The organism is Streptomyces sp. NPDC001530 (genome assembly GCF_042894545.1).
Lineage (GTDB): Bacteria > Actinomycetota > Actinomycetes > Streptomycetales > Streptomycetaceae > Streptomyces.
On record NZ_JBIAVS010000007.1, the window covers coordinates 1 to 115343 of the forward strand.

Genomic DNA, 115343 nt, shown 5'->3' on the forward strand with positions numbered 1-115343 from the left:
CCGTCCGGCGTTTGAGGACGAGCGCGTTAGCGCGATACGGGGGTCTGGGGGCGGAGCCCCCAGGGACGGGACGGGTAGGGGCGGAGGGGGCGAAATCACTCCTCCCTGCGCACCTCGTAGAGGAAGCAGCCGTACTCCACGGCGCGTACGTGGACGAGGGTCACCTCCGGGTCCGCGAAGGCCCGGGTGAAGGCGTCGTCGAAGGAGTCCGGGGGCTCCACCAGCCGGCCGCCGAGGATGCGCCCGTCGGCGGAGTAGCGGCGGACGGTCCGGTGGGCACCGGGGAAGGGGTAGCCGTCCAGGGCCGGGCCCGCGCAGGGCTCCGCGTGGATGAAGACGGGGCCCTGCTCGTCGTAGGCCCCCGGCTCGGCCCCCGTCTCCGCGGCCCAGCGACGCAACGGCGCGTACGAGACGAGCGCGATCCGCTCCCCGGGCCCGCTGCGCCGCAGACAGCAGCGCAGCGGAGCCCCGCCCTCGGCGTCCACGAAGGGCCGACAGGGACGGCCGGCGTCATCGGTGTCCCGGAGTTCCTTCAGAGCCGCCGGCTCAACGGGCCGCGCGGCGTACGTCGTCATCGTCATGCGTCCAGGCTCGCGCCCGCGCGGCCCCTCCACCGGCGGGAAACGGACATCGCATTCCGTGCAGGTCCCGTGGAAGGATGGCGCAACCCACACATAACGAGGAGATGACCGCGTGCCTGGCACAAACCTGACCCGCGAAGAGGCGCAGCAGCGGGCGACGCTGCTCACCGTTGACTCGTACGAGATCGATCTCGATCTCTCCGGCGCGCAGGAGGGCGGCACCTACAGGTCCGTGACGACGGTGCGCTTCGACTCCGCCGAGACCGGCGCGGAGTCGTTCATCGACCTGGTGGCTCCGACCCTCCACGAGGTCACCCTGAACGGGGACCCGCTCGACCCCGCCGAGGTGTTCAAGGACTCGCGGATCGCTCTCCCGGGGCTCCTGGCGGGACGCAACGTCCTGCGCGTCGTCGCGGACTGCGCGTACACCAACACCGGTGAGGGCCTGCACCGGTTCGTCGACCCCGTCGACCAACAGGCCTACCTCTACACCCAGTTCGAGGTCCCGGACGCCCGCCGCGTCTTCGCGTCCTTCGAACAGCCGGACCTGAAGGCCACCTTCCAGTTCACCGTGAAGGCGCCGACGGGCTGGACCGTCATCTCCAACTCCCCGACGCCGGAGCCCAAGGACGACACCTGGGTCTTCGAGCCGACGCCGAGGATCTCCAGCTACATCACGGCGCTCATCGTCGGGCCGTACCACTCCGTGCACAGCGTGTACGAGAAGAACGGGCAGTCCGTTCCGCTCGGCATCTACTGCCGGCCCTCCCTCGCCGAGTTCCTCGACTCGGACGCGATCTTCGAGGTGACTCGGCAGGGCTTCGACTGGTTCCAGGAGAAGTTCGACTACGCGTACCCGTTCAAGAAGTACGACCAGCTCTTCGTGCCGGAGTTCAACGCGGGCGCGATGGAGAACGCGGGCGCGGTGACCATCCGCGACCAGTACGTGTTCCGGTCCAAGGTCACCGACGCCGCGTACGAGGTGCGCGCCGAGACCATCCTGCACGAGCTCGCCCACATGTGGTTCGGCGACCTCGTGACCATGGAGTGGTGGAACGACCTGTGGCTGAACGAGTCGTTCGCCACCTACACCTCCATCGCCTGCCAGGCGTACCACCCCGAGTCGCGCTGGCCGCACTCCTGGACCACCTTCGCCAACTCCATGAAGACGTGGGCGTACCGGCAGGACCAGCTGCCCTCCACGCACCCGATCATGGCCGAGATCCGCGACCTGGACGACGTCCTCGTCAACTTCGACGGCATCACGTACGCCAAGGGCGCGAGCGTCCTCAAGCAGCTCGTCGCGTACGTCGGCATGGACGAGTTCTTCCGCGGCGTGCAGGCGTACTTCAAGGCGCACGCCTACGGCAACACGCGGCTCAGCGATCTGCTGGGCGCGCTGGAGGAGACCTCCGGGCGCGACCTGAAGAACTGGTCGCAGAAATGGCTGCAGACCGCGGGCATCAACGTCCTGCGCCCGGAGATCGAGACGGACGCGAACGGCGTCGTCACGTCCTTCGCGATCCGCCAGGAGGCCCCGGCCCTGCCCGCCGGCGCCAAGGGCGAGCCGACCCTGCGCCCGCACCGGATCGCGGTCGGCCTGTACGACCTCGACGAGGACAGCGGCAAGCTGCTGCGCGACGAACGCCTGGAGCTGGACGTGGACGGCGAGCTGACCGCCGTACCGCAGCTCGTCGGCAAGCGCCGCCCCGCCGTGATCCTGCTCAACGACGACGACCTGTCGTACGCCAAGGTCCGTCTCGACGAGGCCTCGCTGGCCTTCGTCACGGAGCACCTCGGTGACTTCGCGTCCTCCCTGCCGCGCGCCCTGTGCTGGGCCTCGGCCTGGGACATGACCCGGGACGCGGAGCTCGCGACCCGCGACTACCTGTCCCTCGTCCTGTCGGGCATCGGCAAGGAGTCGGACATCGGTGTCGTGCAGTCGCTGCACCGCCAGGTGAAGCTGGCGATCGAGCTGTACGCCGACCCGACCGCACGCGAGGCCCTGCTGACCCGCTGGACGGAGGCGACGCTCGCCCACCTGCGCGCCGCCGAGCCCGCCGGCGACCACCAGCTGGCCTGGGCGCGCGCTTTCGCGGCGACCGCCCGTACGCCGGAGCAGCTGGACCTCCTGGAGGCGCTGCTGGAGGGCCGCGAGACCATCGAGGGCCTGGCCGTCGACACCGAGCTGCGCTGGGCGTTCGTGGAGCGGCTCGCGGCGGTCGGACGCTTCGACGAGGCGGAGATCTCCGCCGAGTACGAGCGCGACAAGACGGCCGCCGGTGAGCGCCACGCGGCCACCGCCCGTGCCGCCCGGCCCACCGAGGAGGCCAAGGCGGAGGCCTGGGCCTCGGTCGTCGAGTCCGACAAGCTGCCGAACGCGGTGCAGGAGGCGGTGATCTCGGGCTTCGTCCAGACCGACCAGCGCGAGCTGCTCGCCCCGTACACGGACACGTTCTTCACCGTGGTCAAGGACATCTGGGAGTCCCGCTCGCACGAGATCGCCCAGCAGATCGCCGTCGGCCTCTACCCGTCGATCCAGGTCTCCGAGGAGACCCTCGCCAAGACCGACGCGTGGCTGGCCTCCGCCGAGCCCAACGCGGCCCTGCGGCGCCTGATCTCGGAGTCCCGCTCGGGCATCGAGCGGGCCCTGAAGGCCCAGGCGGCGGACGCCCAGGCAGCGAGCGAGCAGCCGGCCGAGGCGTAAGCCATGGGCGCGCAAGCGGTGGCGACATCCATAGGCGCGTAAGCGATGGCGACCTCCGCAGGCGCGTAAGCGGTGGCGGTGGCGACGGCGGGCGGGTGACCAAGGAGGTCACCCGCCCGTCGCGCTCACGAGGCGGGCGGTGTCGCTCATCGTCCGCACGTGCGGTCCGGTCCGGTCCCGTAGGAGGGCGTCCCGTCCCGTAGGAGGGTCAGCCGGGGATCATCCCGCCGGTGACGTTCACGAACGTACCCGTGATCCCGCCGGCGTGGTCGGAGGCGAGGAAGGCGGCGGTGGCCGCGATCTCGGGCAGCGTCGGGTTGCGGCGGGTCATGCGCATGCCCGCGAGGTTGGCCAGCAGTCCCTGGATGGCGTTCTCATCGAGGTCCATGCCGCTGTCGACCGCGGCGAGCTTCTCCCGGGTCAGTGTCTCGGGCACCCCGGCCGCCCACAGGCCCACGGCCCGGATCCCGCGGGGGCCCAGCTCGATCGCCAGATTCCGCACCAGCGTGTCGATCGCCGCGTCCGCGGGCCCGGTGCCGCCCATCATCGGACTGCCGTGCGCCGAACCGCTGTTGAGCGTGAGGATCACACCGGAACCGCGCTCGGCCATGCGGCGGGCGGCGGCACGGGCGGTGATGAAGTTGGCGTGGATGCCGGTCACCACGGGCCGTACGAAGTCGTCGACGGGCATGTCCAGCAACGGCGCGCCCTGCACGTCGCCGCGCGTGACGAGGTTGAAGGAGATGTCGATCCCAGCCTCGGTGTCCAGGGACGCGATGTGCGCCTCGACCGCCGCTTCGTCCAGGGCGTCGAGCACCGCCGTCTCGGCGTGCCCGCCCGCCGCCGCGATATCCTTGGCCACCGCGTCGAGCGTCTCCCCCGTACGCCCCACGAGGTGCACCCGGGCGCCCTCGCGGGCGAAGGTACGGGCGACGGCGCCGCCGATGCTTCCGCCGGCGCCGTAGATGACCGCGGTCTTGTCGGTGAGCAGCATGGTGATCTCTCCTTGAGGACTGACTGGTTGAGTGGCTGACGGTGTCGTACGTGTCGTTCATGGAGACGTACGCGCCCTACGTCACTCATCGGTCATCGGTCGGCCGGGAGCCGCAGCGGCAGTCCGAACGCCGGGAAGAGGTGCGGCTCGAAGGAGGTGATCTCCACGATCCGGTCGCCCTCGAAGCGGAGTACGTCGAGGACCTGGGCGCGGTAGACGGTCGTACCCGGGCGTCGTACATAACCCCCGGCCGCGAGCTGCCCGTTCGCGCGGGCGGGAAGGTGGCGCCAGTGGCCGAGGAACATCGTGGAGGCCGGGTCGAGGCTGGTCCTGAGGAAGTCGGTGATCGCCTCGCGGCCGACGAACCAGAACGGGTTCGGCGGCATCGTGAGCGTGATGTCCTCGCTGAGCAGGGTGGCGACCTCGGTGAGGTCGAGGCGTTCGGCGGCGGCCATGTAGCGCTTGAGGACCTCGCGTTCGCGGGCGTCCGCCTCGGCGGTCCAGTCGGTGCGGCGGCGGGGCAGATGGTCACGCAAGGTGGGCCGGGCCCGCTGCAACGCGCTGTTGACCGAGGCGACGGTCATCTCCAGCGCCTCGGCGGTCTCCGCGGCGGCGAGCCCGAGTACGTCGCGCAGGATGAGGACGGCGCGCTGGCGGGGCGGCAGGTGCTGGATGGCGGCGAGGAAGACGAGTTCCAGCGTCTCCCGGGAGACGGCGGCGGTGTCCGGCTGGTCCTCGGTGGAGGGCAGGTCCTCGTCCGGGTAAGGCTGCAGCCAGGTGATACGAACGGGAGGTTCGGCGCCGTCGCCGTGGTTCATGCCGGGCAGCGGCTCGTACCGCTGGGGGCGGCGTGCGGTGCGCCGCTGGAAGTCCAGGCAGGTGTTGGTGGCGATCCGATACAGCCACGTCCGTACGCTCGCCCGCCCCGCGAAGCCGTCCCGCGCCCGCCAGGCCCGCAGGAACGTCTCCTGCACCAGGTCCTCGGCGTCGTCGTACGAGCCCGACATCCGGTAGCAGTGCACGCGCAGCTCCCGGCGGTACGACTCGACGAGCGCGGCGAAGTCGCCCTCACCGATGTCGACTTCCGTCACACCGACACCGGTGACGAATTCCACCGGGCTCTGCCGACCCGGCCGGCCATCCCGACCATCCCGGCCCTCCCGGCCCTCCCCCCTCTCCCGGCCCTGCCGGTCCTCCCGGCGCTCGCCTCGCCCTACCCCTCCCCCTTCCTTCGCGCTGTCCCGGGCGACCCGGGCGATGCGTCGTAGTCGCCCGACGGAGGAGGCCAACTCGCTCACGCCGGAGTAGAAGACGGACGGCGGTTGCGGCACCAGTGCGTCGACCTGGCGCCCGACCTCCTCGATGAGTCCCTGCACGGTGTCCACGGCTGTCGCTCGCCGCTCGCGATACGCCTTCTGCCTGCAGGCCGCGGAGCAGTAGACCGAGCTCCGCCCCTTGCGCCCCACCCGGTCGGGCAGCGCCTTCCCACAACTCCGGCACACGACATCGACGACCACGGGGACCTCCCACAGAAACGTCACGCGGGGACACCGTGACGCTATCCGTTTCTTCGCCCCCTCCGCCCCTACCCTCCCCCAAGCTCTCGGCTTCGCTCGAGCAAGGGGGACCCCCATCGTCCCTGGGGGCTCCGCCCCCCCAGACCGCCCGTATCGCGCTCCGCGCTCGTCCTTAAACGCTGGACGGGCTGAAAATCTCCAGCGCCGGCCGGGAAAGTTCAGCCCCTCCGGCGTTTGAGGAGCGGGATCTGGGGCGGAGCCTGGACGGCGACGAAGCTGCCCGACCAGACGACCGTGGCGACGGCCGCGAGGGCGATACCGAGACCGGTGGCCCCCTTCCCCGCCCCCTTCCGCACTGCCGTGCGGGTCACGCTGTGCGTACGCGTCCGGTCCAGGACTGCCACGAATGTCCCTTGCCTCTCGGTTGGTCGGGGGGACTGCCCGGCTACCGTCGCAAGGCGGGAACTGTCACGTCCATCGAGTCTTTTCGAGCATTCTTTTCAGTTGAACTGAAAGATCCAGAGGCAGAAGCGGGGACTGCGGCGGCAGTCGTACGCGGCTTGAGCTGACCGAAGACCGTCGCCCCGAACGCCAGTGCCATGCCCGCCAGTTGCACCGGCGTCAGCGCCTGCCCCAGCGCCGCCCACCCGATGACGGCCGCGGTCAGCGGCGAGAGCGGGCCGAGGAAGGTGACCTGCGTGGCGGTGAGCCGGCCGATACCGCGGAACCAGAGCCAGTACGCGACCGCCGTGTTCGCCAGCGCGAGGTACAGGTAGCCGCCGATCGCCCGGCCGTCCAGCGCGGGCGGCGCGCCCTCGACGAGGAGGGCGACCGGCGCGATCAGCAGCCCGCCGGCCGTCAACTGCCAGGCGGTGAGCGCCAGTGGGCCGACCCCGTCCGGGCGCCCCCACCGCTTGGTGAGCACGGTGCCGGTGGACATCGAGGCGGTCGAGGCGAGCGCCGCGAGCACACCCACGGGGTCGAGCGCGCCCGCCGCCTTCAGCACGACGAGGCTGACGCCGAGGGCCGCGGCGATGCCGGTCAAGAGCGTACGGAGGGTCGGCCGGTCGCCGAGTAGCAGCACCGACAGGCCCGCGACGAACAGCGGCCCGATCGAGCCGACGACCGCCGCCATACCGCCGGGCAGCCGGTACGCGGAGAGGAACAGCAGCGGGAAGAAGGCACCGATGTTCAGCGCGCCCAGCGCCGCCGCCTTCCCCCACCAGACGCCGCGCGGCAGCACCCGCGCCAGCGCGAGGAGCAGCAGCCCGGCGGGCAGGGCGCGCATCACCGCCGTGAATAGGGGCCGGTCGGCAGGCAGGAACTCGGTGGTGACGGCGTAGGTGCTGCCCCAGGAGACGGGGGCGAGCGCGGTGAGGGCTATGAGGGCGGGGCGGTTGCTGTGCGCGGCCATGAGGCACCCGGTTTCGAGGAGACCAGTGGGAAAGAAGTGGGTCGGCGAGAAGTAGGCCAGCAGGAAGTAGCTTAGCTCTAAGCTACTTTCCGTCAAGCCACTTGCCGCCAATCCACTTGCCACTAATCAACTTTCCCTTGATCTACTTTCCGCCCAGCTACTTTCTTGCGGCCGACCTGTCAGCAGCGGATACTCGCCCCATGAGCACCCCCAAAGACCCCGTCGACGCGATCATCGAGCAGTGGGCCACCGTCCGGCCGGACCTCGACACCGCCGCGATGGAGGTCTTCGGACGGATCTACCGGCTCTCGCGGGCGATGGGCGACCGGACGGAGAAGGCGTACGCCCGCTACGGCATCTCGCGCGGGGAGTTCGACGTACTGGCGACGCTGCGCCGCTCGGACGCCCCGTACACCCTCTCGCCCCGGCAGCTCTCGGCGACGCTCATGCTCACCACCGGCGGGATGACCGGTCGCCTGGACAAGCTGGAGCGCGCCGGGTTGCTGCGCCGCTCACCCGATCCGCACGACCGGCGCGGGCTCCAGGTCACCCTCACCGACGAGGGCCTGCGCCTGATCGACGAGGCCGTCGGGGCGGGTCTGGCCATACAGACGGAGACCCTCTCAGCCCTGGACGAGGAGCGGGCCGCCCAACTCGCCGACCTGCTCCGCGAGTTGCTCGCCGCCGCCACCGCCTAGACGGCGCGCGCCTCCGGCGTCCCGACCGCGGCGTCCAGCGCCGCCGCGACCGCCGCCGCGTCCGGGGACTCCGCCGCCCAGGCGACGTATCCGTCGGGCCGCACCAGCACGGTCGTACGCCGGTCGCTCGCCCAACTCTCCACAGTGAGCCGTTCGTTACGGTCTCCGCCTGTGTACGACTCCGAGGCCGACGTCGGCGTGATGAGGACGAACCTGCCGCCGCGCAGGGCCTCGTAGAGGCGGCCGCTCCGCAGGGCGACGTCGGGTGCGCGCGTGCCGACCAGGGGGTGGGAGCCGCGTGGCGCCCCGTACGCGTACCCGATGCCCGTGATCTGACCCGCGGCCTTGCGGCGGGCGGGGCCGACGTGGTTGAGGAACGTGGCGAGCCCGGCGCGCAGCGCCAGCGTCCAGGGGTACTTGGCCATCGCGAGCCGCACGATACCGCCGCTGCTGCGCAGGACGGACTTTCCGACCGGGTGGCGCTCGGCCTGGTAGGTGTCCAACAGGGCCGTGTCCGCATGCCCGTTGAGGACCAACGCCAGCTTCCAGCTGAGGTTCGCGGCGTCCTGGAGACCGGTGTTCATACCCTGGCCGCCGGCCGGGGTGTGCACGTGCGCCGCGTCGCCGGCGAGGAAGACACGGCCCACTCGGTAGGCGGGCGCCTGGCGCTCGTCGCTGTGGAAGCGGGACATCCAGCGGGCGTCGCGCATGCCGTAGTCGCGGCCGAGGGCGAGCCGGGCGATCTCCTTGACCTCGTCGAGTTCGAGCGGCTCGCTGTCGGGCACGTCGCGGCCGCGGTGCCAGCCGATGACCCGGTAGTAGCCGTCGCCGAACGGCGCGATGAAGGCGAAGGCGTCGCCGACGGCGTTGGCGGTCAGCACCGACTCCGGCTCCTCGTCGAGCAGGACGTCCGCGAGGACGACGGACCGGATGACCGACTTGCCGGGGAACGGCAGCCCGATCGCCTCACGCACCGCGCTGCGCATCCCATCCGTCCCGACGACGTACGCGGCCCTCAGCCGCTCCGGCTCACCGTCCCGGCGGCGGACGTCGAGCGTCACCCCGCCCGCGTCCTGGCTCAGCCCGGTCACCTCGGCCTCGTACACGAACCGCACCCCGGCGTCCTCCGCTCGCCGCTGCAACACCTTCTCCACCTCGTACTGCGGGATCACGAGGAGGTGGTTGAAGCGGGAGGGAAGGGTGTCGAGCGCGACACTGAGCCCGCCGAAGAGACGGATGCGGTCGAGGGGCCGACCCTTGGGCTCCAGGTCGTCGGCGAGACCACGGGCATCCAGCTGCTCCAGGGTGCGGGCGTGCAGGACGAAGGCGCGGGAGAGGTTGCTGATCTTGTGCGGGCGCTTCTCGACCAGGGTGACAGGGACACCGGCGGTGGCGAGGTCGCCGGCCAGCAGCAGCCCGGTGGGGCCGGCGCCGACGACGATGACGTCGCGGGGAGGGGTGGTGGTGCGTGTGGTGCACGTGGTGTCTGTGGTGGGGTCTGCAGCGTCTGCGGTGTCTGCGGTGTCCATGTTGCGCGAGTTGCCGTTCATGACGACCTCCTGATGCCAACGCCTGTTGGTCAACGCCTATTGGTCAACGCTCGCTGGCCAACCCATGTCGGCCAACATCCGTTGGCCACCACCTGCGGGCCGACGCCCGCATGCCAACGCTTGTTGGCCAACGCTTGTTGACCAACATAGGACGGCATCACTGGACTGTCAACACGTGTTGGCCTACGGTTGTTGGCATGCCACTCAAGGACCACCCCACGCCCGCCCCCAGGCCCACGTCGGCGTCGGCGTCAGCACCGGCATCGGCTTCACCCTCGGCATCGGACGCGTCCACGCCCGCCCCCGCGCCCCGCCGCTCCGACGCCACCCGCACCGCGATCCTCGCGGCCGCCCGCGAGCGCTTCGCGGCCGACGGCTACGAGCGCGCCACGATCCGCGCCATCGCCAAGGACGCGCGGATCGATCCGTCGATGGTCATGCGCTACTACGGCTCGAAGGAGGGGTTGTTCGCCGCCGTGCTCGACGTCGATCTGCGGATGCCCGATCCGGCGGGCCTCGACCCGAACGACGTGGGCCGCGTCCTGGTGAGCCACTTCCTCGACCTCTGGGAGGAGAACGACGTGCTCACCGCGATGCTCCGCGTCGGTGTCACCAATCAGGCCGGCGCCGAGCGCATGCAGGGCATCTTCAAGGACCAGATCACGCCGGTCGCCCGGCGCGCCTGCCCCGACCCCGAGCAGGCGCCGACACGGGGCGCGCTCTGCGCCTCACAACTGCTCGGGCTCGCGCTCGCCCGCTACGTCCTGAAATTCGGTCCGGCCGTCTCGCTGCACCGCGAGGAGATCGTGGCGTGGCTGGGGCCGACGGTGCAGCGGTATCTGACGGCGCCGCACCCGTAGGACCGGAGTCCGTGGCCGCGCACCTGGCCGCGTACCTGCGAAAAACACGTCGAGGGAGCCCACGCACCGTCGGGTGCGCGGACTCCCTCGAAGGAAAGAGCCGGTGAGAGCTGAGGTCAGCCCTGCTTCTGTCGCCTGTCGGACTTGTCCAGGACCATCACGAGGCCGGCGATGACCAGGAACAGAACGATCGGCGCCACGACGTAGAGGCCCAGCGTGTCGATCACGCTCAGGCCCTGGCCGGGGTCGTCACCGTCGTCGCGGATCACCGCGAGCGCGGGGGACGACATGAGCAGCATCATCAGCGTCGTACCGGCTGCCAGGGTGCCGGCCCGCAGGGCGTTCTTCTTGTCCACGGTGCAAACGTAGCGAACGCCTGAAGGGGTCGCGCGCCCGGGGGTGCCGTACGGAGGTCTCAGGGCTCCGCGTGACCGCCCACGCCGCCCCGCGCGCCCCCACCACCACGCGCGCCCCCGCCGCCCCCGGCCTGCGCCTGCGTCCCTGCGCGCGCCCGCACCACGTCGATCAGCGCATGCAGCCGGGGCGACGCGGCCAGCTCCTCCAGGGTCACCGGGCGGCCCTCGGCGTCGGCGATGGGCAGGCGCCAGTTGGGGTACTGGTCCCAGGTGCCGGGCAGGTTCTGCGGGCGCCGGTCGCCGATCGTGTCCGGGAGCCAGACGCCGATCATGCGGGCCGGGGTGCGCAGCAGGAACCGGTGTACGGCCTGGATCTCGGCCTCCTCCGCCACCGCGGGGCAGCCGCCGCTCGCACCGCGCAGCAGCCCGAGCCGGGTGAGCAGCGCCAGCCACTCCCCCGTGTCCGCGGCGGCCGCGGCCCGCTCCTCCTCCAGGGAACCGGTCAACAGGCCGAGCCGGTCGCGGAGTTCGACATGGTCGCCGGTGAGCCGGGCGGCGGTGGGCGGCAGGTCGTGGGTGGTGGCGGTGGCCAGGCAGTCGGCGCGCCAGCGGTCCGGGGGCAGCGGGAGCCCGTCGCCGTCCCAGTCGCGTTCGAACCACAGCACCGAGGTGCCGAGCACCCCGCGCGCCTGCAGCGTCTCGCGCACGCCCGGCTCCACCGTGCCGAGGTCCTCGCCGATCACCAGCGCCCCGGCGCGCGAGGCTTCGAGGGTCAGGATCGCGAGCATGGCCTCGGCGTCGTAACGGACGTACGTGCCCTCCGTCGGCGGCTGTCCCTGCGGGATCCACCAGAGCCGGAACAGGCCCATGACGTGGTCGATGCGCAGGGCGCCCGCGTGGCGGAAGAGGGCGCGCAGGAGGCGGCGGTAGGGGGCATAGCCGGACGCGGCGAGGCGGTCCGGTCTCCAGGGCGGCAGGCCCCAGTCCTGGCCGCGCGCGTTGAAGGCGTCCGGGGGTGCGCCGACCGACATGCCGGCGGCGAAGTACTCCTGCTGGGCCCAGGCGTCGGCCCCGTCGGGGTGGACTCCGACGGCCAGGTCGTGCACGAGCCCGACGGCCATGCCCGCGTCGCGCGCGGAGCGCTGGGCGGTGGCGAGTTGGGCGTCGGTGAGCCAGGCGAGGCGGGTGTGGAAGTCGACGCGGTCCATCAACTCGCCCCGGGCGCGGGCGGTTTCGGACGAGCGGGGGTCGCGCAGTCCCGCGGGCCAGCGCCGCCAGTCGGAGCCGTACATCTCGGCGAGCGCGCACCAGGTGGCGTGGTCCTCCAGCGCTTCGCCCTCCTCGGCGAGGAAGTCGGCGTACGCGGCCCGTCTGCCGGGCCCGAGCGGCACCGCGCGGACCAGTTCCAGCGCCTCGCGCTTGAGTTCCCACACGGCGTCGCGGTCGATCAGTGCGCCCTTGTGCAGGACGGATTCGCGCAGTCGCTCGGCGCGCTCCAGCAGCGTACGGACGCGGTCGGGCTCGTCGACGTACGCGAACTCGGGGATGTCCTCGACCCGCAGATGCACCGGGTCGGGGAAGCGGCGGGAGGAGGGCCGGTACGGGGAGGGGTCGGTGGGGGCGCCGGGTACGGCCGCGTGCAGGGGGTTGACCTGCACGAATCCGGCTCCGAGTGCCCGGCCGGCCCAGGCGGTCAGTTCGGTGAGGTCGCCGAGGTCGCCCATGCCCCAGGAGCGGCGGGAGAGCAGGGAGTAGAGCTGGACGAGCAGGCCGTATGTGCGTCCGGGCGGCGTGGGCAGCCGGGCGGGGGCGACGACGAGGTGGGCGTCGGCGGTGCGGCCGTCGGGGGCGGTGGCGCGCAACGCGTGGACGCCGGGAGGGAGTTGTTCGGCGGAGGCGCGGGTCTCGCCCTGTTCGGTGACGATACGCAGCCGGGTGCCGTCCGGCAGTGCGGCGAGCTCTGCGGGCAGGCGGCCGCCCCAGCAGACCACCGTCGGCGGCAGCAGCCGTTCCCGCAGCACGGCCTCCCGCGCCGCGAGGGCGGCGCGCACGGCATCCGAGGTGCCCACGTCGACGTCGAGCGCCGCCAGGGCCGCGACGAGCGCGGTGTCCGAGGCCGCGACCGTACGGTCCGGGGACGGGCTGTAGGAGGTGGCGACGCCGTGCAGTTCGGCGAGCCGGGACAGGGGCGTCGGTGGCGTCGTCTGCGGAGGGTCGGCGGGCCGACGAGGTGCCATCTAGACCCCCGAGGCGGCGCCGGTGGAGGTGGGCTCGCTCGTCAGGTGCGCGGCGTCGGCCAGCGGCGGCTCGCTGGTGAGCGGTTCGGCGTCGGGCAGCGGGGGTTCGCTGGTCAGCGGGGCCTCGGCGCAGGCGCCCTCCGCGCTGAGCAGGCACAGATGGGCGCCGTCGGGTTCGACGGACGACTCCGCCGCGCGTTTGGAGAGGGCCGGCTCGGGCTGGGAGCGGGCCGACTCGCTCGGGGCGAGGGCCGACTCACCTTGGGAGAGAGCCGAGAGCAGAAGGTGTGCTGATGCGGCCACGAGGGGCCTCCTTGTCGATGTACGGCGGCCTGGGGCCTGTCCTGGTGGGTCCCGGGGGTCCCGGTGGGTCCCGGGGGTTACCGCAGCCCTACCCAGCAGGCGCGACGGCAGACGTACACGGACGAACAACGTGCTTCTGGTCACATTCTGTTCCCCTGCGGCACCTCCAGATTGGGGCAAAGAAGGCACTTCGGCCACTCTCGTTGACACCCTCACCGCGCGGATGGTGGGCTCGACGCATCCCTGACATGGGCCGTCGGGGAGTCGGGCGACGAGGAGGGGGACCGTGCAGCTCCGGCGTGGGAAAGGGGCGGCCGCCCTCGCGTTCGCCATCGTCGCGAGCGCGCTGGGAGCGGCTCCCGCCGCCGTCGCCGCGCCGCACGCACCGACGGCTTCCACGGACGACCACGAGGCCGTCGAGAGCGGCGTGCCCGCGGTCTGGCCCCGCCCGCAGTCCCTGCGCGCGGGCGGCACCCCGGTCGCGGTCACGGACGAGGTCGTCCTGGTGACCGACGCGACGACCGATCCGTACGCCCTCGACGCCTTGCACACCGCGCTCAGCCGGGCCGGCGCGCGAAAGATCACGGCGGCGCGCCAGGGGGACGCGCTCCCCGCGGGCGCGCTGGTGGTGCGCGCGGGCCAGGAGACGGCGTACGGGAGCACGAGGGGCCGCGCGTACGCGTTCGGCGGGCATGCCGGGAGCGCGGCCTCCGAAGGGGCGCACGCCCTCGGCTCGCGCGCCGCGAGCCCCCTGGACAAGGCGCTCACCGCGCTCGGCGCCGCACCCCGCGCCGACCTTCCCGCAGGCGGCTACCGCCTGGCCGTCGGCCGCCTCGACGGCCGCGACACCGTCGCCCTCGCGGGAGTCGGCGAAGACGGTCTGTTCCACGCGGTGCAGACGTTCCGGCAGCTCATCGGCGCCGACGGCAAGATCGCGGGCGTCAGGGTCCGCGACTGGCCCGGCACCGCCGTCCGCGGCACCACCGAGGGCTTCTACGGCACCCCCTGGACCCGCGAACAGCGCCTCGCCCAGCTGGACTTCATGGGCCGCACCAAGCAGAACCGCTATGTGTACGCCCCCGGTGACGACCTCTACCGCCAGGAGCGCTGGCGCGAGCCGTACCCCGCCGACCAGCGCGCGCAGTTCCGGGAGCTGGCGGAGCGGGCGCGCCGCAACCACGTCACCCTGGCCTGGGCGGTGGCCCCGGGCCAGGCGATGTGCTTCTCCTCGGACGCCGATGTGAAGGCGCTGACGCGCAAGCTCGACGCCATGTGGGCGCTCGGGTTCCGGGCCTTCCAGTTCCAGTTCCAGGACGTCAGCTACAGCGAGTGGCACTGCGGCGCGGACGCCGACACGTTCGGCTCCGGTCCGGAGGCGGCCGCGAAGGCGCAGGCCAGGGTGGCGAACGCGGTGGCCCGGCAGCTGGCCGAACGGCACCCGGACGCCGTCGCGTTGTCCCTGATGCCGACGGAGTACTACGAGGACGGCTCGACGACCTACCGCCAGGAGCTGTCGCACGCCCTGGACGAGAGCGTCGAGGTCGCGTGGACGGGCGTCGGCGTGGTGCCGAGGACGATCACGGGGCGCGAACTGGCCCGCACCCGGGAGGCGTTCGGCGGGCATCCGCTCGTCACCATGGACAACTACCCGGTCAACGACTACGCGCAGGACCGGGTGTTCCTCGGCCCCTACCAGGGGCGCGAACCGGCGGTCGCGACAGGTTCGGCGGCCCTGCTGGCGAACGCGATGCCGCAGGCCGAGGCCTCCCGCATCCCGCTGTTCACCGCAGCCGACTACGCCTGGAACCCTCGCGACTACCGCCCCCAGGAGTCCTGGAGGGCCGCGATCGACGACCTCGCGGACGGCGACGCACGACGCGGGGACGCCCTGCGCGCCCTGGCGGGCAACGACGCCTCCTCCGTCCTCGACGGCGACGAGTCGGCGTATCTGCGCCCGCTCATCGAGGCGTTCTGGCAGGCGCGTACGACCACGGACCGGGCCACGAACGAGACGGCGGCCCGGCGGCTGCGCGCCGCGTTCACGGTGATGCGCGAGACCCCGGCGCGGCTGGCCGACGACTCGATCGCGGCCGAAGTCGCGCCCTGGTCCGAGCAGTTGGCGCGTTACGGCGAGGCCGGTGACACGGCGGTCGCCATGCTGCGCGCCCAGGCGGACGGCGACGCGACGGCGGCCTGGACGGCGTACCGCGCCCTCGACCGGCTGCGCGCCGAGCTCGCGGCGAGCCGGGTGACGGTCGGCAAGGGCGTGCTCGACCCGTTCCTGACGAAGGCCAGGACGGCGTACGAGACGTGGGCGGGCCTCGACCACGAGCCGGCCGCGGACCGCGGCGCGACGGCGGACGGCCGTACCGTCCGTTTCCCGCACGTCCGCGCCCTCACGGCCGTGAGCGTCCTCACCGAACCCGGCACGAGCGGTTCCGTGGAGGCCCATGTCCCGGGCGAGGGCTGGCGGTTCCTCGGCTCACTCTCGACCGGGGGCGCGACGGACGTCACCGCGGACGTACGCGCGGACGCGGTCCGCGTCACCGGTCCCGCGCCCTCCCGCGTACGCCACCTGGTGCCGTGGTTCGCCGACTCCCCGGCCGCCGCTTTGGAGTTGGCCCGCTCCGAGACGGACGTGGAGATCGGCGGTGCGGCGGAGCGGGTGACGGCCCGGCTGACCTCGCTGCGCCCCGCCGACGTCCGCGGCGACCTGACGACGAAGGCGCCGAAGGGCATCGAGGTCAAGGTCCCGCGTTCCCCCTCAACCCTCCCTCGCGGAACCGCCGTTGACGTCCCGATCGACGTCACCGTCCCCGAGGGGACGCCATCGGGGACGTTCGACGTCACCGTCGCCTTCGGCTCGGAGACCCGCACCCTGACGGTCCGCGCCTTCCCGCGCACGGCGGGCCCCGATCTGGCCCGCACCGGCGAGGCGTCCTCGTCCGGCGACGAGACACCCGACTTCCCGGCGTCGGCGGCGAACGACGGCGATCCCGGGACGCGTTGGTCCTCCCCCGTCGAGGACGGTGCCTGGTGGCAGGTGCGGCTCGCCGAGCCGGTCCGCCTCGGCCAGGTCGTGCCGCGCTGGCAGGACGCGTATCCCTCCGCGTACCGCGTCCAGGTCTCCGCCGACGGCCGCACCTGGCGCACGGCGGCGACTGTCGACGACGGTCGCGGCGGCCGCGAATCCGTCCGCTTCGACGAACGCGACGTGCGCTACGTGCGCGTCCAGGGGGTCAAGAGGGCGACGCAGTACGGGTATTCGCTGTGGTCGGTGGAGGCGTACGCGGTGGCGGGCTGACCGCCTTCCACGGGTCGCCGACGCTTCTTCGCGGTTCGCGGACGCTTCTTCACGGTTCGCCGACGCTTCTCCGCGGTTCGCCCGGAGCTCTTCGCGGTTCACCGGAGCTTTTTCGGGGATCACTATTCACTCGCTACATATATCGAGTGCATAATGATCGACATGAGCACCCGTCACATCCTGTTGGGGCTGCTCGCCGGAGGCCCCAGCCATGGGTACGACCTCAAGCGACGGCACGACGAACGCTTCCCGCAGGCCCGTCCGTTGGCCTACGGGCAGGTCTACACGACCTTGCAGCGCCTGGTCCGCGACGGTCTCGCCGAGGTCGACGGCACCGACTCCGACGGTGGTCCGGAGCGGACGCTGTACCGCTCGACCGACGACGGATCACGTGAACTGGCCCAGTGGGCCGGGGAGATCACCCCGCCCGCGCCCTTCGTGACGAACGAGATCTTCGCCAAGGTCGTCGTCTCGATCCTCGCCTCGGCGGACCCGGCCGGCTATCTGCGGGCGCAGCGCGCCGCGCACATGGCACGGATGCGTGAGCTCACGGCGGTGAAGACGGCGCCCGGCGCCGATCTCGCGACCGTGCTCTCGGCCGACTACGCCCTCAACCACCTCGACGCCGATCTCCGCTGGATGAACACCACGGCGGCCCGGCTCACCACCCTGACCGCGGAGGTCGACGCAGCATGAGCAATCCACCACTTCTGGCGGCCCGGGACCTCGTCAAGGCGCACGGCTCCACCCTGGCGCTGCGCGGTGCCTCGGTGGACCTGCGCGCGGGCGAGATCCTGGCCGTCACCGGGGCGAGCGGCAGCGGCAAGTCCACGCTGCTGCACTGCCTGGCGGGCATCGTCCGGCCCGACGAGGGCACGGTGGAGTACGCGGGTGAGCGCCTCGACCGGTTCCCCGAGAAGCGGCTCAGCGAGCTGCGGCGTACCGACTTCGGGGTGGTGTTCCAGTTCGGGCAGCTGATCCCCGAGCTGACCGCCGTCGACAACGTGGCGCTGCCGCTGCTGCTCGCGGGCACCTCGCGCATGGCGGCGCGGGAGCGGGCCGGTGAGTGGCTGGAGCGGTTCGGCGTACGGGGGCAGGAGGCGCTGCGGCCCGGCGAGATGAGCGGCGGCCAGGCCCAGCGGGTCTCGCTCGCGCGGGCGCTCGTGACCGGCCCGAAGGTCGTCTTCGCGGACGAGCCGACCGGCGCGCTCGACTCCCTCGCCGGGGAGCAGGTGATGACCGCGCTGATCCACACGGCTCGCGAGTCCGGCACGGCGGTCCTGCTGATCACGCATGACGCCCAGGTGGCGGCGTACGCGGACCGCGAGGTGTCACTGCGGGACGGGTTGGTGACCGGGGAGGCCACCTCGGCCCCGAGCACCGAGGCCCCGTTCGGCTCCACCACCGAGACCTCCACGGAGACGGCCCGATGACCACCGCACCCGTATCCGTCCGATCGCTGGCCCCCGAGGGCCGCACGGCCCCGCCCCAGCAGTCGCCACCGGCCGCCCTCACTCGCCGCGACACCCAGGAGACGGCCCGATGACCACCACCCCGCCACCCGCCGCACTCCTGCCCCACAACACCCCGGCCCGACCCCAGCTCCCCCCGTCGGCCACCCTCACCCACCGCGACACCCAGGAAACGGCCCGATGACCACCACCCCGGCACCCACCGCACTCCTGCCCCACAACACCCCGGCCCGACCCCAGCTCCCCCCGTCGGCCACCCTCACCCGCCGCGACACCCAGGAGACGGCCCGATGACCATCACCCCGGCACCCGCCGCACTCCTGCCCCACGACACCCCGGCCCGACCCCAGCTCTCCCCGTCGGCCGCCCTCGCCCGCCGTGACGCCCAGGAGGCCGACCGATGATCGCCGATCTCCGTCTCGCGTTGCTGCTCACCCGTGGTTCCGATCGGCGGGAGTGGTGGCGGGTCACGCTCACGGCGGTGGGTGCGGGGCTCGCCACGGGATTCGGGCTGGCCGCCGCGGCGGTCGCCTCCATGGACGGGCAGTACCACGTGTCCCTGGCCAACGGCCTGCTCGACCAGCCCGGCGAGCGCTCGGGCATCGTCCTCACGCTGCTGCTCCTGCTGGTCCCGGTGCTGGGCTTCCTCGGTCAGTGCGCCCGCATCGGCGCCGTACACCGCGACCGGCGGCTGGCCGGGCTGCGGCTCGCGGGGGCCTCCCCGGCCCAGGTGCGGCGGATCGCCGCGCTGGAGGCGGGGCTCGCCTGCCTCGCGGGTTCGGCGGTCGCGACCGTCTTCTCCGTCCTGTTCCTGCTGGGCCAGTGGCAGCATCCGCCGGCCGTGGTCTGGGCCGGGTTCGCGGTGATCGCGGTGGCCGTGCCCGTACTGGGCGCACTGGTGAGCACGCTCGCGCTGCGCCGCGTGGTCGCCTCGCCGCTGGGCTGGGTGCGCCGGGTGCGCCCGAGCGGCGGCCGGGGCCCGGGCGCCGCGTTCCTGGCGGCGGCGCTGGTGCTCCTCGTCACCGGGCTCGCCATGGCCCCGGGCAGCTTCGGCGGCTTCGGCACGGCCCCGCTGCTCGTCTTCACTGTGGTGATTCTCACTGGCATGGCCGCGGTGTGGGTGACGGGCGCCACCGCCCGGTTCACGGGCCGCGTTCTCGCGGACCGGACGGAGAACCCGGCGACCCTGATCGCGGCGGAACGCCTGCGCGAGGACCCGTGGGCGGCCGCCCGCACCCACGCCGCCGTCCTCCTGGTGACGGTCGTGGGGACGGGCTTCATGGGCGTACGACAGGTCCTGCTCGACGACCTGAACGGGCGCGAGCGCCATACGCTCGCGGAGGACATGTCCTTCTACACCACCGGCGTCAACCTGACCGGCGCCGCCATCCTGATCGCCCTGCTGATCACCCTCTCCGGCCTCGCCGTGGGCACCGCCGAGTCCCTGGCCACCCGGCGCCGGGGCCTGGCCGCGCAGGCCGCCGCCGGGGTGCCGCAGGCGGTGCTCGGCCGGGCGCTGCTCCTGGAGACGGCCCTGCCGCTGGCTCCCGCGGTCGCGCTGGCCGGCTTCGGCGGCATGGCGATCAGCGTCTGGTACGGGCAGCTCGCCGGCGACGGATCACTGCCGCTGCTGCCCGCGATCGTCCCCGTGATCATCTACGCGGCCTGTCTGCTGGCGGCGGCCACCTCGCTGCCGCTGCTGCGCCGCTCGGTGCACCCGGCGGAGCTGCGGTACGTCTGACGACCGCTGCGCGCGGGCATGGCCGGCTCCCCGGGAGGCACGGGGGTCCTCCTGGGGAGCCGGAGCGGGGGCGGCAGCCCGTGCTGCCGGGCAACACAAAGGCCCGGATCGTCAGGCGGAAATGCCGTCGATCCGGGCCATCGCGTCGTCCGCGCCGTACGGCTGCAGGTATGGCAGCCAGCGCGGGTCCCTATGCCCGGTTCCGATGATGCGCCAAGCGAGCCCCGTCGGCGGGGCGGGTTTGTGGCGCAGGCGCCAGCCGATCTCGACCAGGTGACGGTCGGCCTTGACGTGGTTGCAGCGGCGGCACGACGCCACCACGTTGTCCCAGACGTGCTGACCCCCGCGGCTGCGCGGGATGACGTGGTCGACGCTGGTTGCGACGCCACCGCAGTACATGCACCGGCCGCCGTCGCGGGCGAACAGAGCTCGCCTGGTCAGCGGAACGGGCCCCCGGTAGGGGACCCGCACGAACCTTTTCAGCCGGACCACGCTGGGTGCGGGGACAGTAACGGTCGCGCTGTGCATGAAGGCGCCGGATTCCTCGAGACAAACGGCTTTGTTCTCAAGGACGAGGACGAGCGCGCGGCGGAGCGGTACGACGCCGAGCGGCTCGTACGACGCATTGAGGACCAGGACATGCGGCACGGATGCCTCCTTGGGCGTCGGCGGCGCGTGGCTCGCGCCGGGACGATCTGTGGCCAGTGTCCCCTCTTGCCTGGTGGACGCGCCACCATGTCCCGGTAACGGGCTGGGAGTGTTTTCGACCACACCTTCTTCCTCCCCAGGTGAGCACAGTCTCTCCCTCGAACATCGCAACGATCCACACACGATGCCCCGTTAGTGTGGTGGTTCTGCCCGACCGGTGCCCCTCATGTGTCCCCTGCCGCGGGCAGACCGCTACGCCTGGAGGTACCTGCCGTGTCCCTGCCCGTCCTATTGGCCGCCGGTTCGACGCCGTCGCCGTCCCCCTCGACGTCGACCGACCCGACGGTCGCCACGCTTCAGGACGCCCAGGAAAGCGCGACCAACGCAGCCAGCTGGGTCGAGCAGAACTGGTCGACGTGGCTCAGCATCGGCCTGCGGGTCCTGCTGATCCTGGTGATCGCGGCGGTGCTGAGAGTCGCGGTCCGGCGGGCGATCACCAAGCTGATAGACCGCATGACCCGCACCGTCCAGGCGGTCGACGGCACGGCCCTCGGCGGCCTCCTGGTGAACGCCGAGCGGCGCCGCCAGCGCTCCCAGGCGATCGGCTCCGTCCTCCGCTCGGTCGCGTCCTTCCTGATCATGGGCACGGCCGCGCTGATGATCCTCGGCACCTTCGAGATCAACCTGGCCCCGCTGCTGGCCTCCGCGGGTGTGGCCGGTGTCGCCATCGGTTTCGGCGCGCGCAACCTGGTCACCGACTTCCTCTCCGGCGTCTTCATGATCCTCGAGGACCAGTACGGCGTCGGCGACACGATCGACGCGGGCGTCGCCTCCGGCGAGGTCATCGAGGTGGGCCTGCGCGTGACGAAGCTGCGCGGCGACAACGGCGAGATCTGGTACGTCCGCAACGGCGAGGTCAAGCGCATCGGCAACCTCTCCCAGGGCTGGGCCACGGCCGGCGTCGACGTCACGGTCCGCGCCTCGGAGGACCTGGACCACGTCCAGTCCGTCATCAGCGAGGTCGCCGAGGCCATCAGCAAGGAAGAGCCCTGGAACGAGCGTCTCTGGGGCCCGATCGAGATCCTGGGCCTGGACAGCGTCCTGCTCGACTCCATGGTCGTCCGGGTCTCCGCCAAGACGATGCCCGGCAAGGCCCTCTCCGTCGAACGCGAATTGCGCTGGCGCATCAAGCGCGCCTTCGACGCCGCGGACATCCGCATCGTCGGCGGCCCGGTGACGGAACCGGAGGAGGACCCGGCCCCCGACCCGACGGAGAACGTGGCGGCCCCGTCGGCCCAGGCGAACCCGGCGTCTCCGCAGGCCTTGGCGGCCGCGCCGATCACGTCGACGCCGTCGGGCGCTCCGAAGTAGCGGCCACGGCTTGTGCTTTGTACGAGGGAGGCGGCACCCGGGTGTTCCGGGTGCCGCCTCCCTCGTCTGTACGGGACCCCGACCGCCGGAACTGTTCAGCACACTCGTTCGAGTGAACGCGTACGGAATTCCCAGGTCGTGGGGCGGCGGGTGGCCCATCGTTCTGCCGGGGCACCCAGCGCGGGCCTAGCCTGGCATCAGCGTGACGAGGGAGAGCCATCGATGAGCGCCAAACCCATCATGGAGCCGGTCATGAGGCAGCAGGACCCCATCGATCTGCTGATCGCGATCGAGGAGGCGTCTCAGGCGCCGATTCGACCCGAGTACATCGAGGGGATGGCCATCGTTCCGCCGCAGCCGAACGACAAGCACAACCACTGCTACCAGTTCGCCGGGACGACCACGACCGGGGCCAAGGCGGCCGCGGGTGACTTCGTCGACGTGCAGTAGCAGCCGTGCAGTAGTCGCCATGCCGTAGACGTGCAGTAGTCGCCCGCCACACAGAGCACGCGCACCGCCCCCGCAGGTAACGAGTCTGTTGCCTCGGGGGCGGTTTCTCTTGACGCCCCCTCGGCCCCCGGCCTACGTTCCTCCCACCAAACAGGAAACTTTCCTAACAGTGATCATGGGATGGACTTTCGTTCCAGGTCACTGGGAAACTGGGCAGCTGAGAAAGGCAGGTGTCGACACACATGGCAGGATCCGCCGGCACGCCGGGCACTCCGCGCGTCCTGCGCGCCATGAACGACCGCGCCGCCCTCGACCTGCTTCTCGCGCACGGCCCGCTGTCACGGACCAGGATCGGGAAGCTCACCGGGCTGTCCAAGCCCACCGCCTCACAGCTCCTCGCCCGCCTGGAGGCGGCGGGCCTTGTGCTCGCCACCGGCACCAGCGAGGGCCGCCCGGGCCCCAACGCCCAGCTGTACGTGGTCAATCCGGGCGCCGGCTACGCGGCGGGCCTGGACGTCACCCCCGAGCGCATCCTCGCCGCCGTCGCCGACATCACCGGCCGGACGGTGGGCGAGTACGAGCTGCCCACCCCCGGACGCCGCCCCGCACAGCCCGTCGTACGCCAGGTCACCGACGCCCTCGACGGCGCGGTGAAGGCGGCCGGACTGGCCCGGGACGACGTCCGCCGCCTCGTCATCGGCACCCCCGGCGCCTTCGACCCCAGCACCGGCCGGCTGCGCTACGCCTCGCACCTGCCCGGCTGGCACTCCCCCAGCCTCCTCGACGAGCTCGCGACCGCACTGCCGATACCCGTCGAGTACGAGAACGACGTCAACCTCGTCGCCATCGCGGAGCAGCGGCTCGGCGCCGCCCAGGGCCACGAGGACTTCGTCCTCCTGTGGAACGAGGGCGGTCTCGGCGCCGCGCTCGTGCTCGGCGGACGGCTGCACCGCGGCTGGACCGGCGGCGCGGGCGAGGTCGGCTTCCTGCCGGTGCCGGGCGCGCCCCTGGTGCGCCAGGTGACCAAGGCCAACAGCGGCGGCTACCAGGAGCTCGCCGGCTCCCAGGCCATCCCCAAGCTGGCACGCGAGCTCGGCATCAAGGACATACCCACCGGTCCGTACGCCGAGGTCGCCGCAGCCCTCGTCGAGCGGGCCGCCGCCGTCGACGAGGGGCCGTACCTGCGGCTCCTGGAGACGTACGCGACCGGTCTCGCCACCGGTCTCGCCTCGCTGGTCTCCGTGCTCGACCCCGAGCTCGTCGTGCTCAGCGGCGCGTCGCTCACCGCGGGCGGCGAACCGCTGCGCGCCCTGGTCCAGGCCGAGTTGGAGGAGCTGGCCGCGTCCCGGCCGCGCCTCGTCGTCGGCGACGTCCACGAACACCCCGTGCTGCGCGGCGCGTTGGAAAGCGCCCTGGCGGCCACCCGCGACGAGGTCTTCGACACCTCCCGCTGAACCCCTCACCCCCTCAGCCCTTTCGCGCACACCACCACCCCTGCCCTACCCTGCCCTAGGGAGACCCCGTCATGCCCGGAATGTCCCGGAAAGCGGTCGCCGCGCTCGCCGCTTCCGCCTCGATAGCCCTCCTCGCCACCGCCTGTACCGGCCAGTCCGGCTCCGCCGCGAGCGACGACGCGTCCAAGGAACAGACGATCAACTTCTGGCACGCGTGGAGCGCGCCCAGCGAGGTCAAGGCCGTGAAGTCCCTGGTCGCGGGCTTCGAGAAGGCGCACCCCAACATCCACGTGAACATCGTCGGCAACATGACGGACGACAAGATCAACCAGGCGCTGCGCGCGGGCGGCGACAAGGCCCCCGACGTGGTCTCCTCCTTCACCACCAACAACGTGGGCAAGTTCTGCTCGTCGGGCGCCTTCGTCGATCTGAACCCCTTCTTCAAGAAGGCGGGCATCGACCCGGAGACGACCTTCCCGAAGGCGATGAACGAGTACACCCAGTTCGACGGCAACCGGTGCACTGTGCCGCTGCTCGGTGACGCGTACGGGCTCTACTACAACAAGAACGCGTTCGACAAGGCGGGCATCAAGAGCCCGCCGAAGACCTGGTCCGAATTCGAGGCCGACGCCAAGAAGTTGACCGTGGCCAAGGGCGACTCCTACTCGCAGCTCGGCTTCATGCCGAACTACCACGGCTGGGAGTCGACCACCGAGCACTACTTCGGGCAGTTCTCGCCGACGTACTTCGACAAGAACGGCAAGTCGAACATCGCCAAGGACCCCGCATTCCAGGCCGGTTTCACCCTCCAGAAGAAGCTCGTCGACGAACTCGGCGGCTACCAGAAGCTGGAGAAGTACCGCTCCAAGCTGGGTGACGAATGGGGTCCCAAGCACCCGTTCCACACCGGTCAGGTCGCCATGCAGCTGGACGGCGAATGGCGGCTCGGCATGGCCGAGGAAGCCAAGCCCGACTTCGAGATCGGCGTCGCCCCGCTGCCCGTACCCGACGATCAGGCCGACCAGTACGGCAAGGGCTACATCACCGGCACCATCGCGGGCATCGCCTCCACCAGCAAGAAGCAGAACGCGGCCTGGGAGCTGGTCAAATACATGACCACGAACACGGACGCGGTGGTCGGCTTCGCCAACGACATCCACAATGTCCCCTCGACGCTCGCCGCGCTGAAGTCCCCGAAGCTGAAGTACGACCCGCGCTTCAAGACGTTCCTGGACATCGCCTCGAACCCGAACTCGACGACGACTCCCGCGTCCATCAACGGCGGCACGTATCTCGTGACGATCCAGCAGTTCGGATACGACTACGAGAGCGGCAAGGCGAAGGATCTGAAGGCGGGTCTGGAAAGCACCGCCAAGCAGATCGACACGGACATCGCGCAGGCGAAGTAGCCCATGAGCACGATCACTTTGGCGTCGAAGCGCCGTCGGTCCGGCCTTGTGGCGAAGCGCAGAAAACAAGCACTGCGAACCCTCGCCTTCATGTCACCCTGGCTCATCGGCTTCGCGGTCTTCTTCGCGTACCCGCTGATCTCGACCGTCTATTTCTCGTTCATGCACTACGACGGCTTCAAACCGCCGACGTGGAGCGGAACGAAGAACTGGACCTACGTCTTCCAGAACTACCCCTTGTTCTGGCCCGCGTTGAAGAACACCCTGTGGCTCGTCCTCATCATGGTGAGCCTGCGGGTCGTCTTCGGACTCGGTGTCGGCCTGCTGATCACGAAGATCAAGACGGGTACGGGCGTCTTCCGCACCCTCTTCTACCTCCCCTACCTCGCCCCGCCGGTCGCGGCCACGATGGCCTTCGCGTTCCTCCTCAACCCCGGTACGGGCCCGGTCAATTCGATCCTGGAGAAGGTCGGCATCCCGGCGCCCGGCTGGTTCAACGACCCCACCTGGTCGAAGCCGGCCCTGACCCTGCTGGCCCTGTGGGGCATCGGCGACCTGATGGTCATCTTCATGGCCGCGCTGCTCGACGTACCGACCGAGCAGTACGAGGCTGCGGAGCTGGACGGCGCCTCCGCGTGGCAGCGGTTCCGCTATGTGACGCTGCCGAACATCTCGCCGATCGTGATGTTCGCCGTGGTCACCGGCGTGATCCAGACGATGCAGTACTACACCCAGCCACTGATCGCCGGAAAGGTCGCCTCGGGCGTCATCCAGGGCGCCGGTACGCAGTTCGAGCCCGGCTACCCCGACAAGTCGACGCTCACCCTGCCGCAGCTCGTCTACAACCTCGGCTTCCAGCGCTTCGACTACGGCTCCGCCTGTGTGGTCGCGCTCGTGCTGTTCGCCCTGTCCATGGTGTTCACCGCGTTCCTGATGCGGCGCCGGGGCGGTCTCATCCAGGCAGGTGACTGACCATGACGCAAGCGCCTCAGTTGTCTCACGTCCTCGACAAGCCCGTGGAGTTGAGGGCTCCCGTGTCGCCCGCCGAGCGCACCGCCCGCCGCAAGGCCCTGCTGGAGTGGGTCGCGGTCCACGCGCTCGGCGTCGCCGCCGCCCTCTTCTTCGTGCTCCCGTTCGTGTTCGTGTTCCTGACCTCGCTGATGAGCGACACCCAGGCGCTCAGCCGCGATCTGATCCCGCACACGTGGGAGTGGGGCAATTACCGGAAGGTCTTCGACACACCGGGCTTCCTGACCTGGTGGAAGAACACCCTGCTGTACGCCGGTGCGGGCACCGTCCTCACCGTCGTGTCGTCGATCCCCGTCGCCTACGCGCTCGCCAAGTTCCGCTTCCGCGGCCGGAATCTGTCGCTGATGCTGGTCATCTCGATGATGATGCTGCCGCCGCAGGTGGTCATCATCCCGATGTACCTGTTCTGGGCGAAGCAGCTGGATCTGTCGGGAACCCTCTGGCCGCTGATCATCCCGATGGCCTTCGGGGACGCCTTCTCCATCTTCCTGCTGCGCCAGTTCCTGATGACCATCCCGAACGAGTACCTGGACGCGGCCAAGGTGGACGGCTGCGGAGACCTCAGGACGCTCCTGAAGGTCGTCCTCCCGATGGCGAAGCCGGGCATCGCCGCGGTCGCGCTCTTCCAGTTCTTCTACGCCTGGAACGACTACTTCGGGCCCCAGATCTACGCGTCGGAGAACCCCGGCGCCTGGACCCTCTCCTACGGCCTGGAGTCGTTCAAGGGCGCGCACCACACCGACTGGAATCTCACCATGGCCGCGACCGTGCTGGTCATGGCCCCCGTGATCCTCGTGTTCTTCTTCGCCCAGAAGGCGTTCGTCGAGGGCGTCACGCTCACCGGAGTGAAGGGTTAACCACGTATGAAACTCACCGTGGTCGGCGGAGGCTCGACCTACACCCCCGAACTCATCGACGGATTCGCCCGGCTCAGGGACACCCTCCCCATCGAGGAACTGGCCCTCGTCGACCCGGCCGCCGAACGCCTCGAGCTGGTGGGCGGCCTGGCCCGCCGTATCTTCGCCAAGCAGGGGCACGACGGCCGTATCGTCACCACCTCCGACCTGGACGCGGGCGTCGAGGGCGCCGACGCCGTCCTGCTGCAGCTGCGCGTCGGCGGCCAGGCGGCCCGCGCACAGGACGAGACCTGGCCGCTGGAGTGCGGCTGCGTCGGCCAGGAGACGACGGGCGCGGGCGGCCTGGCCAAGGCGCTGCGCACGGTGCCGGTCGTCCTGGACATCGCGGAACGCGTACGCCGTACCAGTCCGGACGCCTGGATCATCGACTTCACCAACCCGGTCGGGATCGTGACGCGCGCCCTGCTCCAGGCGGGCCACAAGACGGTCGGACTGTGCAATGTGGCCATCGGCTTCCAGCGGAAGTTCGCCGCACTGCTCGGCGTCGCACCCGCCGATGTGCACCTCGACCATGTGGGCCTCAACCACCTCACCTGGGAAACTGGTGTGCGCCTGGGTGGTCCCGAGGGCGAGAACGTCCTTCCGAAGCTCCTCGCCGAGCACGGCGACACCATCGCCGACGACCTGCGCCTGCCGCGCACGATCGTCGACCGGCTGGGCGTCGTCCCCTCGTACTACCTGCGGTACTACTACGCGCACGACGAGGTCGTACGGGAGCTGCGGACGAAGCCGTCCCGGGCCGCCGAAGTGGCGGAAATGGAACGGCAGTTGCTGGCGCTGTACGCCGACCCGGCGCTGGACGAGAAGCCGGAGCTGCTGGCCAAGCGGGGCGGCGCGTACTACTCGGAGGCGGCGGTGGACCTCGCGGCGTCGCTGCTGGGCGGAGGCGGAAGCCCCTACCAGGTGGTGAACACCTACAACAGGGGAACCCTCCCCTTCCTGCCGGACGACGCCGTGATCGAGGTGCAGGCCGCGATCGGCTCCAAAGGGCCCACGCCGCTGTCGGTGCCGTCCGTGGACCCGCTGTACGCGGGCCTGATGGCCAACGTGACGGCATACGAGGACCTGGCCCTGGAGGCGGCCCTGCGCGGCGGCCGTGACCGGGTCTTCCGGGCCCTCCTCTCCCATCCCCTGGTCGGTCAGTACGCGTACGCCGACGCCCTCACCGACCAGCTGATCGCGCACAACCGGGAGCACCTCGCGTGGGCCTGACCGCAAGCGTCCTCGCCATCGACGCGGGGAACAGCAAGACCGACGTCGCGGTCGTGGCGCCGGACGGGCGGGTGGTCGGCACGGCGCGCGGCGGCGGATTCCGGCCCCCGGCCGTGGGGGTCCAGGCGGCCGTGGACGCGGTCGCCGACGCGGTGCGGCGGGCCTTCGCCGAGGCGGGCGTCAGCTCGGTCGAGCACGTCTCGGCCTGTCTCGCCAACGCGGATCTCCCGGTCGAGGAGGAGCAGTTGGCGGCCGCGCTGCACGCGCGCGCGTGGGGCACCAGTGTGGAGGTGCGCAACGACACCTTCGCGATCCTGCGGGCCGGGATCGCCGAGCCGCGCGGAGTCGCCGTCGTCTGCGGCGCCGGGATCAACTGCGTCGGCATGCGGCCCGACGGCCGCACCGCCCGCTTCCCGGCGATCGGCCGTATCTCCGGGGACTGGGGCGGGGGTTGGGGCCTGGCGGAGGAGGCCCTGTGGCACGCGGCACGGGCGGAGGACGGCCGGGGCGGTCCCACGGCGCTGGCACGCACGCTGCCCGCGCACTTCGGCCTCGACTCCATGTACGCGCTCATCGAGGCACTGCACCTGGAGCGCATCGGCAACGCCCGTCGCCATGAGCTGACGCCCGTGCTGTTCGCCACGGCGGTGGACGGCGATCCGGTGGCCCGCGCGATCGTCGACCGGCTCGCGGACGAGGTGGTCGCGATGGCCGCGGTCGCCCTGACCCGCCTCGACCTCCTCGCCGAGGAGACCCCGGTCCTCCTCGGCGGCAGCATCCTCGCCGCCCGCCACCCCCAACTCGACGACCGCATCCACGAACTCCTCGCGGCCCGCGCCCCCAAGGCGGTCCCCCAAGTGGTCACCGCCAGCCCCGTCCTGGGCGCCGCTCTCCTGGGCCTGGACCACGTACGGGCCCCGGACAAGGTGCACGCGCGCGTGCGGGCGTTCTACGAGGAGGCCTGAGAAGTCCTACGAGGAGTCCGGACGGGCGGGCGGTCGGGATGTCCGCGCCGGAAATTCCCGCACATCCGTGGGAACGAATGGCCCGGACGCCTCCTCTGGTGGGTGTCGATGCCCATCTCAGGAGGCCCCATGTCCGACCGCACGGCCACGCGAGCCGCCGTACTCCTCGCCTCGGTGCTCACCGCCGACGCCCTGTTCCACCTCTACTGGGCGACCGGTTCCACCTGGCCCGCCGCCGACGAGAAGAGCCTGTCGTACGCGGTCCTGGGCACCGAGGCGCCGTTCGCCCCGCCCGTCGTCCTGCCGCTCGCCGCGCTCCTGCTGACGGCGAGCGGCATCGTCGTCGCCCAGTCCCGGCGCCCGCACCGCCTGCTCCGCCTCGGCACCCTCGCGGTGGCGGCCGGGCTGTCCCTGCGCACGCTGGCGGGCGTCTACTGGCTCTTCGCGCAGGACACCGGAACCGCCTTCTACTGGCTCAACCTCGGGCTCTACACGCCCTTGTGCGCGGTGCTGTGCGCGGCCGCGCTCAGGGTCGCCCGCCACCAGGGCACCGCTGTCCGCGCGGGCACCGCCCGTTGGGAAGATGCCGTACGTGTCCGATGAGGAAGCGGCCCGCCGGGTGCGCGCCGCGCAGCGCGGCGACACCCTCGCCATGGCCGAGCTGCTGGACGAACTGGCCCCCTACGTAGGCCGTATCTGCGGTCCCATCGCCTTGGACCAGGGGCCGGACGCCGCACAGGAGGCGCTGGTCGCGGTGTTCCGCTCGCTGCGCACCCTCAAGGACCCGGCCGCGCTGCGCGGCTGGGTCCGTGCCATCGCGGTGCGGGAGGCGGTCCGGCTGGCCGGGCGCGCCGCCCGCGCGGTGGCCGCCGATCTGAGCACCCTGCCCGCGCGCGGGGATCCGCAACTCGCCGCCGACATCAGGGATGTACTGGACCGGCTCTCCCCCGAGCACCGGGCGGTGCTCGTCCTGCGTGACGTGGAGGGCCTGGACGAGCGGGCCGCGGCCGAGCTGCTCGGCCTGCGCGTCGGCACCGTCAAGTCCCGGCTGCACCGGGCGCGCGACACCTTCCGGAAGGCGTGGACCTCATGACCGGACGTGACACGACCAGCGAGTGGCCCGTCGCCGGCCTCGACCCGGTGCGGCGGCTGCGCGTGCTCGCCGCCGGGGTCCGCGGCGCCCATGTCACCGAGGCCGTCGTGGCCGCCCCGTACGAGCGCGTATGGGCCCTGCTGGGCGACCTGGAGGGCGAGTTCGGACGCGTCGCGCCCGACATGCGGGGGCTGCGGGTGCTGCGGCGGGACGGTGCGCGCGTCGAGGCGCTGGCCCGCAGCAAGTACGGGATGCGGGCCCTGTTGCGCGGCGAGCAGCGGCCGGGCTGGTGCTGGCTGCAGAGCCGGTTCCTGCTGCTCGGCGTCGCCGCGGCGCCGGACGGTGACGGCACCCGGGTGGCGTTCACCGGAGGCGTGCGGGTGCCGGGGCGCGCGGCCCTGGTGCCGCTGGGCGTGCGGCGCGAGGGGGAGCGCAGTCTGCGGCGGCTGACCGGCCTGCTGTGAACGTTGCGCGACGAGCGGGAACCGAACAGATCCGGACGGCGTATTCATGGGAAGGGGGGTGGTGCGGGAGCCTTGCGCTGCGCCGGAATTCGACAAGTGCGCTGCGATCCGAACAAGATCCAGTCAAGGCCTGTGCGGATGTCAGTCCCGGCGGCGATACTTGCGCCCGTACGCCTTCGTCCGCTGTCCGTGCTTCCCGCGCACCGGACGGAGGTGAGCTACGGATGACCATGGGGGAGGTCAAGTGACATACCCGCCGAACGGCGGTGCGGCGCCACCGGGACAGGCCGGCGCGCCCACGATGCCGGCCGTGCCACCGCAGTCCGGGCCTCCGGTGCCGGCGTCCAAGTCCGCGCTGCCCGACGCGACGCCCCCACGCCGCACCGCGTGGGCGGAGGGCGTCGACCGCCTGCGCGAAGCCGCGACGACGGAACCGGGCCGGCTGCGCATCATCGGCGCTGTCCTCGCCCTCCTGGTCGTCGCGTTCGGCGCGGTCACCGCCTGGCAGATGACGGAGCGTTCGGCCGCCGCGGACGACGTGCTGCACAGCAGCCAGCCGCTGAGCGCGAGCGCGGCCGACATCTACCGCTCGCTCGCCGACGCGAACACGGCGGCCTCCAGCGGCTTCCTCGCCGGCGGCCAGGAGACGAAGGCCTCCCGCGACCGGTACGAGCTGGACATCAAGACCGCCGCCGCGAAGCTGATCACCGCCGCCAACAGCTCGGAGCCGGGCTCCCCCTCGGCGGAGACCATCTCCGAACTGAACAAGCTGCTGCCCGAGTACAAGGGCCTCATCGAGCGCGCCCGCGCCAACAACCGGCAGGGCTACCCGCTCGGCGGCGCCTATCTGCGGTACGCGAACGAGAAGATGCAGCAGCAGATGCTCCCGAAGGCCAAGCACCTCTACCAGCGGGAGAACCAGCGGCTGAGCGCCGACTACGCCGACGCGAAGCCCTACCCCTGGGCCGCCATCGGCCTCGGCGTGCTCGCCCTCGGCGGCCTCGTCTGGGCCCAGCGCCGCAACTACCGGCGGACGAACCGGGTGTTGAACCAGGGCATGGTCGCCGCCACCGCCGCCTCCACGGTGGTGCTGCTGTGGCTCGTCGTCGGGCACAGCGTCGCGCGCGCCGGACTCGACGAGTCGTACGACCACGGGGTCCGCTCTCTGAACGTGTTGCACGACGCCCGGATCGCTTCCCTGAACGCGCGGGGCAACGAGAACCTGACGCTGGTCAGCCGCGGCGCCGAGACCAAGAAGCTGGCCGACGGCAAGACGACCGTGGACGTCTTCGACTACGACTTCCAGCAGGACATGAAGACGCTCACCAAGGGCCTGACCCTGGCCGCCGACCTCGCCGACGACAAGGCCGGCGAGGCCCCCGTGCAGGCCGCCACCGGCAACATGAAGGTCTGGAAGTCCCGCCACCAGGAGGCCCGCGCGGCCGACGACGCGGGCGACTACCAGGGCGCTCTGAACAAGGTGATCGGCTCCAAGAACGACAAGCCGACCGGCGAGTGCTTCGACGGCGTCGACAAGAATCTGGCGCTCGCGCTCACCCACGAGGAGAGCGAGTTCAAGCAGGCGGCGGGTGACGGCCTGGACGCGATGACCGGCCTCCCGGTGGGCGCGGCCGTCCTCGCGGTGCTCGCCGCGGCGGGCGCCCTGCTCGGCATCGGGCGCAGGCTTTCGGAGTACCGGTGAGAGGGGGAGCGGCGATGACGGCACGACGCCTGAGGGCAAGCCTGAAGGGCTGGGGCGGCGTGGGCGCGATGGCCGTCGCCTGCGCCCTCGCCGTGGTCTTCGCGCTGCTGCTGCCGCTGAGCAGCACGCGCGGGGACGGCAGCACGGGAATCGGCAGCCAGGGGGTCGCCCAGGGCACCCAGGCGCGGGACGACGCGTGCACCGATCCGCAGGACCAGAGCCTCTCCCCGTCCAGTGACGAGAGCGGCACGACGATCACGGCCATCAAGAAGCGCGGCTATCTGTCGGTCGGCGTCGACCAGAACAGCTACCGCTGGGGCTATCGCGACCCGAACAGCACCAAGAAGAGCAGCGACCTGGAGGGCTTCGACATCGATCTCGCGCACGAGATCGCGAAGGACATCCTCGGCGACCCGGACGCCGTCCGGTTCCACGCCATCCCCACCATCCAGCGCATCCCGGCGATCAAGAGCGGCCAGGTCGACATGGTGGTCCGCACCATGACGATCAACTGCGAGCGCCTCAAGGACGTCGCCTTCTCCGCCCCCTACTTCCTCACCGGCCAGCAGGTTCTGGCCCCGAAGGCCTCGGACATCAAGGGGTACGACAAGACGCTGGCGAACAAGCGGATCTGCTCGGCGGACGGGTCCACCGCGTACGACAAGCTGAAGGCGGACCAGGACCACGGCAAGCTCGCCTCCACCGCCGACATCAAGGACACCGTCCCCAACCAGCTCGACTGCCTGGTGCGGCTGCAGCTCGGCGAGACGGACGCCGTCGTGACCGACGGCGCGCTCGCCGCGAGCCAGGCCGCGCAGGACCCGACGGTGGAGCTCAAGGGCGACCGCTTCACGACCGAGTACTACGGAGTGGCGATGAAGAAGGACGCCTACGATCTGGTACGCCGGGTCAACCAGGTCCTCGTGGACTACCGCAAGAGCGGCTGGCGCACGTCGTACGACAAGTGGCTGTCCCCGACCCTGGGCGCGGACTCCGAGTCGGCGAACCCGCCCGCGGCGAAGTACAAGTAACCGACCCGATACGACTGGAGAGTTACCCGGGCGCACCGGATCGGCGCGCAGGGAACGACAGAGAGCGAGAGGTGATCGATGGGCGTCACGGGACCCTCCGGGCCGGTGATGGACCGGGACGAGGTGGACCGTGCGCTGGCGCGGCTCGGCGCGGAGCACGAGGCCATCGAGACCTCGCTCCTCGCCCTGCAGGACCACGCGGGCCGCAGACTCCTGGAAGGCGCCGAGCTCACCGGCACGACCAAGGAGCGCTGGACGTCCACCGAGGCGTCGATCACCTTGCTGTGGGCGTACTTCGACGCGTACACGGACGCGCTGCGCTCCGCGCGTGACATCCGCTCCCGCAGACGCTGGTCGAGCCGTGACGACCTGGTGGAGCTGACCGAGCTGCTGCGCGGCGAGGGCATCACGGTCGCCGGCAGCGCCACCGCCACGGCGAACGCGCCGACGCTCGCCGGCACCGGCAAGCTCAGCGAACAGTTCTCGCTCGCCGCGCTGGTGGAGCGGATGAACGAGCTGTACGCGTCCTCGCTCGACATGGTCGTCACCGCGGACGCCGTGTGGTCCGCGCTGCCCGCCCGGATCGATTTACTGGCCGCGGAGCTCCAGCGCACCCGCCAACTCGCGCACTCCGTGGGCGTCCGCCCCGGCGAGCACCCGGCGGGCGACGACCTGGAGCGGATCACCCGCACGCTCACCACGCTGCGCGAGCGCGTGGTGTCCGACCCGCTGGCCTTCTGGGTGCCCGCGCAGGGCAGTTCGGCGCCCGGCGGCGGACGCCCGGACACGACGACGTACGACCGCGAGGCACGCGCCCTGGAGGAGGTGCGCCGGGAGATCGACGCGGTGCTCACCGTCCGCCAGGACGCGGAGGCGCGGCTGGTGAAGCTGCGGGACATACTCAGCCGCGCGGACCGCACGCTCGCCGAGGCGCGCAGCGCCCGCGGTGAGGTGCTCGCGAAGATCGCCGCATCGGAGGTGCCGGCCGTCAGCGGTCCGCCGACCGCGCTGCAGGAGCAGCTGGCGACGGCCGCCGAGTACCGCAGACACGCCCAGTGGCACCGCCTCTCCCCGCTCCTGGAGTCGCTGGAGGAGAAGGCGGAGGACGAACTCCTGCGCGCCCGCGAGTCGTTGACCGCGGTCACCGCGCCGCTGGCGGTCCGCGCGGAGCTGCGCGGCCGCCTCGACGCGTACAAGGCGAAGGTCGCCCGGCACGGCCTCGCGGAGGACCCGTTCCTCGTCGAGCGCTACGACGCGGCCCGCCGCATGCTGTGGAGCGCGCCCTGCGATCTGCGGGTCGCGGAGGAGGCGGTGCTGCGCTATCAGCGGGCGGTGGCCGACCTGTTGAGCCCACGGGTGCCTGAACAGAGCGGGCCGAACGACCGTGTTGACCGGAGGGGGCCAACGCGTGAGCGTTAAGGGGGATGCAGCGTGAGTCAGCAGGCTGTGAGCGAACAGCAGAAGTGCCAGCGGCCCGGTTGCTCCGGGTCGTACGAGGACGTGGGCGGCGGCGAGCTGTACTGCGACACATGCGGTCTGGCCCCGGTCGTCTCGGCGAAGGGCATGGTGGGCTCGCCCCCGACCGGGATCACGGGCGGCGGCAAGAGTTCCCGCGGCTCCAACAGCAGTAGCGCACGCAGCAGTTCGCGGGCGAGTTCCCGCAGTTCGTCGCGCTCCTCGCAGTCGCGGCGCTCGGTCTCCGGGCGGCTGTCGCGCTCGCTGTCGGGCGCGTCGACGGGCCGCTCGGTGTCGGTCCGCAGCTCCGGTTCGACCGCGGGGTCCTCCGGGCGCGGCCGGCTCGGTGTCGGTCTGGTCGAGGTCCCGGACGTGCCGCGGCCCGACCCGCGCGTGATGGTGCTGGAGAACCCGGAGGTCCCGGAGCGGAAGCGATTCTGCTCGCGCTCCGACTGCGGGGCGCCGGTGGGGCGTTCGCGCGGTGAGCGGGCCGGGCGCACCGAGGGGTTCTGCACCAAGTGCGGCCACCCGTATTCGTTCGTGCCCAAGCTGAACACGGGCGACATCGTGCACGGCCAGTACGAGGTCGTGGGCTGTCTCGCGCACGGCGGCCTCGGCTGGGTCTACCTCGCCGTCGACCGCGCGGTCTCCGACCGCTGGGTGGTGCTCAAGGGCCTCCTCGACACCGGCGACCAGGACGCGATGGCGGCGGCGATCTCCGAGCGGCGCTTCCTCGCCGAGATCGAGCACGCCAACATCGTGCGGATCTACAACTTCGTCGAGCACCTCGACCAGCGGACGGGTTCGCTGGACGGGTACATCGTCATGGAGTACGTCGGCGGAAAGTCGCTGAAGGAGATCGCCAACGGGCGTCGCACGGCGGACGGCAAGCGGGACCCGCTGCCCGTGGAGCAGGCCTGCGCGTACGGCATCGAGGCCCTTGAGGCCCTCGGGCACCTGCACAGCCGCAACCTCCTGTACTGCGACTTCAAGGTCGACAACGCGATCCAGACCGAGGACCAGCTCAAGCTCATCGACATGGGCGCCGTGCGCAGGATGGACGACGACGAGTCGGCCATCTACGGCACGGTGGGCTACCAGGCGCCGGAGGTGGCGGAGGTAGGCCCGTCGGTGGCCTCGGACCTCTACACGGTCGCCCGTACGCTCGCGGTCCTGACCTTCGACTTCCAGGGCTACACGAACGTCTTCGTGGACTCCCTGCCCGACCCGGACAACATCGAGGTCTTCCGCCAGTACGAGTCCTTCTACCGGCTCCTCGTCCGCGCCACCGACCCCGACCCGGCCCGTCGCTTCGCCTCCGCGCAGGAGATGGCCGAGCAGCTGACGGGTGTGCTGAGGGAGGTCGTGTCCCTCCAGACGGGCCGGGCGCGCCCGGCCCTGTCCACCCTGTTCGGGCCCGAGCTCAAGGTCACGGACACGGAGTTGTTCGGGAAGCTGGACAGCGACGTGTCGCGGCTGGGGGCTCGGGTGGTGCCGACGGGGCGCCGTCGCGGGGCACCGCCCGCGGGTAACGGGGCCGGGATGCTGCCCGGCGGAGCCGGGAGTGCGGGCGCCGGAGGCGCCGGGGTCCACGGCGGTCTGGTCAAGCCCGTTCAGGCCGCCGCCACCGCGCTCGCGCTGCCCATCCCCCGGGTGGACCCGGGCGACCCGAACGCCGGCTTCCTCGCGGGGCTCATGACCTCCGCGCCCGGGGAGCTGATCACGGCGCTGCACGCGGCGCCCACCGGCTCGCTGGAGCTGCGGCTGCGCGAGCTGCGCGCCCGCCTGGAGATGGGTGAGCTGAACAGCGCGGCCCGGGCGATCGAGGCCCTGGAGGCGGACCATCCCGACGACTGGCGGGTGGTCTGGTACCGGGGCGTCGCGGCGCTGGCGAGCGGGGAGTACGAGATCGCCGCGTTGTCCTTCGACGCGGTCTACGACGCCTTCCCCGGCGAGCCCGCGCCCAAGCTGGCCCTCGGCCTGTGCGCGGAGGTGCTCGGGCAGCTGGACAACGCGGCCGAGTACTACCGCCTGGTGTGGACGACCGACCCCAGCTATGTGAGCTCGGCGTTCGGCCTGGCCCGCGTGCAGCTCGCCGCCGGGGACCGCCGTGGCGCCGTACGCACGCTGGAGTCCGTACCGGAGGCGTCGATCCACTACACGGCGGCCCGGGTCGCGGCCGTACGGGCGCGGCTGCGGCAGCGGCTGGCCGAGGAGGCGGCGGCCGCGCCGTTCGTGGACGATCTGACGGCGGCGGCCGGACAGGTCGAGGCCCTTGACGGATACGGGCTCGACGCGGTCCGACGCGAGCAGTTGTCGACGGAAGTCCTTGGCTGTGCCCTGGACTGGGTACTCTCCGGTAGCCAGGGTTCCGCTCCGGCCTCCGGAGGTGGACGTGTGCTGCTCGGCAGCAAGCTGGACGAGCGCGGCCTCCGCTTCGGGCTCGAGCGCTCGTACCGGACGCTGGCCCGGCTCGCGCAGGGCGGCGAGGAGAGGATCGACCTGGTGGAACGTGCCAACCGTTACCGCCCCCGGACGTGGGTGTGATTGATGTCCCAGATGCCCCAGCCGACGGCCCTTTCGCGGTGCCCCAGTTGCGAGGAGCCACTGGAGGCGGGTGACCGTTTCTGCGGCGCGTGCGGGTACGACCTGTCGACGGTGCCCGCACCGCCGGCGGACAACCCGACGATCACCATGAACGGCACCGCACCGCGGCCCCCTTCGGCCGCCGCGTCCGTGGACTGGCCCCTCGCGCCGGAGGTGGACAGCTCCGACACGCCCGCCCCGGTGCACCGCGCCACGGACATCCAGGGCACGGACTCGGGCGGCTCCGAGCTCCCGCACCCGGAACCGGGATCCGCGGGCGCGCAGCCGTCCGGCGTACACCATCCGGGCGCGCAGCCGTCCGGCGTACAGCCCTCGGGCGCGGAGCCTTCCGGCGTACGGTTCGACCGGCCCTCGGAGCCCGACGAGTACCCGCTGGCTCCCCCGGCCGCCGAGCCCCCCGCCGAGCCCGCGGCCCCGCCCTCCGCCGAGCCTCTCGTCGATCCCCGCACCGCCGACCTCGCGACGCCCCAGGCGGGCACCAAGCTGTGCGTCGCCTGCCGCTCGGGCAATGTCGACAGCGACGGCTACTGCGAGAACTGCGGGCACGCGCAGCCGCGCGAACGCGACCACATGGAGCAGGAGTTGGGCGCGGTCGCCGCGGTCAGCGACCGCGGCCTGCGCCACCACCGCAATGAGGACGCGTTCGCGATCTCCTCGACCGCGCTGCCCGACGGCTCGCCCGCGGTCGTCGCGATCGTCTGCGACGGCGTCTCCTCGGCGACCCGCCCGGACGAGGCCTCGCTCGCCGCGTCCCGCGCGGCCAACGAGGCGCTCCTGGAGGCCCTGCCGCTGGGCACGCACCCGCAGCAGGCGATGCACGACGCGATCGTCGCCGCCGCGGAGGCCGTCAATGCGCTGGCCGACGCGTCCACCTCACAGGGTGAGCACGCGCCCCATGTGAACGCGCCCGCCTGCACCCTCGTCGGCTCCGTCGTCACCCCCGCCCTGCTGATCGTCGGCTGGGTCGGCGACAGCCGCGCCTACTGGGTGCCGGTCGACCGGAGTTCACTGCCGGCCCGGCTCACCGAGGACGACTCATGGGCCGCGCAGATGGTCGCGGCGGGCCTGATGAACGAGGCGGAGGCATACGCCGACGAGCGCGCCCACGCGATCACGGGCTGGCTCGGCGCGGACGCGTACGAACTGGAGCCGCACACCGCTTCCTTCAAGCCGGACCGGCCGGGTGTAGTGGTGGTGTGCACCGACGGGCTGTGGAACTACGCCGAGGCGGCCGAGGAGATGGCCGAGGTCGTGCCCCTCGACGCCGCCGAAAGGCCTCTGCACAGCGCCCAGGTCCTGGTCGGCCACGCCCTGGACGGCGGGGGCCACGACAACGTAACAGTGGCCGTCCTGCCGTTCCCTGCCCCGCCACAGGGGGCAGGATCGGCCTGAGGCCGCGAAAGAACGGGGACGGCCCGGGACCGGAGGGGACCGGTCCGCATACAGTCATCACCTCCGCCAACTACCGGAGGTCTTGAGGGGGACAGAGAAGGCATGGCCAATTTCTCGAAGTCGAACGTGCCGCAGTTCTCGGTCGACGTGTACCAGAACGAGTACCTGCCCGAGGGCGGCCGCGAGGTCAACGCGATCGTCACGGTGAGCGCGACCGGCGGCGGCACCATCGGAAGCGCCGTCGCCGCGCCGCACTTGTACACCGCCGGGCAGGGCCCGGACGCCGCCGTGGCGATCATGGTCGACTGCTCGGGCTCGATGGACTACCCGCCGACCAAGATGCGCAACGCCCGCGACGCGACGGCCGCCGCGATCGACACCCTGCGCGACGGTGTGCACTTCGCCGTCATCGGCGGCACGCACATCGCCAAGGAGGTCTACCCGGGCGGCGGACGGCTCGCGGTCGCCGATGCCCAGACCCGCGACCAGGCCAAGCAGGCCCTGCGCAAGCTGAGCGCGGGCGGCGGTACGGCGATCGGCACCTGGCTGCGCCTCGCCGACCGGCTGCTGTCCTCGGCGGACGTCTCGATCCGGCACGGCATCCTGCTCACCGACGGCCGCAACGAACACGAGTCACCGGAGGACCTCAAGGCCGCCCTCGACTCCTGTGCCGGGCGCTTCACGTGTGACGCGCGTGGAGTGGGCACCGACTGGGAGGTCAAGGAGGTCACCGGAATCGCCTCCGCGCTGCTCGGCACCGCCGACATCGTCGCCGACCCCGCCGCCCTGTCCGCCGACTTCACGCAGATGATGGAGACGGCCATGGGCAAGGAGGTCGCGGACGTCGCCCTCAGGCTGTGGACGCCGGTCGGCACGGAGATCAAGTTCGTCAAGCAAGTCGCCCCCACGGTCGAGGAGTTGACGGACCGTCGCACCGAGGCGGGCCCGCGCGCCGGGGACTACCCCACCGGCTCCTGGGGGGATGAGTCCCGCGACTACCACGTGTGCGTCGAGGTCCCCTCGGCCGGAATCGGCCAGGAGATGCTGGCCGCCCGTGTCTCGCTGGTGATTCCGCAGGGCGACGGCAGTGTGCAGAACCTCGGCGCGCAGGGTCTCGTACGGGCGGTGTGGACCGACGACATGGTGGCCTCGACCTCGATCAACCCCCAGGTCGCGCACTACACGGGTCAGGCGGAACTGGCACAAGTCATCCAACAGGGACTGGATCTGCGTAAATCGGGAGATGTCGACGGGGCAACGGCCAAGCTGGGACGTGCCGTTCAGCTCGCCAGCGCCTCCGGCAACGCCGATACTGCGAAACTGCTTGCGAAGGTGGTGGACGTGGTCGACGCCGCGGCAGGTACTGTGCGATTGAAGGCAAGGGTCGAAGAGGCCGACGAGATGACCCTGGAAACACGGTCCACAAAGACTGTTCGTGTAAAGAAGTAGCGAGCCCGGTTCCCGCGGGGAGCCGGAGAAACCCGGTCATAACGGCCGGAAAGGAAAGGGGGAAGCGCCGACATGCCGACCTGCCCGAACGGACACCAGTCGGGTTCCGACGACTGGTGCGAGGTCTGCGGTCACCGCATGGCTGGTGCCGTGCCCCCGCCACCTCCTCCGCCGCCGCCCGGCGCCGGTTACGGCTATCCGCCGCCGGGTTCGCCCCCGCCGCCGCCCGGCCCCGGTGGACGCCCGCACCTGTCCGCCGTGCCCGACCCCGAGCCGGAGCTCTGCCCGCAGTGCCGTACGCCCCGTGAGGGCGCCGCGCCGTTCTGCGAGGAGTGCCGGTGGAACTTCCTGACCAACACCGCGACCTCGTACACACCGGCCGCGCCGCGCCCGCCGGCGCCCGGTGGTCCTAGTGGTCCCGGGGTGCCGAATCCGGCGCGGCAGTTCCAGCAGCAGGGGCCGGGGCAGCCCACCGGTCCCGGAGCGGCTCCCGGCCACGACCCGTTCGAGTACCAGAGCTCGCGGCCCTCGCAGATGAACCGGCCTGCCGAGCCGATCCCGCCGGGTCCGCCCGGCCCGCCGGCGTACGGCCGCGACTTCGGCGGCGATCCCTCCCGTCCGGTTCCGCCGCCGCCCGGGCCCACGCCCGGTGGCCCCGGCGCCCCGCAGGCCTTCACACAGCAGCCGGCCTCGCCGTCGTTCCCGTCGCAGGCCCCCGCGCCCGGCCCGTCCTTCGGCGGCGGTGACGACGACTGGGTGATCTCCCCGCCGTCGGCCGGTGCGCCCGGCGGCGGCCCCGGTGGTCCCGGCGGCCCGAACGGCCCCGGCGTGGCCCAGGGCGGCGGCTACGGCTACCCGCAGCCCGGCTCGACCCAGGCCCCGCCCGGTCCCGGCCCCGCCTACCAGCAGCAACAGCAGCCGCTGTCCTGGAGCGCGACGATCGGTCCCGACCGCGAGTACTTCATGGCGATGATGCAGCGCTCCGGCCCCGAGGCCGCGGGCCTGAACCTGCCCGCGTACTCGCCGGAGCAGCAGCGCCCGCTCACCGGCAACCAGATCACGATCGGCCGCCGTCGGCACTCCACCGGCGACACCCCGGACATCGATCTGTCGGTGCCCCCGGAGGACCCGGGCGTCTCGCACCAGCACGCGGTCCTGGTCCAGCAGCCGAACGGCAGCTGGGCGGTCGTCGACCAGAACTCCACGAACGGGACCACGGTCAACGGCGGCGAGGAGCCCATCCAGCCCTTCGTGCCGGTCCCGCTCCAGGATGGCGACCGGGTGCACGTCGGCGCCTGGACGACGATCACCATCCGGCGCGGCTGACGACCGCAGGGGTTGGGGCCTGTCCGGCGGACAGGCCCTACGGCAGCGGCCAGGCGTACGGCCCCTCGGGGTCGTCCAGCCACGCCCAGGCGCGCTCGCCGTTGACCGTGATCCCGTACCGCTCGCGCACCGGCTGGTTCTCGCGCTCGAACAGCGTGAACGCCTCGTACGGGTCGAGGCTGCACGCCGTCAGGGTCAGCAGGAACCGGAACAGCTCCTGGCTCCGGACCCGGCGCGGCAGCCCGCCCAGGAGCTCCGCCTCCGGCGTCTCGGGCCTGGTCTCGCCGCGCAGCGGCACGAAATAGGCGGGCGTGTGCAGGAAGCGCCCCTCGGCGTGCCCGGTGTCCCGGACGTGCAGGGCGATCAGACCGGTCGCGAACGGCGCCAGGATGCGGGCGCCCGGATTGCACTGGGCCAGCCAGGCGCGCGGGATCGAGGTCAGCGTGCAGGTGGCGATGATCCGGTCGAAGGGGGCGCGCTCGGGGACGCCGCGGGCGCCGTCGCCGGTGATGACGGTCGGGTGGTACCCGGCGGCGGTCAGGTGCTGTCGCGCGGATTCGGTGATCTCCGGGTCGAGGTCGATCGTGGTCACCAGGTCGTCGCCGAGGCGGTGCGCGAGCAGGGCCGCGTTGTAGCCGGTGCCCGCGCCGATCTCCAGGACCGCGTCCCCGTCCCGTACCTCCAGCTCGGTGAGCATCTTCGCCATCAGGGACGGCTGACTGCTGGAGGAGACCAGCACCCCGTCGCGCACCCGAGTAGCCAGCGGGGCGTCCGCGTACGCGCCGCGCACCCAGCGCTCCCGCGCCTGCGGGTCGGGGTCCTCGCCCCACACGCGCTCGAAGCCGCCGAGGACGCCGACGTAGTAGTACGGCACGAAGAGGTGGCGCGGGACCGCCGCGAACGCCTCCCGCCAGACCGGGTCGGCGTCCCAGGCGCCGCTCCTGTCGATCTCGCGCACGAGGGCCGCCCGCGCCAGGGTGGCGAGGTCGTCCAGGTCGTGGTCGAGAGCGTGCGCGCTCATGTCTCCACTGTGCTGCCGGACGGGCCGCGAGGCGAGCGTCGGACTCGGCCACCTCGCGTACGCGCGGTGCGAGTCCTAAGCCTTGAGTCCTCCGCCACCCCGTCTGAGACCATGGGTGATGTGCTGCATCCCCCCGGGGACAACCCCCGGACCCCCGGCCGAGAAGACCAGGGGCTGGCCAGAGCGACATTTGTGAGGCAAACCGACGTGAACCAGATTCGGCGCGGCACGCTTCAGGAGCAGACCTTCTACGAGCAGGTCGGCGGCGAGGAGACGTTCCGGCGCCTCGTACACCGTTTCTACGAGGGTGTCGCCGAGGACCCGCTGCTGAAGCCCATGTACCCCGAGGAGGACCTGGGCCCGGCGGAGGAGCGCCTGACGCTGTTCCTGATCCAGTACTGGGGCGGCCCGACGACGTACAGCGAGAACCGTGGCCACCCCCGGCTGCGGATGCGCCACGCCCCCTTCGCCGTCGACCAGGCCGCGCACGACGCCTGGCTCAAGCACATGCGCGTCGCCGTGGACGAGCTCGGCCTCTCCGAGGAGCACGAGCACACGCTGTGGAACTACCTGACGTACGCGGCGGCTTCGATGGTGAACACGGCGGGCTGATGGGCTGATGTCCTTGGAGCGCTGAGGTCCGTCGGCCTCTGACGGCTGACGCGCGCATTCCGGTCGTACGACGCCGGATTCCGGTCACAATCCGGTCAAGCCCGCGCTACAAGCGCTTACCCGCGGCCTGCCCCCTCTGACAACATCGCGCGGAAGGTCCGGAGATCCGGGACGACGGCGGGGGGCCGGGTGACGGGGTTCGTACTACTGCGTGCGCGGGCGCACCGCCTGCTGCTCGCCGCCGCCCTGCTCACCGTCCTGCTGACGACGGCGGTGCTCGCGACGCTCACGGCGTACTCCGGCGCGATCGGCGACGCATCCCTGCGGCACGCGCTCCAGGACCCGCGCAACGCCGTCGACACCGCGCTGATCGTCCGGGCCGGCGTACCCGCCGAGCAGCGCGAGGCCGCCGACAGCGCCGTACGGAAGGCAGCCCGGCAGACCTTCGACGGGTTACCGGTCACGCTGCGCACCCTCGTGCGCTCGGGCCCGTACGCGCTGCCCCGCTCCCTGCAGGCCCCCGCCGACCGGGCCGGCGACCCGGACCTCACCCACTTCGCCGCCCTCGACCGCACGCAGGTACGGGTCACTACCGGGCGGCTGCCGGGCACGTCCGGCGGCGGCTCGGTCATCGAGGTCGCCCTGCCCGACAACGCCGCCGACCGCCTCGGCCTCGAGCCCGGCGCGCGCCTCACCCTCGTCGACCGGCTCGGCGGTCCGAAGGTGCGGGTGCTGATCACCGGTCTGTACCGGCCCGCGCGGCCCACCGCGCCGTACTGGCGGTTGGACGAGCTGGGCGGGCGCGGGATCAACAAGGTCGACTTCACGACGTACGGGCCGCTGCTCGCCGATCCCGCCGTGCTCGCCGGTGGCCGGGTGAGCGCCGGGGAGTCCGCTTGGCTGGCGTCGGCCGACTTCTCGACGCTGACGCCCGACCGGATCGGCGCGCTGCGGGAGGCCGCCCGCGAGGGGCAGCGGGGGCTGCGCAAGGCCCCGGCCCTGAGCGGCACGACGGCCGTGGCGACCTCGCTGCCCGAGGTGCTGGACAGCGTGGAGCGTTCGCTGCTCGTGTCGCGTTCGACGCTGCTGATCGTCGCGTTGCAGCTGGCCCTGCTCGCCGCGTACGCGCTGCTGCTGGTCGCCCGGCTGCTGAGCGCCGAACGGGTGGGCGAGACAAAGGTGTTGAGGGCCCGTGGAGCTTCGCGCGCCCGGGTCGCCGGACTCGCCGCGCTGGAGGCGCTGCTGCTCGCGGCGCCCGCGGCGGTCTGCGCACCGCTGCTCGCCGGGCCGTTGACCCGGCTGCTCGCCGGGCAGGGCGCGTTGGCGAGGATCGGGCTGCGGCTCGACACCTCGGACGGGCGCGGCGGGATCTGGCTGGTCGCGGCGGGGGTGGCGCTGGGATGTGCGCTGGCGGTGACGGTTCCGGCGCTCACTTCCGGGGACGGGCCGGTGGGGCGGGCCCGCTCGCTGCCCGCTCCGGTGCGCTCGGGCGCGGACGTCGGCCTGCTGGTGATCGCGGGCGTCGCGTACTGGCGGCTGGACCAGCAGACCTCCGGTGCCGTCAGCGCCGGCAGCTCGGGCACCCTCGGCATCGATCCGCTCCTGGTCTCGGCGCCCGCCCTCGCCCTGCTGGCCGGAACCGTGCTCACGCTGCGGCTGCTGCCGCCCGTGGCCCGGCTCGCCGAACGCCGGGCCGCAAGCGGGCGCGGGCTGCCCGCCGCCCTCGCGGGCTGGCAGCTCAGCCGCCGCCCGATGCGCGGCGCCGGTCCGGTCCTGCTTCTCGTCCTCGCCGTCGCCATGGGCATGCTCGCGATCGGCCAGGGCGCCTCCTGGAACCGCTCGCAGGACGACCAGGCCGACTTCCAGGCCGGTACGTCCGTCCGCGTACTCCCGGGCGACCAGGCCGAGTTGGGCCAGGCAGGCGCCTACGCGGCAGTCCCGCACGTCCGTGCGGCCGCACCCGCCGTCCGTACGACCCTGCCGCTGTCCGGCAGCCGTACGGCGACGGTGCTGGCGCTGGACACGGCGCACTCGGCGGGCGGCGTGCTGCTCCGCGGCGACCTGGCCGACCGGCCCGTGCGGCCACTGCTGGCGGGGCTCGGCCCGAAGGGGACGACGGTGGGTACGCGGGTCCCGGCGGGCAGCACACGGCTCGCGATGACGGTGCGGATGAGCAGCAGCGCGAAGGGGACGGCCGCGGACGTGTCGGTCACGCTGGAGGACCGCTACGGGACGCCGTACGCGCTACGGCTCGGCGGGCTCCCCGCCGACGGACGGGCGCACACGCTCGCGCTGGACCTCGCGCCGAACACCGGAACCGTGCTGCTCACCGCGCTTCAGGTGGACGTGACCCAGCCCACGGACAAGGCGCAGCAACACCGGTTCGCGGTCGAGCAGTTGAGCGCGGTCGGCGCCGACGGGAAGGAGCGGCGGCTGCCGCTGCCCACCGCCTGGGAGGCGACGTCGCAGAGCAGCAGCACGCAGGTGTTCCCCAACCCCGACACCGAACCCGTGCCCCCGAAGGTGCGGGCCTCGGACAAGACTCTCTCCGTCCGCTACGGCACCGGCTACATCCCGCATGATTTCGCCTGGCAGATCACCTCGTTGACGGTCCGTCTGCAAGTGGCCCAGCCCTCGGCGCCCCAGATCACCGCGGTCGCCACCGACCGCTTCCTGAAGTCGGCGGGCGCCCGGACCGGGCAGCGGGTGGACGTCTCCTTCGCGGGCGAGACGGTGCCGGTGCGGATCGTGGACAGCGTGCGGGCGCTGCCCACCACCGTGTCCGGCGGGGATCAGGACGGTGGCGCGCTGCTGGTCGATCTCCGGTCCGTGAACCGGGTGCTGCAGGCGCGCTACGGGCTGAGCGTGACGCCCACCGAGTGGTGGCTGCGCACCGCGCCGGGTGACGCGGCGCGGGTCGCGGCGACCGTGCGGGAACGCCCCGACGTCGATCCGTCGCAGGTGATCGTGCGCGACGAGATCGCCGACCGGCTGCGCGACGACCCCTTCGGGGCGGGCCCCGAGGCCGCGTTCGCCGCGGCGGCCGTGGTGGCGGCGGCACTGGCGGCCGTCGGCTTCGCCGTGAGCACGGCCGGGTCCCTGCGGGAGCGCGGCGCCGAGTTCGCGGTGCTGCGGGCGCTCGGTGCCCCGCGCCGCCGGCTGGCCCAGCTGATCGCCGTCGAACAAGGCGTCCTGGTGGCCCTGGCCCTGCTCGTGGGCGTCGCCCTGGGAACGGTGCTGACCCGGGCGGTCGTCCCGCTGATCGTGCTGACGTCCGACGCCACCCGGCCGATCCCCGGGGTCCTCGTCGAACTCCCGCTCCCGCACGTCGCCGTGCTGCTGGCCGCCGTGGCTGTGACTCCGTTGGCCGTCACGGCGTTCCTGGCGCTGCACCGGCCGGATCCGGCGAGTTCGCTGCGCTTGCAGGGGGGTGAGTGACATGGCCGAGAGTGCGGGTACGGCCGCGGTGGCTCCTTGGGTGCGTACCCGGCTGCGGGCCGCGCCCGGGGCGGCCGTCGCCCTGGCCCTGCTGGTCGCGCTGACCGCCTGTCTCGCCGCCGCGTTCCCGCGCGCGGTCGACCGGTACGAGGACGCGGGGCTGCGCCGGGCCCTCGACGACGCCACGGCGCGGCAGACCGTCGTACAGCTGTACGCCCCGCAGCCCGGTGCCGAACTCCCGCCGGGAGAACGGGCGGAGGCACTGCGCGGGGCCGCCCTGCGCAGGGCGTACGGGCAGGTGCTGGACACGGTCGAGAAGCCCCTCGTCGCCGATCGCGCGCAGTCCTCGTACGGGGTCCGCACCTCCAATCCCCCATCGGCCCTGGACAGCTGGCTGCCCCAGCCGAGCGGGGTGCCCGCGCGCATGTCGCTCACCGCGCAGAACGACCTCGCCGGCCACGCCCGGCTGCGCACGGGGCGCCTTCCGCGCGTGACGGGCGCGGTGACCGCGGCGACCACCGAGGTGGAGGCCGCCGTGACCGCCGAGACGGCCAGGACCCTGCGGATCAAGGTGGGTTCGGTGATCCACGTGCCCGGCGTGGAGCGCTCTCCCCTGTCCGTGCGGGTCACCGGCATCGTCGTCCCGCGCGAGCCCCAGGGCGCGTACTGGTCGGCCATGACGGTGCTGCGCAAGCCCTCCCTGATGCAACTGCCCACCCAGGGCGGCGAGTCGGACAAGTACTGGCTGGGCGCGCTGCTGCTGCCGCCGGACGCGGCCCCGGCCCTGCTCGCAACGGCCGGAAAGCCGGAGCGCTACTGGCAGTTGGCACCCGACACCTCCACGCTGACCGCGCACGGCCTGTCCCGGCTGCACTCCGCGATCGCCGCACTGGAGTCGGGACCGGGCCTGGGACGGCTGCGGGAACGGGTCGACCCGCTGGTCGACGTGACCACGGATCTGGACGACGTGCTGACCTCGTTCACCGAACTGCGCTCCGGCATCGGCCCGTTGGTGGCGGTGGCCGCCTTCGGCACGGGCACGGTCGCCGCCGTCGTGCTGCTGATGGCGGGCGGCCTCGCCGTCGAGCGCCGCCGCGCCGAACTGGCCCTGCTGCGCGCCCGCGGCGGTTCGCTGCGCGGCGTCTGCGGGCGGCTGCTCGCCGAGACGGCGGTGGTCGCGGTGCCCGCGGGCGCGCTCGGCCTCTGCGGCGCGCTGCTCGCGGTCCCGGACGGCCGCCGGTCGTACGCGGTGGCGGCCGCCGTCGCGGTGACGGTCCTGGCCTGCGCCACCCTGCCGGTACGGACCGCACTCGCCCACCGCGCCGTACGCCTCCACGGAGCACGGGAGGACGTCGCCTCCGTACGCCCCTCCCGGCGCCGTACGGTCGCGGAACTGACGCTGCTGGTGCTGGCGTCGGGGGCGGTCGTGGCACTCCGCCGCCGGGGAGCGTCCGGCGCTTCGGGGGACCAACTGGCCGCCCTGGCACCCGTCTTGGTGGGCGTCATCGCCGCGCTGGTCCTGGTCCGGCTCTACCCCCTCCCCCTGCGCCGTCTGTCCCGCCCCGCCGGGCGGCTGCGCGGCGCGGTCACCCATCTCTCGCTGGCCCGCGCGGGCCGTACCTCCGCCTCCACCGTCCTGCCCCTGCTGGCCCTCCTCACCGCCCTCACCACCGCCGCGTTCGGCGGCTCCGTCCTTGCGGGCGTCCACGCCACCCGCGACCACGCGGCCCTCCTCACCACCGGCGCGGACGCCCGCATCGAGGCGACCCACGCCCTACCGCCCGCATTGCCCGCCCAGCTCCGCCGCACCCCGGGCGTCCACTCGGTCACCCCGGTGAGCATCGCGTACGGCGCACAGCTGGGAGCGGGGTCGGGCAAGGAGGAGGAGACGGTGGCGGTGGTGGGCGTGGAGCCGGGGGCGTACGGGCGGTTGGCTCGAGGGGTGGGGCTTGGGGGGTTCTCGGGGCGGGAGTTGAGGGGGGCCGGGGGTTCGGGTTCCGGAGGTGCGGGGGCTTCCGGTTCGTCCGGGGCTTCCGGTTCGTCCGGGGGGACGGGGGCTGGAGGGGCTGCTGCCTCCTTCGGCTCGTCCGGGGCTTTCGGCTCGTCCGGGACTTCCGGTTCGTCTGGGGGTACGGGGGCTGCGGGTACGGGGGCTGGGGCTGCTGCCTTCTCCGGCTCGTCCGGGGCTTCCGGCTCATCCGCGGCTACCGGGGCTTCCAGGGCTGGCGAATCCCCCGCGGCTTCCGGGGCTGGCGCCTCCTCCGGCCCGTCCACGGCTTCCGGGATTCCCGCTTCCTCCGGCTCGTCCGGCTCGTCCGGGGCTTCCGGGGCTGGCGCCTCCTCCAGCTCGCGCAGGGCCTCCGGGAGCCCCGCCTCTTCCAGCTCCTCCAGCTCCTCCGGCGGGTCCAGCGGGGTCGGCGGGGCGGGCGAGGCTGGCGAGGCGGTGCTGCCCGCGCTCGCCTCGCCCGCTGTCGCCGATCGCTACGGCACGCGGCCGTTCCGGGTGCGGCTGGAGGACGGGAGTCAGGTCACCGTGCGGATCACCGTCGTACGGGAGCTGACCCCGGCCGTCTTCGACATGGACTTCCTGGTCGTGGACCGCGCGGGCCTCGGCGCCCGCCCCGCACGCCCGACCGCGCTGCTCCTGACCGGCGACCACCTCGACGGGACCGCCCTGCGCAGGGCGGCGGGCGCCGGCGTGGACGTACGACTGCGGGCTGAGGAGCGGGCGCGGTACGTCGACTCACCGCTGCAGTCCGGCGCCGAGCGGATCTACACGGCGGCGGTCGCGGCGGGCGCCGGGTACGCCGTACTCGCCCTGCTGTTGTCCCTCGTGCGCGCCGCCCCCGAGCGCACCGCGCTCCTCGCGCGGCTGCGCACGATGGGGCTCACCCGCGCCCAAGGTCGCCGCCTCCTCGTCCTGGAGGCCCTGCCCCAGGCCCTCCTCGCGGCGGCGGGCGGCGCGCTCACGGGCTGGGCGACCATCCGCCTCCTCGCCCCCGGCATCGACCTGACGACCATCGCCCTCGCCACCCACGACTCCCCTTCAGGAAGCGCCCGACTCCGCACGGACACCGTCTCCTTGCTCCTCCCGTCCCTCACCGTCCTCGCCCTCGCGACGGGCATCGCGGCGGCGCAGGCGTGGTGGACGGGGAGACGCGGTTCGGTCAGGGAGTTGCGGGCGGGGGACGCCCGATGAGGCGCCTGGCCACAGCCACCGGCGCGCGTGCCGCGGGGGCCGCCAACCCGCCCGCCACAGCCGTGGCCATACGTACCGCCAGCGCCGCCAACCAACCCACCACAGCCGTGGCCATACGTACCGCCAGCGCCGCCAACCAACCCACCACAGCCGTGGCCATACGTACCGCCAGCGCCGCCAACCAACCCACGACAGCCGTGGGCGTACATGCCGCGAGGGCCGGCGACAACCCACCCTCAGCCGACATAGCCGTGGGCACGCGTGCCGCCAGGGGCGGCGCCCGTCTCCAAGAGAGCGGCACCCTGCAGGCGCCGGCAAGCGCACCCACCCCGAGCCCAGCCCCCACGCCGGGCACCCCCTCGACCAGCGTCCCCATGATCCCCGCCGGAGGCAGGCGATGACCACCACCGACCCCACCTTCGCCGACCTCGCGAGCCGCGCCGCCGCCCACCGATCCCGCCCCGCCTACGGCCACGACGCCCTGATCACCTGCGACCGCCTGGTCCGGATCTTCTCCACGGACGGTGTGGAGGTCCAGGCGCTCCAGGGCCTCGATCTCCTGGTCCGCGAGGGCGAGTTGATGGCTCTGGTGGGCGCGTCGGGCAGCGGCAAGTCGACGCTGATGAACATCCTGGCCGGCCTGGACACCCCCACCGCGGGCGCGGCGAAGGTCGCGGGCCGCGACCTGCTGACGATGGGCGCGAAGGACCGCCTCCGCTACCGCCGGGAGGTCGTCGGCTTCGTCTGGCAGCAGACGTCCCGCAACCTCCTCCCCTACCTCACGGCGGCCCAGAACGTCGCCCTCCCGATGCAACTCTCCGGCTCCCGCACCGGCCGCACAGGCCGCCCCACCCGCCGCACCCGCCGCGCGCAGTCGGAACGCGCCCTGGAACTCCTGGAGTTGCTGGACATCGCCGACTGCCGAAACCGTCGCCCGCACCAGATGTCCGGCGGCCAGCAGCAACGCGTCGCCATCGCCGTGGCCCTCGCCAACGCCCCCGCCGTCCTTCTCGCCGACGAACCCACCGGCGAACTCGACTCCCACACCGCCGAGCAGATCTTCGCCGCGTTCCGCACCGCGAACGAACACCTCGGCACCACCATCGTGATCGTCACCCACGATCAGGCGGTCGCCGGCGAGGTCCGCCGTACGGTCGCCATCCGTGACGGCCGCACCTCCACGGAGGTCCTGCGCCGCACCGAGGTCGACGCGGCCACCGGCCAGGAGGCGGTGGTGGCCCGCGAGTACGCGATGCTCGACCGCGCGGGCCGCCTCCAGCTCCCCGCCGAGTACACCGAGGCCCTCGGCATGCGGGACCGCGTGGCGCTGGAGCTGGAGCCGGACCACATCGGCGTATGGCCGGACGACAGCGAGCACGAGTGATCCACTGCCGTAACCGAACAGCAATCACACCAAGGTATTGACGCACCCCGACCCCGGTGTCATGGTTACCGGCATCGAGACATCAGATGTCTGACGTCAGACTTCTAGATCATCAAGACGGCTGATGACAGACTTCTGGATCACGACCGCCCGATCGCCCGTACCCGCCCGCCGGAGGCCCAACGATGTCGCTCTCCGAAGATCTCGCCGAGCGCCTGCTCACCGCGATCATCGACGGCACCTACCCGCCGGATGCCGCCCTCCCCCCGGAGGCCGAGCTCGCCGAGCAGTCGTCCGTGAGCCGACTGACCGTCCGCGAGGCGGTGAAACAGCTGCGCGCGCAGAACGTCGTACGGGTGGTACGCGGCCGCGGTACGTACGTGAACCCACCGGACCGCTGGACCGCACTGGAGCCCGTGGTCCGCGCCGCGTCCCGCTCCTCCCACACCTCGCTCTCCGAGCGGCTCATCGAGGCCCGCCGCCTCATCGAGAACGGCGCGACCGAGCTCGCCGCGCTCCGGCGCAGCGAGACCGACCTCGCCGAGCTGCGCGAGCACCTCGCCGCGATGCGGGACGCCGCCGACGCGGGCGACACGGAACAGTTCGTGCAGGCCGACATCGACTTCCACGCCACGGTGATGCGGGCGACCGGCAACCTCTTCGTCCCGCTCCTCTTCGAGCCCTTCGGCCCCCTCCTCGCCGAGGGCCGCCGCGAGACCTCCGCGGTCCCCCAGATCCGCGTCAACGCCATCGCCCACCACGAGGCGGTCCTCACCGCCCTGGAGTCCGGCAACCCGGACAAGGCCCGCGAGGCCATGAACGCCCACATGAACCAGACGGCAACCGACTACCGCACGCACGTACTAAAAACACCGGACGCCCAGTAACCGCCATAGCTGCGGGCAATCGTGCCTCCCCCACTGCCTTAACGGCGTGGGGGGACCCCCAGGCGGCACCCGTCCCACAGAGAGCGGCACCCTGCCGGCGCCGGTAAGCACACCCACCCCAAGCCCAGCCCCCATACCCCACCCCGCTCCCAGGAACCGCCATGTCCCTACCCCGCCATGCCCTCCCCGAGTCAGAGGTCCTCACCAACCTCCCGCCCCTAAGGGCAGTCCAAGCCTCCGAGGTAGCCACCCGCATAGCAACCGCCCCCCGCCTGGTCGTCCTGGACGACGACCCCACCGGCACCCAGACAACGGCCGACCTCCCCGTCCTCACCACCTGGACGGTGGACGACCTCCGCTGGGCCCTCCGCCAGGAGAGCCCCGCCTTCTTCGTCCTCACCAACACCCGCAGCCTCTCCCCCGAAGCCGCCACCACCCGCAACCGCGAGATCGTCCGCGCCCTGCACGAGGCCTCCCGGGCGGAGCACACCCCGTACGTCATCGCCTCCCGCGGCGACTCCACCCTCCGCGGCCACTTCCCCCTCGAAACCGACGTCCTGACCGAGGAGTTGACGCGTCTCGACGCTGCCCCCGACGGAGTCGTCCTCGTCCCCGCGTACATCGAGGCGGGCCGCCTCACCCTCGACTCGGTCCACTGGATGCGCACCCCCGACGGCCTCCTCCCCGTCGGCGAGAGCGAGTTCGCCAAGGACGCCACCTTCGGCTACACCTCCTCCGCCCTCCCCGACTGGGTCGAGGAGAAGACCGGCGGCCGCACGCCCGCCGACAAGGTCGTCCGCATCACCCTCACCGACCTCCGCACCGGCGGCCCCGCCCACGTCGCCGACCAGCTCACCGCTCTCCGCGACGGCGCCACGGCCGTGGTCGACGCCGTCTGCGACGACGATCTCCGCGTCCTCGCCCTCGCCTGCGCCGAGGCCGAGGAGAAGGGCACCCGTCTCCTCTACCGCGTCGGGCCCTCCTTCGTACGAGCCAGGGCAGGCCAGTCGGCCCACCCGCCTCTCACCACCGCCGAGTTGAAGCCGCTGCGCGCGAACGCCCCGCACGGCCTGGTGGTCGTCGGCTCCCATGTGTCCCTGACCACCCGGCAGTTGAACCACCTGTGCGAACAGCACGGCGACATCAGCGAGTTCGAACTCGACGTAGCCCAACTCCTCGACGACACCCGCCGCGCAGCGCACATCCGGGAAACAGCCACAGCTGCGGCCGCCGCGCTGGAGCGTTCGGACACGGTCATCCGCACCACCCGCACGGTGGTCACCGCCACCGACCCGGACGACAGCCTCGCCCTCTCCCGGAGCGTCTCCGCCGCACTCGTCGAAGCGGTACGCCTGGTGACCGCGGCCCGCCGCCCCGCCTTCGTCATCGCCAAGGGCGGCATCACCTCCAGCGACACCGCCACCGACGGCCTGGAGATCCGCCGCGCCTGGGCCCGCGGCACGCTGCTGCCCGGCATCGTCTCGCTGTGGCAGCCCGTCGACGGCCCGGCCGCCGGCATTCCGTACATCGTCTTCGCGGGGAACGTCGGCGGCGACACCGCCCTCGCCGACGCCCTCGCCCTGCTGAGGAGCGCCGCCTGATGCTGCTGACCGGAACCGAGGGCCTCAAGGCCCTGACCACGGCGTACGAGACCGGGCGCGCGCTCCCCGGCTTCGTCGCGTACAACCTGGAAACGGTGCAGGGCATCGTCGCCGCGGCCGAAGCGCACCCCGGCCGCCCCGTCCTGATCCAGGCCGGCTCCAGCGCCTTCAAGCACGCGGGCCGCGAACCGTTGATGCGTCTTGCCCTGGACGCCGCGGCCAGCTCCTCCGCTCCCCTGGGCGTCCACCTCGACCACAGCCGCGACCTCGACGAGATCACCGCCTGCCTGGAGGCGGGCTACACCTCCGTCATGGTCGACGGCTCCCATCTGCCCTTCGCCGAGAACATCGCGCTGACCCGCGAGGCCGTACGCCGCGCCCGCGACCACGGGGCATGGGTGGAGGCGGAGTTGGGCGCGCTGCCGGGCGACGAGGACGTCTCGACGAACGCGACCGCGAACACCTCCGCGACCGCCATGACCGACCCGTCCCAGGCGGCCGAGTTCGTCGCCGAGACGGGCGTGGACGCCTTGGCGGTCGCGGTCGGCAACGTCCACGGATTCACGGCGACCCCGGTCCGCCTGGACCTGAACCGCCTCGCCGCCCTCCACTCCGCCGTCCCCGTCCCCCTGGTCCTGCACGGCGCCAGCGGCCTCCCCGAGGAACAACTCCTCGGCGCCCTCTCCCGAGGCGTGGCCAAAGTCAACGTCAACGCCGAACTCCGCCGCGCCTACCTCCAGGCAACGAGCGCCCAACTCCCCACGGCACTCCCGGGTTCGGACGTGGTGAGCGTCTGGTCGGCAGGCCGAGATGCGGTGACAGAGGCGGCGACAAGGATCATCACCCAACTCACGCCCGCGTAGTGCTGAACTTTTGGCGGCCGGGGCTGGAGATTCTCAGCCCGTCCGGCGTTTGAGGACGAGAGCGCCAGCGCGATACGGGGGTCTGGGGGCGGAGCCCCCAGAAACGGGACGGGAAGGGGCTGAGGGGGCGAAGACCCGCCACGCAAGCCCACACTCCCCGCGCCCACAAGACGACCAACCCCACCCGCCCAAGGTCAGGCACCCCCGCCCAAGGTGCCCAGCCACAACACCCCGCAAAAGAATCCGCTTCCCGCCCCAAGGAGGGCACCCCCATGTCACCCGCACCCCGTCCCCACACCGCAGTGATCGGCCTAGGCGCCATGGGCCTCCCCATGGCCACCCGCCTGGCCGCCCACCTCCCCGTCTCCGCCTACGACGTCGCCGAGCCCCGCCGCACCCAGCTCGCCGCAGCGGGCGGCACCGCCACCGCCTCCCCCGCCGAGGCCGCCCGCGACGCCGACGTCGTCCTCCTCGCCGTACGCGACCAGGCCCAGGTCGACGGCGCCCTGTTCGGCGAGGACGGCGCCGCGGAAACCCTCCGCCCCGGCACCACGGTCATCCTCACCAGCACGGTCGGCCCGGACGCGGCCCGCGCCACGGCGGAACGCCTGGCCGACATCGGCGTCCGAACCGTCGACGCCCCGGTCAGCGGCGGCCCGGTCCGCGCGGGCAACGGCGACCTGCTGATCGTCGTAGGCGCCGAGGACAAGGCCCTCGACCAGGCCCGCCCGGTCCTGGACCTGCTCGCCTCCAACCTCACGATCGTCGGCCCCCGCCCGGGCGACGGCCAGGCCCTCAAGGCGATCAACCAGCTCCTCGCCGGCGTCCACATCGCCGCCGCGGCGGAAGCCATCGCACTCGCCCGCGGCCTCGGCCTCGACCCCGCCACCGTCGTCGATAGCCTCCGCCACGGCGCCGCCGGTTCGTTCATGTTCGGCGACCGCGGCCCCCGCATGGTCGAGACGTACGAGAGCGACGTTGCCCCCGAGGTGAAGTCGCGCCTCGACATCTTCGTGAAGGACATGGGCATCGTCACCGGCATCGCCAAGGACGCCCACGTCCCGGTCCCCCTCGCCTCCGCGGCCCAGCAGCTCTACCTGCTCGGCGAACGCGCGGGCCTGGCCGCCCACGACGACTCCTCCGTAGTCACCGTCCTCTCCCCGAAGTCCCCCCAGTCCCCCCAGTCCCCGCAGTCCTCCCAGTCCCAGCAGTCGCCCATCTCCCCCAGCACCCCCAACTCCCCATCCCAGAACGGAGAAGGACGATGAGCCACACCACCCTCCTCCTGATCGCCGCCGCCGGCGTCGCCACCCTCCTGCTGCTCATCCTGCGCGCCAAGGTCCAGCCCTTCGTCGCCCTGGTCGTCGTCTCCATCGCCGTCGCGCTCGCCGCGGGCGTCCCGGCGGCCGATCTGGTGAAGACCATCGAGGAGGGCATGGGCTCCACGCTCGGCCACATCGCGACGATCATCGCCCTGGGCGCGATGATCGGCCGGATCATCGAACTCTCCGGCGGCGCCCAGTCGTTCGCGCACTCCCTGATAGACCGCTTCGGCTCCAAGCGCACCCCGCTGGCGCTCACCGTCGCCGGTTTCCTCCTCGGCATCCCGGTCTTCTTCGAGGTCGGCCTGATCATCCTGATGCCGATCGCGTACGGCGTCGCCCGCGCCTCCCGCAAGCCGCTCCTCGTCTACGCGCTCCCGATGGGCGCCGCGATGCTCACCGTGCACGCGTTCCTGCCTCCGCACCCGGGCGCGGTCGCCGTCACCCAGGCCATCGGCGCCGACCAGGGCCTGGTCCTGCTCATGGGCGTCCCGGTCACCGCGGTCGTGATCCTGCTCGGCTACCTGGTGTCGCGCCGGATGACCCGCCGCGAGTACCCGATGGACCCGGCGGTCTACGCGGAGGTGTACGGCGAGGACGGGGCGGACGGCGCGGACGAGTCGCCGGCCGCCGGCGGAGCCCCCGTGGCACCGGCCCCCGACGGCCAGGCCACCGGCGGAGCCCCCGCCGCCCCGGCCCCCGACGGCCACGGCACCGCCGTCCTCACCAAGCCCGCCCCCACGCTCGCGGACGACGGGGTCGCCCCGCCCTCCTTCGCCATGGTGCTGACCCTCATCGTCACGCCCATCCTCCTCATCCTGGCCGGCACCCTCGGCCAGAACCTCCTCGCCGAGGGCTCCACCCTCCGCGCCGTCCTCACGGTCCTCGGCGCCCCGATGGTGGCCCTGCTCCTCGACGTGGCCCTGTGCGCCTACTTCCTGGGCACCCGCCGCGGCTGGGACCGCACCCACATCGCGAACGTCATGACGTCGGCGCTCCCGCCGGTGGCCATGGTGATCCTGGTGGCGGGCGCGGGCGGTGTCTTCGGCAAGGTGCTGGTGGCGAGCGGCATCGGCGACGCGATCGCCGACGTACTGGACCGGACGGGTCTGCCCGCCATCTTCCTCGCCTTCCTGATGGCGCTCGCCCTGCGCGCGGCCCAGGGTTCGACGACGGTGGCCCTGATCACCACGGCGGGCATCCTCACCCCGCTCCTGCAGCGCGCCGACCTGTCGACTGGCCAACTCTCCCTGGTCGCCCTGGCGATGGGCGCGGGCGGCCTCGCCGTCTCGCACATCAACGACGCGGGCTACTGGATGTTCACCAAGCTCGCCGGCCTGGACGTGGCGACGGGCCTGCGCACCTGGACGGTCCTGACGACCACGATGGGGGTGATGGGCTTCGGCCTCACCGCGGCCCTCTGGCCCCTGGTCTAGCTCGCCAGCCAGCCAGCTAGCCAGCTAGCCAGGCCGGACGCTGACGTCCAACGCCCCAAGTCCCGCCCTGCGTACGGCGATCGACCCGTACGGCGTACGCAGCCGGAGCCACGCGCCCGACGAGTACAGCCCCAACTGGGCCTCGTCGGGCGCGCTTTGGCGCCCGGGGCCCGCGGGTCGCAGGAATCCGAGCGACTGCGCCGCGTGCGCGGCCCGTACGGGGAGCCCGGTGTCACCGATCGGCCGGGACCAGATCTCCCGCCCGATACGGTCGAGTTCGGCGCGCGTACGCAACTCGGGCCCCAACTCTTGTGTACGGGACCGGAATTCGGCGACCGCAGCGGCGACCATGGCACGTACGGCGTCCGGAGCGGGCAGCCCCTGCTCCTGCCGCCAGCCACCCCGCGGCGGCAGCACCCCGGCCCACGGCGGCCCGGTCACGGCCTGCGGAACTGAAGCCGTCGCCGCCGACTCCTCGATGGACTCCAGGAGTTCACCGGCGGAGACGGTCACATCCAGGGTGACGTCGAGCCCGTCCTCGTACGGCTTGGCGAGGCGCGCCGTACGGATGGCGAGGACCTCGAAGGACGGCGGGCGCCCGAAGACCGCGAGCGCGGTCCCGGCAGCCTGCAGTCGTACCGCCGCCGCACGGTCGTAGTGGATCAGCCGGGAGAGGAAGGCGGCGAGGTCTGCCGCCTCCCCTGCGTCGGCGAGATGCAGCACGGTCATGCCGCGACGGCCTCGTCACTCTCGTCGTCCCGGTACTCCTCCAGGAACTCCCGTTCCTCGGCGGTGATACGGCGCGGGCGCTGGTTCTCGAAGTCGAACGGCACGATCACGGTCGAGGCCCGGACGTACACCTGGTCCGGGTCCTTGACCTCGTACGTGATCGTGAACGCCGCCGCCCTGATCTCCGTGATCCAGAGCTCGATGTCCACCGGCGCGTGCCGGTGGACCAACTGCCGCTTGTAGTCGATCTCGTGGCGCGCGACCACCGACCCCTGCTTGAAGTCCTTCTCCGGGCGGAACAGGAAATCGATGCGCGCTTCCTCCAGGTAGCGGAGGAAGACCACGTTGTTGATGTGGCCGTACGCGTCCATGTCCGCCCAGCGCAGCGGGCAGCGGTAGATGTGCCGCAAGATCGATCAGCCCCGGGTCAGCTTCTTGTAGGTGGCACGGTGCGGGCGCGCCGCGTCCGGGCCGAGTCGCTCGACCTTGTTCTTCTCGTACGACTCGAAGTTGCCCTCGAACCAGAACCACTTGGAGTCGCCCTCGTACGCGAGGATGTGCGTCGCGACGCGGTCCAGGAACCAGCGGTCGTGGGAGACGACCACGGCCGCACCGGGGAACTCCAGCAGCGCGTTCTCGAGCGAGGACAGCGTCTCCACGTCGAGGTCGTTGGTCGGCTCGTCGAGGAGCAGCAGGTTGCCGCCCTGCTTGAGCGTCAGCGCCAGGTTCAGGCGGTTGCGCTCACCACCGGAGAGGACGCCGGCCGGCTTCTGCTGGTCGGGACCCTTGAAGCCGAAGGCGGAGACATACGCACGGGAAGGCATCTCGACCTGCCCGACATTGATGTAGTCGAGCTCGTCCGACACAACGGCCCACAGAGTCTTCTTCGGGTCGATGTTCTCGCGGCTCTGGTCGACGTACGAGATCTTGACGGTGTCGCCGACCTTGATCGAACCGGAGTCCGGCTGCTCCAGCCCCTGGATCATCTTGAAGAGCGTGGTCTTGCCGGCGCCGTTCGGGCCGATGACCCCGACGATCCCGTTACGCGGCAGCGTAAAGGAGAGATCATCGATAAGAACCTTGTCGCCGAAGGCCTTGGAGAGGTTGTTGACCTCGACGACGATGGAGCCCAGACGCGGGCCCGGCGGGATCTGGATCTCCTCGAAGTCCAGCTTCCGCATCTTGTCGGCCTCGGCGGCCATCTCCTCGTAGCGAGCGAGACGGGCCTTGGACTTGGCCTGACGCCCCTTGGCGTTGGACCGCACCCACTCGAGCTCTTCCTTGAGCCGCTTGGCGCGCTTGGCGTCCTTCTGGCCCTCGATCTTCAGGCGGGAGGCCTTGTTGTCGAGGTACGTCGAGTAGTTGCCCTCGTACGGAATGGCGCGGCCGCGGTCGAGCTCGAGGATCCACTGGGCGACGTTGTCGAGGAAGTACCGGTCGTGGGTGACGGCGACGACGGTGCCCGCGTACTTCGCGAGGTGCTGCTCCAGCCACTGCACGGACTCGGCGTCCAGGTGGTTGGTGGGCTCGTCGAGGAGCAGCAGGTCGGGCGCCTCGATCAGCAGCTTGCACAGGGCGACACGGCGGCGCTCACCACCGGAGAGGTTGGTGACCGGCCAGTCGCCGGGCGGGCAGCCCAGGGCGTCCATGGCCTGCTCCAGCTGGGCGTCCAGGTCCCACGCGTTGGCGTGGTCCAGGTCGTCCTGGAGCTTGCCCATCTCCTCCATGAGCGCGTCCGAGTAGTCGGTCGCCATCAGCTCGGCGACCTCGTTGAAGCGCTTGAGCTTGCCCATGATCTCGGCGGCGCCGTCCTGCACGTTCTCCAGGACGGTCTTGGACTCGTCGAGCGGCGGCTCCTGGAGCAGCATGCCGACGCTGTAACCGGGCGACAGGAACGCGTCACCGTTGGAGGGCTGCTCGAGGCCCGCCATGATCTTGAGAACGGTGGACTTACCGGCACCGTTCGGACCGACCACACCGATCTTCGCACCCGGCAGGAAGCTCAAGGTGACGTCGTCGAGAATCACCTTGTCGCCGTGCGCCTTGCGCGTCTTGCGCATGGTGTAAATGAACTCAGCCAAGAGAAACCGTCCGGACGCTTGAAATCGGCAGTGGGCAGATACACCCCATCTTGCCTGACGGCCAGCCCCGGACGGAAACTCGTATCGCCGGGCCCCCGTGACCTGCGGCTTCCCTGTTCACCTCTGTAGCTCGCCTGTGACTGTCGGTGGTCATCGATCGGCCTCGGGTGCTCTCGCACGGCCCAGCGGCGGCCCAGCGCGCATGCGCTGAGCCGTTTCCGCTGTCAGTGCGGGCGGCTATGGTGCGACCGCCATCGTGGCGACGCTTCGGGGAGGGGCTTTGGGAGCCAAGACAGGACTGCTCGTGTACGCCGATGGCGACTCGCCGGGCCTGCTGCGAAGAGCACGCGGTGAGCGGGCGGCGCCGCCCGCTCAGCCCTCAAGCGGATGACCGCACCTCGGTCACCTCCGCGTCAGTGCTTGAAGGCGCTCACGTCGCCCGGCTCGGTCTCCAGCGCCTCGCGGTCGAGTTTCAGCATGACGAGGAAGAACAGCCCGCCGCGAGGAGCAAACCGACCACGATCACGACGGAGACGAACGCCTCCCCGGGTGCCACCAGCACAAACAGCGCGACGAGCGTCCATACCAGCGCGCAGACGGCGACCGGCAGCTCGAAGCGCCCGAGGTCGAACGCGCCCTTCTTGCGACCCAGTCGTCCGCGCACCGCCAAGTAGAGGACGATCGTCGAGCCGTAGATGACCGCCGGGAGGATCGTCGATGCCGTGATCAGCTCCAACAGTGCGGCGCCCGGCAGCGCGACCATCAGGACGACCCCCAGGGCGAAGATCAGGAGTGTCGCCGGGATCGGCGTCTGAACGCGGCTCCGGAGAGATTGCGCCGATCTAGGTGCGCGCCCACTCTGACCTGCAGGGGACGCGTCGGGGGCGACCCGGCGACACAGACCGCATCGGGCATGTGTCGAGCACGCGCCCGACGGCACCGGTGGGGGTCCAGCCAAGGTGAGCCCAAAAGGGGCAGTGGGATGATCTTGGAGCCGTGACGGCTCCACCGCCTGCGGGTGGTCTTGTCCCGGAGTCACCGGATTCTGCCTGTCCTCGGTCAGCTCGGCCGGAACGATACGCGCGTGGGTGCGCGTGGCGTGTCCGATTCGGGCTGGCATCGGGTGGGTTCGCGCAGAGGACAGCCGAAGCGTCAGTCAGTCAGAGGGTCAGGCTTCCGAGCGGTACGACTACGTCCTCACAGCCGGTCACCGGCACACCCGGGCCAACGACCCACCGGCTGATCCAAACGAAACTGCACAGTCGCAGTCAGGTGTCTTCGGGATCCAGCTCGAAGGTGAAATAGATGCTCAGGCAGTAGGGCTCGTCCTCGTCGTGGAAGAAATCCCACGACACGTCTGTCAGGCGAATTTCTTGTTCCCGCACCCACTCATGGGCTTTCTTGAAGGCTCCCGCGGCAGTTGTGGCGGGGAACAGCTTCCTGGCCATGGGATGCACCCCCGTCTCAGCGTCCGAGTCGTCGAAACCCTCCGGAACGTCCAGGCAGAAGTTGGGATCCAGCACCATGGAGTGCGCCCTTTCCAGTCGGTTTGCCGGTACGAATCGACAGAGGCTGATCCTCTGAGCACGACGCCCGGTAAGACTGCCGCACACCCGGAAGGGTTGCTTCTGCCACCATGCGGCGAGGTGACGCAACCGATGACACGGTCCGCGATGATCCAAACGACACGGCCTGGCTAGCCGCAAGCGCCCGCCGGACGGGCCGGTTCGGGCCGCACCGCGAGCCCGCACAGGCATCCGCGCAGATCAACTGGCAGCCGGCCGCCGACGGAGCGCACTCGCAAAACACCGCCCCTCCATCAGTGGCGGACACCGCCCCGGCCCCCGCGTCGGGGGGCCCGCGAGTGCGTTCCTTCGCGGCTGCACGGCAAGCGAGTCCTCAACCCGTCAGGCGTCGAAGCGGTGGCGGGAGGCCTCGATGTGACCGAGGTACTGGTGGGTCCAGTCGCACAGTCCGTCGATCGTCACCCGCAGGGCCTGGCCCGGCTCGGTGAGGGTGTACTCGACCCGCGGCGGCACGACGGGGTGCACCGTCCGCTCGATCAGACCGTAGCGCTCCAGCATGCGCAGGTTCTGGGTGAGCATCTTGTGGCTGACGCCCTCGATCTCGTTCCGCAACTCACTGAAGCGCAGGGTGCGTTCACCGAGAGACTCGATGATCAGGAGCGCCCACTTGTTGGCGACGTCCGAGAAGATCTCCCGCGCCAGAGAGTCCGCACGCCTCAGGTCCGCATCCTCGGGCGAGCCGCTGAACTGCTTGGTCACCATCAGGTTCCCCAGTCACCGAAAAGTGCGTTCTTCCATGTCAGCGGCCACTCTCCTACGGTTTCCGAGTAACCACAAGAGAGTGGCTCGCATGAAAACGGAGGCAGACAGCATGGCCATCACCCTGGTAAACCCCAACGGATTGCCGGAAATCGCCGCCTACCGGCAGGTGTCGATCGCGACCGGGTCGAAGCTGGTCTTCATCGCCGGGCAGGTCGCCTGGGACGTCGACGGTGTCACGGTCGGCGAAGGCGACCTCGCCGCTCAGGTCGAGCAGTGCTACCTCAACATCGGCACCGCCCTGGCCGAGGTCGGCGGTTCCTTCGACGACGTGGCGAAACTGACCGTCTACGTCGTCGACTGGACCCCCGACAAGATGCCCCTGCTCATGGAGGGGCTCGGTCGGGCGGCCGCGAAGCTGGGGGTCACCGCGACACCCCCTGCCTCGCTGCTGGGCGTCGCGGCACTGGACGTACCCGACCATCTGGTCGAGGTCGAAGCCACCGCCGTCATCGACTGAACAGCCGCTCCTCGCCGCGGGGATGTCTGAGCCAGGCGTCCGCGCGGCGCGGCCGCCGGGCACGACGGGCAGCGAGATATCGAGGTGGGAGGCCATGTCCAGCTCGAACCGGCCGTAGCGGTTCACGTGGGTGACCGATTGCCACTGAAGCTTGACCGCCAACGGACTGTGTGGCTGGCGTTCTGGGAGTGGCTGCCCGAGAACTGAGGTCGGCGGCCGGGCTGTTACTACCGGCTGGAACACTCCCACTATGGACACCACACCCGAGCAAATGAGCTCCCGGACAGCGGCCGGATGGACCGTCGCGCTCGCGGGCCTCGGAGCAGTCACCGGCTTCGTCTGGGACGGGCCGTTCCTCGCCGTCGCCTGCGCCCTTTCCATGGGAGGCGGCGCCGCCCTGGGCACGGTCCTGTCCCGCCGTCGAATGATCGCAACCATTCAGGAAGGACAGGGGAAGGCCGCCGCGCTCGGGTACGCCGACGGAATCGCGGACATGGTGGTGCTGGAGATATCCGCGTACAGGAGCTCCGTCTTTCCGCTGTCCGGCCCCGACGCAGTAGACCCCGCCGAGCGCACGGCGCGCCGTAAGGCCGCCTACCACCTCACGGCCGCCGACGGGCTTCCCCACCACATTCGTGAAGCCGCGGCCGCCGCTCTCGAAGCGATCGATGACGCGCGTGACCGCGACACCCAGTCCGCCATCGAGGACCTCATGAAGGCCGTCCAGGAGCAGCGCCGCGGCACATGACCGCAGCCACCGCCACCCCCCGTGGCCGGCTCGTCTTCCACGTCTTGGCCGTCCTGGCGGAGTTCCTCCGCGAACTCATCCGGGCCTCGCCCGTGCCGCAGTTCAGTTGTCCCTGCTGCTGATCACTTAGGAGCCTGGGGCCGATTGGTTGTGGTGGGTGGAGGAATTGCACCCACGACCCCTTCGTCCCGAAGCAACTCGGATAGGCGCTCGACCTTGGGACGCTGTGCCTCTCGCCTGCTGCGATGGTCCGCAGGCGTGCGCGCTTGGCCGTCGCTGTACGTCGGCGTTGTCACGCAGTTGGACACTCACGTGGGGGTCTGGCGTGGTTGTAGATCCGGGCCGACCTGGCATCCGTGGCGCGGCTGCCGCCATGAGCGCCCGGCGAAGAGCGCGCCGGCCATACTCGCGCTCCAGGTCGCTGTCATCGATTGCCTTGCGAAGTGCGGCCTCACTCGCCTCGCAGGCCAGCTGCAGTCTGGCTCCCTCAGCATCTGTGTCAGAGCCCCATTCACGTACCGGCGCGCTCGCACGAACATGGTCGACCAGCCTCAATCGAGCTGCATACACGCTGAGCTGCAGAGCGACCAAGGCTCGCGGAAGCTCGATGTGTACGACGTGAACACCCGCACCAGCGAGATCGGCAACGTCCTCCACCGACGCAACTCCTCCACCCTCCCGGCCCGCCTGGTCCGCTGCAACAACCGCCGTACGACCCGCTGCGCGGCCTGCGTCGAGGTCTACCGCCGCGACACTTTCCACCTGATCACCTCCGGCCTGCGCGGCGGCAAGGGCACGCCCTGTGGCACTTCTACGCCTCGGTCCTCCTGGACGCCGGGGAGAACATCAAGGCGCTGAGTCTGTACCTCGGTCACAGCGACCCGGGATTCACGCTCCCTGTGTACACGCACCTGATGCCGAGCAGCGAGACCCGGACCCGCAAAGCCATCAGCTCCATGTACCGGGCCACCGGTCACGCCCACGACGGCCCAGGGACCAAGCCGCCTGACACGGCCCCTCATCGACGGGAAACCCGCTAGTGAGGGGCTGTTTCATGCCCAAGATCCGCAAGTACGCCATCCTGCGTGACGGCTATCCCTCGACGGAAACCCGTCCAGACGGGGCCCGCTGCCTGCCCGTTCCTGCTCCCCACTTGAGTAGCAGACACGTCACTGACCGTCGCCGCCGACGGCCGCGGACGCCGGCGCGCAGCAGACCCACACTCGCCTCCGTAGTCACACCGTCACCCCCTGAAGAAGTGGGCCGCCACCTCGTGCGGAGTCGGGCGAAGGAGGACACTCTGGTACTAGGGGCTGGGCCCGCCCCGGAGGTGATCGTGATGACACAGGCACAGGCACAGGCACGGACCGCTGTCGGATGGCATGTCGAGCTGGAATTCGAGGAGGACGACCACCGCACCCGCGCTGCCGCCCTCGTACGTCTCCCCGATGGGAACGAGGTACGCGCCCACGGGTACGCCAGCCGCCACCCCTCCGACGCTAATCAGCCAAGGGTCGGCGAGGAGGTCGCGGGCGCGAGGGCGCTGAACGAGTTGGCGATGAAATTGCTGACCAAGGCGCACGACGAGATCGACGAGGCGTCGGGTCGGACATCTCGCCCACTGACCTGACCCGATCCGGTCGGACAGCGATTGCGGGCCGCCGCAGGGGCGCTGCCCCGGCGGCGGCCCGCACCGCGCCCGCTCGACTTGAAGCTGAGCCCCGCATGCCGCCACTGCAGCCTCCTCCACACCAAAACCGCCAAGCTCTTCGGCTCGACGAACGAAGAGATCCAGGAGGCAGTGCACTGCGCGAAGGCGAGCCTGGGCTGGAGCGCGTACATCAAGGGCATGCGGGAGGACTACGACCAGTTCGCCGCCGAACTGTCCCAAGTCGTCGGCTACGTCCGCTCCCGGTCAGCCCGACCCGACGGAACCGGCAGCCCGCCCATGGAACGGGAACGCATCCGCCCGACCGTCCCCAGAGGCACGTTCCACGCCTACGAACCGGCGGCCCTGATGGCCGCGGCCGCCCGCTTCGCCACGGAGTCCGCTCCCACGGGCATCCCCGCCGAATCCCTCGACCAGCTACGCCAGTTGCTCGACGACTACGACCGTCAGGTCCGCCGGCTCGGAGCACCCCACCCCGGCGCGCGACACGCCGGGGAATCAGCCATCACACGCCGGAGGGACCAACAAAAAACCCTCCCAAAGGGAGGGTGGGGAGAGGCGCCCCCGGCAGGACTCGAACCTGCGGCCAAGCGCTTAGAAGGCGCCTGCTCTATCCACTGAGCTACGGGGGCCGGGTGTGGTGGCCGGTGTCCTGGTGCCCGGGTGTGGGCTGATCCCTGACCTTGCCGGGGACAAGGATAGAGCTCCCGCATCCCTGCCCCTCGCGCTTCGCCTCCGTGGCTCGATGTGGAGGTTCGGTGAAGCGGTCCTGATAATCGCAGGCGGGTACGAATCGTGCACCGCTTTTGGCGTCTCACGCATCGGGTGTTGTGCACTCGTTATGCCTGCGCCCCAGTCATCCCTTCCGCCCCGTGTGTCCTGTCGGCGCGCAGACATACTCATATGCTTCAGAAAGCCTCCAAAATTGGGCATTCTTCGCATGTGGTGACCTTGGACGTACGGCCTCAGCTGCTCGACGCACTCTCCGCCCTGCGCGACCGTGTCGCCGCCGCACGCTTCCCGCTGCCCCTGGCGGGGGCTCCACGCGCGCGTGCCAACCGCGACGAACTGCTCGCACAGCTCGACGACTATTTGGTGCCCCGGTTGAGAGAACCCGAAGCACCGCTCCTCGCCGTCATCGGAGGGTCCACGGGCGCGGGCAAGTCGACCCTCGTCAACTCCCTTGTGGGGCGCCGGGTCAGCGAGGCGGGCGTACTGCGGCCGACGACCCGTACGCCGGTGCTGGTGTGCCATCCGGAGGACCATCACTGGTTCAGCGGGATGCGGGTGCTGCCCGACCTCACGCGCGTGTGGGTGCCCCATCAGGAGCCCGGCGACGACCTCCCGGCGCTTCCCGAACGCGGGGAGCGGGTGCTGCGCATCGAGACCGCCGACACACTCCCCCGCGGCCTCACCCTCCTCGACGCGCCCGACATCGACTCCCTGGTCGCCGACAACCGCGTACTCGCCGCCGAACTGATCTGCGCGGCCGACATCTGGGTCATGGTCACCACGGCCGCCCGGTACGCCGACGCCGTGCCGTGGCATCTGCTGCGTACCGCCAAGGAGAACAAGGCGACCCTGGTCACCGTCCTCGACCGAGTGCCTCACCAGGTGGTGTCCGAGGTCTCGCGGCAGTACGGCGCCCTGCTCACCAAGGCCGGACTCGGCGAGGTGCCCCGCTTCACCGTGCCCGAGCTGCCCGAGTCCGCCTGGGGCGGCGGCCTGCTGCCCGCCAGCGCCGTCGCACCGCTGCGTACGTGGCTCGTACACCAGGCACAGGACCCGGGAGCCCGGCACGCGGCGATGGCGCGTACCGCCTACGGAGTCCTCGACTCGCTGAAGTCGCGGATGCCCGAGCTGGCCAGCGCGGCCGCCGCGCAGTACGCCGCGGCCCTGCGGCTCACGGCGGCCGTGGACGGGGCGTACGACAGCGAGCACGCGCGCGTGCGGGGGCGTTTGCAGGCCGGCGCCGTGCTCTCCGGGGACGCGCTCAAGCGCTGGCGTGCCTACCCCCTCGACTGCAGTGCCGACGAACTGCTCGACGCGCTCGTCGAGAGCCTGAGCGCCCTGCTGCTGTGCGCCGTCACGGCGGCCGACGAGCGCGTGGACGAGGCGTGGCGGCGCGAACCGGCCGCGCGCGCTCCAGGGCTGACGGACCGTGATCCGACGCTGGAGAGTGCCGAGCACCGGATCGGGATGACCGTACGACGCTGGCGGCGCGTCCTGGAGGAGTACGCCGAGGACGAGGTGCGCGACCTCGACAAGAGTGTCGCGCCCGACCCCCAGGTGGTCGCCGCGCTGGTCGCCACCGCGCTCCTGGGCGGGCGCAGGGCGCGGTCCGCGGGCGAGGGGCTCGCGGAGCGGATCGGGGCGCACGGCGCGCTGCGGCTGCGCGACCGGGGCGGCCGACTGCTCACGAGCTACCTCGACAAGGCCCTGCACACCGAGCGCGAACGCCGTCTCGCGCCCCTCGACGCGCTGGACGTCCATCCAGAACCCCAGGCCGAACTCATCGCCGCGCTGTCCGTACTGCAGAAGGAGAGGTGACCGCGGTGACTGCCGTCACTGACCACACGGATCACGCCGACCGTCCCGGAGACGACCACCCCGAAGACGACCTCTCCGAGGAGGCCTCCTCCGAAGAGGGCACTTTCGAAGAGAGCACTCCTGAAGAGGGCGATCTCGAAAGCGGCCTCCCCAGGGAGGCGGCTTCCGAGGAGCAGACCCAGGAGAGCACCGGAGGCAGCGAGCCCTGCGAAGCGGGGGTCCCCGAGAGCGCCGCCTGTGGCGACAGGCACGCGCGCGTGGAGCACGACGACCGTCCGGAGGACGGTGCCACGTCCGCGCGCGCGGAGGGCGGACCCGTCTGGGACGACGGGCTCATCGCCCGGCGCGTCTCCGAGACGGCCACCGGGCACGAGACGCCGGTCGTGGAGACCAGGACGGTCGTACAGACCCCGCCGGCCCCTCTCGCGTACGACGGACCGCTGCGCTCACGCCTGGACGCGCTCCGCGAGCTGGTGGGCCTGTCGCGCACCCGGCTCGACAGCAGGACGCTCGCCGGGGCGAGCCGGGTACTCGACGAGGCGGCGGCGCGCCGCAAGCTCTCCGGGGAGCACACCGTCGTCGCCATCGCCGGGGCCACGGGGAGCGGCAAGTCGCAGCTGTTCAACGCGCTCGCCGGCGTGGCCATCTCGGAGTCCGGCGTGCGCAGGCCGACCACCGCGGCACCCATCGTGTGCAGTTGGAGCGACGGCGCGGCGACGCTCATCGACCGGCTCGGGATCCCCGGGCGGCTGCGCAGACGTCCGCTGCAGAGCCCGGAGGCAGAGGAGCAACTACGCGGTCTGGTCCTGGTCGACCTGCCCGACCACGACTCCGCCGCCGTCCAGCACCGCGAACACGTGGACCGCATCCTGGGGCTCGTCGACGCGGTCATCTGGGTCGTGGACCCGGAGAAGTACGCGGACGCCGTCCTCCACGAGCGCTATCTGCGGCCCATGGCCGGGCACGCGGAGGTCATGTTCGTCGTCCTCAACCAGGTGGACCGGTTGCCCGGAGAGGCCGCCGACCAGGTCCTCGACGATCTGCGGCGGCTGCTCGACGAGGACGGGATCGCGCTCGGCGAGTACGGCGAACCGGGCGCGACCGTGCTCGCGCTGTCCGCACTCACCGGGGACGGCGTCGGCGAACTGCGCGAGTCGCTGGGGCAGTTCGTGGCCGAGCGCGGCGCCGCCGCGCGCCGGATCTCCGCCGACGTGGACGTGGCCGCCGCGCGGCTGCGGCCCGTCTACGCGACCGGGCGGCGGGTCGGGCTCAGCGAGGAGGCGCGCGACGAGTTCGCGGCCCGGCTCGCGGACGCGGTGGGTGCCGTCGCGGCCGGCGAGGCGGCCGAGCGCGCCTGGCGCCGCAACGCCAACCGCGCCTGCGGGACACCCTGGCTACGGCTGTGGCGCTGGTTCCAGCTCCGGCGCGAACCCCCGACCGGCCGGCTGCTCGTACGGGCCCCCGCGGACGAGGAGGCCACGGCACGCCAGCGCGTCGAGCAGGCCGTACGGACGGTCGTGGACCGGGCGGTGTACGGGCTCCCCGCGCCCTGGGCGCAGGCCGTGCGCGAGGCGGCCGTACGCGGGGCGCAGGGGCTGCCCGAGGCGCTGGACGAGATGGCGGCACGCGCCGTGACCCCGGTGGGGCGTCCGCCGCGGCCCGGCTGGTGGCCGGTCGCCGTGCTGGCACAGGCCTCCATGACGATCCTCCAAGTCATCGGCGGGCTCTGGCTGGTGGGGCAGATCATCGGGGTCATGTCGCCGAACCTCGGAGTGCCGGTGCTGCTGATGGTGGCGGGCATCATCGGCGGTCCGGCCGTCGAGTGGAGCAGCAGGATGGCGGCGCGCGGGCCGGCCCGGCGCTACGGGCTCGAAGCGGAACGTCGGCTGCGCGAGGCCGCCGCCGGGTGCGGGAGGGCCCGCGTACTGGATCCCGTGGCCGCGGAGCTGCTGCGCTACCGGGAGGTGCGGGAGCAGTACGGGCGGGTCACGCGGGCGGCGTCCGCGCCGGTCGGCTAACTCCGTCGAAGCTGTGCGGCGGGCTCCGCCGAAGCTGTACGGCCGCACCCTGTCGGGTGACGCGGTTTTCCACAACCAGCCGGTAGCCCACAGTGCTCAGCGGGCTCGGCCCGGCGAAGGCAGTCTGAACTCGCGGCGATCGCAGCGCATGCGATCGCCGCGTCGGACGGATTCGTACGGGAGAGGGGTTCGCGATGAACGAGACGATGGTGTGCGTGGTGGGGAACGTCGCGACGCAGCCGGTGTACCGCGAGCTGTCGACGGGAGCGTCGACGAGGTTTCGGCTGGCGGTGACGTCGCGCTATTGGGATCGCGAGAAGAGCGAGTGGACCGACGGACACACCAACTTCTTCACGGTGTGGGCCAGGAGGGCTCTCGCGACGAACGCGGGGGCGTCCCTGTCAGTGGGCGATCCGGTGGTCGTGCAGGGGCGGCTGAAGGTACGCACGGAAACACGCGACGGCCAGAGCTGGACCTCGGCCGACGTCGAGGCGGCGGCGATCGGACACGACCTCTCGCGGGGCACGTCCGCCTTTCGACGGGCGTCCAAGGGGGACACGGGACCGGCTCCGACACCGCAGCCGGAGCCCAGTTGGGAAACGGAGCCACAGACTCAACCCGAAGCGGCGTCCCAACAGCAGCCCGAGCCCGCTGGAGTGACGTGATGTCAGGATCGCTCGCGACCTGACCGAACTGCGGCTTATCGACAAATGCGTTCCGAACGGTCCCCATGGATTTGTCGATAAGCCCAGCTCACAGCTGTGTACGCGATAACGATTCCGAGTCGGATCGGTTATCCGATGGGATGACTGGGGAACGTGGTGCGCCGGATCTTTAGGATGCCGGGCATAGCTCTCGGGGCTTCTGATTCTGCTGGCGGGACCGTCCCCCCATGTCAACGGGTCCTGCGCGAAGGGGAATTCTGTGTTTTCTTCGTTCTCTGCGTTGTCCGCGCGCAGGCGAGGGGCCACCCGCCTCGCCGCCGCGACGTTGGTGTCAGGGCTCGTCGCCGCGGGGGCGATCGCCGCCGCCGGTACGGCCGTCGCCGACGAGACCCCGCAGAGCCTGGGTGGTGCGACCGCCACCATAGGTGACCTGAAGACGTACGGGTCCGCGGTCATCCATGACAACGGCGAGGACTCGTGGGTGTCCGCGGGGTTGTTCGAGATGTCCGTCGACAACGGCGGCACGCTGCAGACCTACTGCATCGACATCCACAACCCGACGCAGCGGGACGCCAAGTACCAGGAGACCCCCTGGAGCGGCACGTCGCTCAGCGGCAACAAGGACGCGGGCAAGATCCGCTGGATCCTGCAGAACTCCTACCCGCAGGTGAACGACCTCGCGGCGCTCGCCAAGAAAGCCGGCGTCGGCAGCCTCACCGAGCAGGACGCGGCAGCCGGCACTCAGGTGGCCATCTGGCGGTACTCGGACGGCGCCGACGTGGACGCGGTGGACCCGCAGGCGGAGAAGCTCGCGGACTATCTGCAGAAGAGCGCGCGGAACCTGGCGGAGCCCAAGGCCTCGCTGACCCTCGACCCGGCCGCGGTCTCCGGTCACGCCGGCGAGAAGCTCGGCCCGGTCACGGTGCACACGAACGCGGACAGCGTGACAGTGACGCCGCCCTCGGACGCCACCGCCGGCGGGGTGAAGATCGTCGACAAGAACGGCAAGGCGATCACCTCCGCGGTCGATGGCGGCCGGCTCTACTTCGACGTGCCGAAGGACACGGCGGACGGTTCGGCCTCGCTGACCGTGCAGGCGTCCACCACCGTGCCGGTCGGCCGCGCCTTCACCTCGGAGACCCGCAGCCAGACGCAGATCCTCGCGGGTTCCAGCGAGTCGACGGTGTCCGCGACGGCGACCGCGAACTGGGCGGAGGAGGGCGCGATACCGGCCCTGTCCGCGGAGAAGAACTGCGCCGAGGGCGGCGTGGACATCACGGCGGCCAACGAGGGCGACGAGGCGTTCACCTTCGAGCTGATGGGGATCCAGCACACCATCGAGGCGGGCAAGTCCCAGACGGTGACCATCCCGCTGCAAGAGGACCAGGCGTACGACTTCACGATCAACGGTCCGAACGGCTTCACGAAGCGCTTCAAGGGCGTGCTCGACTGCAAGACCCAGGGCGGCGCGAAGGACATCACCACCCAGACGGTCAGTGAGCCGAGCCCGGCGACGGTGGGCGGCACCTCCACCGGAGGCACCGACCTCGCCGAGACCGGCGGCTCCAGCGCGACCCCGATCATCGCGGGCATCGCCATCGCCCTCGTGGTGATCGGCGGCGCGGCGGTGCTCTTCGTCCGCAAGAAGAAGGCGTCGGCGCAGGACTGAACAACACGGCACCTTGGCAACTCAACAGTGAGTGACCGCAGCACGGTGACTCCGTGAGCCCGCGGCCCCGGCCCGCCCCCAGGCGTCCGGGGCCGCACCCTTTCCGTGCCCTTCACGCCTTCCGGGTCCCATCCGACCCGTCAGCCAGGGACGGCTCAGCCCGCGTCGGACACGCAGTGTTCGAGAAGTTCGGCGGTCGGGCCGTCGGTCACCCGGTAGCGCACGACCCGCCCGTCCTTGTCGCCCTCGACCACCCCGGCGGTGCGGAGCAGCCGCAGAGCCTGGGACACGGCGGGGTCGTTCATGCCGGTCGCGATGGCGAGGTCGGAGACGGCGAGGGGACCGGCCCGGTGCAGGGCCAGGAGAAGGGCGAGGCGACGCGGGTCGGCGAGGAGGGAGAAGCGGTCGGCCCAGGTGCGTACGTGCCCGGGCTCACCGATGGCGGCAACGGCGTCGCAGACCCGGTGGCCGTCGATGGTCCGGCGGTCGGGGCGCTCGGCGGGGACGAGGTGCATGGGGGTCATCTTCGCAGGCGGCCGCCGGACACTCCGGAGCACCGTCGCACCGGCGGCGTATGTGATCTTCCATACCTGCGCAGCTGTGCAGCTTTGCAGGGGACCCCCGCCACCCATACGGTGAGCGGGCCGTGGTGCTCGGGAAGACCGGTGACGGCCCCTCAGGGGCCCAGACCGGAGCGGCCCTCGCCACTGTGATCGGGGAGTTCCCGTCCCGTGCCGCCGTCGGGTGGCGCCACTGGCCGCTAGGCCGGGAAGGCAGGGGCGGGCACGTCGACCCTTCCCCCAAGCTCTCGGCTTCGCTCGAGCAGGGGGGACCCCCATGCCAGGAGACCGGCCACGGCATCTCACGAACTGATCCACGAGGTGCTGGAGCGTGACCGCATGAGCCTGCCCACGCAGTCGTCCCCACCCGCCACCGGGTTCCGCTGGCGGCGCGAGGACACCGTCCGAACCGCCGTACTCCTGGCCGTGATCGCCGCGCTGCATGTCATCGCGTTCGGCATCCTGTTCCTGCTCGTCGTGCCGGAGCACTACGAGGTCGGATCCAAGGCCTTCGGCATCGGCCTGGGCGTGACCGCCTACACCCTGGGCATGCGGCACGCCTTCGACGCGGACCACATCGCCGCGATCGACAACACCACGCGCAAACTGATGGCCGACGGCAAGCGGCCGGTGTCGGTGGGCTTCTGGTTCGCGCTCGGCCACTCCAGCGTGGTGGTCGTGCTCGCCGCGCTCATCGCCGGCGGCACCCAGCTGGCCGGGCGGATCATGAACGAGGACTCCCGTACGCACCAGGTACTCGGAGTCATGGGCACGACGGTCTCCGGGTCCTTCCTCTACCTCATCGCCGCCCTCAACCTCGTCGCGCTGATCGGCATCCTGCGGGTCTTCCGGGCGATGCGCGCGGGTACGTACGACGAGGCGGAGCTCGAACAGCACCTGGATTCCCGGGGGTTCATGAACCGCATCCTCGGCCGCTTCACGAAGTCCATCACGCGACCCGGGCAGATGTTCCCGCTGGGCTTCCTCTTCGGGCTCGGCTTCGACACCGCCACCGAGGTCACGCTGATGGTGATGGCGGGCAGCGGCGCGGCGGCCGGGCTGCCCTGGTACGCGATCCTGTGCCTGCCGCTGCTGTTCGCGGCGGGGATGAGCCTGTTCGACACGCTGGACGGCACGTTCATGAACTTCGCCTACCAGTGGGCTTTCTCCAACCCCGTGCGCAAGGTCTTCTACAACCTCACCATCACCGGTCTGTCCATCGCGGTGGCCTTCTTCATCGGCACGATCGAGCTGGTGGACGTCCTGCACGAGAAGCTCGATTTGCGCGACGACGTGACCGGCTGGATCGCGGGGCTCGATCTGGACAACGTCGGGTACATCATCGTCGGCCTGTTCGTGGTCGTCTGGGCCGCGGCCATCGCGTACTGGCGGCTGGCCAAGGTCGAGCAGCGGTGGGCTGCCGCCTCGCCGACGGAAGTGGAGACCGGCGGGGCGGCAGCCGAACAGCGGCTAGGAGCGGGCGCCGCGGCCGCGCGCGAGGGCGAATCCGGCCGCGACCAGGCCGAGGACGCCCACGACCAGGCCCGCGATGCCCAGACCACGAGCGGTTGAGTCACTGCTCTTGTCGCTCGCGGCCGAGTTCTTGGCAGCCGACCCCGAGCCCGACGACGAGGCCGCGGGGGAGGACTTCCCGGAAGAGTCGTCGGAAGAGTCCTCCCCCGCGGCCTTGGCGGTCAGCGTGAGCACCGGCGCCGGGTTCTCCGGCTCCTCGCCGCCCTTCGGCGTCTCCTCGATCCAGCGGACGACATTGCCGTCCGAGTAGGTCTGCAGCGTCTTGAAGCTCAGCTGATCGGTGTCGTCCGGCAGTTGACCGAACGCGACATTGAAGTCCTGGTACTCGCCGTGGCGGATCCGGCCGCCGGTCCAGGTGATCTCGGAGACGGCGTCGGTGATCGTGCCGTCGTCCGTCTTGACGGGCGTCTTGAGCTTGGTGGTCGTCACCTTCGCGGTCCAGCCGTCCTGCGGAGTGACCAGGACACCCAGGACCGGGTGGTCGGTGGGCAGGAAGACCTGCACCTTCGTGGTGCTGGCGGTGTCCTCCTCATTGGGGACACGGAAGGTCAGGACGCCGTCCGTGGCGCCCTTGGCGTAGCTCTCGGGGTGGACCGTCACATGCGCGAACGCCGCGCCCGCGGCGGCCAGGACTCCGGCCGTGGTGAGGGCGGTTACAAGGCCGGCTCGGCGCAGGGTGGTGCGTATCGGGGACATCAGGGGAACTCCGTACTGGTGTTGATGCGGTCAGGGCGTGTACGCGAGCCCTGCCGGCGGTCCCCGACGGGAGACGGCGTGCCGCAGCAGCACCTGCCGCAGCGGCCGCGGCTCACCGGCGTTCCGGCATACGACGTCCCAGCGCGCCCGTGCGTGCGACGGTCCCGTCCGCACCCGCCACCACGCCGCGAGCCCCGGCACGAGCGCCACGGCCCAGCGCAGCAGGGACCACAGCGCGGCCTCGCCACGCCGCAGCCACCAGGTGGCGAGCAGCGCGGCGGCCACATGCGCGGCCGTGGCGTGGGGCGTCATGGCGTGTGCGTGCGGGTGCATCATGTGCGCCCCGTGCATGGTCATCGCCATGCGCGGCCGGGCAGCCTCGAACCCTAGGTGGAGTCCGGCCTGCGCGGCCAGCATTCCGCCGCCGATCCCCAGTAGGGACCGCTCCCGGCCGCCCAGCAGACAGCCGACCGCGAAGACGACCAGGAACCCGGCGCCGTCCGCCGAGAGCGGCGGTGCCTCCCCCGTCGCCAGCGCGTGTCCCCCGGCGGCCAGCAGCACACACAGCACGGCGAACACCGCCGCGCGCAAGCTCCGTACCGCCAGGGACGCACTCATGGAGCCCAGATACTGCCACGGGGAGCGAGCGGCCGTCGCGGCTTCCCCAGGAGCCGCCTCCTCCCGTGCGGCCGGGGTGCCCTGTCGGGGCTCGGGCAGGGGCCGGCTGAGCCGGGGAGGGACCTGACATGCAGCTTCGCTGTGCCGTGCTGGACGACTTTCAGGGCGTCGCGACCGAGATCGCGGACTGGTCGCCGTTCGCGGACGAGGTAGAGGTCATCGGCTTCCGCACCCGCCCCCAAGCACTCAACTCCGGTCGAGCAGGGGGACCCCCGTCACGGACAACGACGCACTGGCCGCCGCGCTCGCGGACTTCGACATCGTCGTCACCCTGCACGAGCGGGTTCCCTTCCCGGCGTCGCTCCTGGCCCGGCTGCCCCGGCCGAAGCTGCTGATCGCCTCCGGAATGCGCAACACCGTGATCGACTACGCGGCCGCCGAGCCGCACGACGTGACCGTGTGCGGCAGCCCGAGCTTTACGACCGACGGCGAGTAGCCCCGAGCGATGCCGCCGGCAATGCGATCGGTGATGAGCAGGGGAACAGGCCATCAACCAGGCGGCCAGGTCCCTGCACGTGACCGGCAGCGGCCGACGTGCACGGGACGTCCCCGCGCGGGGCTGCCCTCATCCGGCGACGAACACGACGCGGTACATCTTGGGCCACCACTTGCCGGTGAGAAGGAACTCGTCCGTACCGGGCACGGCGGCGATACCGTTCAGAACGTCTGCATGCCTCTGCTCCTCCGCGTTCAGCAGGGGCGCGACCGAGATCTCACCGGTCACCGCGCCGGTGTCGGCGTCAATGCGCACGATCCGGTGGGACGGCCATACATTCGCGTACACACTCCCGCCGACGCACTCCAGCTCGTTCAGGCGTGCCACGGGACGCCCCCGCGAGGTGACGGTCACCTCACCCGTTCTCGCCAGCGTCCTCGGATCCCGAAAGACGAGCCGGGAGGAACCGTTGCTCGTCACCACACGGCCGCGGTCCCGCTGGTAGCACATGCCCCAGCCGTCGTCTTCGTAGCGGACCCGCCTCAGTTCGACCAGCGTCCGTGCGTCACGCTCGACCGCGATGCCGTTCCGCCACGTGAGCTGCCACAGCGTCCGCCCCAGGACGGTGACGCCCTCGCCGAACAGCGGAGCCGGCAATTCGACACGGACGGCAGGAGTCTTGCCGGGCGGCCCGGCGCGAAGGGACGAATGCCCGGCCAGGCCCGTGCCCTCGTAGAGCCTGCCGCCGGCCATCTCCAGGCCCTCCGTGAAGGCCCTTGGGTCGTGAGGGAGGGTTTCGAGGACCTCCGCCCGCAACTGCTCGGGGCCTCCCTCGGCCGCTCCGCGGACGTACGAGACACGGTCCACGGCTCCGCTCCCCGCCCGCCAGGGGTGGGCCAGGACACCGCCGACCAGCAAAACGGCCGCAACACGAACCACGAGCTTGAGCCGCATGGCTTCACCCTTAACGTGATGGTCTGCCGGAAAGAACCGTCGCGCACAGGCCGCGAGGCCGTTCAACGAGTGGGTTCGCCCTGTGCTGCCGTCGAACCGGGACCGCCACCGGATGCGCCGACCCCTGTGGCCGCGGGCGTGCGGAGAGGGGGCATCGCGGGCTTGGACGGTGTCGGCAGGCCGCTGATGGGCACGGACTTCCGGCGGCCCCAGAACCGGATCCGGCGTGGCGAAGCGTCCGCGGGGCGGTACGAGTATTCGTACGAGTAGCGATCACGGTCGCCCTTCGTCGAGGTCATGTTGAGGATCCCGCCGAGCATGGTGGCACCGACCCCCTGCAGCGCCTGAACGGCGTCGGTGACCTGGTTGCGGCTGGTCTTGGCGAAGCGCGCCACCAGCAGGTAGCCGTCCACCGCCGGACTCATCGCGGGCGTGTCCGCCACCGGAAGCACCGGTGCGGTGTCGATGACGACATGGTCGAACCTGTCCGCGAGTGAGCGCACCACCGCCCGGAACTGCTCCGAGCCGAGCATCTCCGCGGGGTTGGGAGGAAGGGCTCCGCTGGTGAGCACCGAGAAGGAGCCCGCCGACTGCATCACCTCGTCGAGCGTCGCCTGGCCGATCATCACTGTGGTGAGTCCCGCGTCCTGTACCAGGCCGAGGGTGCGCGCCACGTTGGGGCGGCGCAGGTCGGCGTCCACCAGGCACACGGAGGAACCGGCCTCGGAGAGCGTGGCGGCCAGGTTGACCGAGATGCTGGTCTTGCCTTCTCCGGGCAGGGCGCTGGTGACCGCGATGCTCTTGGGCGGGCTGTCGATGTCCACGAACTGCAGGCCGGTGCGCAGCCGCCGGAAGTCCTCCGCACGCCGGCCGAAGGCGTCGTCGCGGGTGGCCAGCGGGCAGTCGGACGTGCGCGCGTCGTAGGTGACGCTTCCCAGCACAGCCGGCCCACCGGCCTGGACCAGACACCGCGTCAGATCGTCGCGGGAGCGCAGCGAGGAGTCCAGTGACTCCCGTGCGAAGGCGAAGCCGAATGCGAGTACCAGCCCGCCCGCGAGTCCCAGCCCGACATCGACCGCAAGGTTCGGCGAGGAGGGCGCGGTGGGCTTGACCGCAGGCTCGGTGACGCTCAACCGCACCGGCGAGGTCCGAGAATGCGTGGGCCGTTCGATATCGGAAATGACCTCGGCGAAACGGCCGGCGATCGCGTTGCTGAGGCGAGCTGCCTCGGACGGCGTGGTGTCCGTGACGGTGATTTTGAGCAGAACGGTGTCGAGCGGCACCTCGGTGGTGATTTTCTGGGCGAGTTGAGAGGGCGTCATCTTCAGACGCAGGGCCCGCGCGACCGGCTCGGTCACCTTCGGGCTCACCACCACTTCCGCATAGGAGCGGACGCGTGCCTGGGCAAAGCTGTTGCCCTGGTTGAGTTTGACCGTGTCGTCCCAGTCCTGAAGCGACACGAAGAGTGTTGAAGTAGCCCGGTACTGCGGAGTGGCGACAAGGGCGGCGAGCGCTCCGATCGCCGTCCCCAGCAGCCCCAGTACCACGATGGCGCGCCAGCGGCGGGCGAGGACCCGAAGGTAGTCGGGCAGATCCATATGCGTCCCAATTGAGCTGGTTGAGCGGGCTGGTCCGAGGTGCGGTGGTTCATGAGATGAGCAACCGGAGCATACAGCTCAAAAGCCATCAAATTACGCAGCGTCAACTCTCCTGCGATTCGAGTCAGTCACCGGGGCGTCGGCCCGGTGAAGCACGTGCGCCATATGGCTCTTTATCAGGACACAAAGATTAAGGATACCCATGAGGCGCTATCTATGCACATACCGTTCTCACTGGTCGCACCATTGCCGTCGGCCTGAACCCACTTGAGGAGCGTGAATGCGATGACGGCGTCATCGAAATGGCGTGCCGCCCTCGCGGCCACGGCAGCCTCCGCTGTCCTGGCCGCTGCACCACTCGTCGGGGCACAGTCCGCCCTGGCCCAGCCGTATCCACCGCCGGCGCCTCCCAACATCGGCGTGGACGACCCCACCCCGGACGCAGGAGGCACCCTCGGCATCTCAGCAACGGGTTTCGAGCCGGGGCAAGAGGTGGAGGTGTCGCTCTTCTCCTACCAGGTCGTGTTGGGCTACTTCACGGCCGACGAAAACGGCACCGTGATGGGGACCGTCACCATCCCCGCGAGCATCGATCCGGGCCAGCACATGTTGCAGCTCGAGACCACGGAAGAGCCGATGATCACTCTCACACGCATGATCGTCGTCGACCCGGAGTCGTCCGAAACCCCCGGTCCGACGCCACCCGAAGAGACCCCCCCTCCGACGCCGCCCGGACAGACCCACACTCCGACGCCCCCCGGACACACCCATACTCCGACGCCCCCCGGACACACCCACACCCCGACGCCCCCCGGACACACCCACACCCCGACGCCCCCCGGACACCACGACAACCCCGGACACGACGACGACAGACCTGGGGACCCCGGAGCTGGGGACCACCAAAACCAGCACGGCGACCAGCACCTCGCCAACACCGGTGAGGACAGGTCGTCCATCGTGCTGGGCGGAGTGGCCGCCGCGCTGGTCCTCGCGGGCGGGGCGCTCATGGCCGTCCGTCGGCTGAAGCGCCACTGACCACCGGCCCATCGTGCGGTTGCGACCCCTCGGGCTCCTTCAGCGGCCGACAGCGACTGATCCCTCCCGGCGCCTGCTCTCGCGGCGTCGTGTCGGGTACGTTCTGTCGGCCGCTGCCGCACTGTGTCTGGCAGGAGGAGGCTGGGTCCTCGTCACGGGGCTGCTCGCCCGCACCGAATTGCTCGCTGCCCAGAAGCAGTTGGGAACACTCCGGCAATCCGTCACGAGTCCCCCGGGGAAGGCCACTGCGGGGGACTCGGTGGCGGTGATGAGGTCCGCGTCAGCCCATGCCGCCCGGGCACATCGGCTCACCACCGGACCCGCCTGGTATGTGGCCTCGCAGGTGCCGTTCCTGGGCCGCCCGGCCAACACGGTCCGCGGTGCGACGCATGCCGCCGACCGGCTGACCCGTGATGTGCTGCCGCCGATGGTGCGCATGGCATCGCAGTCGGCCGACAAAACAGGGCCCGGTGGGCTTCCCGTCCTGCTGTCCACGCTCGAGAGCAGGGCGGCTTCTCTCGAGCGGGCGGCACAGGCCGCCGCCGACACCCGTGCCATGGCCGACGGCCTGCCCACTACACCCTGGCTGCCGGCCGTCGATCACGCGCGGACCCAGCTGGTCTCCCGGCTCGACCGGATGGCACCCCTCGCGTCCGACGCCGCAGTGGCGGCCCGCGTGGTTCCGCCCATGCTCGGAGCGCACGGCCCGCGACGGTATCTCCTCGTGATCCAGAACACCGCCGAATCCCGGGGTACCGGAGGAATGCCCGGGGCCTTTGCCGTGCTGACAGCCGATCAGGGAAGGCTGCGGTTCGAGACTTTCGGCACCGACACCATGCTGGCCGATGCGCACGCCTCGGTCGACCTGGGAGCCGAGTACCGCGCGCGGTACGGTGCCATGGACCCCACCGGCACCTGGGCCAACTCCAACGTCAGCCCCCATTTCCCGTATGCGGCCCGCATCTGGGCGGCGGCCTGGCACGATCACAGCGGACAGCGGGTGGACGGTGCGATCGCCCTCGATCCCAGCGCGCTGGCGCGGTTTCTCCGGGTCACGGGCCCGGCCCGTCTGCCCGACGGATCGACGGTCACCGCCGACAACGTACTGGACCTCACAGAGCGCACCGGTTACGCCCGCTTCTCCGACAGCCGGGAACGCAAGGCGTACCTCCTCGATGTGGCACGCGCCGCCGCCACAACGCTCATCGGTGCCGTGGACACCCCCCAGCGGTTGTCGGGGCTGCTCAGGCCGGCCTACGACGTCGCGGACGAAGGGCGCCTGCAGGTGTGGAGCGCGCAGCCTCGGGAGCAACGCCTCCTGCAGACCCGGCCGTGGGCCGGTGCCCTGCCGGCGGAACCCGGCCCGTTCGCCGGACTGGTGGTGAACAACGCAGCGGGCGGAAAGCTCGACTTCTACCTCGACCGGGAATTGCACTGGATTCCCGGCCGCTGCACCCCCGACGGCCGACCGGTCACCGCGCGGATCACACTGGCCAACCAGGCTCCCGCATCGGGCCTCCCGCCCTACGTCACCCAGCGGGTCGACAAGCCGCCCTACCCCACCCGGCCGGGTGACAACCGGCTGATCGTCTCCTACTACGCCAGCGCGGGCGCAGAGTTGACCAATGCAACCCTGGACGGCCGCCCCGCCACGGTGAGCAGCGGCGTCGAACGCGGCCACGCCGTCTACACGCTGGATGTGGAACTGCCGGCGCGGCACAGCCGTACGCTGACGCTCCACCTTCTCGAGCCGATCAGCGACCGGAGTCCTGTGCTGTGGCGCCAGCCGCTCGTCACGCCGCTGCGCGCCCGCGTGGACCCCTCCCCCGCCTGCCGCGGCTGACCGCGCTTCACCCGACCCGCACCGCGGCGGCGATCCGCTCCACCACCTCTTCGATCCGCACGAGGCACTCCTGCACCTGCTGCGGATGCGCACCGAATGGGTCGTCGACGTCGTCACCGCCCGCGTGCGCCCGCACGGCACCACGCCTGGCGGCCGCGCCCTGGACCAGAGCCGCGAACCGTGCGGCCGGATCCACCAGGCCGGCGGCGTCCTCCGCCTCCACCAGCCGGGCGAACTCACGGAAAGTGAACGCGCGGGTCAACGTCCGTACGGGGGCCAGCCGCACGGCGGCCTCGCGGTGCTCCGTCGCGGCCCCGAGCACCAGATCCGAGCGCTCCACCATCTCGGCGGTCAGCCGGCGGGAGACCGTCCCGGAGGGATCGGCGCCACGCTCGCGGAGGAAGGACGCCACCGCGGCCGCCAAGGGCGTGCCCGGGATGGCCCCGGTGCCCGCACTGCTCAGATGGATCACGTGCCGAGCCTCGAACAGCCGCTGCCTGAGCAGGTATTCGGCAAGCGGGGAGCGGTAGAGGTTGCCGGTACACACCACTAGTACGCGAAACCCCTGCGTAGGCACGTCGAATGGCAGGGAAGAAGACCCATGAATAGGGGGCATGCCGCCAGTATCCACCTCGCCCCCTCATCGGATGTGAACAGGCGGGCCGGCCAACGACACGGGTCCCCCCACGCGGGTGGTTGTCGACGTTTACGCCTCTTGAGTGACCCTCTCCGGTTCAGAAGTGTCTGCGCCCCGGTCAGGGCTCAGCGGCAGATATGGTCGCCCAAAGCCTGACCAGACTCAGCAGCGGGAGCTTGCTCGAGGAATTCACGTGTTAGCGCAATGAATTGACCGTGCAGGATCTTGCCTTCCTTGCCTTCCGCCGCCATCAGGTCGGAACGAGCATCATGTGGAGAAGGCCCAGTATGCGCTCAGCGACCTTGACCAGGTCCACCACTGCCGCGTCGCGCGCTCCCTCCGAGACGCCTGAACGTCAAAGCTCCGTCGGGGTATCTCTGGGCATCGCGGCGGTGGCGGCAGTTTTCCACGTCGCGACCGTCCTCGTCGTTCACGTACAGACCCGTGGGGCGGCACAATTCCCGGACGCCCGCGGATACGACGAAGCCAGTACGCAGATCGCCGCTGCCTGGGCTCACGGGGAATCGTTCAGCATGAGCCTGTTGAGCCGGCTTTCGGGGTCCGAGATGTGGGGCTACCAGACAGTCATGGCCCTGGGAAAGATCATGACTGGCGGAGACTGGCTGGCGGCCAAGGTGGTCCTGGCCCTCATGGCCGCGACCGGGGCGCCGGCGGCCCATAGATTGGGAGTAACGGCGGGGTGTGGCAACAGGCGCGCCGCTTTTGCCGGCTTGATCGTGAGCGTGAGCCCCAATCTGCTGCTGTGGGACGCGTGGGGCCTCAAGGACGGCTTGCTGACCACTCTTGTTCTCTGGACGTTGCTGCTCCAGGCGAAGGCGCGATTCTGGCTGGCATGCGCGGGCTCCTTGCTGAGCATTCAGGCCTGCCTGTACACCCGGCCGGCGGCAGCGCTGTTTCTCGTTGTTGCCCTGCTCAGCCGTGCACGGCTGAGCCGTAGCCATCTCACAGGTTGGCTCATCATCGGCGCGGCCGCCGCGTTCTTCCTCCTGCCTCGGGCGACCACGCTGTTCAGCCTGGTGGGCAGCCTTGAGGTCAAGGAGGGTGTGGCGCTGGACTTCTCCGCCGGATACGGCTCGAGGAACCTGCTGAGAAATCCCGAGCAGATCTTCGTGTGCCTGTTCGGCCCGTTCCCCTGGTCCTTCGGCCCCAATACCGCCGGCCCAATGCGATGGCTGTACCTGGGAACCACCATCTGGATCGCCAGCCTCGCGCTTGCCCCGGCCGCGCTGCGAAAGGGGTGGGCGGATACCACGAAATTGGGTCGGCCGCTGATCCTTGCCTCGATCGCCTACACCTCGACATACATCGTTACCTTCGGTGCCACCTTCTTCCGGCAGCGCTCGCTCCTGGAATGCATGCTGATCACCCTGATCGCGCTGTACTTGCCACTCTCACCGGCCGCCGCAATGAAGCGGATCCACATGTGGCTTGCCGTCGTTGCCGGGCTGGCTGTCGTGCAGAGCCCGAATCTGACGCCCACGATGTGGAGCAAGGTGCTGGCGGTCTGCGTGTTGATCGCGGCCGGATTCATGACCCTGAGACCGTGTCAACTCAACAATCTCGCACGTCGTTTCTGAGACTAACAGGATCATTCATTACCACAGTTGGGAGAAATGCCGGTGTCTGGTTGCAAGACCGAGGTTCGTCTCGGGCAGCGTTTCGCCTTCGGTCGAAACTGGCAAGAATTCGGGCAGCTCATCGACGAGGAGCGCATCCGCGGTGCCCAGAAGTCCCTTGAACAGGCCCTGAAAACGACGGACTTGACTGGTCGGACGTTCCTCGACGTCGGCTGCGGCAGCGGGCTCTTCTCCCTCGCCGCACTACGTCTCGGAGCTCGGGTCCGGTCGTTCGACTACGATCCCGACTCGGTCTCGACCGCACAGAAGGTGCGCGATGAATTCGCCCCCGGAAGCGAATGGACCATTACCTGCGCTTCCATCCTGGACCCGGAGTTCGTCGGTCAACTCGGCCAGTTCGACATCGTCTACTCGTGGGGAGTCCTCCATCACACCGGGGCTCTGTGGAAGGCCATGGAAGCGGCCTGCGGCCTGGTCGCCCCGAGCGGCACGCTGTATGTGTCGATCTACAACGATCAAGGCCTCGAAAGCCGGATGTGGAAGGCGGTGAAACGCACCTACAACGAGTCGGGTCCTGCCATGCGTCGGCTGCTCGTGGCGGGCAGCACGCTGTATCTCAGAAGGCACTATCCCCTGGGAATGATGGTGAAAGTCGCCCAGCAAGGCCCCAAGGGCATGCGCGCGAGCGTGCCCCGCGCCCGCGGCATGTCACGCAGACACGACCTCATCGACTGGGTGGGCGGCTATCCCTTCGAAGTGGCCGCGCCGGAAGAGGTGTTCCGCTTCTGCCGTGACCGCGCTTTCGAGCTCCGCCACTTGAAGACCTGCCGGGGCGGCATCGGTTGCAACGAGTTCGTGTTCGAGCGCACGTGACGTACCCGCAGGAACACGCCACCTCGACTCTTCGTGAGGATCGCGAGATCATGAGCACGAACACCTCTCTGAAACCGACAAGCCTCACGCATCAGCACCTGCTGGCCGCTGTGAAGACCGAACTGTCCTGCAGGGCCAACCGGGATCCTGTGCGACTGTTGGACGTGGGATGCGGCGAAGGTGGCCTCATCACGTTTCTGCAGTCCGGACTCACCGGCCTCAGCCCCGAGATCCCGGTGGAGGTACACGGATTCGATGTCGTGGACACCTTGTCCGAGCGACCGCGGTTTCCCCATTCGACGGTGGAGCAGCTGACGCGTTCGCTGCCGGGCGTGCCGTGGCACGAGCGCATCCGATCCGTCTCCCAGCACGAGGAATGGCCGTACCCGGACGGCTTTTTCGACATCGTGGTGTCCAACCAGGTCCTGGAGCACGTTGTCAGGCTCCCCCCTTTCATGGCACAACTCAGCCGTGTGCTCGCCCCCGGTGGGTGCTCAATGCACGTGTTCCCCCTGCGCAATGCGTTGTGTGACGGCCATGTGCTCATGCCGTTGATCCACCGCGTCCGCGGATACGAGCAGCGCGCGGCCATGGCGCGCATGTGGCGGCGGTTGGGGGTGGGGAACAACAGGACCGGGGACATGGCAGAAACCGCCGAACGTATCTCCACCTATCTGCACCTGGGCACCACGTACAGATATTTTCAGGAGTTCGTGGACGAAGCGAAGCGCGCAGAACTCAAGCTCTCGTACCGGTACACGCAGGAGCTGTACCAGCAGAAGCTCGCCGCTGCGCTCGGCCACCGGAGCTTGGAAATCTACCGCCGTTCCCGGCGGGCCGTCGTCGACTGGCTGGCTTTCTGCACCCTCCGCTACGCGTCGTCAGTCACTCTCGTACTCGAGAAGTAGAGGCGATGAACAAGGGCTCGTCCCCGCGGCATGACGACAGGGCGCCCGATCGCCACGGAGATCGGGCAGCTGTGGGATCTGGTGGATCTTTCGGAGAGCACTCGGCGACACTGCATGCAGCTGGAGAACCGCTGCGACGGCCGCACCGAGATGCGCGTACTGCGCATGGCACATGGCGGCGTCCTCGGTGAACTGGTGCATGGCGCGGGGGCCTATCACGACCTTCAGTTCCGCCGCACTGGGCCTCGCAAACCCTAGCTGGTCCGAGGAAGCCGAGCAGAACGATGACGAGGCGACCTCAGCCGTGCCGTGATCTCCGCGACGTCCGAAATCCCGGGAAGCAGCAGCCGCCACGAGGTTCCGGTCACCCGGACGAAGAACCTCACCTGGCACGCGGCCACAGCCGCGTAGGCGACGGTGGACGCGACAGCACATCCTGCCGCTCCCCACACAGGGATCAGCACCAGATTGAGGCCGATGTTCACGGTCAGCGCCATGACGGACGGATACACGACGAAGCGCGTCGAACGGCAGCGCAAGAGGAACGTTGCCGCAGGCCGGCTCGCTCCCAGGAGCAGAATGCCTGGCACCAGGAGTGCGACCAGTTGATCGACTTGATCGTATGCGCGGCCGTATACCGGGACCACGAGGACCGATGCCAGAAGGACCGCGATCAGTGCGGAGCCCGCCGCCAACAGGGTCATGAGCCGGATGATGCGGGCTGTGCCCTCTACCGAATCGCTGTGGCTCCGGTCGAGTTGCCGGGACAAGGTGACCTGCCAGACGACGTCGATCAGCAAGCGGCTCATTTCCGCCAGTGTCACGGCCAGCGAGTAGATGCCGACCTCACGAGGGCCGGCCAAGGCGTTGAGCAGGAAGACATCCGATCGCTGCAACAGGAACGCGGCAGCCGAACCGGCATGGAACGTCACCCCCATGACACAGGTGGCCCGCGCCGCCGCGAGGTCCGCACGACGGACGACGAGAGCGTTTCCACCGCTGATCAGAACGATCAGCGACACGCCGGAGGTGATGGTCCAAATGGCCACGACCGAGTAGGCAGTGAGATGTCCCGACATGCCGAGAACCAGCAGGGACGCGCACTGGAAGACCGCGCCGAGCAGCATCGCCGCCGCGGCTGACCGGACCCGGTTGCTCAGGAGGGTGATGTTGTTCGCGTAGAGAACGCACATGGACAAGGGCACGCTCGCACAGGCCGTGACCACCATCCACATGTCGGGAAGGTTGGCGGCGCTCCGGAGGACGCCGACCACGGCCAAGGCCACCACCGCGGCCCCGGCCCCGGTGAAGAGCCCCAGGAGAACACTGTTGGCCGCAAGTGCGGCTCGTTTCGACGTGTCCGTCCACAACGCCGTCTGCGCCTGCTCGACGGACAGGTGTCCAAGAGCCATGGCCGCCGTGGCGACCGCTACGGCCATGTAGTACGTCCCACGCCCCTCGGGGGGAAGCGACCGGGCGATGACGACGCTGGTGACCACACCGAGGGCAAGGCTGGCCACCCGGGCCCCCAGCATGCTCACAAACTGCGCACCACGGTCAGCCACGGGGTTGCCGAGCCTCTTCCGAGGGGGAAGACGAACCGGTGAAAGGACTGTCGACGAACGTGCGGTGCCACAACTCGAACTGCACCAGTGCCCACAGACGACTCGAGTGATTACGGCCCGCTTCGTGCTCAGCGAGCAGGGTCCGCACCGCTTCCGGCCGGAACAACCCTCTGGTACAGGCCGTCCGATCAGTGAGAACGTCCCACGCCAAGTCTTTCAATTCGGTGCGCAGCCAGTGCGCCAAGGGAACTCCGAACCCCATTTTCGGCCGGTGCAGCAGCTCGTCAGGGAGCCATCCCTCCATGGCTTTCTTGAGCACGTACTTGGTCGTTCCGCGCCGCACCTTGAGATCGCCGGGAAGGCCTGCCGCCCATTCCATCAGGCGATGGTCGAGAAAGGGAGAGCGTGCCTCGAGGGAGTTGGCCATGGTCGTGATGTCCACTTTCGCCAGGAGGTCTCCCGGCAGGTAGGTGTTCACGTCGACGTCCATGAGCCGGTTCACCTGGCTGTCGGCACGTGAGTGCGCGTACACGCGGTCCAGCAGCTCGTAGCTGTCCGTGCCGGATGTTTCCTCACGCATCCAGTCGCTGTAGAGACTGTGCTTCTGCTCGGGGGTGAAGCGGGCCATAAGGCGGGCATAGCGGCGATGCGGCTCCTCTGCCATGAACTGCAACGCCTGGGCCGCTCGCCCCCTGAACGAACCGGTCGGGCCGTCACCGAGCGAGCGGCCCAGCCTTCTCATGGCGGACCGGACGCCGGGATTGATGGCGCGCCCTCTGCCACCGTTCATGAGGGCGTAGCGGCCGTAGCCTCCGAAAGACTCGTCGCCGCCGTCGCCGTTGAGCACCACGGTCACCTGCTCGCGGCTCAGTTTGGCCACGTAATAGGACGGGATGGCGGACGAGTCGGCGAACGGCTCGTCGAAGTGCCAGGCCAACGTGGGCAGTACAGAGAGCGCGGACTCCTCGACCACCAGCTCGTGGTGCTCGGTTCCGTACAGCTGGGCCACGGCACGGGCGTACACCCGTTCGTCGTACCGAGAGTCGTCGAATCCGATGGAGAACGTCTTGACCGGTCCGTCGGCGATCCGCGCCATGGCGGCCACGACGGCGGACGAGTCGATACCGCCGGACAGGAACGCGCCCAGGGGCCGCTCGGAGACCATACGGATGCGGGTCGCCTCGAGCAGCAGCTCACGGGTCCGCTCGATCGCCTCCTGTTCGGAGTCGACGGAGCCCGGTGTGAAGTCCAGCTCCCAGTAGCGCCGTACATCCACCCGGCCGTCCTGCCAGACGAGCATGTGCCCGGGAGGCAGTTTGCGCACTCCCCGGTAGATCGACCAGGGGGCCGGAACGTACTGGTAGGTCAGATAGTGGTGCAGGGCCACCGGATCCAGCTCGCGGCGGACCGAGGGGACCACGGCCAGCGCCTTGAGTTCGGAGGCGAAGACCAGTTCCCCGCCGGCATGCTGGTAGTACAGCGGTTTCTTGCCCACCCGGTCGCGGGCCAGAACCAGTCGGCGTCTGTTCGCGTCCCACAGCGCGAAGGCGAACATGCCTCGCAGGTGGTGGACCAGTTCCTCACCGTGTTCCTCGTAGAGGTGGACCAGGCATTCGCTGTCGCTTGCGGTACGGAATCTATGGCCCCGGTTGCGCAACTCGGTGCGCAGCTCGGGGAAGTTGTAGATCTCCCCGTTGAAGACGGCGACCACGGTGCGGTCCTCGTTGAAGACGGGTTGATCACCACCCGCGACATCGATGATCGCGAGTCTGCGCATGCCGAGGGCGACCGACGGCCCGTTATGGAAGCCCTCGCCGTCCGGCCCGCGATGGGCGATCAGCCCGCACATCCTTCGCACGACATCGGGATCCGGCGAAGTCACAGACACCGCACCTGCTACGCCGCACACTGTCGCTCCAGGAGTTCGCGGTACAGGGAGAGGTAACGCTCCACCATGACGTCGGCGCTGAGGTGCGCAAGGGCCCATTCGCGCCCCTGCTGACCGAGCCGAGCGGCGAGTTCGCGGTCGCCGAGCACGGACTGCAGGCCATCGGCCAGTGCGGCCGCATCCGCGGGTGGCACCAGCACTCCGCGCCCTTGAAGCAGTTCGGGGGTGCCGCCCACCGCAGTGGCCACCACCGGACGGCCCACCGCCATGGCTTCCATGACGGCGTTGCTGAATCCCTCGTGAAGCGACGGCAGAACCACCACGTCCGCCCGGGCCAGGAACCGCGCCGCATCAGTGCGGGCGCCGAGGAAGCGGACATCGATCCTCAGTCGGCGGGCCTGCGCCTCCAACTCGGCACGCTCGGGCCCGTCACCGATCAGCGCAAGGGTGCAGCCGCCCGCCCTCGATCGCAGCATCGCGCATGCCTCGAGAAGGTACCGGTGCCCTTTGTGCGACTTGAGGTTGGCCACGCACACCACGACAGGCAAGGTCGTGGCGAGCTCGGCAGGTTCAGCGGGCTCGAATTCACGCTCGGGCATTCCATTGGGAATCACGCCGAGTTTCGCCGCCGGCACCCCCTCGCTTCTGCGGACGTCATCGGCGACGGCCTGCGCATTGGCCACCACGAAGTCCGTCCACCGCGTGGCCAGGCGTTCCAGGGCGAGTGCGAGGCGGTGTCCGTCCTTGAAGAAGCCGAGGCTCCGTCGGCCCGCCACGAGCACCGGCACCCGGGCCAGCCGCGCGGCCGGAGCAGCCAGCACATAGGAGTGGAACAGAAAAGCCTGCATGACGTGCGGCCGACGGCGCCTCAAGAAGAACACCAGCCGGACGAAGGCTCTGACGTTGAGGAACAGCGACTTCCACAGGGGGCACTGATACCGGGTGCGAAATCCGAGCTCCGTGACGGTGACCCCGGAATTCTTCAACTCCTCCTCCCGCGGCCCTCCGTGGAACATGACGAGCAGGTCGGTGTCGATGCCTCGTGCACCCAGCCCACGGGCCAGCAGGGCGATCTGTTTCTCGGCGCCGCCGAGGCCGAGCTGACCGATCATCAGGCACACCCGGTCGGGCCCGGGGCCGACTCGCGCACCGCGCGGATCCGCAACCAAGTGCGCCGTTGGGTGTGTTGATTTCTCACCAATTGACGCCATATCAGTCATACCGCATATTCTGCTTGATTCGCATATGTCGTGGTTTAGCGTATGTGACATGTCGATCAGAAGTCGCTACCCCGGGCCTCCCGGGCTCCCGCGTGTCCGGGTGATGCGGGTCATCGCCCGGATGAACGTCGGCGGCCCCGCCCTCCAGGTCTCCGCCCTGATGAGGGGATTGGACCGGGAGCGGTTCGACCACCGCCTGTTCACCGGTTCGGTGGGACCGGACGAGGCGGACTACGTCGATCACTGTGCACCCGACGTGCCGGTCTGCCGTATCCCGGTACTGGGCAGGGCCGTACGGCCTTCCGACGACCTGCGGGCTCTGAGCGAACTGACCGCCGCCATGCGGAAGTTCAGGCCGCACATCGTTCACACGCACACGGCGAAGGCAGGTGCGCTCGGACGGGCGGCGGCGATGATGGCCCGTGTCCCGGCGCGGGTGCACACGTTTCACGGCCATCTGCTGCACGGCTACTTCTCGCCTTGGAAGACCCGGCTGGTGGTGTGGACCGAACGTCGGCTCGCCCACCGGTGCGATCGGCTGGTGGCCGTCGGAAATCGCGTGCGCGACGACCTCGTGGCCGCCGGAATCGGTCGCCACCGGCAGTACGTGGTGATCCCACCCGGAACGACACTCCCGGCACCGCCCGAACGCAGGGAAGCACGTGAACGGTTGGGCCTCCCCGCAGACTGCCCGGTGATCGCCTACGTCGGGAGGGTGACCCAGGTCAAGCGACCCGACCGCTTCCTGGAAGTGGCCCGAGCAGTACGCCAGGCAGTGCCGGACGCCCATTTCGCGGTGTGCGGGGAGGGCGACCTGCAGGAGGAGTTGACGGCCGCGGCCGACCTGGGCGGATCACTGCGGCTGCTGGGCTGGCGGTCCGACGTGGAGACCGTGTACGCCGCGGCGGACGTGGTGCTGCTCACCTCGGACAACGAGGGAATGCCGGTCAGCCTGATCGAGGCCGGGCTGGCCGGAGTACCGGCCGTGGCCACGAACGTGGGAAGCGTCGCGGAGGTGGTGCGGGACCGGGAGACCGGCTTCCTGAGCACCACCGATATCGCCGAACTCGCCCGGCACACCGTACGGCTGCTCCAGGACGACGGGCTGCGCCACGAGATGGGTCGGCGCGCACATGCCTGGACATCCCAGCGGTTCGGGGCGCAGCGCCTCGTCAACGACATCCACGACCTCTACGCCTCCATCGCCGTCGCCCATGGATGGTGGCCGACGTCCCTACTGAAAGGTGGCCAGCGTTGAACATCGTCATTACCGGAGGCGCCGGCTTCATCGGAGCGAACCTGTGCCGGGAGCTAGTCTCGCGGCCCGGCATCCGCGAAGTCGTCGCCCTCGACGACCTGAGCACCGGTTCGGCGGACAATCTCGCCGGCACGGACGTGGAGTTGGTCGAGGGAAGCATTCTGGACCAGCAGCTCCTCGACGCGGTGGTCAGCCGTGCGGATGCCGTCGTCCACCTGGCCGCCCGTCCCTCCGTACCGCGCTCCCTCACGAATCCCTTCGCCAGCCACGAGGTCAACGCGACCGGGACCGTGCGCGTACTGGAAGCCTGCCGGGTGCGGGGTACCCATGTGATCGCCGCCTCGTCGTCCTCCGTGTACGGATCCGTCCCCGAGCTGCCCAAGCACGAGGGGCTCGCGACCCGCCCGCTGAGCCCGTACGCGGCGAGCAAACTGGCGACCGAGGCATACGTGCTCGCCTACGGATCGGCCTTCGAACTGCCGACGCTCGCCTTGCGCTTCTTCAACGTGTACGGGCCGCTGCAGCCCGCCGGCCACGCCTACGCCGCGGTGGTTCCGGCCTTCGCCGACGCCATGATGCGCCGTATGCCCCTGAGGATTTTCGGCGACGGTCGGCAGACCCGCGACTTCACCTACGTCGGAACGGTCGCACGGGTTCTGGCCGATGCCGTCCTTCGGCGCGTCACCTCCAGCAGCCCGGTGAACCTGGCGTTCGGCACGCGGGTGTCGGTCCTCGATCTCGCCCACCGCCTGGCGTCCGTCCTGGACGCACCCCTGGAGATCGTGCACGAACCCGCGCGGCGGGGAGACGTACGGGACTCGCAAGCAGCCGACCGCCTGCTGCGCGAGCTGTTCCCGGACGTCGCGCCGGTGCCGCTCGACGAGGGCCTGGCCGAAACGGTGCGATGGTTCCAGGGCCTTCCGCAGTACGCGGCACCGGCCGCACAGTCGCCGGCCCCGGTCGGGTGAGCTCAGGCCCGCCCTGGCAGTCGAAGGCGCGCCGCCCAGCATCGATGCTGGGCGGCGCGCCTTCGACTGCCGGGCGGCGTGCACCGGAAGCACTCATGAGCCCGGGCCGCCGAAGACCGCTGCCCGTCATGTCCCGGACATTATCCGGGACATGACGGGCAGTCGGGTCGGCTGGGGCCGTACGGCGCCTCCGTGGGCGTTCCAGGCAGCTGACGGGGCGATCCAGCAACCCACAGGGCGCCCGCGCCCTCTGGAGTGCCTGCCCTACCTGATCCGGGCGGCCGTAAGCTCGCTGCTGCCCGCCGTCCTGCCCATGGGGAGGGCGGCGGATGTCGCAGGGCCCGGCAGGGACGGAACCCGCAGCAACAACGCCACCGCGGCGACGCCGACGGCGACGGCCGCCAGGAGCAGGACGCCCGGCGGCAGGACGCCCTGGGCCAGGAGCACCCCGGAAAGACCTCCCAGCCCCGCGAACACCCCCAGCACGGTGACGGCCTGCTGCACCGTCAGGCCGATCCGCCGCAGCCGGTGGGACGCATGGTCCTGTCCTCCCTGCAGCAGCGGCCTGGCCTCTCGGTACCGGGACAGCATGACGAGTGCGGTGTCCACGGTCGCCACGAACGTCGTGGCCAGCAGCCCGGCAGGCACGGAGAGGCCGGCCGCGTCCTGGTGGAGCACCACTGCCGCGGACGCCAGGGTGAAGCCGATGAAGAGGGACCCGGAGTCGCCGAGGAAGATCCGTGCCGGGTGCCAGTTGTGGAAGAGGAAACCCAGACAGGCACCGGAGAGAGCCGCGAGGACCACTCCGAGCCCGGTCTGTCCGCTCAACCACGCGTACCAGCACAGGAATCCACCGATGACGGCACACAGCGACGAAGCCGCTCCGTCCATGTTGTCCAGCAGGTTGAACGCGTTGGTGATGAAGACGATCCACACAACGGCGAGGGCGGCGTCGAACGCGCCGCCGAAGACCGTCGGATGTCCGCCGACGAGCACGACGACCGAAGCCGCCGCCGCCTCCACACCCAACCGCAGCGCCGGGCCCAGCGGGCGCAGGTCGTCGATGAGTCCCAGTACGGTCATGATCGCGGCACCCCCGAGCAGTACCGCGAGGCATGGGTTCCCGGAATCGCCGGCGACCGCCGTGACGGCTCCCGCGGCGAGCGTGACGACGGCGACCGCGATCCCGCCGAGGTACGGAGTCGGCCGGGCATGACCCTTGTGGCCGTTGGGCCGGTCGGTGATGCCGTAGCGCAGGGCGAAACGCCGCAGCGGTTCCGTCAGCACCACACCGAGCAACAGGGCCACGCAACCGACCGCCACCGCCGTCAGCAGGGGGCTCACGCCTGACACGGGCCCGCCAGTGCCGGTCCGACGATGCTCGCGGTGGCCACGGTGGCCGAGGGAAGACACTCTCCCCTGCCGCCCGGCAGGCTCGTCGACGCCATGCGACTCATCTCGCCGCGCGCGTCCGCGATGGCGTCGGTGAGCACGTCGCTGAGACCGTGCCGAGGCTGCCACCCCGTCAGCGCGCGAAGTCTCGTGGTGTCCGGAACTCTGCGTTGCATGTCTTCGAAACCCGCTCCGTACGCCTCGGTATACGGCACGTATTCCACCGAAGAAGCGCTCCCCGCCTGGGCGATGACACGCTCGGCGAGTTCACCGACGCTGATCTCTTCGGCGGAACCGACATTGAACGTCGCGCCTTCCGCCCCTGGATGCCTCAGCAGGAGCAGCAGTGCCTCGACCGCGTCGGCGACATGGAGAAAGCAGCGCTGTTGCCGACCGGTCGAGTGAACGGTGAGAGGCTCCCCGCGCACCGCCTGCCGGGCGAAGCGCGGAATGACCATCCCGTACGCCGGGCTCTGGCGGGCGCCGACTGTGTTGAAGAACCGGACGATCGTCGCCCTCAGGCCCCGCTCGCGGTGATAGAGACCCGTGAGGATCTCGTCGACCGCCTTCGCCGTGCTGTACGACCATCGGACCACTGAAGGGCTGCCCAGAATGCGGTCGGAGGTCTCGGTGAGCGGTCCCGAAGAATTCTTGCCGTAGATCTCCGAGGTACTGGCCACCAGAACCCTGAGCGAGTGACGCTGGGCCGACTCGAGAACTGTCTCGGTACCTCTGATGTTCGTGATGAATGATTTCAGCGGCTGTTCGACGATGAGTTTGACCCCGACGGCGGCGGCCAAATGGACCACGGTGTCGCACTCACGCGCCAACTCGTCGACCAAGAGCCCGTCCAGAACGGAACCATGGACGAAACGGAAGCTCGGATGCTCCTGCGCCCGGGCCAGGTTGGACATTCGCCCGGTGGCGAGGTTGTCGAGGACCACCACTTCCTTTCCTTCGGCCAACAGCGCGTCCACGAGGTGTGAGCCGATGAAGCCGGCTCCACCGGTGACCAGGTACTTCGAACAACGATCCATGCAGGCCACTCCGGTTCGGTGGGTGAATGTCGGGCGACTCCCACAGAGCTCGATCGTCATACCGAGCCCAACACACACCTATGGGAGAAATAGCGGAAATTGAAACATCGGCACACCCTCAGTTGCCTCGGCCTGGCCGCCTGATACTCGATTGGAGTGATGCCGGGGAGACATGACGCGACAATGGGACCGCTGCGCGTCGAATGTGCCTCAATTGACCCGGAGAAGTCTACTGCCCCGGGAGGCCGCAGTGATGATGGCGCACAGCCCGTACGAGCAAGAGAAATTGATTGTCGTCGGTCAGGGATACGTGGGACTCCCCCTCGCCGTGCGGGCGGTCGAGGCCGGTTTCTGCGTGGTCGGCGTGGACACGGACGAACTGCGCGTGAAGCGCTTGGCATCAGGCGATTCCTATATCGAAGGCGTCGACAGCGCACGCCTGGAGGCCGCGCTGGACAGCGGCCGTTACGAGGCCACCACCGATTACGACCGGATCGCCGGCTTCGACGTATGCGTGATCACGGTGCCCACCCCGCTGCGTGACGGTGTTCCTGATCTGAGCTTCGTGGAAAGCGCGGGGCGGAGCGTCGCCCCGCACATCACAGCCGGCGCCACCGTCGTCCTGGAGTCCACCACCTATCCGGGGACCACCGAATACCTGCTGCGGCCGCTGCTGGACGAGGGCAGCGCCATGAAGGCAGGCGTGGACTTCCACCTCGGATACAGCCCCGAGCGCATCGACCCCGGCAACCCCGACTGGCATCTCGAGAACACACCGAAGGTGACCTCCGGTATCGACTCCGCGTCGCTGCGCAGCATCGAGCGTTTCTATGCACGCATCGTGGAACGCACCGTGCCGGTCACTTCGTGCCGCACCGCCGAACTGACCAAGCTGCTGGAGAACACCTTCCGGCACGTCAACATCGCCATGGTCAACGAGATGGCGATGATCTCACGGCAGTTGGGGGCCGACATCTGGGAAGCCGTCGAGGCCGCCGCCACCAAACCGTTCGGCTTCATGCCGTTCATGCCCGGCCCCGGCGTGGGCGGGCACTGCCTTCCGGTCGATCCCTCGTATCTGTCCTGGCAGGTCAAGCGGCTGCTGCGGCAGGACGTCCGGTTCATCTCGCTGGCCAATGAGATGAACGACCAGATGCCCGCCTACGTCACCTCGCGGATCACCCGGGGACTGAACGAACGCGCCAAGTCGGTCAAGGGCTCCCGGGTCCTGCAACTCGGCCTGGCTTACAAGAAGAACACCGGAGACATCCGTGAGTCGCCGGCCATCATGCTCGCCCAGTCGCTGAGCAAGCTCGGCGCCCACGTCGTCGCGGTGGAACCGCACACGGACTCCTATCTGCTGCCCCCTGACATCATCCGCGTGGAGCTCACCGAAGCGGAGATCCGGGCGGCGGACGTGGTCGTCGTGGCCACCGACCACGATGCCTTCGACTACGCGCTCGTCGAGCGGACCGCGGCGTACATCCTCGACACCCGCAACCGCTGCCGGGGGGAGCGCGTCGAGGTCCTGTGAAGGGCGCGATCGCGCTCGGCGCGCTTCGCCTGTCGGACGCCGAGGTCATCCAGGCTCATCACCAGGGCCTGTTCGGGCCGGCCGGTGTCGGACTCGACCGTGCGCCGCGCCCTGAACGCGGTTGGCGCCGGCCGCCGCGCCAGGGGGTGCAGCTCTGCCGTAGGTATTCAACTGCGCCAAGGACACCGCGCAAAAGGCCTGATGCCGCTTGATATCAATCGCCTGCCCTGTAACCCGACCGGCGTTCCTCACGGAATCCCAACATCAGGCCGTGGCTCTCCTGCAAGCGAGTGACAGCGGCGATTCACGCGGCCTCCGCCGTACACATGCGTGCTTTGCTTTTTGGGGGCCATCCTCGAGGAATGAGGCGGCTCTCAACAGAGAGGTGAAACAAAATGCGCAAGGTCACCAAGGCGGCGGCGACGCTCCTTCTCAGCGTGTCGCTGACAATCGGTCTGGGACAGGCCGCCTTCGCCGCCGATGGCCCGTCGTCCCACCAGGGGACGGCTTCTGCTGACGTTCGGGGGGCAATGAGGAGTGACCTGATGAGCGGCTCCCTCGACAGCAGCGGCGCATCGAACCCGTTCCACCTGGGCACGGCAGGCCCCTATTACGTGAACTCGGATCGGAGCGCCACAGCCGGCGGCGCCTCGTCCGACGTCATCGCCTCGGGCTTCGACGCCAACGGCGGCGTCTACTACATCACCACCCACCTGATGGCCAACAACGGCGGGGTGACGTCCTCCATCACCCAGACCCGCTCCTGATCTCGTCACAGCAGGTCGGCGGCCGCCCGCAAGGCGGCCGCCGACCTGCTGTTCCCTGTACGGGTCGAGTCCCAGCCCGGTAGTGCAGATCCGGGGCGCGGCGGGATCAGCGGCGCGTCCACGGACAGTCCGGGCGTGAACGTGCCGAGGCCGGACGCGGGCGTGCGGGCGTCGAGGCGGTTGAAGCCGTCCCCGAGAAGGTGCGGGAGCGGCGTCTGCACCCTCCCCCCGGGCAGCCCAGCGTTGAGGGGCAGTCGCGGCAGGACTCGCTCCGGCAGCAGGTGGCCCTCGACGTACCGCGGCCTGATGACGATCCTGAGAACGGCATCGGCGCGATGCGCGTGCGCTGCCGCGCTCGGCGGCGACGGCCGCGGCAGGCTGTTCAGCCGCGCAGGTTGCGCACGGGCAGAAGGACATGCGTCGCCCTCTTCAGCGTCTCCTCGTCGCCCGCGAAGGCGGCCAGGGCTTCCGCTTCGACGGGGCGGCCCGGCTCGGCCTCGGGCCAGGGGCGCGTCGTGAAGATGAAATAGGCAAACCCACGTTCGCCGACCGCAGCCAGCCACTCCGGCGGCGCGGTGCACTGGGCGTCGAGGCGCGGCATGCTGACCATCGCCTGGCCCGCCTCGACAAGGAGGCGGATCGGCAGGCTCGGTCGGGTGAAGCCGTCGACAAGCCCCTCACCGATGGGCAGGCCGATGGTTCGCAGCAACTGCTCGACGGCGACCGTGGAGGCCTCCGGACCGCCTTCGCCGAGGGAATAGGCCAGCAGGTAAGGCATGTCGCCGTCGGGCGCATCACCGCTCCAGGCGATGACGGCGAGAGTGCCGAGATCGGCAGCCGAAAATGGGCGCGTTTCGCTTGAGGTTGAGGTCATCGCGGAATCCTATCGATGGGCCGGAACACGTCCGGCCGCTTTCTCACCCGGGTGATTCCCCCAGGGGACGACCACGCGGACGAGGGGCCGTCGTCGAACAATTCGAAGCGCCGATCGTTGCCCCGGGGCAACGCCCGCGGCCATTCCGGCGGCGGCAGATCCCAGAGCCGCCTTCTTGGAATTGCCGGCGGGTCGGAGGAAGAGGCTTGAGAAGACACGCCGCTGAAATGAGCCGCCTACTTCTGGAGCGGAAGCCCACCGAGAAGCCCTCCGGGCAGGCCGGCCTCGTTGACGTTGTCCACCGCGTCCTGCGCAGTGCCGACCAGGGAGTGCTGGTGCTCCGTGTCGAGCATGTCCGTATGCAGGGGCTGAACGTCGAGCAACTCCTCGCTCGCCCGGCTGCTGATCGTGTCCAGCCCACCGTTGAGGCTGGTGGGCGTGAGATCCGAGGCGTCGTTCGCAAAGGCGGGCACGGCAACGCCGACGATGACCATCGAGCCCGCAACGACGGCGGCAGCCTTCAGCGACTTCATCCTGTTCCTTTCTTCGGCAACTCTCGCCGCCGGATGGAATTCTCCTTGCTCAGACATCCTGCATGCCTGCTCCCCACTGCTTCCTGGCTAACGAGCCCCCGTCTCGGCGGAAACCCCGGGCTTCGAACATTCCTGGATTCCACCCATTGGGGTGGCGCGTCTCGTCCGGGATTCCCCGCAGAAGACGGGGAACGCGAGTGAAACAAGGGCGACATGCGTCGGCCGCCCTCCCCTTCGGGAGGGCGGCCGGAAGAGTCCGCGACTGCGTCAGTCGTTGGCGCAGGTGTTGCCGAACGCCGGGTTCAGCAGCCCGATCACGTTCACGGTGTTTCCGCATGCGTTGACCGGAACGTGGATCGGGACCTGCACGACGTTGCCCGACAGGACGCCGGGAGACTGGGAGGCGGAGCCCGTCGCCCCGCTGTCGGCAGCGGCGACGCCGGCGGCGCCCGCCACGGCTGCTACGGCAACAGAGGACAGGGCCAGGCCCTTCGCGATACGAGACATGGAAAAGCGCTCCTTGGGAGTTGGTACAAACACCGGGCGGGACACCCGCGCCCTGGATCAACGCATGGCGGCGGCCCGGGTTGTGCCGCCGATGGGGTGATCTCCCCTGTACGGCTGCTGACCGCTGCCCCCTGAGGCAGCCTGTCGCGCTCTCGTCCCCTCCTGCCCGACGCAGCGGAAAAGCCGGCCTTGGAACCGGAAAGGGCGGTCCAAGGCCGGCCGTGTCACAGCCGAGCGACCCGTGCGCTGCGTCAGTCGTTCATGCAGCTGTTGCCGAACGCCGGGTTCAACAGGCCGATGACAGCGAGGGAGTTGCCGCACACATTGACAGGAACGTGGACGGGGACCTGGATGACGTTGCCCGACAGCACACCCGGGGAGCCGCTGGCGGCGCCCTCGGCACCGGCGTCGGCGAAGGCCGGGGCGGCCATCCCCATGGCCATGATTGCCCCGGCGACGACAGCAGCGCTCTTCTTGTGCTTCACGCGCATTCCCTTCTATGCGGTCATGCCCCAAATGGCGGCCGAAACCGAGCGAGCACAGCTTGAACGGCTCGCACCATGACCTGCAATCCGTAAACGAGGAATAGACGCCGAAGAAACGACACAACGTACCCCTCGCGGGAATTCACCCGAATCGCCCCGCGCAATTCACCCGGAAACATTCCAGCCCATGGGCCTGCCCTTTTCCTCGCCACTGCCGGACCACACCGGGATGTCCGACTTCACCGCTTGGGCCATCGGGGTGAATTACAGGAACTTCGGGCGGTCAAGGCAGTTGATCCAGGGTGCTCCGGTGGACGGGGTTTTTTCAGAAGGGACTAGTCAGTGATCAAGAAGGTTATGGCCACTGCGGCAGTCGCCGCATCCATCGTTGGTGCCTCCGCTGCCGCCGCGCCGCAGGCTCTGGCGATCGGCGACGACAGTGGCACGACGTCCGCCAGCGGCACCGGTGCCGTCCAGAGTTTCGGCAACTCCTCCACGTACGGCAACATGAGCCCGCAGATGGCCCTCATCCAGGGTTCGTTGAACAAGCCCTGCGTGGGTCTGCCGGCCAAGCTCAACGCCGGCTCGATCGTCGGCGTCGTACCGGTCGCCGTCCAGGACATCCCGGTCCTGTCGGCTCCGCAGAACCAGCAGTGCGTCGAGAACTCCACTCAGGCCAAGGGCGACGAGCCGCTGTCGCACGTCCTGGACGACGTCCCCGTCCTGTCCGCCAACGGCACCAACAACGGCTGAGCCCTCGGACCCACCGCGGCGGGTCACCGGTTCTCCGGTGACCCGCCTGCTCGTCTTCGTCACGCGACGACGACCAGACGGTGCGCGGAAGCAAGCCGGAACACCCGTGGCGCTGAGAGGGGAACCGGGCGCTCCGCCAATCGGGTTACATCCGCAACCTTGTCACGGGCCGCACAGTTGATCACGCGAGACTCCGAAGCGGAGTCCGCTTTCCGAAGGGAATGAACATGAAGAAGCTGTGGGCAACCGCGGCTATCGCTGCTTCCGTTGCCGGCATGTCGGCCGCGGCCGCGCCGCAGGCTCTGGCGCTCGGCGACGACAATGGCACGACGTCCACCAGCGGCGTTGGTGCCACGCAGAGTTTCGGCAACTCCTCCACGCAGGGCGACATGAGCCCGCAGCTCTCGCTGGTCCAGGGTTCGCTGAACAAGCCCTGCGTGGGTCTGCCGGCCAAGCTCAACGCCGGCTCGATCGTCGGCGTCGTGCCGGTCAGCGTCCAGGACATCCCGGTTCTGTCGGCTCCGCAGAACCAGCAGTGCGTCGAGAACTCCACCCAGGCCAAGGGCGACGAGCCGCTGTCGCACATCCTGGACGACGTCCCCGTCCTGTCCGCCAACGGCACCAACAACGGCTGAGCCCTCGGGTCCACCGCGGCGGGTCACCGGTTTTCCGGTGGCCCGCCGTTACGTTGCGCGTCAGCCCCGGTACAGCGCCTCGATCTCGGTCGCGTACGCCGCCGTCACCGCGTGCCGCTTGACCTTCACGGACGGGGTGAGCAAGCCGTTGTCCTCGGTGAACTCGCCCTCCACCAAGGCGAATCGGCGGATGGACTCGGCCCGGGAGACCGCCTCGTTGGCGTAGTCGACCGCCTTCTGGACGTCGGCGCGCATCCGGGGGTCACGGACGACCTCGGGCAGTGGGGTGTCCGAGGGCAGTTTGCGAACGGTGAGCCAGTGGGCGACGGACTCGGGGTCCAGCGTGATCAGGGCGGCGACGTACGGGCGGTTGTCGCCGACGACGAGGCACTGGCCGACCGGCGGGCGGCTGCGCAGCCGGTCCTCCAGGACGGCGGGCGAGACGTTCTTGCCGCCGGAGGTGACGAGGATGTCCTTCTTGCGCCCGGTGATGGTGAGGTAGCCGTCCTTGTCCAGGGCGCCGAGGTCGCCGGTGGCGAACCAGTCGTCCCGCAGCACCGCGTCCGTCGCCGCCGGGTTGTTCCAGTAGGCGCCGAAGACGACGCCGCCCTTGATGAGGACCTCGCCGTCGTCGGCGATCCGGACGGCCGTGCCCGGGACCGGCAGGCCGACCGTGCCGGGGCGGGGTTTCAGGGGCGGGACGAGGGTGGCGGCGGCGGTGGTCTCGGTCAGTCCGTAGCCCTCGTAGACGATGATTCCGGCCGCGTAGAAGAAGAGGTTGAGGTTGCGGTCGAGCGGGGAGCCGCCGCTGATGGCGTAGCGGGCGCGGCCACCGAGTTCCTTGCGGATACGGCGGTAGACCAGCAGGTCGTACAGCGCCCAGGCGGCGTACAGGCCGGGCCCCGGCCCCTTGCCCACGCCGAGGAACTTGTTCAGGTACGCCTCTCCGAAGCGGACGCCGATGCGGTCGGCGCGGTCGAAGGAGGCGCCCCGGCCGATCTTCTCGGCGGTGGCGCGGCCGGTGTCGTGGATCTTCTCGAAGAGGTACGGGACGCCGACGAGGAAGGTGGGGCGGAACTGCCTTAGTGCGGGCCGGAGTTCGTCCGGCTTGATGCTCGGGCAGTGGCCGACCTCGATGCGGGCCATCAGGCAGGCGATCTGGAGGGTGCGGCCCATGATGTGGGCGAGCGGGAGGAAGAGGAGCGTCGAGGCGATCTGGCCGGTGACCTCCTTGAAGACGGGGTGCAGCAGCTCAACCGTGTTGGCGGCCTCGGCGTAGAGATTGGCGTGGGTGAGGACGCAGCCCTTGGGTTTGCCGGTGGTTCCGGAGGTGTAGCAGACCGTCGCCACCGTGTCGGGGGTGAGGCCGGCGCGGCGCTTGGTGACCTCCTCGTCCGGGATGTCCCGTCCCAGGGTGGTGAGTTCACCGATCGCGCCGCCGTCGAGTTGCCATACCCGCGGGGGTTCGGGGTGCCGGGCCGTGCCGGTGGCCACGGTGTCCGCGTTCTCGGCGGTCTCGACGATCACGAAACGCGCGCCCGAGTCCCTTATGATCCACTCCACTTGCTCGGCGGACGAGGTCGCGTAGATCGGGACGGTCTGGCCGCCGGCCGCCCAGATCGCGAAGTCGAGGACCGTCCATTCGTAGCGCGTACGGGACATCACCGCGACCCGGCCGCCCGGTTCGAGCCCCGCCGCGATCAACCCCTTCGCGGTGTCGGTGACTTCGCGGGCGAAGGCGGCCGCGGTCACCGGATTCCAGGCGCCGTGTTCCTCGCGGCGCAGGACCACCGCGTCGGGGGCCTCGGCCGCGTTGGTGAAGGGCAGGTCGGCGGTGCTGCCGGTGGTGGGGCTCGGTGCCAGACGGGCGGTGCGCGCCTCGCGGACCGTGCCGGTCGCGTCCCTGCTCAGCTCCACCTTGCTGCGACCGGCCAGGTCGGAGCGCTTCTTGGCCCGCTTCAGATCCTTGCGTACGCCCATGACGGCTCCCGGTCGCAGGGTCCCTACTCGTGGGGAAACTTACTCGCGCGTAAGGGAAATTCAATGGATTGCGCACGGTCCGCTATCCGGAGCAGCCCACCTCGCAGTTGTCCATCCGGCTCGCCTGCTCGACCGCGGTCGCGAGGCCGCCCACCGCCTCGTCCTCCGAGGTCTTCGCGAGTGTGCGGGCGCGGGCGGCGAGTTCGTCCAGGGGAAGGGCGCCGGGGAGGGTGCTGCTCCAGCGGGCGTCGTCCGCGCGCAGGGCGTCGGCGAAGTGGGCGGCCACGGCGGCGACTTGGAAGGTGGTGGGTGAGGTCCACAGGTCGTCGTGGAGGGCGGCGGTCTCCAGCTGGCCGGATTCCTCGTGCGGGGCGCGGCTGTCGGGGTCGAGCCAGCGGACGCTCGCGGTGGCGAGGTGGCCGGAGGCGCCGGGCTTGGTGCGGACGGCGTAGAGGGCCGTGACCGTGTGGCCGGGGCCCACCTCGCCGCCGTCCACCCGGTCGTCGCGGAAGTCCTCGTCGGCGACCTTGCGGTTGTCGTAGCCGATCAGCCGGAACTGCTCGACCGTCTGCGGGTCGAAGGCGACCTGCGCCTTGGCGTCGCGGGCGGTGAGGTCGATGTTCTGCGGGAGTTGCTCGCAGAAGACCTTGCGGGCGTCGTCCTCGTTCGAGACGTACGTGGTGTGGCCGTCGCCCTTGTCGGCGAGGCGCTCCATCAGGGCGTCGCCGTAGTCGCTGCCGACGCCGACGCCGAAGAGGGTGATGCCGTGCCGGCTGCGGGCGGAGGAGATGCGCTCCAGGATCGAATCGGCGTCCGTGTCACCGGTGTTGGCGAGCGCGTCGGAGATCAGGACGACACGGTTGGTGGCGCCCTCGCGCCGGCCTTCGACCGCCGTGTCGTACCCGGTGTCCACGCCCGCGCCGAGGTTGGTCGAGTCCTGCGGCTCCAGGCTGTCGATCGCGTCGTGCACGCGGCCGCGGTGGTCGCCGAGGCGGGTCATCGGCAGGACGGTCTCGGCGTCGTCGCTGAAGGTGACGAGGGCGACCGAGTCGTCGTCGCGCAACCGGTCGGTCATCACGTCGAGGGAGTCCTTGGCCAGGTCGAGGCGGCCCGGCTCGTCCATCGAGCCGGAGACGTCGATGACGAAGGTGAGGGCGGCGGGCGGGCGTTCCCGGTCGCTCTCGGCGGCGCGGGTGGCGAGGCCGACCCGGACCAGCGACCAGCGCTCGTCGTCGGTGCGGGCGCCGTCGACGGTGACCGAGAAGCCGTTGCCGTCGGGGCGTTCGTAGGTCTGGCGGAAGCTGTTGACGAACTCCTCGGGGCGGATGGTGGAGGGGTCGGGGATCCTTCCGTTCGCGAGGGTGCGACGGGCGTAGCCGTACGAGGCGGTGTCGACGTCGAGGGCGAAGGTGGAGAGGTAGTCGGGGGACGGCGCGAGTTCGCGATCGGGGGCGCCGGTCTGCTCACCCTGCCGCTCGCCCTCGGCCGCGCCGCCCGAGGGCTGGGCGGGAGCGGGCAGGGGGAGGTTGCGGCCGCCGGACTTGTCCGCGCTGTTCGACGAGTTGTCGCCGCTGCTCGCGCTGCAGCCCGTCAGCAGCACGGCGCCCGCCGCCGTCAGCGCGAGCAGCGTGCCGCGCAGTCGACGGCATCCCGCAGCCCGCGGTCCCATGGCTGCCGATACCGTGGCCTTCGGCCACCTGGCCGTGGTCCGTATGTGGTCCATCCCCATCTGTGCCCCCTCGGTGAGTGGCCTTTGTATGGGCCGACGTCTGTGACTGTGACGTCCGAGGGGGCCGGGATGTGCGCTACGGAGCGTTGCGGATGGATCTCAAAGCGGCCACGGCGGGCGGCCGTTGAGACCGGTGGGTGATCTTCCGGAGACCTACGACACGATGTCCTTGCGCCGGAAACCACGGAAGGCCAGGGCGAACAGCACGAGCGCGTACGTTATGGAAATCGCCGTGCCCTGGATCATGCCGCCCCACTCCGGGGTCGGCTGGACGGCGTCGGCCCACGCGAACTGCCAGTGCGCGGGCAGGAAGTCGCGCCAGTCGCCGAGGGCGGTGACCGCGTCCAGTACGTTCCCCACGATCGTCAGACCGACCGCGCCGCCGACCGCGCCGAGCGGGGCGTCCGTCTTGGTCGACAGCCAGAACGCGAGCCCCGCGGTGACCAGTTGGGACACGAAGATGTACGCGATCACCACGAGGAGCCGCTGGGTCGCGGTACCGGCGGAGAGCGCTCCGCCGGTGGGGATCTCCAGTGGCCCCCAGCCATAGGCGGCGGTGCCCACGGCCAGCGCGACGACCGGCAGCAGCACCATCGCGGCGAGGCTGAGGCCGAGGGCGACGGTGAGCTTGGACCACAGCAGCCGGGCCCGGGGCACGGGGGCCGCCAGCAGATAGCGCAGCGACGACCAGCTCGCCTCGGAGGCGATCGTGTCCCCGCAGAACAGCGCGACGGGGATCACGAGCAGGAAGCCCGCGGAGACGAAGAGGTTCACCGCGGCGAAGTTGGCGCCCGACGCGGTGGCCGTGTCCATCAGCGTGACCTGGCCGTTCCGCGCGCCCGGTTCACCGCCGATCGCGAACGCCGCGACGAGGACGAAGGGCAGCACCGCGAGGATCGCCCCCATCACGAGGGTGCGGCGCCGCTTCAACTGCCGGATCAGCTCCACGCGCAACGGAAGCGTGCGCCGCGCCCGGTACCCGTCGGCCGTCTCGGTGCGCTCGACGAGCGTGCTCATGCTGAGCCTCCGATCAGGGTGAGGAACGCGTCTTCCAGGCGGCGGTGGGGGCCCACCGATGCCACGGGCACTTCGAGCCGTACGAGCTCCACGACCAGGCGTTCCGCGCTTCCGTCGGGGTCGAGGCGGACCAGCAGCCCGCCCTCGGCCGCGACGGCCGAGGCCACGCCCGGCAGCGCGCCGACCTTCTCGACGACCGGCTCCTCCACGGGGGAGCCGGTGCCGACGAGGAGGGTGTCGCCGGAGCCGACGATCTCGCTCACCGGGCCCGCCTGGATCAGCCGGCCGCGGTCCATGACCACCAGGTGTGTGCAGGACTGCTCGACCTCCGCGAGGAGATGGCTGGAGACGATGACCGTGCGGCCGGCGGCGGCGTAACGGATCATGACCTCGCGCATCTCGCGGATCTGTGGCGGGTCGAGGCCGTTGGTCGGTTCGTCGAGGATGAGGAGGTCCGGGAGGCCGAGCATCGCCTGGGTGATGGCGAGGCGCTGGCGCATGCCTTGCGAGTAGGTGCGGACCGCGCGGGCCAGCGCGTCGCCGAGGCCCGCGATCTCCAGCGCCTCCTCCAGGTGGGCGTCCTCCAGGGGACGGCCGGTCGCCTGCCAGTACAGCTCCAGGTTCTCGCGGCCCGAGAGGTGCGGGAGGAAGCCCGCGCCCTCGACGAACGCCCCGACCCGGGAGAGCACCGGAGCGCCGGGCCGGATCGCGTGCCCGAAGACCCGGATCTCGCCGCCGTCCGGCTTGATCAGGCCCATGAGCATGCGCAGGGTGGTCGTCTTGCCCGCGCCGTTCGGCCCGAGCAGGCCCAGCACCTGGCCCTTCTCCACGCGGAACGACAGGTCCCGTACCGCGTACCGGTCCGCCGACTTCGCGTACCGCTTGCTCAAGTCCGTGATCTGGAGCGGGACTTCGGCGAGTTCCGGATCGGGCGCGCCGGCCGTCGTGAGGCGGCGGCCCGTCAGCAGGAGCGCCAGCGCGACCAGCGCTCCGGCGAGCGGCAGCCACCACACCCAGGCGGGCAGCGGCGCGGCGGCGGTCGTCACGCCGGTGGCCGTCGGGACCTTGAGGTCGCCCTTCAGGGAGACCGTGTACGTGGCCGGGGCCGCCGGTGAGGCGTAGCCGAGGTCCGTCGAGGCGAGGACGAGCTTCAGCCGGTGGCCCTTCTGCACCTCGTGGTCGACGGCGGGCAGGGTGATCGTGACGTCCTTGCCGGTCTTCGCGCCCTCGACCCGCAACGGCGTGACGAGCTGCGAGGGCAGCACCTGCTGCGCGCCGCCCGGTCCGACGTCGTACACCTTCCCGAAGAGGACCGCGTCGTCGGTGCTCGACGTGACATGCACCGTCACCGTCGGCGATCCGGTGATCCGCAGGTCGTCGCCGAAGGGCGAGGACTCGAACTGCGCGTACTGGCCCGGGAAGTCGAGCGAGACGCCGACTCCGAGGGACGAGAGCTGGGCGAGGCCGCCCGAGCCGCCCAGGCCGGGAAGGGCCGAGATCGCGGGTGGGCTGGCCCCCGCCGGGTTCTGGAAGGTCTGCTCGCGTCCGGCCAGCACGATCGCGTGCCGTCCGCTCTCCAGTCCGGGATAGGTGTCCCCGCTCGCGCCCCTCAGCTGGGCGGCGCCGTCGGTGGAGTCGATGCCTCCGGTGCGGGTGACCCTGAAGGCGGGGCCCGTGTCGGCGTTCTTGTCGTCCTTCAGATAGCGGTCGAACCATGAGGCGACCCGGGACTGGACGCGGTCCGTCTCCATGTCGCCGCCGTCGTGCCCACCGGAGATCCAGTCGACGTCCACGGGGGCGCCGTTGGCCCTGATCGCCTTGGCCATCGCGTCGGCCTGGCCGAGCGGGAAGAGGGAGTCGGACTGGCCCTGCAGGATGAGCGTGGGCACCTTGATGCGGTCGCCGACCGCGGAGGGGCTGCGCTCCTCCAGCATCTTCGTGGCCGTCGCGTCCGGCTTCCCCGACTCCGCGACCCGGTTGTACATCGCGCACAGCTGGGCCTCGAACTGGTCGCAGCCGCCACCGGAGTTGATGAAGATGCCGGCCCAGAGCTTCTTGAAGACCCCGTTCGGGAACAGGGCGTCCGCCAGGTTCCAGTACGTGATCGCCGGGGCGATCGCGTCGACCCGCTGGTCGTGGCCGGCGGCCAGCAGGGAGATCGCCCCGCCGTACGAGGCGCCGGTGACGCCCACGCGCGGGTCGCCGCTCTTGTCGAGCTGGACCTCGGGGCGTTTCGCCAGCCAGTCGATGAGCTTCGAGACGTCGGCGACCTCGCCCCTGGGGTCGTTCAGCCCGATCTTCCCCGTCGACCTGCCGAAGCCGCGCGCCGACCAGGTCAGCACCGCGTACCCGTCGCGGGCGAGCTTCTCCGCCTCGTCCCGTACGTCTTGCTTGCTGCCGCCGAAGCCGTGCCCCAGAAGGACGGCGGGGCGGCGGGCCGAGGAGGCGCCCGCGGTGAAGTACGAGGTGTCGATCCGTACCCCGCCGCCCATGGCCATGACGCGGTCGGCGCGGTGCACGGGCGGGGTGTCGTCCGAGGCGACAGCCGTCCACGTGCCGCCGCCGGCGAGCACGACGACGGCTGCGGCCGCGGCCGCCATCCACCGTCGGGGCCCGCGCAGTCGGGGCAGTCGAAGATCCATGCCTCAACGGTACGGGCGCCCACCGACAACCGATGCAGCCACCGGGCTGAACCCCCGCCCCTCCCACAGGAGTACGGGACCGGCCCGGCGTACCGCGTCCGTGGTACGAACGGCCCATGGAGGGCCACCGCCTCTTCCTCGCCGGGCCCTCGCCGTCCTCGCCCGGGAACGCGGCTACTACGGGATACGCGATGTGGGTCGGCGTCGACGCCGGAAACGACGTCGCCCCTGCCACCTACCGCAGCGCGGGTGGCAAGGACGACGGGTCGTGCTCGGTGGTGACCTGGGACTTCACATGAGGCGTACGACTACGCCCGCGCGTCCTCCGGGATGGACACCAGCCAGCGGGTCTCGCGGCGCGGCCGCAGGTAGAAGGCCCAGTACAGGGTGGCGACGGCGGTGATGCCACCGGTCCAGAGCAGGTAGCTCGTCTCCTGCTGGCTCAGGATGTAGGCGAGGACGGCGATCAGCAGGACCGGCATAGCGGGCCACAGCGGCATGCGCCAGGCGGACGTGTGGGCGTGCTTGCCGCGTCGGGCGAGCAGCGCGGCGACCGCGACCAGCAGGTACATGCCCGTCACCGATACGCCCGTGACGCCGTACAGGGTGTCCAGGTTGACGAAGCACAGGGCCGCGCCGGGGACGCCCACCGCGAGGGTGGCGACCCAGGGGGAGCCGAAGCGGCCGAGCCGCGAGAGGCCCTTGTTGACGGGCTCGGGCCACGCCTTGTCGCGGGCCGAGGCGAACAGCACGCGCGAGTTCTGGATGACCATGACGATGCCTGCGTTGATGATCGCGAGGGCGACGCAGAGGCTGACGAAGGTGCCGACGGCGGAGTTCGACCAGGCCGTGACCATGCTGCTGATGTCGCCGCCGGTCAGGGCCGACAGGTCGGAGGCGCCCATGGTGATCGCGACGACCGGGACCAGGATGATGACCGTGGAGATGGCGAGGGTGGCCAGGACCGTACGGGCGACGTTGCGGCGCGGGTTCTCCAGTTCCTCGGAGAGGTAGACCGCGGTCGAGAAGCCCTGGGTGACGAAGAGGGCGATCGCGAGGCCGGAGACGACCAGCATGGCCGTCACGGTGTCGGTGTGACCACCGGAGCCCGCCACCTGCATCGAGACCAGGCTGCCGACGCCGCGCTCGCTGTGCGCGAAGCCCAGGACCGCCACGACGGCCGCCGCGATGACTTCGAGGACGAGGAAGACGCCGGTGATCCAGGCGTTGGCCCGCAGGTCGAGCAGGCCCGCGAGGGTGGCCAGGATCATCACTCCCGCGCCCGCCATCGACGGGTCCAGGTGCACGATCGGTGCCAGGTAGTCCGCCGTGCCCATCGCGATCACCGGCGGCACGATCATGACGACCAGGAGGGAGAGTACGAAGACCAGCCAGCCCGCGAGGCGTCCGGCCATCGTGGAGACCATGGCGTACTCGCCGCCCGCGCTGGGGATGAGCGTGCCCAGCTCCGAGTAGCAGAACGCCACGGCGATACAGAGCAGCGAACCGATCGCGATGGTGAGGGCGGTCGCCGTGCCGAGGGACGAGAACAGGTCGGGCACGACCACGAAGAGCGTGGAGGCGGGCGTCACGCAGGAGAGCGTCAGCAGCGTGCCGCCGACGATGCCGATGGAGCGCTTGAGCTTTTGGGGGCTCCCGGAGGCCGTGGGGGCGGCATCCGGGACGGCGGTCTCGACAGGGCGGAGCGTGTCGGTCATGAAGCGGTTCCGATCGACTCGTGCGTCAGGTGGTTCGGGCGGGAGCGATATCGCCTCCGGCGGCTCGCGTCGTACGTCTCTCGTCCGCTCCCGCCGTTGATGGAACCTTGACGGAAACCGTTGCGTCAATGGCCGTTTACCTACGGAATCCGCACTAGCGGAGCGACCCACATCACATCGCTTTCCCAGGTCTCTACCCTTCAATTCGGCAATCATCAAGATCCAGCAAAGTGTAACCTTGCTTTCGAAGGCCATATCAACAGATTGCCTGCGCTACCCGTTTCATCACCCCATGACGAGAACCGCAGTCGGAGCCCTGAAATTCGCCAGGATTGGTCCGCACTCCGGACGCCTGCCGGCGCGTAGTCGTGTCAGGGCCTGCCATTAGAGTCCTGGCGCACAGAAGAAACACAGACAGGGGTGGGGAACATGAGGCACATGCGGGGCGTGGTCTGGGCGGGGGTGGCCGCGGCGGCGCTGGCCGGGACGACCGGATGCAGCGCGGAGACCACGAAGAAGACGGCCGAGGCGGTCAGCCACGCCGACACGATCATGGCGGCGCTGGGGCGGGCGACGGACCGGACGGAGGCCCTGGGCTCGGCCGAGGTCAAGATGACCACCGAGCTGAACGGCGGCGCCCCCATAGCCATGGAGGGCACCTACTCCTGGGGCGACGGCTTCGCGTACGACGTCGAGATGGACACCAAGGCCGCGAAGATGGAGACGCTGACGGACGACCCGTCGATCCGCATGCTGCTCGTGGACGGCGTCTACTACTACGACACCGACCCGCAGCCCTCCGGTCCGCTCAGGGGCAAGGAGTGGATGAAGGTCGACGCGTCGGCCATGTTCGGCGAAAAGGGTGCCCAGGCGCTCAGCGGGAACTCGGCCGCCGGCAGCCCGGCGGCCACCATGAAGGGCCTCAAGTACGCGAACGACGTCGAGGACCTCGGCAAGGAGACCGTCGACGGCAAGAGCACGACCCACTACCGGGCCGTGATCGACAAGGACCACATGGGCAAGTTCAAGGACGCCTACGGGTCCGGCAACCAGGGCACCCTCTTCAACTCCGTGACCGGCGGCTCCGACTCGATCACCATGGACGTCTGGGTCGGCGCCAAGGACCTGCCGGTCCGCCTCAAGGAGGTGTTCGGCACCGTGACGGTCACCATGGACTTCAAGAAGTTCGGCGCCACGGCCGACGTGAAGGCCCCGCCCGCCGCGCAGACCGGTGACGTCACCGAGCTGATGAAGAAGGCCGCCGAGGAGCAGCAGTAGGGCTGCACACGACGGTGCCCCGCCCCCGGACGACGGGCGGGGCACCGAAGGCACCTCAGTGGTTGCGCGGGAAGCCCAGGTCGACGCCGGCCGGCGCCTCGGACGGGTCCGGCCAGCGGGTGGTGACGACCTTGCCGCGGGTGTAGAAGTGCGTGCCGTCGTTGCCGTAGATGTGGTGGTCGCCGAAGAGCGAGTCCTTCCAGCCACCGAAGGAGTGGTAGCCGACGGGGACCGGGATCGGGACGTTCACGCCGACCATGCCCGCCTCGATCTCCAGCTGGAAGCGGCGGGCGGCGCCGCCGTCCCGGGTGAAGATCGCGGTGCCGTTGCCGAAGGGGGAGGCGTTGATCAGCGCCACGCCCTCCTCGTAGGTGTCGACGCGCAGCACGCACAGGACCGGGCCGAAGATCTCGTCCTTGTAGGCGTCCGCCGTCACCGGCACGTGGTCGAGGAGCGAGAGGCCGATCCAGTGGCCGTTCTCGAAGCCCTCGACCGTGTAACCCGTGCCGTCGAGGACGACCTCGGAGCCCTGGTCGGCGGCGCCCTTCACATACGACGCCACCTTGTCGCGGTGCGCGGCCGTGATCAGCGGGCCCATCTCGGAGGCCGGGTCGTTGCCGGGGCCGATCTTGATCTTCTCGGCGCGCTCGCGGATCTTCTCCACCAGCTCTTCGCCGATCGCGCCGACCGCGACGACGGCGGAGATCGCCATGCAGCGCTCGCCCGCGGAACCGTAGGCGGCCGAGACGGCGGCGTCCGCGGCCGCGTCCAGGTCGGCGTCCGGGAGGACCAGCATGTGGTTCTTGGCGCCGCCCAGGGCCTGGACGCGCTTGCCGTTCGCCGAGGCCGTGGTGTGGATGTAGCGGGCGATCGGCGTCGAGCCCACGAAGGAGACGGCGGCGACGTCCGGGTGCTCCAGGAGGCGGTCGACGGCGACCTTGTCACCGTGGACGACGTTGAAGACGCCGTCGGGCAGACCGGCCTCGGCGAGCAGCTCGGCGACCTTCATCGAGGCCGACGGGTCCTTCTCCGACGGCTTCAGCACGAAGGTGTTGCCGCACGCGATGGCGATCGGGAACATCCACATCGGCACCATGGCCGGGAAGTTGAACGGCGTGATGCCGGCGACGACACCGAGCGGCTGCCGGATCGAGGACACGTCGACCCGGGAGGCCACCTCGGTCGACAGCTCGCCCTTCAGCTGCACGGTGATCCCGCACGCCAGGTCGACGATCTCCAGGCCGCGGGCGACCTCGCCGAGCGCGTCGGAGTGGACCTTGCCGTGCTCGGCGGTGATCAGCTCGGCGATCTCGTCGCGGTGGGCGTCGAGCAGCGCGCGGAACTTGAAGAGGATCGAGGTCCGCTTGGCCAGCGACGAGGTGCCCCACGTCGCGTACGCGTCCTTCGCGGCGGCGACCGCGGCGTCCACCTCGTCGACGGTCGCGAAGGCGACCTGGGTGGTCACGGCGCCGGTCGCCGGGTCGGTGACCGGCCCGTACGTACCCGACACACCCTCGACGGTCTTCCCACCGATCCAGTGGTTGACGGTCTTCGTCATGGCCAAAAACTCCTTCACAGATGGCGGCGTCGGGCGGCGACGTGCCGGTCGTACTCCTCGCGCGCCTTGACCGCCGACGATCGGGTCGCGGTCTCGGCCACGGGTACATCCCACCAGGCTTGGGCCGGAGGCGCGCCCGACACTGTGTCTGCCGTTTCGGTCTCCACGTAGACACATGTGGGAGTGTCCGCCGCCCGCGCCTCGGCAAGGGCCGCCCGCAGGTCACGCACCGTCTTCGCGCGTAGGACCCGCATGCCCAGGCTGGCCGCGTTGGCGGCGAGATCCACGGGCAGCGGCGCCCCCGTGTACGTACGGTCCTCGGAGCGGTAGCGGTACGCGGTGCCGTACCGCTCGCCGCCGACGGACTCGGAGAGGCCGCCGATGGAGGCGTACCCGTGGTTCTGCAGGATGAGGACCTTGATCGCGACGCCCTCCTGGACGGCGGTGACGATCTCGGTCGGCATCATCAGATAGGTGCCGTCGCCGACCAGCGCCCACACGGGACGGTCGGGGGCCGCCATCCGTACGCCGATCGCGGCGGGGATCTCATAGCCCATGCACGAGTAGCCGTACTCGACGTGGTACTGGTCCTGCGACCGCGCCCGCCACAGTTTGTGCAGGTCACCGGGGAGCGAGCCGGCCGCGTTGATCAGGATGTCGTCCTCGTCGACCAGCTCGTCGAGTATGCCGAGGACCTGCGGCTGGGTGGGCCGGATGTCGACGTCCTCGGCCTCGTACGCCGCGTCGACGCGGTACTCCCAGCGCTCCTTGTCGTCCGTGTACTCGGTGACGTACGCGGGCTCGGCGCGGTGGCCGTGCAGCGTGAGCCCCTCGGTGAGCTCTTCGAGTCCCGCCTTCGCGTCCGCGATCACCGTCTGCCCGGCGAGCTTGTGGCCGTCGTACGGCGCGATGTTGAGGTTCAGGAAGCGGACGTTCGAAGCGGCGAAGAGGGTGCCGGAGGCGGTGGTGAAGTCGGTGTAGCGGGTGCCGACGCCGATCACCAGGTCGGCGGTGCGGGCGAGTTCGTCGGCGGTCGCCGTGCCGGTGTGGCCGATGCCGCCGACGTCCTGCGGGTGGTCCCAGCGCAGGGAGCCCTTGCCCGCCTGTGTGGAGGCGACCGGGATGCGGGTGGCGGAGGCGAGTTCGGCGAGCGCCTCCTCGGCGCGGCTGTGGTGGACACCGCCGCCCGCGACGATGAGGGGGCGGCGGGCCTCGCGGATCGCGTGCACGGCGGCAGCCAGTTCGGACGCGTCGGGCGCGGGGCGGCGTACGGTCCAGGTCCGCTCCTGGAAGAACTCCTCCGGCCAGTCGTAGGCCTCCGCCTGCACGTCCTGCGGCAGCGCGAGCGTGACGGCGCCGGTCTCGACGGGGTCGGTGAGCATGCGCATGGCCTGCAGGGCGGCCGGGATCAGCGCCTCCGGGCGTGTGATGCGGTCGAAGTACTTCGACACCGGGCGCAGACAGTCGTTGACCGACACATCGCCCGCGTACGGGACTTCGAGCTGCTGGAGCACCGGATCGGCGGGGCGGGTCGCGAAGATGTCGCCGGGCAGGAGCAGCACCGGGAGGTGGTTGATCGTCGCGAGGGCGGCGCCGGTGACGAGGTTCGTGGCGCCCGGGCCGATGGAGGTGGTCACGGCGTGCGTGGAGAGACGGTTGGACTGGCGCGCGTACCCGACGGCCGCGTGCACCATGGCCTGCTCGTTACGGCCCTGGTGGTACGGCATGACGTCGCCGTACTCGATGAGCGCCTGCCCGATCCCGGCGACGTTGCCGTGGCCGAAGATGCCCCAGGTGGCGCCGATCAGCCGCCGCCGCTCGCCGTCCCGTTCCGTGTACTGGGCGGCCAGGAACCGCACCAGCGCCTGTGCGACCGTCAGCCTCGTCGTTGAGGTCATCGGTATCCCTCTGTGCTTGCAGTGTCGTCTACGTGTTCCGGGTGGAAGCAGATCCGCCACTCCCGGTCCTTGCCCGGTCCGGCCATGACATTCAGGTAATACATGTCGTGGCCGGGCTGGGCGATGGACGGGCCGTGCCATCCGTCGGGGACGAGGACGGCATCGCCGGTGCGGACCTCGGCGAGGACGTCGGATCCGCCCTCGCGCGAAGGGAATACGCGCTGATAGCCGAATCCGTTCGGGCCGTCGATCTCGAAGTAGTAGATCTCTTCGAGTTCCGATTCAACACCCGGCCGGTGCTCGTCGTGCTTGTGCGGCGGGTACGAGGACCAGTTGCCGCCGGGGGTGAT

General features: G+C 70.6%; 96 protein-coding genes, 1 tRNA gene, 3 pseudogenes and 1 riboswitch (1 of these 101 running past the window's edge). Of the genes and pseudogenes, 58 read left to right on the forward strand and 42 right to left on the reverse strand.

Annotated features, from left to right (window positions below; genetic code table 11):
* Nucleotides 1–95 precede the first annotated feature (95 nt).
* Complete coding sequence (locus ACFY0T_RS15110) at nt 96–575, reverse strand: DUF1203 domain-containing protein (RefSeq protein ID WP_388870487.1); 480 nt, start codon at nt 573–575, stop codon at nt 96–98.
* A 118-nt stretch (nt 576–693) separates the two neighbouring features.
* On the opposite strand from ACFY0T_RS15110, the gene pepN reads away from it, so the two are divergent.
* The gene (pepN, locus tag ACFY0T_RS15115; RefSeq protein ID WP_388869431.1) at nt 694–3288 is read left to right on the forward strand and encodes an aminopeptidase N; all 2595 of its coding nucleotides are present in this window, start codon (nt 694–696) and stop codon (nt 3286–3288) included.
* 208 nt (nt 3289–3496) lie between these two features.
* Here pepN and ACFY0T_RS15120 read toward each other — a convergent pair whose 3' ends face one another.
* The 4 genes from ACFY0T_RS15120 to ACFY0T_RS15135 all read right to left on the reverse strand — a co-directional run bounded on the left by ACFY0T_RS15120 (nt 3497) and on the right by ACFY0T_RS15135 (nt 7213).
* Nucleotides 3497–4282: an SDR family NAD(P)-dependent oxidoreductase gene (locus ACFY0T_RS15120; protein WP_388869432.1), complete on the reverse strand. Its 786-nt coding sequence runs from the start codon at nt 4280–4282 to the stop codon at nt 3497–3499.
* Between the two features lie 92 nt (nt 4283–4374).
* Nucleotides 4375–5823: a sigma-70 family RNA polymerase sigma factor gene (locus ACFY0T_RS15125; RefSeq protein WP_388869435.1), complete on the reverse strand. Its 1449-nt coding sequence runs from the start codon at nt 5821–5823 to the stop codon at nt 4375–4377.
* A gap of 194 nt (nt 5824–6017) precedes the next feature.
* A complete protein-coding gene (locus tag ACFY0T_RS15130) occupies nt 6018–6203 on the reverse strand; it encodes a hypothetical protein (protein WP_388869438.1) in 186 nt (61 codons plus the stop codon).
* Nucleotides 6204–6244: 41 nt separating this feature from the next.
* Nucleotides 6245–7213 carry an EamA family transporter gene (locus ACFY0T_RS15135; RefSeq protein WP_388869441.1) on the reverse strand — a complete coding sequence of 323 codons (969 nt, stop codon included), beginning with the start codon at nt 7211–7213 and terminating at the stop codon, nt 6245–6247.
* Nucleotides 7214–7413: 200 nt separating this feature from the next.
* Here ACFY0T_RS15135 and ACFY0T_RS15140 point away from each other — a divergent pair, with 200 nt between their 5' ends.
* On the forward strand, nt 7414–7911 hold the full coding sequence (locus tag ACFY0T_RS15140) for a MarR family winged helix-turn-helix transcriptional regulator (protein ID WP_388869444.1): 498 nt from the start codon (nt 7414–7416) through the stop codon (nt 7909–7911).
* On the opposite strand, the gene ACFY0T_RS15145 is transcribed toward ACFY0T_RS15140, so the two are convergent.
* On the reverse strand, nt 7908–9461 hold the full coding sequence (locus ACFY0T_RS15145; RefSeq protein ID WP_388869447.1) for an FAD-dependent monooxygenase: 1554 nt from the start codon (nt 9459–9461) through the stop codon (nt 7908–7910). The two genes, ACFY0T_RS15140 and ACFY0T_RS15145, sit on opposite strands and share 4 nt — an antisense overlap.
* Nucleotides 9462–9658: 197 nt before the next feature.
* On the opposite strand from ACFY0T_RS15145, the gene ACFY0T_RS15150 reads away from it, so the two are divergent.
* Nucleotides 9659–10321, forward strand: coding sequence for a TetR family transcriptional regulator (locus ACFY0T_RS15150; RefSeq protein ID WP_388869450.1), 663 nt, complete (start codon nt 9659–9661; stop codon nt 10319–10321).
* A gap of 116 nt (nt 10322–10437) precedes the next feature.
* Here ACFY0T_RS15150 and ACFY0T_RS15155 read toward each other — a convergent pair whose 3' ends face one another.
* From ACFY0T_RS15155 to ACFY0T_RS15165, 3 genes are read right to left on the reverse strand one after another with little or no spacing between them, the layout of a single operon-like run.
* Nucleotides 10438–10677 carry a hypothetical protein gene (locus ACFY0T_RS15155; RefSeq protein WP_388869453.1) on the reverse strand — a complete coding sequence of 80 codons (240 nt, stop codon included), beginning with the start codon at nt 10675–10677 and terminating at the stop codon, nt 10438–10440.
* Between the two features lie 59 nt (nt 10678–10736).
* The gene (gene malQ / locus ACFY0T_RS15160) at nt 10737–12914 is read right to left on the reverse strand and encodes a 4-alpha-glucanotransferase (RefSeq protein WP_388869455.1); all 2178 of its coding nucleotides are present in this window, start codon (nt 12912–12914) and stop codon (nt 10737–10739) included.
* A complete protein-coding gene (locus ACFY0T_RS15165) occupies nt 12915–13217 on the reverse strand; it encodes a hypothetical protein (RefSeq protein ID WP_388869457.1) in 303 nt (100 codons plus the stop codon). It abuts the gene before it with no gap.
* 286 nt (nt 13218–13503) lie between these two features.
* On the opposite strand from ACFY0T_RS15165, the gene ACFY0T_RS15170 reads away from it, so the two are divergent.
* The 4 genes from ACFY0T_RS15170 to ACFY0T_RS15185 all read left to right on the forward strand — a co-directional run bounded on the left by ACFY0T_RS15170 (nt 13504) and on the right by ACFY0T_RS15185 (nt 19734).
* Nucleotides 13504–16521 (forward strand): beta-N-acetylglucosaminidase domain-containing protein, encoded by a 3018-nt coding sequence (locus ACFY0T_RS15170; protein ID WP_388869460.1) that lies wholly within the window; start codon nt 13504–13506, stop codon nt 16519–16521.
* A 162-nt stretch (nt 16522–16683) separates the two neighbouring features.
* Complete coding sequence (locus ACFY0T_RS15175; protein WP_388869463.1) at nt 16684–17217, forward strand: PadR family transcriptional regulator; 534 nt, start codon at nt 16684–16686, stop codon at nt 17215–17217.
* Nucleotides 17214–17954, forward strand: coding sequence for an ABC transporter ATP-binding protein (locus ACFY0T_RS15180; protein WP_388869466.1), 741 nt, complete (start codon nt 17214–17216; stop codon nt 17952–17954). Before ACFY0T_RS15175 ends, ACFY0T_RS15180 begins: the two co-directional genes overlap by 4 nt.
* A gap of 439 nt (nt 17955–18393) precedes the next feature.
* Nucleotides 18394–19734 (forward strand): FtsX-like permease family protein, encoded by a 1341-nt coding sequence (locus tag ACFY0T_RS15185; protein WP_388869469.1) that lies wholly within the window; start codon nt 18394–18396, stop codon nt 19732–19734.
* 111 nt (nt 19735–19845) lie between these two features.
* Here ACFY0T_RS15185 and ACFY0T_RS15190 read toward each other — a convergent pair whose 3' ends face one another.
* Nucleotides 19846–20382 (reverse strand): HNH endonuclease, encoded by a 537-nt coding sequence (locus ACFY0T_RS15190; protein ID WP_028802683.1) that lies wholly within the window; start codon nt 20380–20382, stop codon nt 19846–19848.
* Between the two features lie 273 nt (nt 20383–20655).
* On the opposite strand from ACFY0T_RS15190, the gene ACFY0T_RS15195 reads away from it, so the two are divergent.
* The 18 genes from ACFY0T_RS15195 (at nt 20656) to ACFY0T_RS15280 (ending at nt 41708) form a co-directional block, all read left to right on the forward strand.
* Nucleotides 20656–21753, forward strand: coding sequence for a mechanosensitive ion channel family protein (locus ACFY0T_RS15195; RefSeq protein ID WP_388869472.1), 1098 nt, complete (start codon nt 20656–20658; stop codon nt 21751–21753).
* 222 nt (nt 21754–21975) lie between these two features.
* A complete protein-coding gene (locus ACFY0T_RS15200; protein WP_388869475.1) occupies nt 21976–22203 on the forward strand; it encodes a hypothetical protein in 228 nt (75 codons plus the stop codon).
* 242 nt (nt 22204–22445) lie between these two features.
* Nucleotides 22446–23657, forward strand: a complete 1212-nt coding sequence (locus ACFY0T_RS15205; protein WP_388869478.1) for an ROK family transcriptional regulator — start codon at nt 22446–22448, stop codon at nt 23655–23657.
* Between the two features lie 71 nt (nt 23658–23728).
* Nucleotides 23729–25066, forward strand: a complete 1338-nt coding sequence (locus ACFY0T_RS15210; RefSeq protein ID WP_388869481.1) for an ABC transporter substrate-binding protein — start codon at nt 23729–23731, stop codon at nt 25064–25066.
* Nucleotides 25067–25069: 3 nt separating this feature from the next.
* On the forward strand, nt 25070–26038 hold the full coding sequence (locus ACFY0T_RS15215; RefSeq protein WP_388869485.1) for a carbohydrate ABC transporter permease: 969 nt from the start codon (nt 25070–25072) through the stop codon (nt 26036–26038).
* A gap of 2 nt (nt 26039–26040) precedes the next feature.
* Nucleotides 26041–26952: a carbohydrate ABC transporter permease gene (locus ACFY0T_RS15220; RefSeq protein WP_388869488.1), complete on the forward strand. Its 912-nt coding sequence runs from the start codon at nt 26041–26043 to the stop codon at nt 26950–26952.
* 6 nt (nt 26953–26958) lie between these two features.
* Complete coding sequence (locus tag ACFY0T_RS15225; protein ID WP_388869490.1) at nt 26959–28224, forward strand: 6-phospho-beta-glucosidase; 1266 nt, start codon at nt 26959–26961, stop codon at nt 28222–28224.
* Entirely contained in the window at nt 28215–29189 is a 975-nt protein-coding gene (locus tag ACFY0T_RS15230; protein ID WP_388869493.1) for an N-acetylglucosamine kinase, read from the forward strand. The genes ACFY0T_RS15225 and ACFY0T_RS15230 overlap by 10 nt, the downstream gene beginning before the upstream one ends.
* 129 nt (nt 29190–29318) lie before the next feature.
* Nucleotides 29319–29792: a DUF3995 domain-containing protein gene (locus ACFY0T_RS15235; protein WP_388869496.1), complete on the forward strand. Its 474-nt coding sequence runs from the start codon at nt 29319–29321 to the stop codon at nt 29790–29792.
* Between the two features lie 49 nt (nt 29793–29841).
* The gene (locus ACFY0T_RS15240; protein ID WP_388870490.1) at nt 29842–30282 is read left to right on the forward strand and encodes an RNA polymerase sigma factor; all 441 of its coding nucleotides are present in this window, start codon (nt 29842–29844) and stop codon (nt 30280–30282) included.
* On the forward strand, nt 30279–30746 hold the full coding sequence (locus ACFY0T_RS15245; RefSeq protein ID WP_388869499.1) for a hypothetical protein: 468 nt from the start codon (nt 30279–30281) through the stop codon (nt 30744–30746). Before ACFY0T_RS15240 ends, ACFY0T_RS15245 begins: the two co-directional genes overlap by 4 nt.
* A gap of 244 nt (nt 30747–30990) precedes the next feature.
* Nucleotides 30991–32448 (forward strand): hypothetical protein, encoded by a 1458-nt coding sequence (locus ACFY0T_RS15250; RefSeq protein WP_388869502.1) that lies wholly within the window; start codon nt 30991–30993, stop codon nt 32446–32448.
* A 14-nt stretch (nt 32449–32462) separates the two neighbouring features.
* Nucleotides 32463–33479, forward strand: a complete 1017-nt coding sequence (locus tag ACFY0T_RS15255; RefSeq protein ID WP_388869504.1) for a glutamate ABC transporter substrate-binding protein — start codon at nt 32463–32465, stop codon at nt 33477–33479.
* A 78-nt stretch (nt 33480–33557) separates the two neighbouring features.
* A complete protein-coding gene (locus ACFY0T_RS15260) occupies nt 33558–34898 on the forward strand; it encodes a hypothetical protein (protein WP_388869507.1) in 1341 nt (446 codons plus the stop codon).
* A 12-nt stretch (nt 34899–34910) separates the two neighbouring features.
* Complete coding sequence (locus ACFY0T_RS15265; RefSeq protein ID WP_388869510.1) at nt 34911–37481, forward strand: tetratricopeptide repeat protein; 2571 nt, start codon at nt 34911–34913, stop codon at nt 37479–37481.
* Nucleotides 37482–38933 carry a PP2C family serine/threonine-protein phosphatase gene (locus ACFY0T_RS15270; protein ID WP_388869513.1) on the forward strand — a complete coding sequence of 484 codons (1452 nt, stop codon included), beginning with the start codon at nt 37482–37484 and terminating at the stop codon, nt 38931–38933.
* 102 nt (nt 38934–39035) lie between these two features.
* Complete coding sequence (locus ACFY0T_RS15275; RefSeq protein ID WP_388869516.1) at nt 39036–40382, forward strand: VWA domain-containing protein; 1347 nt, start codon at nt 39036–39038, stop codon at nt 40380–40382.
* A gap of 72 nt (nt 40383–40454) precedes the next feature.
* Nucleotides 40455–41708: an FHA domain-containing protein gene (locus ACFY0T_RS15280; RefSeq protein WP_388869518.1), complete on the forward strand. Its 1254-nt coding sequence runs from the start codon at nt 40455–40457 to the stop codon at nt 41706–41708.
* Between the two features lie 37 nt (nt 41709–41745).
* Here the strand turns inward: ACFY0T_RS15280 and ACFY0T_RS15285 are convergent, their stop codons facing one another.
* Nucleotides 41746–42729: a methyltransferase domain-containing protein gene (locus tag ACFY0T_RS15285; protein ID WP_388869521.1), complete on the reverse strand. Its 984-nt coding sequence runs from the start codon at nt 42727–42729 to the stop codon at nt 41746–41748.
* 207 nt (nt 42730–42936) lie between these two features.
* Between ACFY0T_RS15285 and ACFY0T_RS15290 the strand changes: the two genes are divergently transcribed.
* The 9 genes from ACFY0T_RS15290 to ACFY0T_RS15330 all read left to right on the forward strand — a co-directional run bounded on the left by ACFY0T_RS15290 (nt 42937) and on the right by ACFY0T_RS15330 (nt 57471).
* A complete protein-coding gene (locus ACFY0T_RS15290; RefSeq protein WP_388869524.1) occupies nt 42937–43341 on the forward strand; it encodes a globin in 405 nt (134 codons plus the stop codon).
* 189 nt (nt 43342–43530) lie between these two features.
* Entirely contained in the window at nt 43531–46779 is a 3249-nt protein-coding gene (locus ACFY0T_RS15295) for an FtsX-like permease family protein (RefSeq protein WP_388869527.1), read from the forward strand.
* A gap of 1 nt (nt 46780) precedes the next feature.
* Complete coding sequence (locus ACFY0T_RS15300; protein ID WP_388869530.1) at nt 46781–49978, forward strand: FtsX-like permease family protein; 3198 nt, start codon at nt 46781–46783, stop codon at nt 49976–49978.
* 397 nt (nt 49979–50375) lie between these two features.
* The gene (locus ACFY0T_RS15305) at nt 50376–51362 is read left to right on the forward strand and encodes an ABC transporter ATP-binding protein (RefSeq protein WP_388869533.1); all 987 of its coding nucleotides are present in this window, start codon (nt 50376–50378) and stop codon (nt 51360–51362) included.
* Between the two features lie 185 nt (nt 51363–51547).
* On the forward strand, nt 51548–52249 hold the full coding sequence (locus ACFY0T_RS15310) for a FadR/GntR family transcriptional regulator (protein WP_388869535.1): 702 nt from the start codon (nt 51548–51550) through the stop codon (nt 52247–52249).
* A gap of 161 nt (nt 52250–52410) precedes the next feature.
* Nucleotides 52411–53850 carry a four-carbon acid sugar kinase family protein gene (locus ACFY0T_RS15315; protein ID WP_388869537.1) on the forward strand — a complete coding sequence of 480 codons (1440 nt, stop codon included), beginning with the start codon at nt 52411–52413 and terminating at the stop codon, nt 53848–53850.
* Nucleotides 53850–54713: a class II fructose-bisphosphate aldolase gene (locus tag ACFY0T_RS15320; protein ID WP_388869540.1), complete on the forward strand. Its 864-nt coding sequence runs from the start codon at nt 53850–53852 to the stop codon at nt 54711–54713. Before ACFY0T_RS15315 ends, ACFY0T_RS15320 begins: the two co-directional genes overlap by 1 nt.
* A gap of 272 nt (nt 54714–54985) precedes the next feature.
* Entirely contained in the window at nt 54986–55981 is a 996-nt protein-coding gene (locus ACFY0T_RS15325; RefSeq protein ID WP_388869543.1) for an NAD(P)-dependent oxidoreductase, read from the forward strand.
* Nucleotides 55978–57471 (forward strand): SLC13 family permease, encoded by a 1494-nt coding sequence (locus ACFY0T_RS15330; protein ID WP_388869545.1) that lies wholly within the window; start codon nt 55978–55980, stop codon nt 57469–57471. Before ACFY0T_RS15325 ends, ACFY0T_RS15330 begins: the two co-directional genes overlap by 4 nt.
* 24 nt (nt 57472–57495) lie before the next feature.
* On the opposite strand, the gene ACFY0T_RS15335 is transcribed toward ACFY0T_RS15330, so the two are convergent.
* The 6 genes from ACFY0T_RS15335 to ACFY0T_RS15360 all read right to left on the reverse strand — a co-directional run bounded on the left by ACFY0T_RS15335 (nt 57496) and on the right by ACFY0T_RS15360 (nt 62569).
* Complete coding sequence (locus tag ACFY0T_RS15335) at nt 57496–58200, reverse strand: hypothetical protein (RefSeq protein WP_388869548.1); 705 nt, start codon at nt 58198–58200, stop codon at nt 57496–57498.
* Nucleotides 58197–58610 carry an acyl-CoA thioesterase gene (locus ACFY0T_RS15340; RefSeq protein WP_388869551.1) on the reverse strand — a complete coding sequence of 138 codons (414 nt, stop codon included), beginning with the start codon at nt 58608–58610 and terminating at the stop codon, nt 58197–58199. Before ACFY0T_RS15340 ends, ACFY0T_RS15335 begins: the two co-directional genes overlap by 4 nt.
* 6 nt (nt 58611–58616) lie before the next feature.
* Complete coding sequence (gene ettA / locus ACFY0T_RS15345; RefSeq protein WP_388869554.1) at nt 58617–60281, reverse strand: energy-dependent translational throttle protein EttA; 1665 nt, start codon at nt 60279–60281, stop codon at nt 58617–58619.
* 472 nt (nt 60282–60753) lie between these two features.
* On the reverse strand, nt 60754–61044 hold the full coding sequence (locus tag ACFY0T_RS15350; RefSeq protein ID WP_388869556.1) for a hypothetical protein: 291 nt from the start codon (nt 61042–61044) through the stop codon (nt 60754–60756).
* Nucleotides 61045–61549: 505 nt separating this feature from the next.
* The gene (locus tag ACFY0T_RS15355; protein ID WP_388869559.1) at nt 61550–61807 is read right to left on the reverse strand and encodes a hypothetical protein; all 258 of its coding nucleotides are present in this window, start codon (nt 61805–61807) and stop codon (nt 61550–61552) included.
* Nucleotides 61808–62188: 381 nt separating this feature from the next.
* Nucleotides 62189–62569: a winged helix-turn-helix transcriptional regulator gene (locus ACFY0T_RS15360; RefSeq protein ID WP_388869561.1), complete on the reverse strand. Its 381-nt coding sequence runs from the start codon at nt 62567–62569 to the stop codon at nt 62189–62191.
* A gap of 109 nt (nt 62570–62678) precedes the next feature.
* Here ACFY0T_RS15360 and ACFY0T_RS15365 point away from each other — a divergent pair, with 109 nt between their 5' ends.
* From ACFY0T_RS15365 to ACFY0T_RS15385, 5 genes and pseudogenes are all read left to right on the forward strand, one after another.
* A complete protein-coding gene (locus ACFY0T_RS15365; RefSeq protein ID WP_388870492.1) occupies nt 62679–63086 on the forward strand; it encodes a RidA family protein in 408 nt (135 codons plus the stop codon).
* Nucleotides 63087–63357: 271 nt separating this feature from the next.
* A complete protein-coding gene (locus ACFY0T_RS15370; RefSeq protein WP_388869564.1) occupies nt 63358–63834 on the forward strand; it encodes a hypothetical protein in 477 nt (158 codons plus the stop codon).
* Nucleotides 63831–63956, forward strand: coding sequence for a hypothetical protein (locus tag ACFY0T_RS15375; protein ID WP_388869567.1), 126 nt, complete (start codon nt 63831–63833; stop codon nt 63954–63956). Before ACFY0T_RS15370 ends, ACFY0T_RS15375 begins: the two co-directional genes overlap by 4 nt.
* Before the next feature lie 490 nt (nt 63957–64446).
* Nucleotides 64447–64635 (forward strand): annotated as a pseudogene (locus ACFY0T_RS15380) (replication initiator); the annotation flags it as partial.
* Nucleotides 64636–65173: 538 nt separating this feature from the next.
* Complete coding sequence (locus ACFY0T_RS15385) at nt 65174–65464, forward strand: DUF1876 domain-containing protein (RefSeq protein WP_388869570.1); 291 nt, start codon at nt 65174–65176, stop codon at nt 65462–65464.
* Between the two features lie 598 nt (nt 65465–66062).
* Here ACFY0T_RS15385 and ACFY0T_RS15390 read toward each other — a convergent pair.
* Nucleotides 66063–66135 (reverse strand) — tRNA-Arg (locus tag ACFY0T_RS15390).
* Nucleotides 66136–66445: 310 nt separating this feature from the next.
* Between ACFY0T_RS15390 and ACFY0T_RS15395 the strand changes: the two genes are divergently transcribed.
* The 4 genes from ACFY0T_RS15395 to ACFY0T_RS15410 all read left to right on the forward strand — a co-directional run bounded on the left by ACFY0T_RS15395 (nt 66446) and on the right by ACFY0T_RS15410 (nt 72405).
* On the forward strand, nt 66446–68053 hold the full coding sequence (locus ACFY0T_RS15395; protein ID WP_388869572.1) for a dynamin family protein: 1608 nt from the start codon (nt 66446–66448) through the stop codon (nt 68051–68053).
* 5 nt (nt 68054–68058) lie between these two features.
* Complete coding sequence (locus ACFY0T_RS15400; protein WP_388869575.1) at nt 68059–70071, forward strand: GTPase; 2013 nt, start codon at nt 68059–68061, stop codon at nt 70069–70071.
* Between the two features lie 194 nt (nt 70072–70265).
* Nucleotides 70266–70736 (forward strand): single-stranded DNA-binding protein, encoded by a 471-nt coding sequence (locus ACFY0T_RS15405; RefSeq protein WP_388869577.1) that lies wholly within the window; start codon nt 70266–70268, stop codon nt 70734–70736.
* Nucleotides 70737–70995: 259 nt separating this feature from the next.
* The gene (locus tag ACFY0T_RS15410) at nt 70996–72405 is read left to right on the forward strand and encodes a Cys-Gln thioester bond-forming surface protein (RefSeq protein ID WP_388869580.1); all 1410 of its coding nucleotides are present in this window, start codon (nt 70996–70998) and stop codon (nt 72403–72405) included.
* Nucleotides 72406–72560: 155 nt separating this feature from the next.
* On the opposite strand, the gene ACFY0T_RS15415 is transcribed toward ACFY0T_RS15410, so the two are convergent.
* Nucleotides 72561–72920, reverse strand: a complete 360-nt coding sequence (locus tag ACFY0T_RS15415) for a winged helix-turn-helix domain-containing protein (protein ID WP_388869583.1) — start codon at nt 72918–72920, stop codon at nt 72561–72563.
* Between the two features lie 115 nt (nt 72921–73035).
* A riboswitch (cobalamin riboswitch) is annotated at nt 73036–73277 on the forward strand.
* 27 nt (nt 73278–73304) lie between these two features.
* Here ACFY0T_RS15415 and ACFY0T_RS15420 point away from each other — a divergent pair.
* Nucleotides 73305–74537 (forward strand): HoxN/HupN/NixA family nickel/cobalt transporter, encoded by a 1233-nt coding sequence (locus ACFY0T_RS15420; protein WP_388869586.1) that lies wholly within the window; start codon nt 73305–73307, stop codon nt 74535–74537.
* Here ACFY0T_RS15420 and ACFY0T_RS15425 read toward each other — a convergent pair.
* Together ACFY0T_RS15425 and ACFY0T_RS15430 are read right to left on the reverse strand one after the other, a co-directional pair.
* Nucleotides 74436–75194, reverse strand: a complete 759-nt coding sequence (locus ACFY0T_RS15425; protein WP_388869589.1) for a YcnI family protein — start codon at nt 75192–75194, stop codon at nt 74436–74438. The genes ACFY0T_RS15420 and ACFY0T_RS15425 overlap by 102 nt on opposite strands.
* Nucleotides 75195–75224: 30 nt before the next feature.
* Complete coding sequence (locus ACFY0T_RS15430; RefSeq protein ID WP_388869592.1) at nt 75225–75812, reverse strand: hypothetical protein; 588 nt, start codon at nt 75810–75812, stop codon at nt 75225–75227.
* A 128-nt stretch (nt 75813–75940) separates the two neighbouring features.
* Between ACFY0T_RS15430 and ACFY0T_RS15435 the strand changes: the two are divergent.
* Nucleotides 75941–76296, forward strand: a pseudogene (locus ACFY0T_RS15435) (hypothetical protein); the annotation flags it as partial.
* Nucleotides 76297–76437: 141 nt separating this feature from the next.
* Here ACFY0T_RS15435 and ACFY0T_RS15440 read toward each other — a convergent pair.
* A complete protein-coding gene (locus ACFY0T_RS15440; RefSeq protein WP_388869595.1) occupies nt 76438–77262 on the reverse strand; it encodes a glutaminyl-peptide cyclotransferase in 825 nt (274 codons plus the stop codon).
* A gap of 62 nt (nt 77263–77324) precedes the next feature.
* Entirely contained in the window at nt 77325–78860 is a 1536-nt protein-coding gene (locus ACFY0T_RS15445; protein ID WP_388869597.1) for a polysaccharide biosynthesis tyrosine autokinase, read from the reverse strand.
* A gap of 285 nt (nt 78861–79145) precedes the next feature.
* Here ACFY0T_RS15445 and ACFY0T_RS15450 point away from each other — a divergent pair, with 285 nt between their 5' ends.
* Entirely contained in the window at nt 79146–79898 is a 753-nt protein-coding gene (locus ACFY0T_RS15450; RefSeq protein WP_388869600.1) for an LPXTG cell wall anchor domain-containing protein, read from the forward strand.
* A gap of 268 nt (nt 79899–80166) precedes the next feature.
* Nucleotides 80167–81741, forward strand: a complete 1575-nt coding sequence (locus ACFY0T_RS15455) for a DUF4012 domain-containing protein (RefSeq protein WP_388869602.1) — start codon at nt 80167–80169, stop codon at nt 81739–81741.
* A 7-nt stretch (nt 81742–81748) separates the two neighbouring features.
* Here the strand turns inward: ACFY0T_RS15455 and ACFY0T_RS15460 are convergent, their stop codons facing one another.
* A complete protein-coding gene (locus tag ACFY0T_RS15460) occupies nt 81749–82288 on the reverse strand; it encodes a low molecular weight phosphatase family protein (protein WP_388869605.1) in 540 nt (179 codons plus the stop codon).
* A 305-nt stretch (nt 82289–82593) separates the two neighbouring features.
* Here ACFY0T_RS15460 and ACFY0T_RS15465 point away from each other — a divergent pair, with 305 nt between their 5' ends.
* From ACFY0T_RS15465 to ACFY0T_RS15480, 4 genes and pseudogenes are all read left to right on the forward strand, one after another.
* A complete protein-coding gene (locus ACFY0T_RS15465) occupies nt 82594–83976 on the forward strand; it encodes a hypothetical protein (RefSeq protein WP_388869608.1) in 1383 nt (460 codons plus the stop codon).
* Between the two features lie 36 nt (nt 83977–84012).
* Nucleotides 84013–84849: a class I SAM-dependent methyltransferase gene (locus ACFY0T_RS15470; protein ID WP_388869611.1), complete on the forward strand. Its 837-nt coding sequence runs from the start codon at nt 84013–84015 to the stop codon at nt 84847–84849.
* Between the two features lie 50 nt (nt 84850–84899).
* On the forward strand, nt 84900–85757 hold the full coding sequence (locus tag ACFY0T_RS15475; RefSeq protein ID WP_388869614.1) for a methyltransferase domain-containing protein: 858 nt from the start codon (nt 84900–84902) through the stop codon (nt 85755–85757).
* Nucleotides 85758–85826: 69 nt separating this feature from the next.
* Nucleotides 85827–85985 (forward strand): annotated as a pseudogene (locus ACFY0T_RS15480) (gfo/Idh/MocA family oxidoreductase); the annotation flags it as partial.
* A gap of 26 nt (nt 85986–86011) precedes the next feature.
* On the opposite strand, the gene ACFY0T_RS15485 reads toward ACFY0T_RS15480, so the two are convergent.
* From ACFY0T_RS15485 to ACFY0T_RS15495, 3 genes are read right to left on the reverse strand one after another with little or no spacing between them, the layout of a single operon-like run.
* Nucleotides 86012–87292: a lipopolysaccharide biosynthesis protein gene (locus ACFY0T_RS15485; protein ID WP_388870495.1), complete on the reverse strand. Its 1281-nt coding sequence runs from the start codon at nt 87290–87292 to the stop codon at nt 86012–86014.
* Nucleotides 87293–87314: 22 nt separating this feature from the next.
* Nucleotides 87315–89204 (reverse strand): asparagine synthase (glutamine-hydrolyzing), encoded by a 1890-nt coding sequence (asnB, locus tag ACFY0T_RS15490; protein WP_388869617.1) that lies wholly within the window; start codon nt 89202–89204, stop codon nt 87315–87317.
* 14 nt (nt 89205–89218) lie between these two features.
* Nucleotides 89219–90322, reverse strand: coding sequence for a glycosyltransferase (locus ACFY0T_RS15495; protein WP_388869620.1), 1104 nt, complete (start codon nt 90320–90322; stop codon nt 89219–89221).
* Nucleotides 90323–90479: 157 nt separating this feature from the next.
* Between ACFY0T_RS15495 and ACFY0T_RS15500 the strand changes: the two genes are divergently transcribed.
* Together ACFY0T_RS15500 and ACFY0T_RS15505 are read left to right on the forward strand one after the other, a co-directional pair.
* Entirely contained in the window at nt 90480–91688 is a 1209-nt protein-coding gene (locus ACFY0T_RS15500) for a glycosyltransferase (RefSeq protein WP_388869623.1), read from the forward strand.
* Complete coding sequence (locus ACFY0T_RS15505) at nt 91685–92656, forward strand: NAD-dependent epimerase/dehydratase family protein (RefSeq protein WP_388869626.1); 972 nt, start codon at nt 91685–91687, stop codon at nt 92654–92656. The genes ACFY0T_RS15500 and ACFY0T_RS15505 overlap by 4 nt, the downstream gene beginning before the upstream one ends.
* A 264-nt stretch (nt 92657–92920) precedes the next feature.
* Here ACFY0T_RS15505 and ACFY0T_RS15510 read toward each other — a convergent pair whose 3' ends face one another.
* Entirely contained in the window at nt 92921–94000 is a 1080-nt protein-coding gene (locus tag ACFY0T_RS15510) for an MraY family glycosyltransferase (RefSeq protein ID WP_388869629.1), read from the reverse strand.
* Nucleotides 93997–95145 (reverse strand): NAD-dependent epimerase/dehydratase family protein, encoded by a 1149-nt coding sequence (locus ACFY0T_RS15515; RefSeq protein WP_388869632.1) that lies wholly within the window; start codon nt 95143–95145, stop codon nt 93997–93999. Before ACFY0T_RS15515 ends, ACFY0T_RS15510 begins: the two co-directional genes overlap by 4 nt.
* Before the next feature lie 193 nt (nt 95146–95338).
* Here ACFY0T_RS15515 and ACFY0T_RS15520 point away from each other — a divergent pair, with 193 nt between their 5' ends.
* Nucleotides 95339–96619, forward strand: coding sequence for a nucleotide sugar dehydrogenase (locus ACFY0T_RS15520; RefSeq protein ID WP_388870498.1), 1281 nt, complete (start codon nt 95339–95341; stop codon nt 96617–96619).
* Between the two features lie 395 nt (nt 96620–97014).
* Entirely contained in the window at nt 97015–97386 is a 372-nt protein-coding gene (locus ACFY0T_RS15525) for a hypothetical protein (protein WP_388869633.1), read from the forward strand.
* A gap of 5 nt (nt 97387–97391) precedes the next feature.
* On the opposite strand, the gene ACFY0T_RS15530 is transcribed toward ACFY0T_RS15525, so the two are convergent.
* From ACFY0T_RS15530 to chpD, 5 genes are all read right to left on the reverse strand, one after another.
* The gene (locus ACFY0T_RS15530) at nt 97392–97607 is read right to left on the reverse strand and encodes a hypothetical protein (protein WP_388869635.1); all 216 of its coding nucleotides are present in this window, start codon (nt 97605–97607) and stop codon (nt 97392–97394) included.
* A gap of 161 nt (nt 97608–97768) precedes the next feature.
* Entirely contained in the window at nt 97769–98260 is a 492-nt protein-coding gene (locus ACFY0T_RS15535) for a DUF5949 family protein (protein WP_388869637.1), read from the reverse strand.
* Between the two features lie 236 nt (nt 98261–98496).
* On the reverse strand, nt 98497–98793 hold the full coding sequence (locus tag ACFY0T_RS15540) for a hypothetical protein (protein WP_388869639.1): 297 nt from the start codon (nt 98791–98793) through the stop codon (nt 98497–98499).
* A 267-nt stretch (nt 98794–99060) separates the two neighbouring features.
* On the reverse strand, nt 99061–99300 hold the full coding sequence (locus ACFY0T_RS15545; RefSeq protein WP_388869642.1) for a chaplin: 240 nt from the start codon (nt 99298–99300) through the stop codon (nt 99061–99063).
* Nucleotides 99301–99551: 251 nt separating this feature from the next.
* Nucleotides 99552–99791, reverse strand: coding sequence for a chaplin ChpD (gene chpD, locus ACFY0T_RS15550; RefSeq protein WP_388869645.1), 240 nt, complete (start codon nt 99789–99791; stop codon nt 99552–99554).
* Nucleotides 99792–100127: 336 nt separating this feature from the next.
* On the opposite strand from chpD, the gene ACFY0T_RS15555 reads away from it, so the two are divergent.
* A complete protein-coding gene (locus tag ACFY0T_RS15555; protein ID WP_388869648.1) occupies nt 100128–100538 on the forward strand; it encodes a rodlin in 411 nt (136 codons plus the stop codon).
* 227 nt (nt 100539–100765) lie between these two features.
* A complete protein-coding gene (locus ACFY0T_RS15560) occupies nt 100766–101173 on the forward strand; it encodes a rodlin (protein ID WP_388869651.1) in 408 nt (135 codons plus the stop codon).
* Between the two features lie 60 nt (nt 101174–101233).
* On the opposite strand, the gene ACFY0T_RS15565 is transcribed toward ACFY0T_RS15560, so the two are convergent.
* The 5 genes from ACFY0T_RS15565 to ACFY0T_RS15585 all read right to left on the reverse strand — a co-directional run bounded on the left by ACFY0T_RS15565 (nt 101234) and on the right by ACFY0T_RS15585 (nt 110259).
* Nucleotides 101234–103153, reverse strand: coding sequence for an AMP-dependent synthetase/ligase (locus ACFY0T_RS15565; protein ID WP_388869655.1), 1920 nt, complete (start codon nt 103151–103153; stop codon nt 101234–101236).
* Nucleotides 103154–103235: 82 nt separating this feature from the next.
* Entirely contained in the window at nt 103236–104822 is a 1587-nt protein-coding gene (locus tag ACFY0T_RS15570; RefSeq protein ID WP_388869658.1) for a von Willebrand factor type A domain-containing protein, read from the reverse strand.
* A 213-nt stretch (nt 104823–105035) separates the two neighbouring features.
* Complete coding sequence (locus ACFY0T_RS15575; protein WP_388869661.1) at nt 105036–105899, reverse strand: ABC transporter permease; 864 nt, start codon at nt 105897–105899, stop codon at nt 105036–105038.
* On the reverse strand, nt 105896–108541 hold the full coding sequence (locus ACFY0T_RS15580) for an alpha/beta fold hydrolase (RefSeq protein WP_388869664.1): 2646 nt from the start codon (nt 108539–108541) through the stop codon (nt 105896–105898). The genes ACFY0T_RS15575 and ACFY0T_RS15580 overlap by 4 nt, the downstream gene beginning before the upstream one ends.
* 308 nt (nt 108542–108849) lie before the next feature.
* Nucleotides 108850–110259 carry an APC family permease gene (locus tag ACFY0T_RS15585; protein WP_388869667.1) on the reverse strand — a complete coding sequence of 470 codons (1410 nt, stop codon included), beginning with the start codon at nt 110257–110259 and terminating at the stop codon, nt 108850–108852.
* Nucleotides 110260–110688: 429 nt separating this feature from the next.
* On the opposite strand from ACFY0T_RS15585, the gene ACFY0T_RS15590 reads away from it, so the two are divergent.
* Nucleotides 110689–111537 carry a hypothetical protein gene (locus ACFY0T_RS15590; RefSeq protein ID WP_388869670.1) on the forward strand — a complete coding sequence of 283 codons (849 nt, stop codon included), beginning with the start codon at nt 110689–110691 and terminating at the stop codon, nt 111535–111537.
* Between the two features lie 55 nt (nt 111538–111592).
* On the opposite strand, the gene mmsA is transcribed toward ACFY0T_RS15590, so the two are convergent.
* The 3 genes in view from mmsA to iolB are tightly spaced (at most 14 nt apart) and all read right to left on the reverse strand, a layout consistent with a single transcriptional unit that may run on beyond the window.
* The gene (gene mmsA / locus ACFY0T_RS15595; RefSeq protein ID WP_388869673.1) at nt 111593–113095 is read right to left on the reverse strand and encodes a CoA-acylating methylmalonate-semialdehyde dehydrogenase; all 1503 of its coding nucleotides are present in this window, start codon (nt 113093–113095) and stop codon (nt 111593–111595) included.
* Nucleotides 113096–113109: 14 nt separating this feature from the next.
* Nucleotides 113110–114993 (reverse strand): 3D-(3,5/4)-trihydroxycyclohexane-1,2-dione acylhydrolase (decyclizing), encoded by a 1884-nt coding sequence (iolD, locus tag ACFY0T_RS15600; protein WP_388869676.1) that lies wholly within the window; start codon nt 114991–114993, stop codon nt 113110–113112.
* Nucleotides 114990–115343, reverse strand: the end of a protein-coding gene (gene iolB / locus ACFY0T_RS15605; protein ID WP_388869679.1) for a 5-deoxy-glucuronate isomerase. The gene runs 480 nt beyond the window's last position; 354 of the gene's 834 nt are visible here — the last part of the coding sequence; the start codon falls outside the window, past its right edge; it ends in the stop codon at nt 114990–114992. The genes iolD and iolB overlap by 4 nt, the downstream gene beginning before the upstream one ends.

Excerpts from the sequence above, each read along its gene's own strand:
- ACFY0T_RS15315 (WP_388869537.1), top strand. The coding sequence starts at position 52,411 with ATGTCCCTACCCCGCCATGCCCTCCCCGAGTCAGAGGTCCTCACCAAC.
- ACFY0T_RS15560 (WP_388869651.1), top strand. The coding sequence starts at position 100,766 with ATGAAGAAGCTGTGGGCAACCGCGGCTATCGCTGCTTCCGTTGCCGGC.
- ACFY0T_RS15185 (WP_388869469.1), top strand. The coding sequence starts at position 18,394 with ATGATCGCCGATCTCCGTCTCGCGTTGCTGCTCACCCGTGGTTCCGAT.
- ACFY0T_RS15370 (WP_388869564.1), top strand. The coding sequence starts at position 63,358 with ATGAGCTCCCGGACAGCGGCCGGATGGACCGTCGCGCTCGCGGGCCTC.
- ACFY0T_RS15470 (WP_388869611.1), top strand. The coding sequence starts at position 84,013 with ATGCCGGTGTCTGGTTGCAAGACCGAGGTTCGTCTCGGGCAGCGTTTC.
- ACFY0T_RS15175 (WP_388869463.1), top strand. The coding sequence starts at position 16,684 with ATGAGCACCCGTCACATCCTGTTGGGGCTGCTCGCCGGAGGCCCCAGC.
- ACFY0T_RS15320 (WP_388869540.1), top strand. The coding sequence starts at position 53,850 with ATGCTGCTGACCGGAACCGAGGGCCTCAAGGCCCTGACCACGGCGTAC.
- ACFY0T_RS15180 (WP_388869466.1), top strand. The coding sequence starts at position 17,214 with ATGAGCAATCCACCACTTCTGGCGGCCCGGGACCTCGTCAAGGCGCAC.
- ACFY0T_RS15285 (WP_388869521.1), bottom strand. The coding sequence starts at position 42,729 with ATGAGCGCGCACGCTCTCGACCACGACCTGGACGACCTCGCCACCCTG.
- ACFY0T_RS15575 (WP_388869661.1), bottom strand. The coding sequence starts at position 105,899 with ATGAGCACGCTCGTCGAGCGCACCGAGACGGCCGACGGGTACCGGGCG.
- ACFY0T_RS15245 (WP_388869499.1), top strand. The coding sequence starts at position 30,279 with ATGACCGGACGTGACACGACCAGCGAGTGGCCCGTCGCCGGCCTCGAC.
- ACFY0T_RS15360 (WP_388869561.1), bottom strand. The coding sequence starts at position 62,569 with ATGGTGACCAAGCAGTTCAGCGGCTCGCCCGAGGATGCGGACCTGAGG.
- ACFY0T_RS15500 (WP_388869623.1), top strand. The coding sequence starts at position 90,480 with ATGTCGATCAGAAGTCGCTACCCCGGGCCTCCCGGGCTCCCGCGTGTC.
- iolD (WP_388869676.1), bottom strand. The coding sequence starts at position 114,993 with ATGACCTCAACGACGAGGCTGACGGTCGCACAGGCGCTGGTGCGGTTC.
- ACFY0T_RS15300 (WP_388869530.1), top strand. The coding sequence starts at position 46,781 with ATGGCCGAGAGTGCGGGTACGGCCGCGGTGGCTCCTTGGGTGCGTACC.
- malQ (WP_388869455.1), bottom strand. The coding sequence starts at position 12,914 with ATGGCACCTCGTCGGCCCGCCGACCCTCCGCAGACGACGCCACCGACG.
- ACFY0T_RS15365 (WP_388870492.1), top strand. The coding sequence starts at position 62,679 with ATGGCCATCACCCTGGTAAACCCCAACGGATTGCCGGAAATCGCCGCC.
- ACFY0T_RS15110 (WP_388870487.1), bottom strand. The coding sequence starts at position 575 with ATGACGACGTACGCCGCGCGGCCCGTTGAGCCGGCGGCTCTGAAGGAA.
- ACFY0T_RS15355 (WP_388869559.1), bottom strand. The coding sequence starts at position 61,807 with ATGGTGCTGGATCCCAACTTCTGCCTGGACGTTCCGGAGGGTTTCGAC.
- ACFY0T_RS15445 (WP_388869597.1), bottom strand. The coding sequence starts at position 78,860 with ATGGATCTGCCCGACTACCTTCGGGTCCTCGCCCGCCGCTGGCGCGCC.
- ACFY0T_RS15330 (WP_388869545.1), top strand. The coding sequence starts at position 55,978 with ATGAGCCACACCACCCTCCTCCTGATCGCCGCCGCCGGCGTCGCCACC.
- ACFY0T_RS15215 (WP_388869485.1), top strand. The coding sequence starts at position 25,070 with ATGAGCACGATCACTTTGGCGTCGAAGCGCCGTCGGTCCGGCCTTGTG.
- ACFY0T_RS15405 (WP_388869577.1), top strand. The coding sequence starts at position 70,266 with ATGAACGAGACGATGGTGTGCGTGGTGGGGAACGTCGCGACGCAGCCG.
- chpD (WP_388869645.1), bottom strand. The coding sequence starts at position 99,791 with ATGCGCGTGAAGCACAAGAAGAGCGCTGCTGTCGTCGCCGGGGCAATC.
- ACFY0T_RS15585 (WP_388869667.1), bottom strand. The coding sequence starts at position 110,259 with ATGACCGACACGCTCCGCCCTGTCGAGACCGCCGTCCCGGATGCCGCC.
- ACFY0T_RS15525 (WP_388869633.1), top strand. The coding sequence starts at position 97,015 with ATGCGCAAGGTCACCAAGGCGGCGGCGACGCTCCTTCTCAGCGTGTCG.
- ACFY0T_RS15260 (WP_388869507.1), top strand. The coding sequence starts at position 33,558 with ATGGGCGTCACGGGACCCTCCGGGCCGGTGATGGACCGGGACGAGGTG.
- ACFY0T_RS15235 (WP_388869496.1), top strand. The coding sequence starts at position 29,319 with ATGTCCGACCGCACGGCCACGCGAGCCGCCGTACTCCTCGCCTCGGTG.
- ACFY0T_RS15385 (WP_388869570.1), top strand. The coding sequence starts at position 65,174 with ATGACACAGGCACAGGCACAGGCACGGACCGCTGTCGGATGGCATGTC.
- ACFY0T_RS15535 (WP_388869637.1), bottom strand. The coding sequence starts at position 98,260 with ATGACCTCAACCTCAAGCGAAACGCGCCCATTTTCGGCTGCCGATCTC.
- ACFY0T_RS15200 (WP_388869475.1), top strand. The coding sequence starts at position 21,976 with ATGAGCGCCAAACCCATCATGGAGCCGGTCATGAGGCAGCAGGACCCC.
- ACFY0T_RS15590 (WP_388869670.1), top strand. The coding sequence starts at position 110,689 with ATGAGGCACATGCGGGGCGTGGTCTGGGCGGGGGTGGCCGCGGCGGCG.
- ACFY0T_RS15135 (WP_388869441.1), bottom strand. The coding sequence starts at position 7,213 with ATGGCCGCGCACAGCAACCGCCCCGCCCTCATAGCCCTCACCGCGCTC.
- ACFY0T_RS15375 (WP_388869567.1), top strand. The coding sequence starts at position 63,831 with ATGACCGCAGCCACCGCCACCCCCCGTGGCCGGCTCGTCTTCCACGTC.
- ACFY0T_RS15580 (WP_388869664.1), bottom strand. The coding sequence starts at position 108,541 with ATGGATCTTCGACTGCCCCGACTGCGCGGGCCCCGACGGTGGATGGCG.
- ACFY0T_RS15335 (WP_388869548.1), bottom strand. The coding sequence starts at position 58,200 with ATGACCGTGCTGCATCTCGCCGACGCAGGGGAGGCGGCAGACCTCGCC.
- ACFY0T_RS15565 (WP_388869655.1), bottom strand. The coding sequence starts at position 103,153 with ATGGGCGTACGCAAGGATCTGAAGCGGGCCAAGAAGCGCTCCGACCTG.
- ACFY0T_RS15240 (WP_388870490.1), top strand. The coding sequence starts at position 29,842 with ATGGCCGAGCTGCTGGACGAACTGGCCCCCTACGTAGGCCGTATCTGC.
- ACFY0T_RS15455 (WP_388869602.1), top strand. The coding sequence starts at position 80,167 with ATGAGGTCCGCGTCAGCCCATGCCGCCCGGGCACATCGGCTCACCACC.
- ACFY0T_RS15520 (WP_388870498.1), top strand. The coding sequence starts at position 95,339 with ATGATGGCGCACAGCCCGTACGAGCAAGAGAAATTGATTGTCGTCGGT.
- ACFY0T_RS15450 (WP_388869600.1), top strand. The coding sequence starts at position 79,146 with ATGACGGCGTCATCGAAATGGCGTGCCGCCCTCGCGGCCACGGCAGCC.
- ACFY0T_RS15475 (WP_388869614.1), top strand. The coding sequence starts at position 84,900 with ATGAGCACGAACACCTCTCTGAAACCGACAAGCCTCACGCATCAGCAC.
- ACFY0T_RS15310 (WP_388869535.1), top strand. The coding sequence starts at position 51,548 with ATGTCGCTCTCCGAAGATCTCGCCGAGCGCCTGCTCACCGCGATCATC.
- ACFY0T_RS15425 (WP_388869589.1), bottom strand. The coding sequence starts at position 75,194 with ATGTCCCCGATACGCACCACCCTGCGCCGAGCCGGCCTTGTAACCGCC.
- mmsA (WP_388869673.1), bottom strand. The coding sequence starts at position 113,095 with ATGACGAAGACCGTCAACCACTGGATCGGTGGGAAGACCGTCGAGGGT.
- ACFY0T_RS15220 (WP_388869488.1), top strand. The coding sequence starts at position 26,041 with ATGACGCAAGCGCCTCAGTTGTCTCACGTCCTCGACAAGCCCGTGGAG.
- ACFY0T_RS15280 (WP_388869518.1), top strand. The coding sequence starts at position 40,455 with ATGCCGACCTGCCCGAACGGACACCAGTCGGGTTCCGACGACTGGTGC.
- ACFY0T_RS15495 (WP_388869620.1), bottom strand. The coding sequence starts at position 90,322 with ATGATCGGTCAGCTCGGCCTCGGCGGCGCCGAGAAACAGATCGCCCTG.
- ACFY0T_RS15210 (WP_388869481.1), top strand. The coding sequence starts at position 23,729 with ATGCCCGGAATGTCCCGGAAAGCGGTCGCCGCGCTCGCCGCTTCCGCC.
- ACFY0T_RS15305 (WP_388869533.1), top strand. The coding sequence starts at position 50,376 with ATGACCACCACCGACCCCACCTTCGCCGACCTCGCGAGCCGCGCCGCC.
- ACFY0T_RS15430 (WP_388869592.1), bottom strand. The coding sequence starts at position 75,812 with ATGAGTGCGTCCCTGGCGGTACGGAGCTTGCGCGCGGCGGTGTTCGCC.
- ACFY0T_RS15255 (WP_388869504.1), top strand. The coding sequence starts at position 32,463 with ATGACGGCACGACGCCTGAGGGCAAGCCTGAAGGGCTGGGGCGGCGTG.
- ACFY0T_RS15120 (WP_388869432.1), bottom strand. The coding sequence starts at position 4,282 with ATGCTGCTCACCGACAAGACCGCGGTCATCTACGGCGCCGGCGGAAGC.
- ACFY0T_RS15545 (WP_388869642.1), bottom strand. The coding sequence starts at position 99,300 with ATGTCTCGTATCGCGAAGGGCCTGGCCCTGTCCTCTGTTGCCGTAGCA.
- ACFY0T_RS15485 (WP_388870495.1), bottom strand. The coding sequence starts at position 87,292 with ATGCTGGGGGCCCGGGTGGCCAGCCTTGCCCTCGGTGTGGTCACCAGC.
- ACFY0T_RS15415 (WP_388869583.1), bottom strand. The coding sequence starts at position 72,920 with ATGCACCTCGTCCCCGCCGAGCGCCCCGACCGCCGGACCATCGACGGC.
- ACFY0T_RS15145 (WP_388869447.1), bottom strand. The coding sequence starts at position 9,461 with ATGAACGGCAACTCGCGCAACATGGACACCGCAGACACCGCAGACGCT.
- ACFY0T_RS15140 (WP_388869444.1), top strand. The coding sequence starts at position 7,414 with ATGAGCACCCCCAAAGACCCCGTCGACGCGATCATCGAGCAGTGGGCC.
- ACFY0T_RS15325 (WP_388869543.1), top strand. The coding sequence starts at position 54,986 with ATGTCACCCGCACCCCGTCCCCACACCGCAGTGATCGGCCTAGGCGCC.
- ACFY0T_RS15570 (WP_388869658.1), bottom strand. The coding sequence starts at position 104,822 with ATGGGACCGCGGGCTGCGGGATGCCGTCGACTGCGCGGCACGCTGCTC.
- ACFY0T_RS15275 (WP_388869516.1), top strand. The coding sequence starts at position 39,036 with ATGGCCAATTTCTCGAAGTCGAACGTGCCGCAGTTCTCGGTCGACGTG.
- ACFY0T_RS15540 (WP_388869639.1), bottom strand. The coding sequence starts at position 98,793 with ATGAAGTCGCTGAAGGCTGCCGCCGTCGTTGCGGGCTCGATGGTCATC.
- ACFY0T_RS15440 (WP_388869595.1), bottom strand. The coding sequence starts at position 77,262 with ATGCGGCTCAAGCTCGTGGTTCGTGTTGCGGCCGTTTTGCTGGTCGGC.
- ACFY0T_RS15205 (WP_388869478.1), top strand. The coding sequence starts at position 22,446 with ATGGCAGGATCCGCCGGCACGCCGGGCACTCCGCGCGTCCTGCGCGCC.
- ACFY0T_RS15420 (WP_388869586.1), top strand. The coding sequence starts at position 73,305 with ATGAGCCTGCCCACGCAGTCGTCCCCACCCGCCACCGGGTTCCGCTGG.
- ACFY0T_RS15350 (WP_388869556.1), bottom strand. The coding sequence starts at position 61,044 with ATGGTCGCGCTGCCGGGCGCCGCACTGTTGGAGCTGATCACGGCATCG.
- ACFY0T_RS15225 (WP_388869490.1), top strand. The coding sequence starts at position 26,959 with ATGAAACTCACCGTGGTCGGCGGAGGCTCGACCTACACCCCCGAACTC.
- ACFY0T_RS15515 (WP_388869632.1), bottom strand. The coding sequence starts at position 95,145 with ATGACGATCGAGCTCTGTGGGAGTCGCCCGACATTCACCCACCGAACC.
- ACFY0T_RS15150 (WP_388869450.1), top strand. The coding sequence starts at position 9,659 with ATGCCACTCAAGGACCACCCCACGCCCGCCCCCAGGCCCACGTCGGCG.